Source organism: Streptomyces sp. NPDC091271 (genome assembly GCF_044757505.1).
Taxonomy (GTDB): domain Bacteria; phylum Actinomycetota; class Actinomycetes; order Streptomycetales; family Streptomycetaceae; genus Streptomyces.
Genome location: NZ_JBIVVD010000005.1, coordinates 498,555 through 613,897 on the forward strand (window position 1 = coordinate 498,555; position 115,343 = coordinate 613,897).

At 70.8% G+C, this 115,343-nt stretch carries 95 protein-coding genes, 1 tRNA gene and 6 pseudogenes (2 of these 102 cut by a window edge); 59 read left to right on the top strand and 43 right to left on the bottom strand.

Annotated features, from left to right (window positions below):
- Positions 1–1,431: the 5' portion of a pullulanase-type alpha-1,6-glucosidase gene (pulA, locus tag ACIQM3_RS23410; protein ID WP_401627202.1), read on the bottom strand. Its footprint begins 3,876 nt before the window's first position; only the first 1,431 of its 5,307 coding nucleotides appear in the window; the start codon lies at positions 1,429–1,431; the stop codon falls past the left edge of the window.
- Between the two features lie 138 nt (positions 1,432–1,569).
- On the bottom strand, positions 1,570–2,424 hold the full coding sequence (locus ACIQM3_RS23415) for an NAD-dependent epimerase/dehydratase family protein (protein WP_401627204.1): 855 nt from the start codon (positions 2,422–2,424) through the stop codon (positions 1,570–1,572).
- A 127-nt stretch (positions 2,425–2,551) separates the two neighbouring features.
- On the opposite strand from ACIQM3_RS23415, the gene ACIQM3_RS23420 reads away from it, so the two are divergent.
- Positions 2,552–3,418: a helix-turn-helix transcriptional regulator gene (locus tag ACIQM3_RS23420; protein WP_401627206.1), complete on the top strand. Its 867-nt coding sequence runs from the start codon at positions 2,552–2,554 to the stop codon at positions 3,416–3,418.
- On the opposite strand, the gene ACIQM3_RS23425 is transcribed toward ACIQM3_RS23420, so the two are convergent.
- The gene (locus ACIQM3_RS23425; protein WP_401627208.1) at positions 3,403–4,740 is read right to left on the bottom strand and encodes a DUF2254 domain-containing protein; all 1,338 of its coding nucleotides are present in this window, start codon (positions 4,738–4,740) and stop codon (positions 3,403–3,405) included. The genes ACIQM3_RS23420 and ACIQM3_RS23425 overlap by 16 nt on opposite strands.
- A gap of 189 nt (positions 4,741–4,929) precedes the next feature.
- Between ACIQM3_RS23425 and ACIQM3_RS23430 the strand changes: the two genes are divergently transcribed.
- From ACIQM3_RS23430 to ACIQM3_RS23495, 14 genes are all read left to right on the top strand, one after another.
- Positions 4,930–5,014: transfer RNA gene (locus ACIQM3_RS23430), tRNA-Leu, on the top strand.
- Between the two features lie 350 nt (positions 5,015–5,364).
- Complete coding sequence (locus tag ACIQM3_RS23435) at positions 5,365–6,513, top strand: DUF6421 family protein (protein ID WP_401627210.1); 1,149 nt, start codon at positions 5,365–5,367, stop codon at positions 6,511–6,513.
- Complete coding sequence (locus ACIQM3_RS23440; RefSeq protein ID WP_401627211.1) at positions 6,506–7,627, top strand: branched-chain amino acid aminotransferase; 1,122 nt, start codon at positions 6,506–6,508, stop codon at positions 7,625–7,627. The genes ACIQM3_RS23435 and ACIQM3_RS23440 overlap by 8 nt, the downstream gene beginning before the upstream one ends.
- Positions 7,624–8,208: a bacilysin biosynthesis protein BacA gene (locus tag ACIQM3_RS23445; RefSeq protein ID WP_401627212.1), complete on the top strand. Its 585-nt coding sequence runs from the start codon at positions 7,624–7,626 to the stop codon at positions 8,206–8,208. Before ACIQM3_RS23440 ends, ACIQM3_RS23445 begins: the two co-directional genes overlap by 4 nt.
- Entirely contained in the window at positions 8,208–9,449 is a 1,242-nt protein-coding gene (locus tag ACIQM3_RS23450; protein ID WP_401627213.1) for an MFS transporter, read from the top strand. The genes ACIQM3_RS23445 and ACIQM3_RS23450 overlap by 1 nt, the downstream gene beginning before the upstream one ends.
- Positions 9,434–10,576: a GNAT family N-acetyltransferase gene (locus ACIQM3_RS23455; RefSeq protein WP_401627215.1), complete on the top strand. Its 1,143-nt coding sequence runs from the start codon at positions 9,434–9,436 to the stop codon at positions 10,574–10,576. Before ACIQM3_RS23450 ends, ACIQM3_RS23455 begins: the two co-directional genes overlap by 16 nt.
- Positions 10,570–11,820: an acetyl-CoA carboxylase biotin carboxylase subunit family protein gene (locus tag ACIQM3_RS23460; protein WP_401627216.1), complete on the top strand. Its 1,251-nt coding sequence runs from the start codon at positions 10,570–10,572 to the stop codon at positions 11,818–11,820. The genes ACIQM3_RS23455 and ACIQM3_RS23460 overlap by 7 nt, the downstream gene beginning before the upstream one ends.
- Positions 11,817–12,902: an aminotransferase class IV gene (locus tag ACIQM3_RS23465; RefSeq protein ID WP_401627218.1), complete on the top strand. Its 1,086-nt coding sequence runs from the start codon at positions 11,817–11,819 to the stop codon at positions 12,900–12,902. Before ACIQM3_RS23460 ends, ACIQM3_RS23465 begins: the two co-directional genes overlap by 4 nt.
- A 73-nt stretch (positions 12,903–12,975) precedes the next feature.
- Complete coding sequence (locus ACIQM3_RS23470; protein ID WP_401627220.1) at positions 12,976–13,269, top strand: ferredoxin family protein; 294 nt, start codon at positions 12,976–12,978, stop codon at positions 13,267–13,269.
- A 22-nt stretch (positions 13,270–13,291) separates the two neighbouring features.
- Positions 13,292–14,812 (top strand): coproporphyrinogen-III oxidase family protein, encoded by a 1,521-nt coding sequence (locus tag ACIQM3_RS23475; protein WP_401627222.1) that lies wholly within the window; start codon positions 13,292–13,294, stop codon positions 14,810–14,812.
- Between the two features lie 7 nt (positions 14,813–14,819).
- Positions 14,820–15,101, top strand: a complete 282-nt coding sequence (locus ACIQM3_RS23480) for a phosphopantetheine-binding protein (RefSeq protein ID WP_362928106.1) — start codon at positions 14,820–14,822, stop codon at positions 15,099–15,101.
- Between the two features lie 49 nt (positions 15,102–15,150).
- Positions 15,151–15,726 carry an RBBP9/YdeN family alpha/beta hydrolase gene (locus tag ACIQM3_RS23485; protein ID WP_401627224.1) on the top strand — a complete coding sequence of 192 codons (576 nt, stop codon included), beginning with the start codon at positions 15,151–15,153 and terminating at the stop codon, positions 15,724–15,726.
- Complete coding sequence (locus ACIQM3_RS23490) at positions 15,723–17,306, top strand: amino acid adenylation domain-containing protein (RefSeq protein WP_401627226.1); 1,584 nt, start codon at positions 15,723–15,725, stop codon at positions 17,304–17,306. The genes ACIQM3_RS23485 and ACIQM3_RS23490 overlap by 4 nt, the downstream gene beginning before the upstream one ends.
- Positions 17,307–17,320: 14 nt before the next feature.
- Complete coding sequence (locus ACIQM3_RS23495; RefSeq protein ID WP_401627227.1) at positions 17,321–18,679, top strand: S8 family serine peptidase; 1,359 nt, start codon at positions 17,321–17,323, stop codon at positions 18,677–18,679.
- A gap of 54 nt (positions 18,680–18,733) precedes the next feature.
- Here the strand turns inward: ACIQM3_RS23495 and ACIQM3_RS23500 are convergent.
- A pseudogene (locus tag ACIQM3_RS23500) lies at positions 18,734–19,811 on the bottom strand (branched-chain amino acid aminotransferase).
- 102 nt (positions 19,812–19,913) lie between these two features.
- Between ACIQM3_RS23500 and acpS the strand changes: the two are divergent.
- From acpS to rbsD, 6 genes are all read left to right on the top strand, one after another.
- Entirely contained in the window at positions 19,914–20,375 is a 462-nt protein-coding gene (gene acpS / locus ACIQM3_RS23505; protein ID WP_401627228.1) for a holo-ACP synthase, read from the top strand.
- A gap of 326 nt (positions 20,376–20,701) precedes the next feature.
- Entirely contained in the window at positions 20,702–21,718 is a 1,017-nt protein-coding gene (locus tag ACIQM3_RS23510) for a LacI family DNA-binding transcriptional regulator (RefSeq protein WP_401627230.1), read from the top strand.
- A complete protein-coding gene (locus ACIQM3_RS23515; RefSeq protein WP_401627232.1) occupies positions 21,715–23,271 on the top strand; it encodes a sugar ABC transporter ATP-binding protein in 1,557 nt (518 codons plus the stop codon). Before ACIQM3_RS23510 ends, ACIQM3_RS23515 begins: the two co-directional genes overlap by 4 nt.
- On the top strand, positions 23,261–25,222 hold the full coding sequence (locus tag ACIQM3_RS23520; protein WP_401627234.1) for a substrate-binding domain-containing protein: 1,962 nt from the start codon (positions 23,261–23,263) through the stop codon (positions 25,220–25,222). Before ACIQM3_RS23515 ends, ACIQM3_RS23520 begins: the two co-directional genes overlap by 11 nt.
- A 20-nt stretch (positions 25,223–25,242) precedes the next feature.
- Positions 25,243–26,181, top strand: coding sequence for a ribokinase (locus ACIQM3_RS23525; protein ID WP_401627236.1), 939 nt, complete (start codon positions 25,243–25,245; stop codon positions 26,179–26,181).
- A complete protein-coding gene (gene rbsD, locus ACIQM3_RS23530) occupies positions 26,178–26,567 on the top strand; it encodes a D-ribose pyranase (protein WP_401627237.1) in 390 nt (129 codons plus the stop codon). Before ACIQM3_RS23525 ends, rbsD begins: the two co-directional genes overlap by 4 nt.
- 20 nt (positions 26,568–26,587) lie before the next feature.
- On the opposite strand, the gene ACIQM3_RS23535 is transcribed toward rbsD, so the two are convergent.
- Complete coding sequence (locus tag ACIQM3_RS23535) at positions 26,588–27,427, bottom strand: aldo/keto reductase (protein ID WP_401627239.1); 840 nt, start codon at positions 27,425–27,427, stop codon at positions 26,588–26,590.
- Positions 27,428–27,561: 134 nt separating this feature from the next.
- Positions 27,562–27,931 (bottom strand): annotated as a pseudogene (locus ACIQM3_RS23540) (transposase); the annotation flags it as partial.
- A 557-nt stretch (positions 27,932–28,488) separates the two neighbouring features.
- Between ACIQM3_RS23540 and ctaD the strand changes: the two are divergent.
- Positions 28,489–30,231: a cytochrome c oxidase subunit I gene (gene ctaD / locus ACIQM3_RS23545; RefSeq protein WP_401627241.1), complete on the top strand. Its 1,743-nt coding sequence runs from the start codon at positions 28,489–28,491 to the stop codon at positions 30,229–30,231.
- Positions 30,228–30,584 (top strand): hypothetical protein, encoded by a 357-nt coding sequence (locus ACIQM3_RS23550; RefSeq protein WP_401627242.1) that lies wholly within the window; start codon positions 30,228–30,230, stop codon positions 30,582–30,584. Before ctaD ends, ACIQM3_RS23550 begins: the two co-directional genes overlap by 4 nt.
- Before the next feature lie 545 nt (positions 30,585–31,129).
- Here ACIQM3_RS23550 and ACIQM3_RS23555 read toward each other — a convergent pair.
- The gene (locus tag ACIQM3_RS23555) at positions 31,130–31,723 is read right to left on the bottom strand and encodes a hemerythrin domain-containing protein (RefSeq protein WP_401627244.1); all 594 of its coding nucleotides are present in this window, start codon (positions 31,721–31,723) and stop codon (positions 31,130–31,132) included.
- 8 nt (positions 31,724–31,731) lie between these two features.
- A complete protein-coding gene (locus ACIQM3_RS23560; protein WP_401627245.1) occupies positions 31,732–32,931 on the bottom strand; it encodes a hypothetical protein in 1,200 nt (399 codons plus the stop codon).
- A 266-nt stretch (positions 32,932–33,197) separates the two neighbouring features.
- On the opposite strand from ACIQM3_RS23560, the pseudogene ACIQM3_RS23565 reads away from it, so the two are divergent.
- Both ACIQM3_RS23565 and ACIQM3_RS23570 read left to right on the top strand, forming a co-directional pair.
- Positions 33,198–33,422: pseudogene (locus ACIQM3_RS23565) on the top strand (IS5/IS1182 family transposase); the annotation flags it as partial.
- A gap of 198 nt (positions 33,423–33,620) precedes the next feature.
- Positions 33,621–34,055: a VOC family protein gene (locus tag ACIQM3_RS23570; RefSeq protein WP_401627247.1), complete on the top strand. Its 435-nt coding sequence runs from the start codon at positions 33,621–33,623 to the stop codon at positions 34,053–34,055.
- 9 nt (positions 34,056–34,064) lie between these two features.
- Here ACIQM3_RS23570 and ACIQM3_RS23575 read toward each other — a convergent pair whose 3' ends face one another.
- From ACIQM3_RS23575 to ACIQM3_RS23585, 3 genes are all read right to left on the bottom strand, one after another.
- On the bottom strand, positions 34,065–34,865 hold the full coding sequence (locus ACIQM3_RS23575) for an N-formylglutamate amidohydrolase (protein ID WP_401627448.1): 801 nt from the start codon (positions 34,863–34,865) through the stop codon (positions 34,065–34,067).
- Positions 34,862–35,545 (bottom strand): TetR/AcrR family transcriptional regulator, encoded by a 684-nt coding sequence (locus ACIQM3_RS23580; RefSeq protein ID WP_401627249.1) that lies wholly within the window; start codon positions 35,543–35,545, stop codon positions 34,862–34,864. The genes ACIQM3_RS23575 and ACIQM3_RS23580 overlap by 4 nt, the downstream gene beginning before the upstream one ends.
- Positions 35,546–35,654: 109 nt before the next feature.
- Complete coding sequence (locus tag ACIQM3_RS23585) at positions 35,655–36,533, bottom strand: septum formation family protein (protein ID WP_401627250.1); 879 nt, start codon at positions 36,531–36,533, stop codon at positions 35,655–35,657.
- 272 nt (positions 36,534–36,805) lie between these two features.
- Between ACIQM3_RS23585 and ACIQM3_RS23590 the strand changes: the two genes are divergently transcribed.
- Positions 36,806–37,204 (top strand): VOC family protein, encoded by a 399-nt coding sequence (locus ACIQM3_RS23590; RefSeq protein WP_401627252.1) that lies wholly within the window; start codon positions 36,806–36,808, stop codon positions 37,202–37,204.
- Entirely contained in the window at positions 37,201–37,713 is a 513-nt protein-coding gene (locus tag ACIQM3_RS23595; protein WP_401627254.1) for a DUF1772 domain-containing protein, read from the top strand. The genes ACIQM3_RS23590 and ACIQM3_RS23595 overlap by 4 nt, the downstream gene beginning before the upstream one ends.
- Positions 37,714–37,737: 24 nt before the next feature.
- On the opposite strand, the gene ACIQM3_RS23600 is transcribed toward ACIQM3_RS23595, so the two are convergent.
- A complete protein-coding gene (locus ACIQM3_RS23600; protein ID WP_401627256.1) occupies positions 37,738–38,217 on the bottom strand; it encodes a hypothetical protein in 480 nt (159 codons plus the stop codon).
- 272 nt (positions 38,218–38,489) lie between these two features.
- Between ACIQM3_RS23600 and ACIQM3_RS23605 the strand changes: the two genes are divergently transcribed.
- Together ACIQM3_RS23605 and ACIQM3_RS23610 are read left to right on the top strand one after the other, a co-directional pair.
- Positions 38,490–40,010, top strand: coding sequence for a hypothetical protein (locus tag ACIQM3_RS23605; RefSeq protein WP_401627258.1), 1,521 nt, complete (start codon positions 38,490–38,492; stop codon positions 40,008–40,010).
- 80 nt (positions 40,011–40,090) lie between these two features.
- Positions 40,091–41,056 (top strand): aldo/keto reductase, encoded by a 966-nt coding sequence (locus ACIQM3_RS23610; RefSeq protein WP_401627259.1) that lies wholly within the window; start codon positions 40,091–40,093, stop codon positions 41,054–41,056.
- 45 nt (positions 41,057–41,101) lie between these two features.
- On the opposite strand, the gene ACIQM3_RS23615 is transcribed toward ACIQM3_RS23610, so the two are convergent.
- From ACIQM3_RS23615 to ACIQM3_RS23625, 3 genes are all read right to left on the bottom strand, one after another.
- Positions 41,102–41,578, bottom strand: coding sequence for a hemerythrin domain-containing protein (locus tag ACIQM3_RS23615; RefSeq protein WP_401627261.1), 477 nt, complete (start codon positions 41,576–41,578; stop codon positions 41,102–41,104).
- 56 nt (positions 41,579–41,634) lie between these two features.
- Entirely contained in the window at positions 41,635–42,195 is a 561-nt protein-coding gene (locus tag ACIQM3_RS23620) for a YbaK/EbsC family protein (RefSeq protein WP_401627263.1), read from the bottom strand.
- Positions 42,196–42,282: 87 nt separating this feature from the next.
- Positions 42,283–43,083, bottom strand: coding sequence for an SAM-dependent methyltransferase (locus ACIQM3_RS23625; RefSeq protein ID WP_401627264.1), 801 nt, complete (start codon positions 43,081–43,083; stop codon positions 42,283–42,285).
- A gap of 189 nt (positions 43,084–43,272) precedes the next feature.
- On the opposite strand from ACIQM3_RS23625, the gene ACIQM3_RS23630 reads away from it, so the two are divergent.
- Positions 43,273–43,629, top strand: coding sequence for a hypothetical protein (locus ACIQM3_RS23630; RefSeq protein ID WP_401627266.1), 357 nt, complete (start codon positions 43,273–43,275; stop codon positions 43,627–43,629).
- Between the two features lie 18 nt (positions 43,630–43,647).
- Here the strand turns inward: ACIQM3_RS23630 and ACIQM3_RS23635 are convergent, their stop codons facing one another.
- From ACIQM3_RS23635 to ACIQM3_RS23650, 4 genes are all read right to left on the bottom strand, one after another.
- On the bottom strand, positions 43,648–44,058 hold the full coding sequence (locus ACIQM3_RS23635; protein ID WP_401627268.1) for a VOC family protein: 411 nt from the start codon (positions 44,056–44,058) through the stop codon (positions 43,648–43,650).
- An 83-nt stretch (positions 44,059–44,141) separates the two neighbouring features.
- Positions 44,142–44,534, bottom strand: coding sequence for a helix-turn-helix domain-containing protein (locus ACIQM3_RS23640; RefSeq protein WP_401627270.1), 393 nt, complete (start codon positions 44,532–44,534; stop codon positions 44,142–44,144).
- 37 nt (positions 44,535–44,571) lie between these two features.
- Positions 44,572–45,384, bottom strand: coding sequence for an SAM-dependent methyltransferase (locus ACIQM3_RS23645; RefSeq protein WP_401627272.1), 813 nt, complete (start codon positions 45,382–45,384; stop codon positions 44,572–44,574).
- Positions 45,385–45,483: 99 nt separating this feature from the next.
- On the bottom strand, positions 45,484–46,854 hold the full coding sequence (locus ACIQM3_RS23650; RefSeq protein ID WP_401627274.1) for an MFS transporter: 1,371 nt from the start codon (positions 46,852–46,854) through the stop codon (positions 45,484–45,486).
- A gap of 47 nt (positions 46,855–46,901) precedes the next feature.
- On the opposite strand from ACIQM3_RS23650, the gene ACIQM3_RS23655 reads away from it, so the two are divergent.
- Positions 46,902–48,221 carry an aminotransferase class I/II-fold pyridoxal phosphate-dependent enzyme gene (locus tag ACIQM3_RS23655; RefSeq protein ID WP_401627276.1) on the top strand — a complete coding sequence of 440 codons (1,320 nt, stop codon included), beginning with the start codon at positions 46,902–46,904 and terminating at the stop codon, positions 48,219–48,221.
- On the opposite strand, the gene ACIQM3_RS23660 is transcribed toward ACIQM3_RS23655, so the two are convergent.
- Entirely contained in the window at positions 48,198–49,505 is a 1,308-nt protein-coding gene (locus tag ACIQM3_RS23660) for an MFS transporter (protein ID WP_401627277.1), read from the bottom strand. The two genes, ACIQM3_RS23655 and ACIQM3_RS23660, sit on opposite strands and share 24 nt — an antisense overlap.
- Positions 49,506–49,576: 71 nt before the next feature.
- Here ACIQM3_RS23660 and ACIQM3_RS23665 point away from each other — a divergent pair, with 71 nt between their 5' ends.
- On the top strand, positions 49,577–50,575 hold the full coding sequence (locus tag ACIQM3_RS23665; protein ID WP_401627279.1) for a GlxA family transcriptional regulator: 999 nt from the start codon (positions 49,577–49,579) through the stop codon (positions 50,573–50,575).
- A 28-nt stretch (positions 50,576–50,603) separates the two neighbouring features.
- On the opposite strand, the gene ACIQM3_RS23670 is transcribed toward ACIQM3_RS23665, so the two are convergent.
- The gene (locus ACIQM3_RS23670; protein ID WP_401627281.1) at positions 50,604–51,260 is read right to left on the bottom strand and encodes a YceI family protein; all 657 of its coding nucleotides are present in this window, start codon (positions 51,258–51,260) and stop codon (positions 50,604–50,606) included.
- Positions 51,261–51,377: 117 nt separating this feature from the next.
- Positions 51,378–52,148 carry an IclR family transcriptional regulator gene (locus tag ACIQM3_RS23675; protein WP_401627283.1) on the bottom strand — a complete coding sequence of 257 codons (771 nt, stop codon included), beginning with the start codon at positions 52,146–52,148 and terminating at the stop codon, positions 51,378–51,380.
- Between the two features lie 80 nt (positions 52,149–52,228).
- Here ACIQM3_RS23675 and asnB point away from each other — a divergent pair, with 80 nt between their 5' ends.
- Positions 52,229–53,773 (top strand): asparagine synthase (glutamine-hydrolyzing), encoded by a 1,545-nt coding sequence (gene asnB / locus ACIQM3_RS23680; RefSeq protein WP_401627285.1) that lies wholly within the window; start codon positions 52,229–52,231, stop codon positions 53,771–53,773.
- A 134-nt stretch (positions 53,774–53,907) separates the two neighbouring features.
- On the opposite strand, the gene ACIQM3_RS23685 is transcribed toward asnB, so the two are convergent.
- A complete protein-coding gene (locus tag ACIQM3_RS23685) occupies positions 53,908–54,801 on the bottom strand; it encodes a LysR family transcriptional regulator (protein ID WP_401627287.1) in 894 nt (297 codons plus the stop codon).
- 101 nt (positions 54,802–54,902) lie between these two features.
- On the opposite strand from ACIQM3_RS23685, the gene ACIQM3_RS23690 reads away from it, so the two are divergent.
- Positions 54,903–55,991: an alcohol dehydrogenase catalytic domain-containing protein gene (locus tag ACIQM3_RS23690; protein WP_401627288.1), complete on the top strand. Its 1,089-nt coding sequence runs from the start codon at positions 54,903–54,905 to the stop codon at positions 55,989–55,991.
- Positions 55,992–56,397: 406 nt separating this feature from the next.
- Here ACIQM3_RS23690 and ACIQM3_RS23695 read toward each other — a convergent pair whose 3' ends face one another.
- Positions 56,398–56,799 carry a RidA family protein gene (locus tag ACIQM3_RS23695; protein ID WP_401627290.1) on the bottom strand — a complete coding sequence of 134 codons (402 nt, stop codon included), beginning with the start codon at positions 56,797–56,799 and terminating at the stop codon, positions 56,398–56,400.
- Between the two features lie 100 nt (positions 56,800–56,899).
- Here ACIQM3_RS23695 and ACIQM3_RS23700 point away from each other — a divergent pair, with 100 nt between their 5' ends.
- Complete coding sequence (locus ACIQM3_RS23700; protein ID WP_401627292.1) at positions 56,900–57,283, top strand: winged helix-turn-helix transcriptional regulator; 384 nt, start codon at positions 56,900–56,902, stop codon at positions 57,281–57,283.
- 125 nt (positions 57,284–57,408) lie between these two features.
- Here ACIQM3_RS23700 and ACIQM3_RS23705 read toward each other — a convergent pair whose 3' ends face one another.
- A complete protein-coding gene (locus ACIQM3_RS23705; protein WP_401627294.1) occupies positions 57,409–57,804 on the bottom strand; it encodes a winged helix-turn-helix transcriptional regulator in 396 nt (131 codons plus the stop codon).
- 120 nt (positions 57,805–57,924) lie between these two features.
- Between ACIQM3_RS23705 and ACIQM3_RS23710 the strand changes: the two genes are divergently transcribed.
- Both ACIQM3_RS23710 and ACIQM3_RS23715 read left to right on the top strand, forming a co-directional pair.
- Complete coding sequence (locus ACIQM3_RS23710; protein WP_401627296.1) at positions 57,925–58,752, top strand: enoyl-CoA hydratase/isomerase family protein; 828 nt, start codon at positions 57,925–57,927, stop codon at positions 58,750–58,752.
- Positions 58,753–59,226: 474 nt separating this feature from the next.
- Positions 59,227–60,111 carry an alpha/beta hydrolase fold domain-containing protein gene (locus ACIQM3_RS23715; RefSeq protein WP_401627298.1) on the top strand — a complete coding sequence of 295 codons (885 nt, stop codon included), beginning with the start codon at positions 59,227–59,229 and terminating at the stop codon, positions 60,109–60,111.
- 37 nt (positions 60,112–60,148) lie between these two features.
- Here the strand turns inward: ACIQM3_RS23715 and ACIQM3_RS23720 are convergent, their stop codons facing one another.
- Positions 60,149–61,369, bottom strand: a complete 1,221-nt coding sequence (locus ACIQM3_RS23720; protein WP_401627300.1) for a metallophosphoesterase — start codon at positions 61,367–61,369, stop codon at positions 60,149–60,151.
- A 255-nt stretch (positions 61,370–61,624) separates the two neighbouring features.
- Between ACIQM3_RS23720 and ACIQM3_RS23725 the strand changes: the two genes are divergently transcribed.
- The 6 genes from ACIQM3_RS23725 (at position 61,625) to ACIQM3_RS23750 (ending at position 74,820) form a co-directional block, all read left to right on the top strand.
- The gene (locus ACIQM3_RS23725; RefSeq protein WP_401627302.1) at positions 61,625–62,485 is read left to right on the top strand and encodes a DUF4132 domain-containing protein; all 861 of its coding nucleotides are present in this window, start codon (positions 61,625–61,627) and stop codon (positions 62,483–62,485) included.
- Positions 62,482–67,683 carry a hypothetical protein gene (locus ACIQM3_RS23730; RefSeq protein WP_401627303.1) on the top strand — a complete coding sequence of 1,734 codons (5,202 nt, stop codon included), beginning with the start codon at positions 62,482–62,484 and terminating at the stop codon, positions 67,681–67,683. The genes ACIQM3_RS23725 and ACIQM3_RS23730 overlap by 4 nt, the downstream gene beginning before the upstream one ends.
- On the top strand, positions 67,680–68,903 hold the full coding sequence (locus ACIQM3_RS23735; protein ID WP_401627305.1) for an AAA family ATPase: 1,224 nt from the start codon (positions 67,680–67,682) through the stop codon (positions 68,901–68,903). The genes ACIQM3_RS23730 and ACIQM3_RS23735 overlap by 4 nt, the downstream gene beginning before the upstream one ends.
- A 3-nt stretch (positions 68,904–68,906) precedes the next feature.
- Complete coding sequence (locus ACIQM3_RS23740) at positions 68,907–72,683, top strand: DUF5682 family protein (RefSeq protein WP_401627307.1); 3,777 nt, start codon at positions 68,907–68,909, stop codon at positions 72,681–72,683.
- Entirely contained in the window at positions 72,680–74,554 is a 1,875-nt protein-coding gene (locus ACIQM3_RS23745; RefSeq protein WP_401627309.1) for a hypothetical protein, read from the top strand. Before ACIQM3_RS23740 ends, ACIQM3_RS23745 begins: the two co-directional genes overlap by 4 nt.
- 137 nt (positions 74,555–74,691) lie before the next feature.
- Complete coding sequence (locus ACIQM3_RS23750) at positions 74,692–74,820, top strand: SHOCT domain-containing protein (protein ID WP_401627311.1); 129 nt, start codon at positions 74,692–74,694, stop codon at positions 74,818–74,820.
- A gap of 70 nt (positions 74,821–74,890) precedes the next feature.
- On the opposite strand, the pseudogene ACIQM3_RS23755 reads toward ACIQM3_RS23750, so the two are convergent.
- From ACIQM3_RS23755 to ACIQM3_RS23765, 3 genes and pseudogenes are all read right to left on the bottom strand, one after another.
- A pseudogene (locus tag ACIQM3_RS23755) lies at positions 74,891–75,094 on the bottom strand (saccharopine dehydrogenase); the annotation flags it as partial.
- Positions 75,095–75,153: 59 nt separating this feature from the next.
- Positions 75,154–75,352 (bottom strand): annotated as a pseudogene (locus ACIQM3_RS23760) (cupin domain-containing protein); the annotation flags it as partial.
- Positions 75,353–75,769: 417 nt separating this feature from the next.
- Positions 75,770–76,600 (bottom strand): alpha/beta fold hydrolase, encoded by an 831-nt coding sequence (locus ACIQM3_RS23765; protein ID WP_401627312.1) that lies wholly within the window; start codon positions 76,598–76,600, stop codon positions 75,770–75,772.
- A gap of 508 nt (positions 76,601–77,108) precedes the next feature.
- On the opposite strand from ACIQM3_RS23765, the gene ACIQM3_RS23770 reads away from it, so the two are divergent.
- The gene (locus ACIQM3_RS23770; protein ID WP_401627314.1) at positions 77,109–78,095 is read left to right on the top strand and encodes an alpha/beta fold hydrolase; all 987 of its coding nucleotides are present in this window, start codon (positions 77,109–77,111) and stop codon (positions 78,093–78,095) included.
- Between the two features lie 367 nt (positions 78,096–78,462).
- On the opposite strand, the gene ACIQM3_RS23775 is transcribed toward ACIQM3_RS23770, so the two are convergent.
- The 5 genes from ACIQM3_RS23775 to ACIQM3_RS23795 form a co-directional block, all read right to left on the bottom strand.
- On the bottom strand, positions 78,463–79,260 hold the full coding sequence (locus tag ACIQM3_RS23775; RefSeq protein ID WP_401627316.1) for an alpha/beta hydrolase: 798 nt from the start codon (positions 79,258–79,260) through the stop codon (positions 78,463–78,465).
- A gap of 46 nt (positions 79,261–79,306) precedes the next feature.
- Entirely contained in the window at positions 79,307–79,597 is a 291-nt protein-coding gene (locus ACIQM3_RS23780) for a hypothetical protein (protein ID WP_401627455.1), read from the bottom strand.
- A 112-nt stretch (positions 79,598–79,709) separates the two neighbouring features.
- Entirely contained in the window at positions 79,710–81,380 is a 1,671-nt protein-coding gene (locus ACIQM3_RS23785) for a DUF262 domain-containing protein (RefSeq protein ID WP_401627318.1), read from the bottom strand.
- A 49-nt stretch (positions 81,381–81,429) separates the two neighbouring features.
- Positions 81,430–82,308, bottom strand: coding sequence for an alpha/beta fold hydrolase (locus tag ACIQM3_RS23790; RefSeq protein ID WP_401627319.1), 879 nt, complete (start codon positions 82,306–82,308; stop codon positions 81,430–81,432).
- Positions 82,309–82,398: 90 nt separating this feature from the next.
- The gene (locus tag ACIQM3_RS23795; protein ID WP_401627320.1) at positions 82,399–82,908 is read right to left on the bottom strand and encodes a CGNR zinc finger domain-containing protein; all 510 of its coding nucleotides are present in this window, start codon (positions 82,906–82,908) and stop codon (positions 82,399–82,401) included.
- 108 nt (positions 82,909–83,016) lie between these two features.
- On the opposite strand from ACIQM3_RS23795, the gene ACIQM3_RS23800 reads away from it, so the two are divergent.
- A complete protein-coding gene (locus tag ACIQM3_RS23800) occupies positions 83,017–83,892 on the top strand; it encodes an alpha/beta fold hydrolase (protein ID WP_401627322.1) in 876 nt (291 codons plus the stop codon).
- Between the two features lie 118 nt (positions 83,893–84,010).
- Here the strand turns inward: ACIQM3_RS23800 and ACIQM3_RS23805 are convergent, their stop codons facing one another.
- Entirely contained in the window at positions 84,011–84,928 is a 918-nt protein-coding gene (locus ACIQM3_RS23805; protein ID WP_401627324.1) for a hypothetical protein, read from the bottom strand.
- 163 nt (positions 84,929–85,091) lie between these two features.
- Here ACIQM3_RS23805 and ACIQM3_RS23810 point away from each other — a divergent pair, with 163 nt between their 5' ends.
- Positions 85,092–85,721: a proteophosphoglycan 5 gene (locus ACIQM3_RS23810; RefSeq protein ID WP_401627326.1), complete on the top strand. Its 630-nt coding sequence runs from the start codon at positions 85,092–85,094 to the stop codon at positions 85,719–85,721.
- Between the two features lie 92 nt (positions 85,722–85,813).
- Here ACIQM3_RS23810 and ACIQM3_RS23815 read toward each other — a convergent pair.
- The 3 genes and pseudogenes from ACIQM3_RS23815 to ACIQM3_RS23825 all read right to left on the bottom strand — a co-directional run.
- Positions 85,814–86,467: pseudogene (locus tag ACIQM3_RS23815) on the bottom strand (AbfB domain-containing protein); the annotation flags it as partial.
- 69 nt (positions 86,468–86,536) lie between these two features.
- Complete coding sequence (locus tag ACIQM3_RS23820; RefSeq protein ID WP_401627327.1) at positions 86,537–86,803, bottom strand: hypothetical protein; 267 nt, start codon at positions 86,801–86,803, stop codon at positions 86,537–86,539.
- A 6-nt stretch (positions 86,804–86,809) separates the two neighbouring features.
- Positions 86,810–87,160, bottom strand: a complete 351-nt coding sequence (locus ACIQM3_RS23825; protein ID WP_401627329.1) for a hypothetical protein — start codon at positions 87,158–87,160, stop codon at positions 86,810–86,812.
- A gap of 242 nt (positions 87,161–87,402) precedes the next feature.
- Here ACIQM3_RS23825 and ACIQM3_RS23830 point away from each other — a divergent pair, with 242 nt between their 5' ends.
- From ACIQM3_RS23830 to ACIQM3_RS23885, 12 genes are all read left to right on the top strand, one after another.
- Positions 87,403–88,692 carry a cytochrome P450 gene (locus tag ACIQM3_RS23830; RefSeq protein ID WP_401627331.1) on the top strand — a complete coding sequence of 430 codons (1,290 nt, stop codon included), beginning with the start codon at positions 87,403–87,405 and terminating at the stop codon, positions 88,690–88,692.
- Complete coding sequence (locus ACIQM3_RS23835; protein ID WP_401627333.1) at positions 88,689–89,912, top strand: cytochrome P450; 1,224 nt, start codon at positions 88,689–88,691, stop codon at positions 89,910–89,912. The genes ACIQM3_RS23830 and ACIQM3_RS23835 overlap by 4 nt, the downstream gene beginning before the upstream one ends.
- Positions 89,913–90,120: 208 nt before the next feature.
- Complete coding sequence (locus tag ACIQM3_RS23840; RefSeq protein WP_401627334.1) at positions 90,121–91,092, top strand: arabinan endo-1,5-alpha-L-arabinosidase; 972 nt, start codon at positions 90,121–90,123, stop codon at positions 91,090–91,092.
- Positions 91,074–92,528 (top strand): family 43 glycosylhydrolase, encoded by a 1,455-nt coding sequence (locus tag ACIQM3_RS23845; protein WP_401627336.1) that lies wholly within the window; start codon positions 91,074–91,076, stop codon positions 92,526–92,528. The genes ACIQM3_RS23840 and ACIQM3_RS23845 overlap by 19 nt, the downstream gene beginning before the upstream one ends.
- 218 nt (positions 92,529–92,746) lie before the next feature.
- Complete coding sequence (locus ACIQM3_RS23850) at positions 92,747–93,835, top strand: pectinesterase family protein (RefSeq protein ID WP_401627338.1); 1,089 nt, start codon at positions 92,747–92,749, stop codon at positions 93,833–93,835.
- Positions 93,836–94,063: 228 nt separating this feature from the next.
- The gene (locus tag ACIQM3_RS23855) at positions 94,064–95,071 is read left to right on the top strand and encodes a LacI family DNA-binding transcriptional regulator (protein ID WP_401627340.1); all 1,008 of its coding nucleotides are present in this window, start codon (positions 94,064–94,066) and stop codon (positions 95,069–95,071) included.
- 189 nt (positions 95,072–95,260) lie between these two features.
- Entirely contained in the window at positions 95,261–96,778 is a 1,518-nt protein-coding gene (locus ACIQM3_RS23860; RefSeq protein ID WP_401627342.1) for a hypothetical protein, read from the top strand.
- Positions 96,775–97,827, top strand: a complete 1,053-nt coding sequence (locus tag ACIQM3_RS23865) for an AAA family ATPase (protein WP_401627344.1) — start codon at positions 96,775–96,777, stop codon at positions 97,825–97,827. The genes ACIQM3_RS23860 and ACIQM3_RS23865 overlap by 4 nt, the downstream gene beginning before the upstream one ends.
- Entirely contained in the window at positions 97,827–102,152 is a 4,326-nt protein-coding gene (gene fxsT / locus ACIQM3_RS23870) for an FxSxx-COOH system tetratricopeptide repeat protein (protein WP_401627346.1), read from the top strand. The genes ACIQM3_RS23865 and fxsT overlap by 1 nt, the downstream gene beginning before the upstream one ends.
- 89 nt (positions 102,153–102,241) lie before the next feature.
- Positions 102,242–103,408, top strand: coding sequence for a hypothetical protein (locus tag ACIQM3_RS23875; RefSeq protein WP_401627348.1), 1,167 nt, complete (start codon positions 102,242–102,244; stop codon positions 103,406–103,408).
- Positions 103,405–104,511, top strand: a complete 1,107-nt coding sequence (locus tag ACIQM3_RS23880; protein ID WP_401627349.1) for a caspase family protein — start codon at positions 103,405–103,407, stop codon at positions 104,509–104,511. Before ACIQM3_RS23875 ends, ACIQM3_RS23880 begins: the two co-directional genes overlap by 4 nt.
- 330 nt (positions 104,512–104,841) lie before the next feature.
- On the top strand, positions 104,842–106,611 hold the full coding sequence (locus ACIQM3_RS23885; protein WP_401627351.1) for an HEXXH motif domain-containing protein: 1,770 nt from the start codon (positions 104,842–104,844) through the stop codon (positions 106,609–106,611).
- Positions 106,612–106,654: 43 nt separating this feature from the next.
- On the opposite strand, the gene ACIQM3_RS23890 is transcribed toward ACIQM3_RS23885, so the two are convergent.
- Entirely contained in the window at positions 106,655–107,368 is a 714-nt protein-coding gene (locus tag ACIQM3_RS23890; protein WP_401627352.1) for a TioE family transcriptional regulator, read from the bottom strand.
- Between the two features lie 68 nt (positions 107,369–107,436).
- On the opposite strand from ACIQM3_RS23890, the gene ACIQM3_RS23895 reads away from it, so the two are divergent.
- The gene (locus ACIQM3_RS23895; RefSeq protein ID WP_401627354.1) at positions 107,437–108,642 is read left to right on the top strand and encodes an erythromycin esterase family protein; all 1,206 of its coding nucleotides are present in this window, start codon (positions 107,437–107,439) and stop codon (positions 108,640–108,642) included.
- Between the two features lie 52 nt (positions 108,643–108,694).
- Here the strand turns inward: ACIQM3_RS23895 and ACIQM3_RS23900 are convergent, their stop codons facing one another.
- The 4 genes in view from ACIQM3_RS23900 to ACIQM3_RS23915 are tightly spaced (at most 33 nt apart) and all read right to left on the bottom strand, a layout consistent with a single transcriptional unit that may run on beyond the window.
- Complete coding sequence (locus ACIQM3_RS23900) at positions 108,695–109,402, bottom strand: hypothetical protein (RefSeq protein ID WP_401627355.1); 708 nt, start codon at positions 109,400–109,402, stop codon at positions 108,695–108,697.
- Positions 109,403–109,435: 33 nt separating this feature from the next.
- On the bottom strand, positions 109,436–111,655 hold the full coding sequence (locus ACIQM3_RS23905) for a glycosyl hydrolase family 95 catalytic domain-containing protein (protein WP_401627357.1): 2,220 nt from the start codon (positions 111,653–111,655) through the stop codon (positions 109,436–109,438).
- Positions 111,652–113,628: a beta-galactosidase gene (locus tag ACIQM3_RS23910; protein WP_401627359.1), complete on the bottom strand. Its 1,977-nt coding sequence runs from the start codon at positions 113,626–113,628 to the stop codon at positions 111,652–111,654. Before ACIQM3_RS23910 ends, ACIQM3_RS23905 begins: the two co-directional genes overlap by 4 nt.
- Positions 113,629–113,656: 28 nt before the next feature.
- Positions 113,657–115,343: the 3' portion of a 1,4-beta-glucanase gene (locus ACIQM3_RS23915; protein ID WP_401627360.1), read on the bottom strand. 551 nt of this gene lie beyond the right edge of the window; the window shows 1,687 of its 2,238 coding nt (coding positions 552–2,238); its start codon lies off the right edge, out of view — the gene reads right to left on this strand; it ends in the stop codon at positions 113,657–113,659.

A 115,343-nucleotide genomic window follows, 5' to 3' on the forward strand; every position in this document is an offset into this window, starting at 1 on the left:
GTCGTCGAGGTAGTCGGCGGTCTTCGAGGCGAACATCGTCTGGCGGGCGTCCTTGTCGCCGCCCGCTCCGGTGTAGCCCTGTTCGTCGCCGTAGTAGATCACCGGGTTGCCGCGGCCGAGGAACATCAGCTCGTTGGCCAGCCGGGCGCGGTCCAGGAGCTCGGCGTCGTCGGCCTTCGGGTTGTCCTGCTTCAGGAAGGTGCCGATGCGGCCCATGTCGTGGTTGCCGAGGAAGGTGACCTGCTCGTAGGCGTTGGCCTTGTCGGTGGTGTAGCGGTAGTCGTCACCGTAGACCGAGGCGAGCTTGGAGGCCGGGGCGCCCTGGGACGCGTACTGCCGGGCCGCTTCCTGGAAGGGGAAGTCGAGCGTGGCGTCGAGCCTGCCCCGGGTCACGTAGGGCGAGGTGATCGCGGTGTCGGCGGAGTAGACCTCGCCGAACATGAAGAAGTCGTCGCGGCCGCGCTTCGCCGCGTAGTCGTCGAGGGCGGTCGCCCACTGGGTCCAGAAGTCGAGGTCGACGTGCTTGACGGTGTCGATGCGGAAGCCGTCGATGTCGAAGTCGCGGACCCACTTCTCGTAGATCTTCTCCATGCCGGAGACGACTTCGGGGCGTTCGGTCCACAGGTCGTCGAGGCCGGAGAAGTCGCCGTACTCGGTGGACTCGCCGGCGTAGGTCGAGTCGCCCCTGTTGTGGTACATCGTGGTGTCGTTGAGCCAGGCCGGGACCTTCTTCCCCGTGTTCTGCGGGGTGTACGGGAAGGAGTCGGCGTCCACCTCCTCGACACCCTGGGTGTCGTCGAAGGGGCGGCCGGTCTCGTCGAGGTACGGGAAGGCGCCCTTGGGCTTGTAGCCGTACTCCTTCTCGGCGTAGTCGACGGTGTCGGCCGTGTGGTTGGTGATGACGTCGAAGAAGACCTTCATGCCCTTGGCGTGGGCCTTGTCGATCAGCTTCGTGAGGTCGGCGTTGGTCCCGAAGTGCGGGTCGACCTGGGTGAAGTCGGTGATCCAGTAACCGTGGTAGCCGGCTGACGCGTTGTCCCCGGTGCCCTGGACGGGCCGGTTCTTGAAGATCGGGGCGAGCCAGATGGCGGTGGTGCCGAGCCCCTTGATGTAGTCGAGCCGCTGGGTGAGGCCCTTGAGGTCGCCGCCCTGGTAGAAGCCCTTGTCCGTGGGGTCGTAGCCGGTCTCCAGCCGCGAGCCGGTCAGGCCTCCCCGGTCGTTGGAGGTGTCGCCGTTGGCGAAACGGTCCGGCAGCACGAAGTAGAACTGCTCGCGAGTCAGGTCGTTCCTGGCCGGTTCCGCGGCGAGTTTCGCGTCCGAGGGCGGGGAAGGCGGTCTGGGCGCGGCGGACGCGGAGGCCGCCGGCACGACGGGCAGCAGCGCCGCGCACAGTGCGGCGACGGCTCCCCGCCTGAGGGTGGTTCGGGACACGGGCGGGTACTCCTCTTTCGGGGATCGGGCGGTGTGGAGCGGTGGGGGGGGGGGGCGCCCCCCCCCCCCCCCCCCCCCCCCCCGGGGGGGGGGGGGGGGGCCGGGGGGGGGGGCCCCACCACCCAGCGGCCGAGCCCGCTACAGCACGCCCGCCTCCCGCGCCGACCACACCGACGGGATCAGCGGGCGATAGCCCAGCTCGTGACGGATGCGGGTCGTCGACATCACGCCGTGCCAGGGGTCCGGGACGTCCATGTCGAGCGCCTCCCGCGGCACCGGCAGGCCATGGAACTGGAAGAGGTCGACCATCGTGACCGGGGCGTCGTCGGCGATGTTGTAGACGCCGTGCGCCCCGGGCGCGTACAGCAGCCGCCGCAGGCCTTGTGCCACGTCCACGTGGTGCCCCATGTGCAGGCGCTGCATGGCGGGCCACTTCGGCGCCCACTTCATCACGTCGGTGAGATGCGGATCCCCGTCGCCGTACACGAACGGCAGACGTCCGATGCGGAGGTCGTTCAGCCCCTCCATGGATCCGAGGGCCTGCTCCGCCTCCCACTTGGACTCCGGGTAGGCGCCCCACAGGTGGGTGCCGGGCACCGTCTCATCGCTCTCCACCAGCGCCCTGCCCCGCCCCGCGCCGTACGCCAGCCCGGTGCTGACCTGCACGAACCGCCGCACTCCGGAGGCCACCGCGGCCCGGCCGAGCTCGATGGCCGCATCACGGTTCACCGCCCGCGCCTCCTCGTCCGGCACCCCGCGGAACGCGGCGGCGACGTTCACCACCGCGTCCACCCCGGCCGTCGCCTCGCCGAGCACCTCCGCGTCGCGCAGATCGCCGACCAGCACCTGCGCGCCCAGCTCGGCGAACCGCTCGCCACGGGTCGCGTCGCGCACCAGGACCCGCACCTCGTCGCCGGCCGCCGCGCTCTGCAGCAGCCGCGGCACGAACCGTCGCCCGACCTGGCCCGTCGCTCCTGTCACCAACGTCAGCATGGCCGCCTCCTCGTTTTCGTAGCCATGTCCCCACCGTGGGGGAGCCGCGGAGACGGCGGGAGAGACGCGTCTGTCCAGGGAGCGGCACTCCCTGGATACGGGTCCGGATCCGAGGGATCCTGAAGTGGTGGACCGAACCGAACTCGCCGACTTCCTCCGCCGCGCCCGTGCCCGCCTGACCCCGGGCGACGTGGGCCTCGCCGCGGGCCCGCGGCGCCGCACCCCGGGCCTGCGCCGCGAGGAGGTGGCGCAGCTCGCCGGGATGTCCACGGACTACTACACGCGGCTGGAGCAGCGCCGCGGCTCCCACCCGTCTCGGCAGCTGCTCACCGCCCTCGCCCGCGCCCTGCGGCTCACGGACACGGAGCGCGACCACCTGTTCCACCTGGCGGGCGACGAGCCGCCCCGGCCGGGCGGCTCCTCCGACCATGTCCGCCCGGGGCTGCTGCTGATCCTGGACCGGCTCCACGACCTCCCGGCGATGGTGGTGAGCGACTGGGGCGAGGTGCTCGCGCAGAACACCATGGCGGTGGCCCTGGCCGGTGGTGATCACACCGGGACCAATCTGATCCGTCGCTGGTTCACGGTGCCGGGTGCACGGGAGCTGTCCCCGCCCGAGTACCACGAGCTGCACGCCCGTGCGCACGCGGCGAGCCTGCGGGCGGTCGTCGGGGCCCGCCCCGACGACCCGGGCCCGGCCGCACTCGTGGCCGAACTCCGGGCCGCGTCGGAGGAGTTCGAAACACTCTGGAAGTCGCACGACGTCCTGGCGCGCCGCCCGTCGCCGAAGCGGTTCCTGCACCCCGTGGTCGGCCTCCTCGACCTCGACTGCGACGTGCTGCTCAGCGACGGCCACAGTCAGCAGCTCGTCGTGCACTCCGCGCGGCCGGGCACCCCGACGTACGAGCGCCTCGAACTCCTGCGGGTCATCGGTCTCCAGGACCTGAGCCCCGGCCCGCAGGAGCAGCCGCCGCCCCGTCACCCGATCCCCTGACGGTCCGGGCGCAGGGCGAACGCCCGTCCGGCCGCCTCGGGAACCGCGCGCTCCACCGCTTCCACGAGGAGTACGCGGTGCCTGAGCAGCGCTTCCTTCCGCTCCTCGGAGGCGAGCAGCAGCAGATCATCGAGCCCGGCCAGCAGCCGCCGCGTGACCTGAGGGCTCGAGGCGGCGCACCACCGGATCTCCTCGAACGCGAGATCCACGAGGTCCGTCCACCCCGGCACCTGCTGGACGAGCCGCACGTCGCCCCGCCGGTCCCGGTGGTGCAGCGGGGTGAGCGGCAGACGGACGGCGACGGCGAGGTACTGCACGATGCGGTCCAGGCACTGCACCGCGGTGGTCGGATCGTTCACGGAGGACGACAGGGCACGCAGCGCGATGTCGGACAGCTGCCGCAGACCGAACGCGGGATCCTGGAACAGGGTGCGCTCGACGCCGACCGAGACCGTGTGCCTCAGGGAGCGCCGGGGCGGCGCCGCCCCGCCGTGCACGGCCAGCACCGGCGTGCCCGGCACCAGGAAATCCCCGGTCCGGGGCACCAGCCGCAGCACGACCCCGTGCCGACGCGCGGCCCGCACCAGCCGTGCCACCGCCACGCCCCTGAGCACCCCCGCCCGCTCCCGGTGCGCCACGTGCGCGGTGACGGGCCCCAGCGAAGGCTCGTCCCCCGCCCCTTCCGGCTGCCGTGCGAGCGCACGCAGCGACTCGCCGGCGATGTGGTCGAGGACCGGCCCGACCTGCATCAGCCGCAGGGTGGAGGAGACGTAGGCGACGAACAGCAGCAGACTCAGTCCGACCAGCCCGAGCGTCAGCAGGCTCTGGAGCAGGGGCGCCGACGTCACCCGGTGGGGATCGGGCTCGGCCCCACCCTCGTACGAGGTCAGCACCAGGAGCGAGAACGCGAAGGTCGCGAGGAACACCGTCAGCGTGAGCTTGCTGATCCTGCTCCGTACGAAGATCCGGACGACGCGCGGGGTGAGCTGCCCGCTCGCCATCTGCACCGCCACCAGCGAGATGCTGAACACGACACCGATGAACGTCATCATCGCGGCGCTGACCGTGGTGACGATCGTCCGCGCGTCCCCGGCGAACGTGAGGAGGTCCCCGAGCTCCTCGTAGGCCCCCTCCTCCTTGAGATACGCGACGATGCGCGTGTCCAGCTCGGAGAGGGCCAGCCACAGCGCGAAGGCGCCCACGAGCCCGGCGGCCGGCGCGCACCAGAAGGTGTCCCGCAGCCGCTCCCGCAGCGAGGCCAGGGCGCGGGGCGGCCGCGGGACGGATGTGCTCGTGCCACTCGGGCCGCTCTTGCCACTCATGCCCGCGAAGGTAGCCCGACAGCACGCCGTGTACACGGCGCGCCACGGAGTGTGCGCAGCGGGACGCCAGGAGCGCCTGGGCACGCCCGCACCGCACTGACCACCTAAAACGCAGGTGAGAGGCACCCCAAACCCCTGGTATTGTTTTCTTTGTCGCCACGGGGAGGACCCCGGGACGACAGACACCTTGTCCGGGTGGCGGAATGGCAGACGCGCTAGCTTGAGGTGCTAGTGCCCTTTATCGGGCGTGGGGGTTCAAGTCCCCCCTCGGACACATATTCCGTACCGCGCGGTTCTTGCGCGGACGGCATCGGCGCCCGTTTCCGGCCTTCGGCCGGAGCGGGCGTTCGTCGTTTCGCTCCGCTGTCCGAGGTCGCCCCGAGGTCGTGCCCGGGCCGGCCGACGGAGTGCAGGCTTCCCCCCCCGTCCGGCGCATGCCGGGGCCGCGCGTTCGGAGATCGAACACCCATTGTGCGGGCGAGAGTTGGCTGTTAGCCTCCCGGGCGATCGGTCGTTTGTTGCGGAAATGATAAGTGGGGTCCGCGACTTCGGGGGAGGATCGTCACTGTGGGGGGTGGAGTGGATCCGCGTAGTGTTGCCGGAATTCTGAACTTCGAACGACATGTGGTCCCTGCTGTTGACCGCTTCAGGGACGCCCAGCAGGACGTAGGCGCGGAACGAGCGCTGGCTGATGTGATCGCGGCGGTCGAAGGAGTGGCCGGCCTCATGCCCGACCGTCAGCTCGCCGCAACGGTGCGGGACTTGAGGGCCTGGCAGGAGTCCGGGTGTACCGGCGTACCGGATTTCGACGCCACGCGGGACGCCGTGCCCGCTCCGCTGGACGGTGAGGCGGCCGCGTTCGTCGGGCCCGTGATCCTCCCCAACAGCGATCGCCGCGAGGTCAAGCTCGAAGCGTTCTCCGTCGTCCGGCAGGACCCCGACTGCACTCCGTATCTCCAGGCCGCGTATCCGCATCCGAAGGCGATGTTCCAGTCCACCCGCCTGCTGTCCGCCTCGCGAGGACTGCGGGAGGGGAACTGCGTGGTGTTCTTTCCCGAGAACATTCCGACGGCCACGCCCTGCACGCAGCAGAACTTCGCATGGTTCTTCTTCAGCCGGCATGTGGACATCTACGCCGACACCCTGGCGATCACGAGCCGGCTGTGCGGTCCCGGATCGCCGTTCGCCGGTGAGTCGCGGCTGGTCTCCGCGGAGGTCGACCCGGAGGACGTGTACCAGGCCCGGTGCATCTGGGGTTACCTGCACGACTACTTCCACCACACCGGCCCCCGCCCCCTCGACCAGCACCTGGCGTTGAAGACGACCTGGCGTCCCGGGCTCCTCGAGGAGCTCAAGGTCGACATGAAGTCGGCGATCGCCTGCTTCGAGGAAGAAGTGCCGTTCGGACCGGTCGTCTTCGAGTACATCCTGCTGGAACGACTCTTCCGCTACCCGGCGCAGCCTGATCCGCTGCGCAACTTCGACGCGGGCACCGGGTTCGCGCTGGGTACCTGGCTGGCCGAGCACGGACTGTTCACCGACGACGGCCGGGGCCGGCGCACGCTGGCCCCGAAAGCGGAGATCGTGGCGAGTGTCCGCGAACTCATCGGCCTGATCGAGGAGATCGAGACGATCGCGGAGGACGACGCCTACCGGAAGGCGGCCGTCGACTTCCTCTACGAGAAGCTGCTGCGCCGTCCCGAGGCCAAGCCCTACCGGTACGGTGGCCCCCTGGCACCACTCAGTCTCTGGGGTGCCGAGGTCCATGTCTGACGAACCAGGGTCCAGCAGGGACGAGTTGGATCGAATACGCCGGGAGCCGGGCTTCTGCCGCTACCCCACGAGCCATATGGCCGTAGTGGAGTGGGACGCGGACGCCGGCTGGTCCGGCCCCACCGTCGAGCCGTACGGCGCGTCCCCGATGGACCCGAGGACCCTCGGCCTCCACTACGGACTGGCCGTCTTCGAAGGACTGAAGGCGTTCCGCGGCCAGGACGGGTCGGTGTCCCTGTTCCGCCCGGACGACCACGGCGACAGGCTCGGACGCTCAGCCGAACGGCTGGCCATGGCCGAGATGCCCGCCGACCTCTTCACCCAGGCCTGCGCCCGCCTGGTCGCCACTGTCGAGCACTGGGTGCCGGGCGGGTACGGGCAGAGCCTGTACATCCGGCCGTTGCTGCTCGCCACCGAGGCCGAGCTGGGTCTGCGGCCGTCGCGGAACTACCGTTGCGTCTTCCTGGCCTACCCCGCCGACCCCTGCTTCGGCTCCGGCTTCCATCCGCTCGCGGTCACCACCGCGACGGAGGAGGTACGGGCCGTGCGCGGCGGCACAGGTGAGTCGAAGTGCGCCGGCAACTACGCCGCGAGCCTCTACACACGAACGCGGGCCCAGGCGGCGGGCTACGACGAGGTCCTGTGGCTCGACGGACTGGAGCGCCGGTGGGTCGAGGAACTCAGCACCATGAACGTCTTCCTCGTCTGGCGCGACGAGCACGGCACGCGCCTGACCACGCCTCCTTGCGAGGGGACGATCGTCCGTGGTCTCACACGTGACTCGCTCCTCACGCTGGCGGGGGACCTGGGCCTGCCCGTCACCGAGGAGCGCACCGCGATCGACGACGTACGCGAAGGAATCCGCTCCGGCCGCCTGACCGAGATGTTCGCCTGCGGGACGGCCGGCGTGGTCATCGCCGTGAGCCGCATCGGCACCGGCGGCGAGGACATGACCATCGGCACCGGCGGCGAGGGCCCGGTCACCGAACGTCTCCGGGGCGCCCTGCTCGACATACAGCAGGGACGTACACCCGACAAACACGGGTGGCTGTTCCGTGTCACCGGAGCCGCCACCACCACCCACACAGACGAGAGCGGAGGGCGGCACACATGAACCACCGCTCGGGAGCGACAGCCGACCTCGACCACACACTGTCGGGAGTCACCCGGATCCACACACTCGGCCCCACCGGGACGAACCTGGAGAAGGCGGCCCACCACTGGTTCGCCGGCCGGCGGGTCACCGGCACGGTCGTCCTCCACGCCGAGGTGGAGGACGGGCTCGACGCCATGAACTTCGACGGCACCGAGGCCATCCTCGCGTGCGCCGTCTACCCTCGCCTGCACGACCTCGTCTTCGGCAATCTGCACCGCCTGGAGATGGTGGACAGCTTCATCCTCGACACCCACGACATGGTCCTGGCCAGCCGGCCGGACCAGGGGACGGTCACCACGATCGTCACCCACCCCGCCCCCAGCTGTCTGGTCACAGGCAGAGGTGACGTCTCCCTCACGAGCAGCAACTCCCGCGCGGCCGCCCTCTGCGCCGCAGGGGAGTTCGACGCCTGCGTCACCACCGACGCGGCAGCTCACGCCGAGGGGCTGCGGGTCGTCGAGAACTTCGGGCCGGTGCCCATGGTCTTCACACTGCACTCGGGCAAGGCCGTCGAGGGCCCCCCGCCCGGGGCGGTGTGATGCGGAGCACCGCCCCGCCGTCCGGCCGACGCATGCCCGGGGCGTTCCGGGCCCTCATGGTGAGCGAAGCCGTGTCCTCGGCGGGCTCGCAGTTCACCCTCGTCGCGCTGCCCGTGCTCGCCGCGGCGGGCCTGGGCGCGTCCCCGTCGCAGATCGCTCTGCTGAGCGGGGCGCAGTTCGTCCCCGTCCTCGTCGTCACGCCCTACGCCGGGAAACTGGCCGACATGCGGGACCGGGCCCCTCTGCTGTACATGTCCCACTTCGCGCGCGCCGTCGTCCTGCTCCTCGTGGTGACGATGTCCGCGGCGGAGTTGCTGAACTACGGGACGCTCTTCGCGGCCGCCGTACTGCTGGGCGCCTTCACCGCACTGTTCGACACCTCCCTGCTCGCCTACGTCCCGGACACCGTCGACTCCCCGGAGCTGACACGGGCCAACGGACAGCTGGCATCGGTCAACGCGGTCTCGCAGACCGCGGGGCCGGCCGTGGGCGGCCTCGTCGTCTCCGGTCTCGGCCCGCTGCTCGCCGTCGCACTGGACGCCGTCTCCTACCTGGTGGGCGGAGCGGCGCTGCGGATGCGTCCGAAGCCTTCCCGGCACCGGGCCCGCAAGGAGAACGCGACCATTCGCGCCGGGTTCACCGCCGTCGCCGCGTCCGACCCGCTGCGCCGCCTGGTGGCATCCGGATCCCTGTTCAACCTGGCTGAACAGGTCGCTCTGAGCGTGCTGTTCATCGCTGTGGTGCAGGAGGCGGACCACTCCGTCGCGTTCCTCGGCTTCGGCTTCAGCGCCGCGGGCATCGGCAGTGTGATCGGCGCCAGAGCCACATCCAGATACGGAGGCGGTGACGCCGGCCGGTCCTGGGTGTGGGCCCTGCTCCTGTCACAGGCCGCGCTGCTCGCCGCTCTCTGGTCGCTCCGTCTGGGCGCCTGGGGCGTCGCGGCCTTCATGGCGGGCATGTTCGTGTACGGCGCCGCCATCGCCTACTACAACGTGCACGCCCTGACGCGACGTCAGATCGTATCGCCCACAGGGATGCTGGGCCGCGTCAACGCCGTCTACCGCACGTTCGCCTTCGGCGCCATCCCCGTCGGGTCGGGCCTCGCCGCGCTCCTGCTGCTCTTCACCGACGCTCCGACGGCGGCCACTCTCGTCGCCGTGCTGAGCGTGGCGGCCACCTGGATCCTCATCAAGGGGAACTACTCGATCGAGAGGCGGGACGAGGCATGGACCACCGGCTGACCCCCTTCGTGGTGAGCGAGCAGTCGCGGCTCGACGCCTCCGGCACCGACGAGTCCTGGCTCGACGAGGGCGGTTTCTACACCTCTCGACGCTGGACGGTCTCCCAGGAGGGCGACCGCGGATTCAGCACGGCCTATCTGGTCGGGCACGACGAGGAGACCGGCCGGACCGCCGCGCTCGTCCCCTTCCACATGGCTCCCGGCGGCGACAGCAACCCCCTCTACAACGAGACCACACTGCTGGGGCGGACCCCGGACATCCAGATGCTGGCCGGTTCCCGCACCGGGTACGACAACCGGGTGCTGCTGCGCCCCGGCCTGTCGGGCGCCGACCGGTCCCGGCTCATGACCACCCTCTGCACCCGGCTCCTGGATCGTGCCGAGGAGTACGGGGCCCGGCACGTGTCCTGGTGGTACCTGCCGGACGAGGAGGCCCGTGAGCTCGGGGGCCTGCCCGGGTTCGCCACGGTCACCACGCCCTGCCTGCCGACCGCTGTGGTCCGCCCGCGCGGCGCGACCTTCGACGCGCACGTCGCCGCCCTGCCGGCCTCGCGGCGCTCGCTGGTCCGGCGCGACCTGAAGCGGCTGGCGGCGGGCGGCTACCGGACCCGGACCCTCCCCGCCGAGTCGGTCCCCCTGGAGAGGTACGCGCCTCTCGTCGTCCAGGTGCAGGTCCGGCACGGCGAGGAGCTGAGCGAGGAGGGCGCGGTCCGCTACCTCCGTCGCTGTCTGAGTATCGGCTCCGGCGACGACGTGGTGATCACCGAGGTGCTGGACAAGCAGGAACGCCCGGCCGCCTTCGCGCTGGGGATCATCCATGGCCGGACGCTGCACATGCGGGTGTTCGGCTGCGACTACCGGGCCGGCCACGGCACCAGCGGCGAGTACTTCGAAGCGACCGTGTACGAGCCGCTGAGGATCGCCCTGGAACGAGGCCTCGACGCGGTCCACCTGGGGGTCACCTCCTACCGGGCGAAGTCACTGCGGGGCGCCGAACTGCGCGCCCGTCGAACGCTGTTGATGTCCCGCTCGGAGCAGGACCTTCCCACGCCCGCACCCGACTGGAGCTTCCTCGGGGACGATGAGCGTTTCCTCGCAGGCGGACCATCGGAGGTCATCTCGTGCTGATCGTCGTACAGCCCCTTTCCGCGGGCGCGCGTCTCGTCTCCAGGGTGGTGCGGTCCGGGGTTCCCTGTCTGGTCCCCACCCAGTACCCCGAGCTGCTGCCCCCGGAGGTCACCGCGGCCGCCACCGTCGTGGACTGGCACCCCGACCAGGGTGTACCCGGTCTGCTCCGCTGCGTCGAGGAGTCCGGGGGGCGGGCCACCGGCGTGCTCGCGGGCTTCGAGTACGTGGTGCCTGAGAGCGCGCAACTGGCCAGGTCGCTGGGGCTCCCGGCGCTCGGCGCGGACGCGGCTGAAGCGGTACGGCAGAAGGACGTCATGCGGCGGCGGTGTGCCGAGCGGGGCATCGCGTTCCCCCGCTCCGTCGCCGTCCCCCGGGAGGCCGCAGGGCCGTGCCCGCTGCCGTTCCCGGTCGTGGTCAAGCCGGTCGACTGCGGGGGCAGCCTGCTGGTGAGTCTCTGCCGTGACCAGGAGGAGTACGAACAGGCCTGTGCGTCCGTGCACCACCCCGGGGAGGTGAAGTTCCACCCCAGCCCCCGGCGGATCGCCCTCGTCGAGGAGTACGTCGAGGGACCGGAATTCTCCCTCGACGGCTGGGTGGACGCGGGCGGGCCGCACGTCGCCAGTGTCACGACCAAGTTCGTCTCGGACCCGCCCTACTTCTTCGAGACGGGCCACATCGCCACCGCTCCGGCACACTCCCCGTACGGCGAGGTCCTCGAGGGGTTCGCGCAGAGCGTCGTGGCGGCGTTCGACCTGTCGGTCGGCCCGTTCCACATCGAGACCCGGATCGACCGTGCACGCGGGCCCGTGCTGATCGAGGTCGGTGCCCGGCTGGCCGGCGACAACATCCCCGAACTCGTGCTGGACGGCCCCGGGGTGGACCTGTGCGCGGCGGCGGCGGACGCCGCCCGAGGCCTGCGGCACCCGGAACCGCCGGCGTCGCCGGTCAGCGCGGGCCTCGCCTTCGTCACCACCGGCCGGCCCGGCCCGTACGCCGGCACGCTCACCGGCTTCGAACCGTTCCCCGAGGCCCCCGAGTTCAGGGGTCTCGTCCCTGAGGCGGACCCGGGAGCGGTTCTCGACCCGGACGACATCTTCAGCAACCGGGTCGCCCGGGTCCACTTCGAGGGAACCCTCGACCGGGTCGAGCACCTGGTCGCCTCGGTCATCAAGGACGTCATGGTCGACATCGAGGTCGACAACGAGAACGGTGATCTCAAGAAAGAGGAAGCTGCCCGCGTATGAGCAACGAACTGACCGTTACGCCGACCGCCGCCCCCCGTCCCAAGCCGGAGGCGGGCTCGTCCACCGGGACGATCCTCACCGACCACGCGTTCTTCATGCGCTCCGGGAAGCGCCGCAGCTGGCAGGGACTGACCGTCGCCGACCGGGACACCATCCCGGCGCTGCGGCCCACCGCCGCCGCCGTGCAGGGCGGACAGGTCGTGGTGGACGGGCTCAGGGCGTACCGGATGACGGATGGGACGGTCTCCGTGTTCCGCCCCGACAGCCACATCAAGCGGCTCAACAACGGAGCCCGCCGACTGGCCCTGCCCCAGGTCGACTTCGACCGGGTGTGGAGCTCGGTACGTGCCCTGGTGCAACTGGACCAGGAGTGGCTCCCCGAGGCGCCGGGCGGAGCCCTGAACCTGCGCGCGGTGCTGGCCGCCGACGGTACGGGACTGACCGCGGGGCCCGTGGACGCCTGCCTCTTCTACGTACTGGCATCCGTGGCCGACCAGGACGAGGCGGGAGGGAAGGCGGTACGGGCGATGACGCTCGACGGCTACGTCCGCGCCTGGCCCGGAGGCTTCGGCGACATCAACGCCGTCGGCACCCTCGCGATGGGCGTGGTGCCGGGCGAGATCGCGGCCAACTACGGCTACGACCACGTGCTGTGGCTCGACGGTCCGCAGGGCCGCCTCGTCCAGCAGATCGGGAACCTCAACGTCTTCTTCGTGATCGACGGGGCCCTGACCACACCGCTGCTCGACCGCTCCGTCCTCCCCGGCATCACACGCGACTCCATCGTCAAGCTGGCGCGCGACTCCGGGACGGCGGTCGTGGAACGGCCGGTGGAGCTGGCGGAGATCCTCAAGGGCATCGCGGACGGCACCGTCACCGAGTGCTTCGCCACCGGGACGGAGGCCGGGGTGGCGCCGGTGACCTCACTCGGTCACCAGGGGGAGGAGTACCGCCTCGCCGACACGGCGGGGCCCGTCACCACGCGCTTCCGCGGTCTGCTCCAGGGCCTCCACCGGGGTGAGGCGGTCGACCGCTTCGGGTGGATGCGACGGGTGACCGAGGTCGCGCCGGTCCATGCCTGAGGGCGCCCGTATTTCCTGTGGTGAGAGCCGCGCCGAGAACGTCCTGGAAGAAAAGCCTGGAGGTACCGCTGACATGGCCTATGTCGTCACCGACGAGTGCATCGGCTGCAAGTACACGGACTGTGTGGACGCCTGTCCCGTGGACTGCTTCCACGAGGGCCCCGACATGCTCTACATCGACCCCGAGGAATGCATCGACTGCAACGCGTGCGTCGCCGAATGCCCGCCCGAGGCCATCTGGGCGGACGTCGACCTGCCGGAGGACAAGCTCCGGTGGATCGAGATCAACGGAGAGATGAGCGGAAAGTACCCGGTCCTCCTCGAGAGCCGTGGTCCCAAGGGACAGCCAGAAAGCCAGCCTTCCTGACCAGAGAGCGGGAACCGACGTCATGACGACCCAAGTCGAAAACCCCTTCATGCTCGGACTGGACTCGAACTTCTACCTGAAGGACGAGTTCGAGAGCCCGGAGAAGCGCACCAACGTCACCTGGTTCTACCCGAAGATCTGCGGCTTCCAGGACGCCCTCGACGACGAGGCGAAGAAGGCGGAGTACTTCTCCTTCCTGGACCGTCAGTCCCACCCGGAGCAGACCGACATCCTGCTCTACTTCCACATCCCCTTCTGCGAGGCGTTCTGCAACTTCTGCGCGTGCTTCAAGGAGTCTGCGGCGAAGTACCAGGGCGAGCGGCAGAAGCGTTTCGTCAAGGCGATGGTGCGGGAGATCGAGCGTAACGCCCGGTCGAAGTACTTCCAGGGCACGAAGATCAAGTACGTCCAGTTCGGCGGTGGCACACCCTCCGCGCTGGAACAGGAGTCGATGGCCGACATCCTGGAGGCCGTGCACCGTGAGTTCGACCTCAGCGAGGTCGACGGAATCTCCCTGGAGGGCAGCCCGCTGGGCCTGTCCAAGGACGGGTACATCGAGATGCTCAAGTCCCTGGGCATCACCCGCATCTCGTTCGGTGTGCAGACCCTGGACGAGGAGATCCGCCGGAAGCTGACCATCAAGGCCACCGTCGAGCAGGTGCACCAGACGGCCGAGAACATCCGCCGGGCCGGCATCCGCACCTTCGCGCTGGACCTGATGTACAACCTGCCGGGGCAGGACGACGAGGTCCTCGCCCGGGACCTGCAGGGCATCTGCGCCGAGCTTCGGCCCAGCTTCGTCCAGACCTACCGCTTCAACCAGTGGGAGGGGACGCGGCTCGACCAGCAGATCCGCGCGGGCAAGGTGGCCGACGTCAAGCCCTCGGGCAGCATCGAGCGGGTTCAGTACCGGCAGATCAAGGACGGGCTCGCGTCGTACGGCTACGACAAGCAGCTCCTGATCAACTTCTTCACCCACCTGGACGACCCGGGCGAGATCGGCCTGAACCACGCCTGCGGAGGCAACGGCTACCGCGCCAGCTACACGCTGGGCATCGGCCCCGCCGCCGAGAACTACATGGGCGAGCGGAGCTATCGGAACCACACCGACGTCGAGCGGTGGATGCGTGACGTCGAGGCCGGGATCCTCCCCATCGAGCAGGGCCGGATCTGCAGTGACGACGAGGTCGAGAACCGCGTCATGGTCTTCTTCCCGGTCTTCGGCAGCGTCCGCAAGGAGGACGTCGCCAACTTCGAGAAGTACCGCCGGGAAGTCGACTGGCTGGTCGAGGGCGGCTACGCCGTGGAGACCGACGAGGAGCTCACCCTGACCGAGTCCGGCCGGGAGAACGCGGGCAACATCGCCTTCCTCTTCTACTCCGACGAGGAGAAGGCCAGGGCCCGCCGCACCATGTACCTCTCGCTGAAGAACAAGCGGAACCCGTTCCACCAGGACCAGCAGAACATCCCGCGGACCCCGCTCTTCCTGCAGACCCGCCCCAAGACGCAGGACGAGAAGCCTGCCGCCCCCGAGAGGAGCTGAACCGAGGGTGAACGACCGCAAGACCCAGGCGGACATCGAGAACGACCTCCGTGAGGTCATCGCCCAGATCTTCCCGCACCAGAAGGTCGACCTGACCTCCAGCACCCCGCTCTTCAACGGCGGGCTCTCGCTGAACTCGACCCAGATGATCGAACTCACCCTGGCCTTCGAGACGTTCTACGACATCGAGCTCGAGCCGGAACTGCTGACGGTGGAGAACTTCGCGTCCCTGGGCTCCCTGTCCGAGCTGATCCAAGAGCTCCTGGACGACGAGGTGTCCACTGTCTGAGATCGCCACGACGGGACCGGCGGAAGCCGGCTCCCGTTCTCCAGCGGACGTGCGGATCGTCCTGATCCACGGAAACGCCGGGGCGAGCGTCGAGGGCATCTGGTTCCCGTACCTCAGACGGGAGCTGGAGGCCCTCGGCCACCGGGTCGTGGCCGAGACCTTCCCCGACCCCATCAAGGGCCGCATGCGGTACTGGCTCCCGTACCTCACGGACGTCATCCGCCCGGACCGGAACACGGTGATCGTCGGGCACTCGTCCGGGGCGCTGACCGCCTTCCGGTACGCGGAGACGGCGCCGCTGCTCGGCACCTTCGCCGTGGCCGGCCACCACAACGACTGCGGCTTCGAACTGGAGCGCCGCAGCGGGTTCTTCGACCGGCCGTGGGACTGGGAGGCGATCCGGCACAACCAGCGATTCATCGCACAGTTCCACTCGAAGGACGACCCCTGGGTCCCCTTTGACGTCGCCGAAGAGCTGCACCGTCTGACCGGCAGTGACTTCACGGTGATGGACGACATGGGCCACTTCGGCTCGTACGACCAGCAGATGGACACCTTCCCGGAGTTGCTGGACGCCATCCGGTGCCGGCTGGAGGACCCCGCGACCTGGCAGGAGGAAGGATGAACGGCTTCGAGGACGGCACCGTCCCGCGGCTGGCGGACGGCATCCTGGAACGCCGGTGCGGGAGCGACGCCACGGCGGTGGTGGACCTGAGCACGGGGGAGCAGGTCTCCTACCGGACCCTGGCACGGCGGACCCAGGCGCTGGCGGACCTCCTCGCCCGGCACGGGGTCGGCAGGGGCACGACCGTCGCCATGGTCATGGACAAGTCCGCCGCCTCCGTGGCGGTCATGTGGGCCGCCCTGCGGCTGGGCGCCCGCTACGCGCCGGTGGACGAGTCACTGCCCTCGGCGAGGGTCGCACTGCTGCTCGGCATGTGCGCGCCCACCGTCACCCTGGTCCACCACCGGCACCGAGCCCTGCTCGACGGCGCGCCCGCCGGTACGGTCCTCACCGTCGGGGCGGAACCTCCGGAGGAACCCGGCGGGAAGCAGTGGGACCCCGCGGCCGAGACCGACGTCCGCCCCACGGACGCCTCGGACCGGAGCCCCGAGGACCACGCCTATGTCGTCTTCACCTCGGGATCGACCGGCCTGCCCAAGGGGGTCGTGATCAGCCACCGCTCCCTGTGCGCCCTCCTCGAAGGAGTGCAGCGGGTGGTCGGCTTCGACGACGGCATGCGTTTCCTCAATGTGGCGCCGCTCTTCTTCGACGCGTCGGTCGTCGACCTCTGGTCGACCTTCCTGGTCGGGGGCAGCGTCCACCTGCTGCCCCGGCTGCGCGTGCCCTCGCAGATCACCCGGGCCTGCGAGGAGTGGCGGATCACCGACACCCTGCTCGTCTCCTCCGTGGTCCGTATGCTGGTGGGCCGTTTCAGCGATGCCGGCCGCCGGGATCTGAGCTCCCTGCGACGGCTCTGGTTCGGTGGCGAGTCCTGCCCCGTTCCGGTGCTGCGCGCGTTCGCCGCCATGGTGCCGGGACTCACCTACGTCCACGGATACGGGCCGACCGAGACGACGCACAGTGCGACGCTCTTCCTCACCGACGACATCGCCGGTCACGACGAGGAGTTCCTGCCGATCGGAAGCCCCCTGCCGTCCGTCGACCTCCTCGTCGTCGACGACGGCCTCCGGCCGGTGCCCGACGGCGAGACCGGGGAACTCCTCATCGGCGGACCGCAGGTGATGGCGGGTTACTGCGGTGACCCGGAACGCACCGAACGCGCCCTCGTCAGCCCTCCGGGCTCCGGCGGAGCCCGCTACTACCGGTCCGGTGACTACGTCCGCCTCCGGGACGACGGCGCCCTCATGTTCCTCGGCCGGCGCGACGACGCTCTGAAGGTCAACGGCAACCTCGTCCACCTGTCCGAGGTGGAGGCGGCGGCACTCGCCGTGGAGTGGGTGACGGACTGCTGCGCGGTTCCGGCCGAGCACCCCGTGGCAGGGAAGGTGATCGGCCTGTTCGTCCTGGGCCGCCGGGACGGCACGGGCCCGGACGAGGAGGAGCTGCGCCGTGAACTGGCCCTGCGGCTGCCCGCCTACATGATCCCGGCCCGGATCGACTTCCTGGCCGACGAAGACGTCGACCTGACCGCTTCCGGCAAGCTCGACCGCAACCGCCTGCGGGAACTCACGAACAAGTGAAGGGAAGTCACCACATGGTGGAGGACGAGCTCGCCTCCTTCGGGCGGCGCGGCACGGTGACCGTCGTCCCCCGCTCCGCCAGGGGGCTCAGCCTGGGAGGTGACCCCGCGCGGCTCCTGCTCCACCCCGTGGAGGACTTCCTCCCGGAGCCGGCCGTGGTCGACCGGCTGGCCGACGCCTTCACCCGCGAAGGGCTGGCCGTCGAGGCGCGCTCCGACGCCGGTCTCACCGTCAGCGGTGAGAACCGGCTGGTCGAAGAGGTCTTCGGCAGCCCGGTGGTGCCCGTGCGCAACAAGTACATCAGGGAGTCGGTCCGCTACGAGCTGTCCGCGACGGGCACGCTCCGGTCCCGGCTGCACCCCGAGCTGATCACCGAGGTCCGGGCGCCCCGCGCGGGCTTCGAGCTGGCGCCGAGCGCCGTCCCGCCGCTGCCGCAGACCGCCGGGTACCTGAGGCTGCCCGAGGACGCCGCGCGGCTGGCCGGTGCCGACCGGCTGCACGCGTCCGGCATCCGGGGCGACGGCGTCCGGGTGGTGATGGTGGACACCGGACTGTACGACCACCCGCACCACCGGACGCACGGCTACACCACGGCCGTGGTCCCGGCGCTGACTCCGCTCGACCCCCGGAGCGACGAGCGAGGGCACGGTACGGCGATGTCGGCGCTGCTCCTGGCAGTGGCTCCGGGAGTGTCGCTCACCATGGTCAAGATGGCGGGCGAGGCGTTCTCCTTTCCGGTCGCGGCCTTCCAGCGGGCGGTGCAGTTGGAGCCGGACATCATCTCGTGCAGCTGGGGGACCCTGCGGGAGGAGCCCCACCTCCATCTGGAGGTGGCCAACGCCGTCCGGCGCGGGATCACCGTCCTGTTCGCCGCAGGAAACGGCTCCACCGACCGGCGTGACGCCATGTTCCAGTCGGTGGCGACGCCCGGGGCTCTCACGGTCGGCGGCGTCCACGTGGGGCCCGGCGGGGAGCTGCGCGCCTCCGATCTCGCTTCCAGCTACCGGTCGGCGGTCTTCCCCGGCCGGACCGTACCGGACGTGTGCGGCCCCTGCGGGATGCTGCCCAACGGCGACTACATCGTGTTCCCGACCCAGCCGGGCTGCCTGTTCGACCGGCGTAACAGCAGCTACGACGGAACGGCTCCCGACGACGGCTGGCTGGTCTCCAGCGGCACGTCGGGGGCGACGGCCTACGCGGCCGGTGTGGCGGCGCTCGCCGTTCAGCAGGGGATCGGCCAGGGCCGGGCCCTCAGGACGGAAGACCTGGTGAGCGCCTGCCTGCCGGTGACCCAAGGGCGTTCCATCACCGGGGACGACTGCGGCGGAGTGTGCCCGAACCCTGCGGTGGGCCACGGCCTCCTCACCGTCTGAGCCGCCCGGCCGCCGACAGCGGCCGGGCGGTCGCACCGCGAGCGCCGGGGGATGTCAGACGAGGCGCCGCATCCACCCGTGGGGGTCGTTCGCCCGGCCGAACTGGATGTCCACCAGCCGTCGGCGCAGACGCGTGGTCACCGAGTCCTCGGCCCCCGTGTCCGGCGCGGTCACCTCACCGTCGTTCCGCACCAGCCGCCCATGGGAGTCACCGCGGCGCCGGTGCCGCAGGCGAACACCTCCCGGATCGCTCCCGTCCGCGCGCCCTCCTGCCATTCGGTGATCTCCACCGGGCGTTCCTCCAAGTCCAGCCCGATCTCCTTGGCGAGGTCGAGGATCGAGGCGCGGGTGACACCTTCCAGGATGGTTCCGAGCTCCGGGGTGATCAGACGCCCGTCGCGCGTGACGAGGTACAGGTTCATGCCGCCCAGCTCCTCGACGTAGCGGCCCTCCGTCGCGTCGAGGAAGCAGACCTGGTGGCAGCCGTGCTCGGAGGCTTCCAGCATCGGCGCCAGGCTCGCCGCGTAGTTGCCACCGCACTTGGCTGCGCCGGTCCCGCCGCGCCCGGCACGGGTGTAGTCCGTCGACAACCAGATCGACACCGGCTTCACCCCGCCGGAGAAGTACGGGCCGACCGGCGAGGCGATGACCATGTACGTCACCTCGGCGGCGGGCCGCACCCCCAGGAAGGGCTCCGAAGCGAACATGAACGGCCGTAGACACAGGCCCTGTTCACCTTCGGCCGGCACCCACGCCCGGTCCGCTCGGACGAGCTCACGGACCGACTCGAGGAAGAGGGACTGCGGGAGTGCGGGGAGTGCCAGGCGCGGGCGAACCGCTCACCGTTGGCCTCCGGACGGAAAGTCCGGACGGACCCGTCGGAGTGCCTGTAGGCCTTCATCCCCTCGAAGATCTCCTGCGCGTAACGCAGGACCGCCGCTGCCGGATGCATCGGGATCGGAGCGAACGGAACCACAGCGGCGTCGTCCCAGCCACGCTCCTTCGTCCACACCCCCCCCCGGGCCATGTGGCCGGTGAAGTACCGGCCGAACCCGGGGTCCGCCAGGATCTCGGCGCGCCGGGCGGGGCTCGCCGGATCGGGGTTGGGCTGAACAGTGAACCGCAGACTCATCGCGGAGACTGTCCCGGTCGTCGTTCAGGAACGTGGTGTGTGGCCCATCATGAAGTGACGGTTCGGAACCCTGGCGGTCGATCAGTTTGCGGAGCGAGAGAAATGGATCTTGAAATGGCGGGCGGCCCGGCCATCGGGAACGAGGACATCGGACGGGTGGGAGAGGCCGCCGCCGGTCTCGTCGGCAGGCCGGTGCTGTGCGTGGGGACCGACCTGGTCGACGTGGACGAGATGCGGGCCACACTGGCCCGCCAGCCCCGCTTTGCCGCCCGTGTCTTCACGCCCGCCGAGCGCGCCTACTGCGAGATCCCCGACGACTCCGCCGAGCGCTATGCCGTGCGGTTCGCCGCCAAGGAGGCGGCACTCAAGGCCCTGGGTGTGGGCCTCACCGGTTCGGTCCTGACCGAGATCGAGGTGCTGCACACCCCGTCCGGCAGCCCGGCCCTCCAACTCACGGGCCGAGCGGCGGCGTTGGCCGAGAAGGCCGGTGTCCGGTCCTGGCTGGTCACTCTCACCCACAGCCGGAGCCTGGCGCACGCCTTCGTGGCCGGCCTCCCGGGCTAAGAACTGTCCCGTAGTCCCTGGCGGGCGCACGACGACAGCTACGGCACCTCGCCGCGTTGTCGGAACGCCCGGATACATCCAGCATGCGAAGGCCCCTCCGCCCAGCGAAGCACCGCATCTGACGCCGCGCGCTGATCCACCAGGGATTACGGGGCAGCCCTTAGGGCCTCTCGTCCGGATCAAGCCGGATCACGATCCGGTCTCGGGCGACCCTCAGGGTCTTGCTTTCGGCCGTGTAATCGATTCCAATCATCCGTGTAATCGATTCCACGGCTCGTTTCCGCTGGTCTCGAGGGTCACGGAAACCACAAGGAGGTGGTCCGGAAATGGCGAGCATCAAGGATGTCGCGGCCCAGGCAGGAGTCTCTGTCGCCACGGTCTCACGCGTCCTCAACAGCCATCCCTCCGTCAGCCCGGACGCACGCAGACGTGTCCTCGCCGCCGTCGACGCCCTCGGCTACCGGCCCAACGCCGTGGCCCGGTCGCTGCGCACCGACCAGACACGCACGCTCGGCCTCGTCATCAGCGACGTGCTCAATCCGTACTTCACCGCGCTGGCCCGCTCCGTCGAGGAGGAGGCGCGCGGACTCGGCTACAGCGTGATCATCGGCAACGCCGACGAGCGGCTCGAACAGCAGGACCACCACGTCCGTACGCTCCTGGACCGCAGGATCGACGGGCTCCTGGTCTCGCCCGCCGACGGGGACTCCCCGCTGCTACTGGACGTCGCGCGCACCGGAACCCCGATGGTCTTCGTCGACCGCTGGATCCCCGGGGTGGACATCCCCGTCGTGCGCGCTGACGGGCACCGGGCCATCCAGGACCTGGTCGCCCATCTGCACGCCCTCGGCCACCGCAGGCTCGCCATCATCGCGGGCCCGGCCGCCACCACCACGGGCAACGAACGCGTCGAGGCCTTCCGGGAAGCGATGCGAACCCACGGCCTCGCGCTGCCCGACTCCTACATCGGGCAGGGTGACTTCCAGGCCGACAGCGGCCGGCGCGCCACCGAGAGCTTCCTGTCGCTGCCGGAACCGCCCGAGATCGTGTTCGCCGCCGACAACCTCATGGCGCTCGGCGCCCTGGACGCGATCCGCGCACGCGGCCTGCGTGTCCCCGAGGACATCGGGATCGCGGCCTTCGACGACATCCCGTGGTTCCTTCACACCGCCCCGCCGATCACCGCGATCGCTCAGCCGACCGGCGATCTCGGCCGAGCCGCCGTGCGCGCGCTGATCGACATCGTCGAGGGCCGCCCCCCGCAGTCCGTGACCCTGCCCGCCCGCCTCGTCGTACGCAGCTCCTGCGGCGAGCGCCCATCCACCCCCGGGAGCAACGAGTGAGCGAATCAGTCGAGTTGCTGCGCATCGAAGGCGTACGCAAGACCTTCCCCGGTGTCGTCGCGCTGGACAGTGTCGACTTCGACCTGCGCAGCGGCGAGGTGCACGTCCTCCTCGGTGAGAACGGCGCGGGCAAGAGCACCCTCATCAAGATGCTCTCCGGCGCCTACCGCCCGGACCGCGGCCGGATCTTCGCCGGCGGCCAGGAGGTGCGCATCCACGGAGCGCAGGACGCCGAGAGGCTCGGGATCGCCACGATCTACCAGGAGTTCAACCTGGTCCCCGACCTCACCGTCGCCGAGAACATCTTCCTGGGCCGCCAGCCGCGCCGCTTCGGCATGATCGACCGCGGGCGCATGGAGGCCGACGCCGAGGTGCTCCTGCGCCGTGTCGGCCTGCACGTCTCACCCAGGGCCAGGGTCCGTGAACTGGGCATCGCCCGGCTGCAGATGGTCGAGATCGCGAAGGCGCTCAGCCTGGACGCACGGGTCCTGATCATGGACGAGCCGACCGCGGTCCTCACCTCCGAGGAGGTCGACAAGCTCTTCGCGATCGTGCGGCAGCTACGCGCGGACGGCGTCGGCGTCGTCTTCATCACCCACCACCTCGACGAGATCGCCGCACTCGGCGACCGCGTCACCGTCCTGCGCGACGGCCGTAGCATCGACCAGGTGCCCGCCTCGACACCCGAGGCGGAGCTCGTCCAGCTCATGGTGGGACGCAGCATCGACCAGCAGTACCCGCGCGAACGCCCGGAAACAGGGCCGTCGTTGCTCTCGGTTCGCGGCCTCACCCGGGACGGAGTGTTCCACGACATCAGCTTCGACGTGAAGGCCGGTGAGGTCGTCGGCCTCGCCGGACTCGTCGGAGCCGGCCGCACCGAGGTCGCCCGCGCGGTCTTCGGCGCCGACCCCTATGACGCCGGAACCGTCGAGGTAGGCGGCGAGCGGCTGGGCAAGCATGACGTGACCGCGGCCATGGGTGCCGGGATCGGGCTCGTCCCCGAGGACCGCAAGGGCCAGGGGCTCGTGCTCGACGCCTCCGTCCAGGAGAACCTCGGCCTGGTCACCCTCCGCTCGGCGACTCGCTCCGGCATCGTCGACGTCAAGGGCCAGCGCACCGCCGCCGCCCGCATCGCCGAGCAGCTCGGCGTACGCATGGCGGGCCTCGGCCAGCACGTCCGCACCCTCTCCGGCGGCAACCAGCAGAAGGTCGTCATCGGGAAGTGGCTCCTGGCCGACACCCGGGTCCTGATCCTCGACGAGCCGACCCGTGGCATCGACGTCGGCGCGAAGGTCGAGATCTACCAGCTCATCAACGAGCTGACGGCCTCCGGCCACGCCGTCCTGATGATCTCCAGCGACCTGCCCGAGGTCCTCGGCATGAGCGACCGGGTCCTGGTCATGGCCCAGGGCCGCATCGCCGGAGAGCTCCCCGCCCACGAAGCCACCCAGGACGCCGTGATGGCCCTCGCCGTCAGCGCCGCGCTGGTGATCGCCCCCGACAAGCACGCAGAGCACGCAGAGAACGCAGAGGAGAGCCCCCGTGGCCACTGACACGCATCCGAGCAAGACGGGCGCGGGCGGCGCCGGACACACCCTTCGCCGCCTCCTGCTCGACAACGGCGCGCTCAGCGCGCTGGTCGTCCTCCTGGTGGCGATGTCGCTGCTCTCCGGCGACTTCCTCACCACCCAGAACCTGTTGAACGTCGGTGTCCAGGCCGCGGTGACCGCGATCCTCGCGTTCGGCGTCACCTTCGTCATCGTCTCGGCGGGCATCGACCTCTCCGTCGGCTCGGTCGCCGCGCTCTCCGCCACCGTCCTCGCCTGGTCGGCGACGTCCGCGGGCGTCCCCGTCTGGCTGGCGGTCATCATCGCCGTGGCCACCGGCATCGCCTGCGGCTTCGTCAGCGGCGCCCTCGTCGCCTACGGCAAGCTGCCGTCGTTCATCGCGACACTGGCCATGCTCTCCGTGGCGAGGGGGCTGTCCCTGGTCATCTCCCAGGGCCGGCCGATCCCCTTCCCCGACTCCGTCTCCGTGCTCGGTGACACGCTCGGCGGCTGGCTGCCCGTCCCGGTCCTCGTGATGATCGCGATGGGCCTGATAGCGGCACTCATCCTGGCCCGCACCTACATCGGCCGCTCCATGTACGCCATCGGCGGCAACGAGGAAGCGGCCCGGCTGTCCGGACTGCGCGTCAAGAAGCAGAAGCTCGCCATCTACGCCCTCTCCGGCCTCTTCGCCGCCGTGGCCGGCATCGTCCTCGCCTCCCGTCTGGTCTCCGCACAGCCGCAGGCGGCACAGGGGTACGAACTCGACGCGATCGCCGCGGTCGTCATCGGCGGCGCCAGCCTCGCGGGCGGCGTCGGCAAGGCGTCCGGCACCCTGATCGGCGCACTGATCCTCGCCGTGCTGCGTAACGGCCTCAACCTCCTGTCCGTGTCCGCCTTCTGGCAGCAGGTCGTCATCGGCGTCGTCATCGCCCTCGCGGTGCTGCTGGACACGCTGCGCCGCAAGGCCGGTTCCGGCGCATCCGCCGGAGGCGCGTCCGCCGCGCCCGGATCACCCGGAAAGGGCCGCAAGGGCGCGATGCAGCTGGGCATCGCGGTGGTCTGCCTGGCCGCCGTCATCGCCGCCGTGACCTTCTTCAAGTCCGGTTCCTCCGGCACCACCACCAAGGTGGGCATGTCGCTCTCCACCCTGAACAACCCCTTCTTCGTCCAGATGAAGGAGGGCGCCCAGCAGGAGGCCGAGAAGGCGGGGGTCGACCTCACCGTCACCGACGCCCAGAACGACGCCTCCCAACAGGCCAACCAGCTGGAGAACTTCACCAGCTCCGGCGTGGACTCCGTCATCGTCAACCCGGTGGACTCCGACGCGGTCGGCCCCGGCGTCCGCAACGCCAACAAGGCGGACATCCCGGTCGTCGCCGCGGACCGGGGCGTCAACAAGGCCGAGACGGCGACACTCGTCGCCTCCGACAACGTCGCGGGCGGCAAGCTCGCCGCGAAGACACTCGCCGACCGGCTCGGCGGCAAGGGCAGCATCATCGTCCTCCAGGGCACCGCCGGCACCTCCGCCAGCCGTGAGCGCGGCGCGGGCTTCGCCGCAGGGATGAAGGCGTACCCGGACATCAGGATCGTGGCGACCCAGCCGGCCGACTTCGACCGCACCAAGGGCCTGGACGTCATGACCAACCTGCTCCAGTCCCACCCCGGCGTCAACGGCGTCTTCGCCGAGAACGACGAGATGGCGCTCGGCGCGGTCAAGGCACTGGGCGGCAAGGCCGGCAAGTCCGTGCCGGTCGTCGGCTTCGACGGGACCCCCGACGGCCTGACGGCGGTCGAGGCGGGCACCCTGTACGCCTCCGTGGCCCAGCAGCCCGGGGAACTGGGGAAGATCGCCGTACAGAACGCCGTCAAGGCTGCCGACGGCAAGAAGATCGACAGCATGGTGAAGGTGCCGGTCAAGGTCGTCACCCGGAAGAACGTCGCCGACTTCTCCTGATCACGAAAGGCACTGCCCTGATGCAATCGACCGACGCCTCCGCAGCCTCCGCGCCCTCCGGGCACGACCTCCTGGTCGTCGGGTCGGCCAACGCCGACCTGGTCGTCGGTGTCGACCGCCGCCCCGGGCCGGGGGAGACGGTGCTCGGCTCCGACCTCGTCGTCCACCCCGGCGGCAAGGGCGCCAACCAGGCGGTCGCCGCCGCCCGCCTCGGTGCCCGTACGGCGCTCCTGGCCCGGGTCGGCGACGACGCCCACGGGCGGCTGCTGCGTGCCTCGCAGCAGGAGGCGGGGGTCGACACCGACGGAGTCCTCGTCGGAGGGGCGCCCACCGGCGTGGCCCTCATCACCGTCGACCCCTCGGGCGACAACAGCATCGTCGTCTCCCCGGGCGCCAACGCCCGGCTGACCCCAGAGGACATCAGGGCCGCGGGACCGCTCCTCGCGTCGGCCCGCGTGGTCTCCGTACAGCTGGAGATCCCGTTGGACACCGTCGCGGAGACGGCCCGTGCCCTCGGCCCGGGCACGCGGCTGGTCCTCAACCCCTCCCCGCCCGCGCCGCTCCCCGACGAGGTGCTGGCCGCCTGCGACCCGCTGGTGGTCAACGAGCACGAGGCGCGCTACATCCTGGGGGAGGGCGCGGGCAACACCCCGGAATCCTGGGCCCGCGGACTGACCGCCCTCGGCCCCCGATCGGTGGTGATCACCCTGGGTGCCGAAGGCGCGCTGGTCTCCGACACCCGTGGGGGCGACCCCGTACGCGTGCCGAGCCCCCGGGTCGACGCCGTGGACACGACGGGCGCGGGCGACGCGTTCACCGCGGCACTGGCCTGGCGGCTCGGCCTGGGCGAGGAACTCACCGAGGCCGCCGCGTTCGCCGTACGGGTCGGCGCGGCAGCCGTCACCAAGGAAGGCGCGCAGGCGTCCTTCCCGACAGTGGAAGAGGTCGACGCGCTGTGAAGAAGTCAGGCATCCTGAACCGCCATCTGGCGGGAGCGCTGGCCGAACTCGGTCACGGCGACGGCGTGCTGATCTGCGACGTGGGCATGCCCATCCCTCCGGGCCCCCGCGTGGTCGACCTCGCCTTCCGGGCGGGCGTCCCGTCCTTCGCCGAGGTCCTGGACGGCCTGCTGGACGAACTGGCCGTGGAGGGCGCGACGGCGGCCGAGGAGATACGGGAGGCGAACCCCGAAGCCGCCCGACTCCTGACCGCCCGCCTCCCGGACCTCACACACGTGTCGCACGAACAGCTGAAGGCGCTCACCGCGTCCGCCCGTCTGGTGGTGCGGACAGGGGAGGCCCGGCCGTACGCCAACGTGCTGCTGAGGTGCGGTGTCTTCTTCTGACACCGGCCCCGGCCGGGCCCCTACTTCGGCGCGGCCAACCGGTCGAGGATCTCGAGGTGGGCGGGGGTCGGACGGACACTCCCCGCCGCGGCGTTCTCCTCCAGGTGATCGATCCGGGCCGTGCCCGGGATCGGGAGGACGACCGGCGAGTGTGCGAGCAGCCAGGCCAGGGCGACCTGTGTGGGGGTGGCCTCCAGCTCGGCCGCCACGGCGAGGATCTCGGTGTTCGCCCCGGAGTCGCCCCAGACCACCGGGCGCCACGGCAGGAACGCGATCCCCTCCGCCTCGCAGGCGGCGAGGACGGGCTCGTGCTCACGGTCGAGCAGGTTGTAGCGGTTCTGCACGCTGGCGATCTCCACGGTCTCCCGCGCCTCCGCGAGTTCGTCGGCGGTCACCTCGGAGAGGCCGATGCGGCCGATCTTGCCCTCGTCCCGGAGGTCCCGCAGCGTGCCGAGCTGGTCGGCGAGCGGAGTCTCCGGATCGATGCGGTGCAGCTGAAGGAGTTCGATCCGCTCGACACGCAGGCGGCGCAGCCCTTGCTCCACCTGGTCGCGCAGGACGGCCGGCCTCCCGTCGAGCTTCCAGTCGGCCGAGGGGTCCGGCCGCGTGAGGCCGACCTTCGTGGTGATCAGGAGGTCCTCGGGGTAGGGGTGCAGAGCTTCGGCGAGGAGTTCCTCGTTGGCCCCGCCGCCGTACATGTGCGCGGTGTCGATCAGTGTGATGCCCAACTCGACCGCGCGGCGGGCGACCGAGAGACCGGTCTCGCGGGCGGCCCCCGGTTCGGTCGGCAAGCGCATGGCTCCGAATCCGAGCCGCCGCACCTCTAGATCCCCACCGATACGAAACGCTGTCGCTGTCATATGTCGCGTAGATCCTCTCGGGTCAACGTGACACGTTAGCAGCTCAGTTGGCCGAGACGGCCGGTACTGCGAGCGTGCTCGTCGGGCGTCCGCAACTCCGTTGCGGCAGGATTCCTGAGCCCTTGGACCGTGTCCTATGTGGTGAGGCGGGCGAGGCGCTTGTAGCAACAAAAAGAGCGGCGGCGAGCCCAGGGGAAGGCCAGGTGGTTGCGGGGTAGGCGTTCTCACCGTTCGCTGGACTCGACTCCCTTACGGGCGATGCGCATGCCGATGGGTGCTTGCCCCATAGCCATTTCCGCAGGTGAGGGAGGTCGTATGCCTTGTCCGCACGGAGACGCTGAGGCTTGAAGCACCGGCCGCGGTGAGGTCGTGTCTCGTGTGGTGACCCATGATCACCGGGTTCAGGGCGAGGCTGTCGTGGACGTTCGCGGCGGAGAGGCCGACGAGGAGGGGCAGCACCTTCGCGTCCGACAGGACGTGCGTCTTGCCGGATACCTTCCTTCGGATGTACCGACCACCGGTGCCCGGCCTGCTGAGTCTCACTCGTATGCACTCGCAGGCGCGGGTCCGCGCCCCGCTCTTGGACACCAGCGTCATCCCTGCGGAGTGCCTCCGCTGACTGCAGTCGTGGTCGGTCCGTGGTCTCCGCACGACGTTCGCTCACGGCGTCGAGCAGTAGTTCCACAGGCTCGGTGGGCAGCCTTCGCGAGAAAGGTGCGTGAGATGCCACGAGACGGCAGTGGACGCGCTGCAGCTCAGTCACCGCACCATGCTCACTCGCATAGCCCGCATCGTGGAAAGCTGCGCGCGAGGCTGACGCCGGGCCAGGCCGGCCGGCAGGGGGCGGCAACTCACGCTCGTCAATGCCGCGCCGTACCCTTCCCCCCGGCTGTCCGGGGCGGCATCTCCCTGCTCCGGCCGCTCTGTCACCCGTTTGCGCAGGTGGTGAACGCGCGCGCAGTGGCATGGGTGCCGGTAGACAAGTGGCGTCGTCGTTCGGCAGTTCGTGGGCACGGGACGCGCGCTCGAACAGCTTTTCCATTGTGCAGGGGAGTCCTCGCATGAACGTATCCACCACCGAGCCACCCACTTTGGTGCCCGTTGAGGGACGGGGCCCGGGTAGCGTCGTGATCAGCTGGCTGACCACGACGGATCACAAGAAGATCGGTCACCTGTACCTGGGTGCGTCGTTCTTCTTCTTCCTCGTCGCCGGCGTGATGGCGCTGCTGTTGCGTGCGGAGTTGGCCCGCCCCGGGCTGCAGATCTTGTCCCCGGAGCAGTACAACCAAACCTTCACGCTGCACGGCACGATCATGCTGCTGTTCTTCGCGACTCCGACGTTCGCCGGGTTCGCCAACGCGATCATGCCGTTGCAGATCGGGGCTCCCGACGTAGCGTTCCCCCGGCTGAACATGCTGTCGTTCTGGCTGTTCCTCTTCGGCGGTCTCATCGTCGTCAGCAGCTTGATGACGTCACAGGGAGCGGCCGATTTCGGCTGGACTGCCTACACCCCGCTCAGCGGCGGTGAGCGCACCCCGTACGTCGGCGGCGACATGTGGATCATGGGCCTGGCTCTGTCCGGTTTCGGCACCATTCTCGGTGCCGTCAACTTCATCACCACGATCATCTGCATGCGTGGGCCGGGCATGACCATGTTCCGAATGCCGATCTTCACCTGGAACATCCTGCTGACGTCCGTACTGGTCCTGCTGGCCTTCCCCGTTCTGGCCGCGGCCCTGCTGGTGCTGGAAGCCGACCGGAAATTCGGCGCGCAGGTCTTCAACCCCGAGAACGGGGGCGCGCTGCTGTGGCAGCACCTGTTCTGGTTCTTCGGCCATCCCGAGGTCTACATCATCGCCCTGCCGTTCTTCGGGATCATCACCGAAATTCTCCCGGTCTTCTCCCGCAAGCCGGTCTTCGGCTATGTGGGCCTGGTCGGCGCCACCATCGCGATCGCCGGGCTCTCCGCGACCGTGTGGGCGCACCACATGTTCGCCACCGGCGCGGTACTACTGCCGTTCTTCTCCTTCATGACCTTCCTCATCGCAGTACCGACCGGGGTGAAGTTCTTCAACTGGATCGGCACCATGTGGAAGGGCTCCCTGTCCTTCGAGACGCCCATGCTGTGGTCGATCGGCTTCCTCGTGACGTTCCTCTTCGGCGGACTGACCGGCATCATCCTGGCCTCACCACCCCTTGACTTCCACGTCACCGACAGCTACTTCGTCGTAGCCCACTTCCACTACGTCGTCTTCGGCACGGTCGTCTTCGCCATGTTCGCCGGATTCCACTTCTGGTGGCCCAAGATGACCGGCACGATGCTCGACGAACGCCTCGGGAAGATCCATTTCTGGACCCTGTTCATCGGCTTCCACACCACCTTCCTCGTCATGCACTGGCTCGGCGCTGAAGGCATGCCCCGCCGCTACGCCGACTACCTCGCCGCCGACGGCTTCACCGCCCTGAACACCGTCTCCTCCATCGGAGCCTTCCTCCTGGGCGGCTCCACGCTTCCCTTCCTCTACAACATCTGGAAGACCGCCAAGACCGGAAAGCGCATCGACGTCGACGACCCCTGGGGCTACGGCCGATCCCTGGAATGGGCCACCTCATGCCCGCCGCCGCGACACAACTTCCTCACCATGCCCAAGATCCGCTCCGAATCGCCGGCATTCGACCTCCACTACCCCGCCGTCGCCGATCTGGAAAAAGCCCGGCACGGAGGCCGACGAGACGTCATCGAACCTGGGATGGGCGTCGCGCCCCCGTTGGGCAACGAGGACAAGGGCCGCGACGACACATGAAATCCGCATCCCCGCCCCCTGGGCTGCCAACCCCGGGCCCTGCTGCGGGCATCCATGAGATCGAGCGCTTCCTGGCGGCGCAGACCGAATTCTCCCGCGCCCGGCAGGTGGCAGAGGTGTTCGCGGACCGCATGCCCCGCCTCACCACCACCGAACGCCAACAACTCGCAACCCTCTACACACGCGAGCACCTCAAGGCCTCCCACCGCCTACGCACTGAATTGGTCCGACAGCACGCCGCCCACAAGGCCCACGACCTGCTACGCCGCCGATGCGTCGCCGTAGCACTCCTCATCGGCGCGGCTGGCGCCGGCTTTGCTCACTTCACCCTCCAGGCCCTCACCACCCGCTAACCGACGGGTATGTAAGAGGGGATGGGTCTTCACGTCGAGTGTGGGCGGCCGTAACGACAGGCCGCCCATACATCTTGCTTCGCGCGGGGAACCGCCACTGCGGCACCGGCGGCCTGATGCCACGTGCTAGGAGAGGGGGGCCGGCGACGCCCAGGGAGTCGCCTCCGTCGTCGCCCTCCTGGCCGGCACAGGCCAGAGCACGACCTCCTCGGCAAAGGCATGGCTGAAGGTGTGCTGAACGACGTCTTTGAGCCAGCCCCGCCGCTGGGCCGGCGATCCATCGCCGGACTCATAGAGCCCCATCAGACGACCGAGCTCGCCATGGTCGCGCCGTTGACGTACCAGAACGCTTCCCAGGCCCCCTAGTTCATGGATGGTCCGGTCGGCGATAGAAGCAACTGTGGCTTTCCGTGGCCATTGTGCATCTCTCTTTCATGAAGCTCATCGTCGGCCGGATCAGCGGGGCGAGCGACGGAGCTCTGCTCTCCAGGCAGATCAGGACAGCGGCGCATTCCGTGAGTCGTAAGAGCCCTGGAACAAGGTGGTCAACGCTCTTGGCCCATGGCTTTGCGCACGGCGTCCTTGGTGCGGTCCATCAGTGCGGCCACCGGGCCGAGAGCCATGTTGGCCGCGCCGGACTCGACTCCCGGGTGGGGGCGGGTGGGAGCCATGGCTTCAGCGGCCTTGACCGCCTTGGCCATCGCCGCGAGGTTCGTGAGATCGGTGCTGCGGCGAATGTGGATGAATTCGTACCTCTCTTCGGCGCGGGCGTGCTCCTGGACGTCCGTGCGCAACTTCATGAACCGAGGCATAAACGTCGGGTCGTCGGTGTCCAGATCGTCGAGCGCCGCCAAGGTTTCCTTGGCGGCCTTCTCCTCGGCCAGACGGTCCTCGACGATTTGCTCGCCGCCCGGGAAGCTGCGTCGGGCGAAGGGATGGACGACTTCCTCTTCCGCGGTCTCGTGGACGGCGAGCAGGCGCACCAGGCGGCGGAACGCGTCGCGGCGGTCCTCACCGGCCCCGGCCTCGACCTCGTCGAACAGATTGCGGATGTCGCCATGTTGTCGCATGAGCAGTGCCACGACGTCGGCGTCCTGAGCCTGGTCGTCACCGGCATGCGGGGTCTGAAGTTCGGACATGCCGGGCCTCACTTCTCGCGCATGGCGGGATCGGGGTGCTCGCCCTCGGACTGCACGCGGTACTCGCGGCCGAACACGGCGTCGTGCTCCGTGATGACCCGCTCGCTCGGAGGCTCCTCACCGCCGTGGATCTGCTCCTGCAAGGCCTCGAATCGCTCGTGGGCCTCGCGTACGTAGCCGGCGCCCAGAGTCGTCAGATCCATCTGGGTATCCAACAGCTCGCGCACGTACGCCTTGTTCGGTTCGAAGGTGAGCACGTTGGGCAACTCGGGAGCCAGCACCGACTCCGGTTCGCGACCGTCATGGCGCCGCATGAGGTCACACGCGATGTGAAGGTGCTCGAGCTCCATGTTCAGGTGCAGCTCCCAGATGGCCTTCACCTTGGGGTCGCTCTCCTGCTCCATGAAGGAGTGGTAGAGGTAGCACTCGTTGTACTCGTGGTTGACCAACTGCTCCCACCACGTCTCACCCGGGTCCACCAACGACTCGTAGTGGGTGACGTGCTCTTCCTCGATCAGCCCGATCTCCTGGTAGAGCTGGCGGGCGATCGGCTCCATGTAGGTGGGGCCGGTGTTCATGTAGAAGTTCATCGTCTGCTGCTCCGTCGACATGATCGTCAGCGCGTGGAGCTTCGACAGCGGATTCGTCTCGTCCTTCGCGTACGAGTCGCGGACGTTGTCCACCGGGTCACGGTGGTGGTACTTCGTCGGCCGGCCGGGCATCACCTCGGTCAGCCCGTCCACGATCGCCTCCGCCTTGCGGTGCTCGATCATCTCGTACAGGTTCGCGTACCGATACAGGTGGTCGAAGTCCTCCAGCACGCCGAACTGGTACGCCTGCTTCAGATACGGGTCCGGCTCCATGCGCGCGACCCAGGCGGTGAGGTCCACCGCCACCTGCTCGTAAGCGATCGTCGTCTCCAGCACCGATGAAACGCCTGGCAGAAGCCAGTTCACCACCTTCTGCTGCTGCGCCTCGATGTAGCGCGTGCGGGCCAGCTGCCGTTTGATCTCGGGGTCCGGGCAATTCCGCGCCAGCTGGTGGCTGAACAGGATCGCCTCGACCTCGATACCGTTCATCGTGATGATCCGGCACCGGGTGTAGGGGTCGCAGTGGTCCGGATCGATCGGCTTGACGTTCAACTCACGCCAACTGCGCAACTGCCGGTCCAGCGGGATACCACGCTGCTCAAGCGGATTGAAGGTCACCAGAAGTCTCCTCGGTGGGACAGACGGACGGAGCACCCTCGTAGTCGCGATCCAGCTCTGCCGAGCGTCCGCAGGGCACCACCCGCCATGCTTAACCCCGAACGACAGGAGCCGCTATTGCACACGCCCAGTCAGACCTACCGGGGCCCGTATGACGTAATCCCTCCGCCCCGCCGTTACCACGCTGGGCGGCACAGTAAGAGCGCCAAGACGCCAGTCGACCGGGCCCGCAAGAAGGCCGCCGCAGCCGACCAGCGGCTGCGCGCGTCGGCCTCTCCGCCGCGCACACCCACGACAGCCTCGCACTGAAGCCGATGGCCGAGGGTCACCACACGAGACACGACCCCCACCGCGGTCGCTACTTCAATCCCCACCGTCTCCACATGGACCAGGCATACGACGCCCCCCACCTGCGGAAATGGCTCAGAGACAAGCCCATCGGTGTTCGCGTCACCCGCAAAAGCATCGAGTCCAGCGAACGCTCAGGGCGAGCCTCACCCCATAGGACGCGGTATAGAATCGGGCCTGTGACTGCCGGGTCGGCCTTGGGCCATGTACGAGAGAGAAGCCCGGCTCCTGCATGAGCGCATGGCGGGCGCGAGCCCCGCCACCCTGTCGTGTTCTCCCGCCCGGCGCCCTGCGCGGCGCCCCCTTCCCAGCGGAATCCACGACACGGAGAAGCAGCAGACATGTCCCACACACAGCAGCAGGACCCGCACAGAAGCGAGCAGGGCGTCGACGTCGTCCAATTGGACCACCACGCCGTGTTCGCCAGAGACCGCAACCTGTCGGCCGAGTTCCTCGCCACCGTCCTGGGCCTTGAGGTCGGCCGCCCGTTCGGGCCGTTCCTCCCTGTCGACCTGGGCAACGGCGTGACGCTCGACTACTACGAACTGCGGGGCGAGCCGGTGCAGTCGCAGCACTATGCCTTCCTCGTCCCCGACGCACAGTTCGACACCATGGTCGCCCGGCTCGAGGCGCTCGACGTCACCTACTACGCCGACCCCCATCACAAGGAACCCGGCCGTATCAACCGGCTCTTCGGTGGCCGCGGGGCCTACTTCAAGGACCCGGACGGCCACAACATGGAGATCATGACCCGGCCCTACACCCGTCCCAGGTAGCCGCCGCCGTCATGCGTCCGTGAGCCCGTCGACCAGCGTGGCCAGCGCCGTGGCGAGTGCGTCGAGCCCCGGGCCGGCCGGGCCGCCCGGCTCGGTCATGTACAGGTCGCGCCGGATCTCGATCATCAGCGCGCCGACCCGCCGGTCCGTCCCGTAGTGCTTCAGCGGAACATACGTACCGGGGAACGGGCTGTTCAGTCCCGTGCCGCCGAATCCAGCGAACGCCGCCTCCGCCCGGGCCAGAAGCCCGGGCGGAGTGTGGAAGCCGTCGGTGCCCAGACAGACCGGAGGCCGCGGGCCGGTGCCGTGCAGCTCGTACGGGAGCGCGATGGCCGGGTAGGAGTGGACGTCGATGACGACGGCACGGCCCGTGGCGGCCAGCCGGTCGTCGACTGCGGCGGTCATCGCGCGGGCGTAAGGGCGGAAATAGCGGTCGAGCAGCGGCTCCGGATCCTCACCGGGCGGACGGAGCCGCTCCCGGTGCGTGGTGCGCGTGTAGACCGCGCCCATGCCGGCGGCCAGCATCTCCTCCCGGTCGTCGGGGAACCGCTCCGGATCGACGACCAGCCGCGACAGGCCGTTGACGAAGCGCCAGGGGGCCACCGCGCTGCCCGCGGAGGTCCTGGCGGCCAGGTCGGCCGTATGGGAGTCCGTGATGTGGTCGAGTTCGGCGTCGAGGGCCTTGTCGTCGAGCACGATGCCATGGCGCACGCGCTCCGGGACGACCCGGGAGGAGTGGGGGACATGCAGCAGCACCGGAGACCCGGCGGCGCCGGGCAGGAGCTGGAAGGGGGACGGCTCGGGGCTCAGGAGTCGGCCCTCGTACGTGAGGCCTCGGGGTGGGGTGCGATCGCGTAACCCGCGAGGGCCGGCTCCAGCAGATCGAAGGCGGCGACGGCCTCTTCCCCGATGATCGCGGCGATCTCGGGGTTGCCCCTGCCCGCCAGCGTCAGTTCCTGGATGCGCCGGAACAGGACGCGGTGCACCCCGCCGAGCAGGGCGGCCGCCGTGCACGGGGTGATGTCGTCGGCGGAGGTGTTGGTCGCCTCGGCGAGCACCTCCGCCAGAGCGTCCTCGCGCCGGTCGTGCAGGCCGCGCAGGCAGGTCGAGAGCGTCGGGCTGTCGGCGACCATCCGGGAGAACCTGGGGCCGGCGAATCCCACTACCGGATCCTGCGCCGCGGCGGAGGCCAGGAAGCCGCGACGGAGCGCGGCGAGAGCCGATTCACCGGCGGCGCGGCCGGCGACCGTACGCGCCAGGCTCGCCACGAACTGGTCCTGGTGGTCCAGCGCCAGATCCTCCTTGCGCGCGAAGTAGTTGGTCACCGTCTTCTTCGCGACCCGGGCGGCGGTGGCGATCTCGGCGATCGTCGTCCGCTCGAAGCCCTGCTCGACGAAGAGCCTGGTCGCGTGGTCGGAGATCGACTGCCGCGTCTCGCGCTTCTTCGACTCGCGAAGTCCGACGGTCTCGGTGCTCGCCTGGATGCTCATGAGTGAAGTTTATACTCGTCGTATCTTTTTTTACGCCGACCGGTGTGAGACCCGGACGCCGCCGCCCCGCCGACAAGGGCCGGTGGGGCGGCACGTGCGAAGGGAGAGGTCAGTTCGCCCAGACCTCGGCGTCGTCGGCCGGGACGGTGGTGGCGAGCTTCAACTCCTTGCGGGCGGCGACCGTCTTATTCGGGTCGATGCCCGTGAAGGCGAGGTCGTAGGCGATGTAGAAGTCGTCGATGCTCCCGGCCGAGGCCGCCTCCTCCCACGCGCCGGCAGTCTCCTCCAGTCGCGTGCGGAGCTTGGTGGTCTCCGGCTGCTCCATGCTCTTCAGATCGGCCACGTGGGCGTTCAGCGCCGAGGAGACAGCCTCGGCCTGCTCCTTGTAACCGGCCAGGTCGTTCTCGATCTGGTCCGCCTCGGGCTGGTTGTTCCAGAAAGCCTCGTAGACGGCGTTGGAGCCCTTCAGGTATGCCAGCTGGTCGGCGTTCAGGGACTTGCTCTCGAGCGATCCGGAGAACGTGCCCGACTCCTTGGCGTACGTACAGCTCACCGCCCGGTCGCCGGTCTTCCAGGTCTCGCTGGTGGGGTAGTAGTAGAAGAGGCCGACGCCCGCCGGGACCGCCCAGGTGTCGGAGATGAACTTCTGCGACTCCACCGGGCACTGCTTGTCGGCGATCTTCGTGGCCCCGTCGTCACCGGGGTATGCCGACTCTCCCTTGATGCTGAACTCGCCGACGACCTGACCCTTGTGCGCCTCCCCGCACGGGACGATCTCGACGCTGAATTCCTGGCTCGCGGTCGCCCCGCTGTTCGGGTTGTAGCAGTCGCCCGGAGTGAGCGAGAAGACCGACCGCTGGCGAATCGCCTTCTTGGCGCCGGCCTTGGCGCTGTCGATGGCATCGGCGCAGCCCACCGCGCCGATCGCGAGAAGGGCGACGGCGGCGGATATGCCGCGCGCTGAACGGGACGTGACACCGAAAAACATGACGTGGGCATCCTCAAGCGGAAGAGCTGTGAACAGGTGTGCGCATCGTATGGCATATGTGTGACGGCTCTGTGTGCGGGTGGAACGTGCGCTTGTGGCATTTTTACGTTGACGGTCAGTGTTGGCCAGGGCTAAAATTACGTCCATGGTAAAAATGTTCTCGCATGAAAGGTGGGGTGCGGCCCAGTGGAGCGGCAACGCCCCTTGCTGGTCCATCAACTGACGAACTGTCACCTGACTTCCCCTTGAACGACATCGCCGCAGGAGTCCGCATGCAGATCACCACGTCCACCGTCTCGCTCACCATCGACGACGTCGCCGCGTCCAAGGTCTTCTTCACCACCCACCTCGGGTACAGCGAGACCGTCGCCACCGAGGACTTCGCTTCTCTCGCCCGAGAGGACGCCGCGGTCGATATCGTTCTCCTGCGCCGCGGCATCGACGTCCTGCCCGCCGCCCAGCGCGACCAGCATGCCTCCGGACTGATCCTCGCCTTCACCCTCACCGGTCTGGAGGACGAGGAGAAGCGGCTGCGCGCGGAAGGCGTCGAGATCACGATGCCGCTACGCGAAGAACCGTGGGGCGAGCGCCTGTTCCAGATCACCGACCCCAACGGGGTCGTCGTCCAGTTCGTCGAGTGGGCCGCAGCGCCGGATTCGGAGCACGCATGAGGACATTGCAGACCGTGGCACTCCTCGCCTCGGCCATGGGGACGGCCCTGATGGCCGGGCTGTTCTGCGCCTTCTCCTACGCCGTCATGCCGGGCCTGTCCCGCGGCGACGACCGGGCGTTCGTCCAGAGCATGCAGCACATCAACCGGGCCATCATCAACGGCTGGTTCCTCACCCCCTTCCTGCTGCCACTACCGCTGCTGGTGCTGGCGACGGTCCTCGCCGCGAAGGGGCACAGCGGGGGAGCCCTGCCGTGGATCATCGCCGCGCTGGTGCTCTACGGGGCGGCGTTCCTCGTCACCGGAACGCAGAACGTCCCGCTCAACGACACACTCGACAAGGTGCCGCTCGACTCGGCCCCCGACCGGCTCACGGAAGCGCGCGCCGCGTTCGAGGACCGCTGGGTCACATGGAACACCGTCCGCGCCGCCCTCCACACCGCGTCCCTCGGCGCCCTGCTGTGGGCGCTCTACGTCCATGGGACGGCCGTACGGGAGTTGAGCTCCTAGGGGATCCACGGGAACCCGGGGGGATCAGGCCGCGATCGCGACCGCCGGCCTGGTCAGGGCGGGGGAGCCCGACTGCACGGGAGCCGGGGTGAAGACGACCACCCGCAGCAGTGCGAACCGCCCGACCCCGGCCGCCGCGGACGCCGACAGATAGACGGTCTGCTCGACGAGCGCGGAGGGAGCGGACTGCACGCTGTGCAGCACGAGCAGTGCGCCGGTGGTGAACGCGTAACTCACCACCACCGTCAGCCCGGACTGCAGGTGGACCCGCCACCCCGTGCGGTCGCTCCGGAAGGAGATCCGGCTGTGCAGCTCCGTCGCTATCACCGTGGAGACGACGGTGATCACGGCGTTGGCGAGGACCAGCGGTATCCGCTCGCCCAGCAGCACCAGCGCACCACTGGCGGCCAGTCCGACTCCGCCCCCGCAGACGACGAAGCGCACGAACGCCGCGGCCAGCGGATGGGCGGTGCGCTTCGTCGGCAGGTGCGATCGGGCGGTCACGGGGTTCCTCCGGGTGGGATGCGGGGACGGTCCTCTGATTCCACCCCACAACCTAGGGACGGCACGTCCCCCCAGCGATGCAGCCAGGCCCCGACTTATATGGGGGCTATCCCCCAGGGGGACTGGGGGATACCCATCCCCCCGGCCGGTCATGACGCCCAGCACCGACCGCCGGTCATGGCGCACAGCACCGCGTGACCACCGGCGCACCTCTCTCGTTGACCAAGGCCGCGCACCCCCGCCCTGCGGCCCCGGTGAGGAGAGGAGCGGCCATGCACGAATGCCCGCCACTGAGCCCGTCGCAGAGGACGCCGGACGTCCCGCCGAGCCTGCGGGCATCCGGCCCGCTGCCGTGGCTGACGGCGCTCGCACTGGTCTTCGCCGCAGTCCAACTCGCCTTCGTCGTACCGGGTTCAGGGCTGGCATGGGACGAGACGGTCTACGTCAGCCAGGTCGGCGGCAACGCCCCTCCCGCCTTCTTCAGCGCCCCCCGCGCCCGGGGTATCTCCTACCTGGTCGCTCCGGTCGCCGCGCTCACCCCCTCCACCACCGTGCTCCGGATCTACCTCGCCCTGGTGTCCGCCGCCGCCCTGCTCCTCGCCCTGTGGATCTGGCGGAAGGCGCTGCCCACACCCGTACTCGTAGGCGCGGGCGCACTGTTCGCGGGCCTGTGGCCGACCCTGTTCTACGGCCCCGCCGCCATGCCCAACCTGTGGTGCGCGCTGGGGGCACTGGCCGCGACCGGGTGGGTCGTGAGGGCCCTGCGCGGTGGAGCCGGGCCGACGGAGACGGCAGGCGCGGGCGTGGCCGTGGCGCTGGTCGCTCTGATGCGGCCGGCCGACGGCTTCTGGCTCGCGCTGCCGCTGGCCCTCGCCGTCTCCCTGGTACCCGGCCGACGCCTGCCGCGCCTGTTCGCTGCGCTCGCCGGCGGACTCGTGGCAGGCTGCGCGCCCTGGGCCGCCGAGGCGTACGCCCACTACGGCGGCCTCGGCAACCGACTGCACCGGGCCGGCGAGATCCAGGGCGGGCTCGGGTGGAACTTCGCGGTCGACGACCACCTGCGATCGCTCGCCGGCCGGACCCTGTGCCGCCCCTGCGACATCGGCTGGGAGAACCCGGCCACAGCCGTGTGGTGGGTGGCACTGCCCCTCCTCGCGGCCGGCGGGATCGCGGCGGCCCGGCGTGCGGGCCGAGGTGTCACGGCACTGCTGGCGACGGCGACGGGCCTCTCGTCGGCTGTCCCGTATCTGTTCCTGGTCGAATACGCCGCGCCCCGATTCCTCCTCCCCGCCTACGCGTTGCTGGCCGTGCCCGTGGCGGAACACGTGGCGCACCTCTACGCCCGGACACGGCGCTCACGCCGCCCCGCGGGAGCCGCCGCGCTGACGCTGGCCCTGGCCGCTCATCTCACCGTCCAGCTCTCCGTGCTCAGCCATGTCGTCCGCACGAGCCACGCCACGACCGCGGAGTTCGCCGCCGCCGCCGGGGCGCTGAACCGGCTGGGTGTGCGTCCGCCCTGCGTGGTCAGCGGTGACCAGGCCGTGCCGATCGCCTACTACGCCGGCTGTGCCTCGCGCCAGACCGACGGGCACGACGCGAGCATCAGCCCCGAAACCCTCCACGACCTCGCGCGGCGCGTACCCACGGCCGTCCTGGTGCCCGAGGGCGGCGCACCGCCCCCGGGCACCGGCGCCACGCGGGCGGTCCCCCTGCCGGCCGGCCGTGGCCCCGGCCCCCACCGGACCTATCTGCTGCCGGGCCCCGCCACCGGCTGGACGGCGGCCACCGGATAATCGGCTGACCGGACCGTCCGACTCGCCTATTGTCGACGTGTTTCCCACCGGGAAGCCATGTCACGACGTGGAGGACGACTGTGCGTTATCGCAAGCTGGGGCGTAGCGGACCGCGGGTGTCGGAGATCGGATACGGCGCCTGGGGCATCGGCGAGTCCAGCTGGGTCGGAGCCACCGAGGACGAGTCCGTACGCGCCCTGAACCGGGCCGTGGATCTCGGGGTGAACTTCATCGACACGGCGCGAGGCTACGGCGAGAGCGAGCGCATCGTCGGCCGGGTCGTCCGCGAACGCACCGGCGACGACGTGCTGGTCGCGACCAAGGTGCCGCCGAAGAACAGGGTGTGGCCGGCGCCCGACGGTGTGGACCCTGACGAGGCTTTCCCCGGCGAGCACATCCGTACGAGCCTGGAGACCAGCCTCCGCGCCTCCGGCCTGGACCACTTCGACGTCCTGCAGTTCCACGTCTGGAACGACGAGTGGATGGGCCGCGGGGACTGGCTGGAGACCGTCGCCGACCTGAAGCGGGAGGGCAAGATCCGCCTCTTCGGTGTCTCCGTCAACGACCATCAGCCCGACACCGCCCTCGCGCTCGTCCGCAGCGGGGCCGTCGACAGCGTCCAGGTCATCTACAACGTGTTCGACCAGGCGCCCGCCGACGCGCTCCTGCCGGCCTGCGAGGAGCACGGCGTCGGTGTCATCGTGCGGGTGGCGCTGGACGAAGGCGGACTCACCGGGCGGATCACCGCCGGCACGACCTTCCCCGAGGGCGACTGGCGCAACCGCTACTTCCGGGGCGACCGCCCCGCGCAGGTGGAGCGGCGAGTGGCCGCGATCGTCAGCGACCTCTCCATCGCGCCCGACGAGATCGCCGAGAACGCGCTGCGGTTCGTGCTGAGTTCACCGGCGGTCTCCACCGTGATCCCGGGCATGCGCTCCGTACGCAACGTCGAGCGGAACACCGCGCTGAGCGACGGCCGCACCCTCACGGAGGACCAGCTCGCGATCCTCGCGAAGCACCGGTGGCAGCGAGACTTCTACGCCTGACGTGACCGGGCGGGGGCCGTCGCCTCCGCAACCGGCCGGCCCCGGTCATGCGCGGCCCAGGTCTCCGGGGGCGTCCGGATGCGCTGCCCGCCACGCAGCCATCGAGCGGTCCCACTCGTCCCCGGAGAGCGCGGTGAGGGAGGCCGGAAAGAGGCCGTCCTCCTCCTTGGTGATGTGGCGGTGCAGCTCGTCGACGGCCTCCCGCAGCTGTACGACGTCCTCGGCGCGGCCCAGATCGACCCGGTCGAGGAACGCGGCGAGTTCGCGGTGCTCCCGAACCAGGGCGTCGATGTATCCGGCGTACTCGGGGTCGCCGCCCATCACCGCGAAGAGCCCGTCCTCCTCGCCCTGCCAGTGGGCGAGGAGCTCCTGCCCCATCCGGGCGACCAGCTGCCCGGCGAGTGCCGGTTCGCCGTGGTCGAGGGCGCGCACGGCGTCCCCAGCGGTGTCGGTGACGGACTCGTGCTCCGCGATGAACTCCTTGATCAGCGGAATCTCACGGCAGCCGCAGTAGTGGCACACTCGGTCACCGTAACCGGGCACGCGCCTCGTGGGCGGCAAGTGGGGACATGCCCCTATCAGGCGGTCGCCTCCGGCTGCTTCGCGACAATCGGGTGGATCCGCGCCTCCACGCGACGGAGATGGTCCCGGTAGTCCCGCGTGTCCAGAGCCAGGGAACGGTCGAGCCGTGCGGCGTTGAAGAAGATCTCCTCATGCTCCAGGACCCCCGGGTCCACGACGAGTTCGAGATCCGGGTGGAAGCTGAACGGCAGAATGGTGCCGCTGACGCTCCCGGACAGTGCCTCGGCCCTGTCCGGCGAGGCGAACGACACGTAACTGCCCTCCGCCAGGGCCTTCAGGCCCGGCAGGTCGACCCGTGCGTCACCGGGGACGACCGCGAGGAAGTACCGCTTGGTGCGCTTGCCCGTCTTGACCATGACGACCAGGCACTTGGCCCCCTGCGCCACCGGATGTCCGCGGTACAGGCTGACCTCCTCGGTGCGCCCTTCCGGGGCGTGGTCGATGACGCGGTACCGCGCACCGTTCTCGTCGAGCAGCGCGATGAGCCGCAGGTACGCGGCGTCGCCGCTCGGGTCCTCCGCCGGCTCCTGGGAGACGGACGCGAACTGTTCGGGCACGTGCACCAATCCTTCGTCGAAAATGCGCTTGCTATGAGCCCCTACACCAGGCCGTCCCCCGCGAAGAGCGGGGCCGCGGAGGGGGCGTCACGCCTTGCGGGCGACCCCGCACCACATGGGCAGGGTGTCGTCCGGAGTGTCGGTCGGCCCGGGACGCCAGCGCGTCAGGGTGACCACCCCCGGTTCCAGGATCTCCAGGCCGTCGAAGAAGCGTTCCACTTCCTTCTGCGTGCGCGGGGTCGCGGAGGCGTGGCTGGCGGCGCGCTCGTTGTAGATCCGCATGGATTCGGCGACCTCGGGGGCGGTGACGTCGGCGGCCGGGTGTGACAGGACGAGGTGGCTGCCGGGGACGAGGTGGTCCAGCAGCCGCCGGGTGATGTCCCACGGGTCCTCGGCGTCCTTGATGTACTGCAGGATCGCCACGAGCATCAGGCCGACCGGGCGGTCCAGGTCCAGGGTGCGTGAGGCCGCGTCGAGAATCGTGTCGACGTCCCGCGCGTCGGCCTGCACGTAGTCCGTCTGCCCGTCGGCACCGCTGACCAGCAGCGCCCGGGCGTGGGTGAGGACGATCGGGTCGTTGTCGACGTACACGACACGCGATTCCGGAGCGGCCTGCTGGGCCACCTCGTGCGTGTTCGCCGCGGCGGGGATACCCGTACCGATGTCGAGGAACTGGCGGACCCCGGCCGCCGACAGGTGGTGAACGGCGCGGCCGAGGAAGGCCCGGTTGGCCCGGACCGACGGCACGATGGTGGGGTTCGCCGCCGCGGCGAGTTCGGCCGCCTCCTGGTCCACCGGGTAGTGGTCCTTGCCGCCCAGCCAGGCGTTGTAGACGCGGGCGGGATGCGCGTCCGTCGGATGGGGCGTGGGCAGCGGGTACTCGTTCATCGTGCGTCACCTCGTGCGGCCAGGAGGCCAGGTCGGACTCGTGTGCGATCACGGTACTCCTTGATCCGCCCTCCGACGGAGACCGAGAACCGTCGGACCGCGCCGTCAAGTCCGGTGACGTGTACGCGCACTGACCGCCGGCCAGATCCGGCGCACGCGCGATGCGGTGGCCGGATGTGCTTCTACGGCGTGACCTACTACAAGGTGCACTACGCCTGTGTCCCGTGCCGCGTCAGCTTCAAGCAGCACGCGTACCAGGGGCGGGAGCACCGATGCCCGAACTGTGCCGGGCCTCTCACCTGCGCCGGCCACGACTTCGCCCCGCCGCCCAGGCGCGATGTCCGCGGCTGGCCCGTGGTGGCCGCCGTCCTCGGGGAGGGCCTGCGCTACGAAGGGCGGTCGGCCTGCGGGTGCGACAAGGAGCCCCGTTACCGACCGCGGACGCGCGCCGAACTGCGCGCGCGACGGGCCGTCGCCGCCCGGGACGCGCTGCCGCCGGCCGAGGCCCTGTCCCGGCCGGACCCGCTGGTGCCGACGGCCGACTGAGCCGGTGCGGTTCCTTCGTCAGCCCTTCGGCTGGGTGAAGCGGATGTTGTTGCCGAAGGGGTCCCGGAGGCCGCAGTCGATCCCGTACGGGCGGTCGGTGGGCTCGTCGGTGAACTCCACGCCTCGGCTCCGCAATGTCTCGTAGGTCTTGCGGCAGTCGTCGGTGGTGAGGATCAGCGCGAGGCCCAGTGCTCCCTTCGTCACCAGTTCGCGGACCTGCTCGGCCGTCTCGTCGGACATCGCCGGAGGCCCCGGCCTCTCCAGCAGGATCTCACGGTCCGGGTGGCCGGGGACGCTGACCGTGAGCCAGCGCATGAAGCCCATGTCGACGTCGGCGTTCACCTCGAGGCCGAGTTTGCCGACGTAGAAGTCGAGAGCCTGGTCCTGGTCGAGGACGTAGATCTGTGAGTGTGTGATGGCGTTGAACATGGACATCACGCTAGTCGGCCCGCCCGGTGAAAACTTATCCGGAACTGCTCGGCCGGCGGGTCGTGCGGATCGCCCGCCGACGGTCAGGCGCGTGGCCGGGTCCATGCCTTCGTGAAGCAGGTGGGGACGTGCACCGCCGCCGTCTCCCTGCGGTAGACCTTCGGCGACCGGCCGACGATGCCGCTGAACGTGCGGCTGAAGGTGCCCGGGCTGCCGAACCCGACCTCGTAACCGATGTCCGTGACGCTGCGGCCGGTCTCCCGCAGCAGGAACATCGCGCGCTCGACGCGGCGGCGCTGGAGGTAGCGGTGCGGTGTCTCGCCGAAGGTGGTCCGGAAGGTACGTGCGAAGTGGGCCGGGGACACATGGGCGATCCGGGCGAGCGCGGGGACGTCCAGCGGCTGCGCGTACGCGCGGTCCATCGTGTCCCGGGCCCGGAGCATACGGCGGTTGGTGTCCTCCACGGCGCGGCTCACGGCACCATCGTGCCACCGAGGCCGGGCAGGGGGCGCGTCACGGCTTGCGGGCGAGACCTCCGTGCTCACCGATCGGCCGGGGCGTGGGTGCGGAGGGGTCCGGGCGCCAGAAGGGTACCGACACGACTCCCGGGTCCAGGAGTTCGAGGCCGTCGAAGAACGCCGTGATCCTGTCGACGGGGCGCAGGAAGTACGGGATGGCCCCGGTGTCGTTGTAGGCGTCCTGGGCCTGCTCGTAGTCGGCGTCGACACCCCGTGAACCGTCGTTGACGGAGAGGTAACTGCCGGACGGCAGCCCGTCCATCAGACGGGTGACGATCGTGCGCGCCTGTCCGTAGTCGGCGATGTGGCCCAGGATGTTGCTGAGGATCAGGGCGGTGGGACGGCTCAGGTCCAGTGTTTCGGCGGCGGCCGACAGGATGCGGTCGGGGTCGGCCAGGTCTGCGTCGATGTAGGCGGTCGCGCCCTCGGGGGTCGAGGTGAGCAGGGCACGGGCGTGCGCGAGGACCAGGGGATCGTGGTCGACGTAGACGATCCTCGCTTCCGGGGCGAGGCGCTGGGCGACCTCGTGGGTGTTGTCCTCGGTCGGCAGCCCCGTCCCGACGTCCAGGAACTGACGGATGCCGGCCTCGGTGACCAGGTGGGCGATGTTACGGCCCAGGAAGGCGCGGCTGCCGCGGGCCACGGTGACGATGCCGGGGAAGACGGCGCTGTACGCGTCACCGGCCTGCTCGTCGACGGGGTAGTTGTCCTTCCCGCCCAGCCAGTAGTTCCAGATCCGGGCCGAGTGCGGCACCGAGGTGTCGATCTCCTGCTGCGCGGAGCCGGGCACTGTCGCGTGGTCGGTCATGAGTACCGTTCCGTCTTTCAACCGAGGCGTGAACCGTTCATCGCACAACCTACGCCTTCAAGGGCTTTGGCGGGCAGGCAAGTTCACCTGGCCGGCGGGTCAGGGCGGCGGTACGGCAGGAGACCGGCCCGGGGCCCCGGCAGGGTGGGCCATCGCGGCGTCCACGCTCTCGGCAGCCGCCGCCGCCGGTGGGGCGGAGGGCGGCCTGACCAGCCGGTGCTGTGCGAGGCAGGCCACCACGAGCGTGGCGCCGAGCACCGGCCAGGCCAGCGGGCCCGCGCTCACTGCGGCCCCGACGACGACGGGACCGAGGCTGCGCTGCGCGGACTGGGCCAGGCCGTGGACGCCGAGGTAGGCGCCTTGCGCCTCGCCTGGGGCGAGGGCGACGGAGAGTTCCCAGGACGAGAGCGAGTGCAGGATCTCGGCGAGAGTGAAGGCGGTGGCCGCGAGGAGGACGGCGGCGGTGGCGAACCAGGGGCCGCCGCCCGCCGAGGCGGCGAGGGCCACTCCTCCCGTGAGGAAGGCGGCGCCGAGCGGGACGAGCAGACGGCGGGCCGCCGCCCTGGTCTCGCCGAAGCGGGACAGGGGGACCTGAAGTGCGATCACCAGCACGCTGTTGAGGACGAGGACCAGCGGTGCCAGCCCGACCGGCGCGTCGGTGGCGTGGACGATCCACAGAGGGAATCCGACCTGGAGGATGCTGTCGTCAAGGAACAGCCAGATCTCCGATCCGGTGAACGCGAGGTAGCGGCGGTCCCGCCAGGGCGTCGCCGCCCTGGACCGGGAAGCGGGAAGGCCGGGCCGGACGTCCGCGGAGCCACCCCCGCCTGCTGGAGTGTTCGGCCCGGCGACGACACGGGCGGGGGCCGGCGGTTCCGCGCACCGCAGGGTCAGGACCCCGATGACCAGGTACGAGGCGACGTTGGCGAGCAGTAGCGCCTGGTAGGAGGCGGTCGTGCCCACGGTGAGTGCGGCGGCGGCCCCCGCCGCGCCGACGGCCCAGCCGATGTTCACGGCGGTGCGCTGGATCGCCTGGTAGCGGATGCGGTGGGGACCGGCGACTCGTGCGGCGAACAGCTTGGTGAGGACGCTCGACGCGCGGTCCGGCAGGGAACCCAGCGCCGAGAACAGCACCAGCAGTGCATAGTCGTCGGTCGTCAGCAAGGCCAGCAGCGCGGCCCCCCGCGCCAGTTGGGCGACGACCAGGACGCGGGTCACCGGGAAGCGGTCGGCGAGCCGGCCCGCGAGCGGCGGCCCGGCTATGCCGAGAATGCCGGACAGTCCCATCAGCGCGCCGATCTGAGCCACCGACAGATGCGCGACATAGATGAAGTAGAGCGTCGCCGCTCCGGTCCACAGGCCGGTGCCCACCTTGTCGATGACGGCGACCACCAGCATGCGCCGTCCGTCCCGGCCGCCCGGGACGGCCAGGCGCCCGGTGAACGGCCTGCGGTTCGCCGTCGGTTCCATCGGATCCCCCCTTGACACAACTTTTGTATCGGTACAAACTCTGCTCTGTGGCAGAACAATATGGGATCGTGGGCGGAACGGCCAGAGAGATTTCGGCGTCCGTCGAAAGCCGCGTGTCGGACGGCACGCTGCGGCCCGGCGCCTCGCTGCCTCCCGTGCGACGGCTCGCCGAGGAGCTGGGCGTGAGTGCGGGGACGGTCGCGGCGGCCTACAAGGAGCTGCGCGGCCGCGGGGTGGTGGTGACCCTCGGGCGTGGCGGCACAGTGGTGGCGTCCGCCCCCGTCGTCACCTCACGGCGGCCTCCCAAGGTGCCCGGGGGGCTGCGTGACCTGGCCGGCGGGCACCCCGATCCCGCCTGCCTCCCGGTGCTGACCCCGCCCGCGCGCGTGGGGCCCGTGCCCGGATCGCACCGTGCCTCGCCGCGCTTCGCCGTGCTCGAGGACGCCGTCCGCGCCTGGTTCTCCCGGGACGACGTGCCCACCGGTTCGGTGACGTTCGCCCACGGTGCTCTGGACTGCATCGCCAGGCTGCTGTCCACCGAGCTCAAGCCCGGTGACGCCGTGGCCGTGGAGGACCCCGGCTTCCACCATCTCCTCGACCTGGTACCGGCCTTGGGCCTTCGCATGCTTCCGGTGTCCGTCGACGACGAGGGGATCCGCCCTGAGGCGCTCCGTACCGCCCTGCGTGCGGGAGCCCGTGCCCTGGTGTGCAGCCCTCGCGGGCAGAGCCCGCTCGGCGCGCGCTTCACGCCCGGCCGCCGGGACGCACTCCTGGCCGTTCTGGGCGACTTCCCCGACGTACTGGTGGTGGAGGACGACCACAACGCGGACATCGCCGGCGCCGACGCGGTGACACTCGCCTCCGGGGGGCTGTCCCGCTGGGCCCATGTGCGTACGGTGTCCAAACACCTCGGGATCGACCTGCGCTGGGCCGCACTCGCCTGCGACCCGGCCACCCTCGCGCGTCACGACGGACGGATGCTGCTGACCTCGGGATGGGTGAGCCACATCCTCCAGGTGACCGTCGCGGGCCTGCTGGCCGACCCGGCGGTGACCCGGCTCGTGGCGGAAGCGGCCCGGACCTACACCACCCGCCGCGACGCTCTCGGTGCGGCGCTGGCGGAGCGCGGCATCGCCTCCCACGGGGTCAGCGGACTCAACGTCTGGGTGCCCGTCCGGGACGAGTCCGCCGTCGTCAACGCCCTGCGCACCCGCGGCTGGTGGACCGCGGCGGGCACCCGGTTCCGCATCGCGTCCCCGCCCGGTGTGCGCGTCACCACCGCCACCCTCACACCGGCCGAAGCCGCGCGCCTCGCGGGCGACTTCGCGGACGCGCTCGGTGAGTCACAGGTGGTCTACGGCGGATAGGCACGGCCCGGCAGCCCGACCGGCAGGGACGACGCGCCGGACGAGCAGCGACAGCAGCGCCGCTCCGGCGCACAGCGCGCCGAGCGTCACCCAGACGGGAGCGTACGAACCGAAGGCGTCGCGGGCGGCCCCGCCTCCATACGCGGCCACGGCGGCGCCCGCCTGGTGCGCCGCGCCGACCCACCCGAAGACCACGGCGCCCGCGTCACCGTAGAACTCACGGCACAGCGCGATGACCGGCGGGACGGTCGCGAGGTCGAGCAGGCCGAAGGCGACGACGAAGACCATCATCGACGGCTGCACCGTGGCGCTCATCAGCAAGGGCAGGCACATCAGGAGGAGACCCCGCAGGGCGAAGAAGACCGCGAGCAGCCGTCGCGGGTCGCGCCGGTCCGTGGCCCAGCCGGACGCGACGGTACCGATCACGTTGAAGACCCCGATCGCCGCGAGCAGGGAGGACGCGGTGGTGGCGGGCATGCCGTGGTCGTGGGCGGCCGGCGTGAAATGCGTCCACATGATGCCGTTGGTGGAGGCCCCGCAGATCGCGTACGCGCCGGCCATCAGCCAGAACGGGGCGGTGCGCGCCGCGTCGCGGAGCACGGCGACCGCCCTGCGGCCGGCACCGGCGGCGGGCAGGGGCTTCGGCACATGACGTTCGGCGCCGTAGGGTTCGCGGTCGACGTCGGCGGGGTGGTCCCGCAGCACGAGCCACATCAGCGGCGCCGTGGCGCACGCCGCGAGCACGAGGGTGACGAGGGACGGACGCCAGCCGTGGTGGTCCACGGTCCAGGACAGGGCGGGAAGGAAGACCATCTGCCCGAAGACGCTGCCGGAGGCGAGCACACCGGTGACCAGCCCGCGCCTCGTGACGAACCAGCGCTGGGTGACGGTGGCGCCGAAGGCCGTGGCCATGGAGCCGGTGCCCAGGCCGACGAGCATGCCCCAGAACAGGGTGAACTGCCAGGCCGTGGTCATGACGGTGGTGAGCCCGGCTCCCGACGCGATGACCAGAAGGGCGACGACCACGACGCGGCGGATGCCGAAGCGGTCCATGAGCGCGGCTGCGAACGGGGCGGTGAGGCCGTAGAGCACCATGTTCACCGAGGCCGCCAGGCCGATCGAGCTCCGGGGCCAGCCGAACTCCCGGTGCAGGGGCCCGGTGAGCAGGCCGGGCAGGGTCGAGAAGGCGCCGGCCACGACGATGGCGAGCAGCGTGGCGGCCGCCACCCACCAGGCGCGGTGCCCGAGGCGGCTGCGGTGCGAGAGGCCCTTGACTGCATCCATGCGTTCGATCGTCGACGTGTCCAGGAGGACCGACCACTGGCGAGATGGACGACTTCTGCAAGAATCTGGCCATGACGGTCTTGATCCAGCAGAAGCGTCGGGTGGTCGTGCTCGTGCGGCCCGGGCTGCTCCCGATGGAGCTCGGGATCGTGCACCGGCTGTTCGGGCAGGCGGTCTCGGCCTCCGGCGAACCCCTGTACGAGGTCGTCACGTGCACACCGAGACCGGGCGTCGTCCCGACGGACACCGACTTCACCCTCAACGTGGACATCGGCCCCGAGGCGCTGGAGAACGCGGACACCGTCGTCGTACCGGCCGCCGAGGAGGACTACGAGCCGCAGGAACGCGGCCGGATCGGCGCCGATGTGGAGCGGGCGCTGGCCCGTGTCCCGCGAGGAGCGCGGGTGGCGTCGATCTGCACCGGCTCGTTCGTCCTGGCGGCGGCGGGCCTGCTGGCAGGGCGACGGGCCACGACGCACTGGAAGTCGTGCGAGGAGTTCCGGACGCTCTACCCGGAGATCGAGGTGGACGCCGACGTGCTGTACACCGACGACCGCGGGGTCCTGACCTCGGCCGGTGTGGCCTCGGGCATCGACCTCTGTCTCCACATGATCCGTACCGACCACGGTGCGGAGGTCGCCAACCGGGTCGCCCGGGGGACCGTCGTACCACCGCACCGGGAGGGCGGCCAGGCGCAGTACATCGACCGCCCGGTCACCCCGCCCGAGCAGTGCTCGACGGGCCCGGCCCGGGAGTACGCGCTGCGCAACCTGGAACAGCCGCTGAAGCTGGACGAGTTGGCCGGGCGGGCGTCGATGAGTGTGCGTACGTTCAACCGGCGCTTCCGGCAGGAGGCCGGGCTCACGCCCATGCAGTGGCTCACCCAGCAACGCGTCGACAGAGCAAGGCAGTTGCTGGAGCGGACCGACCTGCCGGTGGACCGGATCGCAGCCGACGCCGGCTTCGGGACCGGTACCGCCCTCCGGCAGCACTTCCACGCGGCGCTGGGGGTGTCGCCGCGCGCCTACCGCCGCACGTTCAGGGGTGCGGCCGGCGGCCCGGTCACCTGAGGCAGCCGGCCGGCGGCCCGAAGGGGGGTCAGCCGGCGGAGGGGGTGCGGATGGCGGCTATGTCGAACTGCAGGCGGAGCCGCTCGCTGACCATGGCGCCGCCCTCGGCCAGGCGGGCGTTGTAGGTCAGACCCCAGTCGGAACGGTTGATGGTGGTGGTGCCGTCGAACCCGACGCGCTCGTAACCGAACGGGTCGGTGACGTAACCGATGTACGTGAGGTCCAGGACCACGGGGTTGGTGACGCCCCGGATGGTGAGGTCGCCGGTCATGCGGTAGACGTCCTTGCCGATGAGCTGCACGGCGGTGCTCACGAAGCCTATGCGCGGGTACTTCGCCGCGTTCAGGAAGTCGCGGCCGACGAGGTGCGCGTCGCGCTGCTCGACACCGGTGTCGACACTCGCGGTGGCCAGTGAGATCTCGGCCCGGGAGCGTGCCGGGTCGCGCCCGTCGAAGTAGAGGCGGCTCTCGTACTCCAGGAACGCGCCACGCACCGTGGTCACCATGGCGTGCCGCACGGAGAAGCCGATCCTGCTGTGCGCGGGATCGATCATCCACTCTCCGGAGAGAGCCGCCAGCCGGGGGTCGGTCTGAACCGAAGTACCCGCGGCCGCCGGGGCGGGGGAGGGCTCCTCTGTGCGGGGCTCCGGACGGCGGAGCAGGGAGCTGCGGCTGAAGAGGTTCATGAACGTTAGTTACTCTGAGGTAAGTGACGCCCGCAAGAGATGATCAAGGAACCCGAACATTCGTGGTCAGACCTTCACAGCGTGACGTGTCGGCGAAGCAGTGGCGACTGCGGGGCGTCAGGTCGCGAGCTCGGTTCCGTCGAGGCGGGCCGACAACCGGTGGGCGGCGGTGACCACCGCGTCCACCACCTGCGGCACCGCGTCCGGCGGCAACCGGAACACGGGTGCGGAGACGTTGAGCGCGCCGATGACATCGCCTCGGTGGTCGCGCACGGGAGCGGCGATCGCGATCAGCCCCGGTTCCATCTCCTCGACAGCCACCGCATGACCACGCGCCCGCTCCGTGCGCAGGCGTTCCAGCACGGCCGGTACGTCACGGGGCGCGGCGTCCGTCCCCGGAAGCCGCGCGCCGTCCGGGGTGGCCAGCAGTGCCTCGACCTGCTCGTCGGGCAGCCCGAACAGCAGGGCGCGGCCGCTCGCGGTGCAGTTCAGCGGGGTGGTGCGGCCGATCCACTCATGCGCCTGGAGCCCGCGCGAGGTGCGCTCGGTCAGCACCGTCACCACACCGTGCCCGGACCGCACCGTGAGGTACGCGGGCTCGCCGGCCTGGTGCACCAGTCCACGCAGCACGGCCGGGGCCTCGCGGTGCATCCGGTCCTCGCCGGCCGACGCTGCCAGCGCCAGCAGCTGCCGGCCGACGCTGTAGCGCAGACTGCGCGGATCCCGTTCGAGGAACCCCTCCTCCGCCAGGACTTTGAGGGTCCGGGACACCTGGGTCTTCTCCCTGCCCACCGCCTCGGCCACCTCCTGGACGCCCAGGGGCCCCTGGCCGAGGACACGCAGGACATCCAGTGCTCTGCGCACGCTGCTCAGGTTCTCGCTCGCCATGACCCCCACTCTGACGCAGCCGTGCGTATGCAGCAACTGGCGTTGTTCTCTTCGCACCAACCCGCCCTATGGTCGGCGGCATGTGCGGAATCGCAGCGGTATACAGCCCCCAGGAAGACATCCACACCGAGTGCGCCTGCTCGGCCGCGGAGGAGATGCTCGACCGGCTGGCCCACCGTGGTCCGGACGACCGTGGGACGCGGACGGTCGGCGGCCACACCTGGCTCGGACACCGCCGGCTGTCGATAGTCGACCTCGACGGCGGGCACCAGCCCCTCGGCGGCACGAGCGACGACGACTGGTCGCTCGTGTGCAACGGCGAGATCTACAACCACCAGGCGCTCCGGGACGAGCTGCCCGCAACCGCCTTCGGCTCCTCCTCCGACTCGGCGGCGGCCCTGGCCGTCCTGCGCACCGAGGGTCCCGAGGGCCTGCACCGGCTCCGGGGTATGTGGGCCCTGTGCGCGGCCACGCCGGGCGGCCGCTTCGTCGCCGCTCGCGACGCGATAGGCATCAAGCCCCTCTACTGGGCGCGTACGGGCACGGCGGTGCACTTCGCCTCCGAACTGCGCGCATTCACCCCCGAGGTGCGGCCCGGTGCCGAGATCTTCCCGCCGGGTCACCGGTGGTCACCTGACGAGGGCCTGCGGCGTTTCGCGGAGCCGGTCCCCGCGCACGGCAGGGCGGTGGACTGGAGCGGCATACCGCAGGAGGTCGCCGAGAAGGCCACCTTCGAGGCCGTCGCCGATTCCGTGCGCCGGCACCTGATGGCGGACGTGGAGGTCGGTGTCTTCCTGTCCGGGGGCCTCGACTCCGGTGTCGTCGCCGCAGTCGCCGCCGAGACGTACGCCCGGCAGGGGTGCAGGCTCAAGACGTTCGCCGTCGGAACCGAGGGCTCCCCGGACCTGCTCGCCGCACGGGAGACCGCCGCGTACCTGGGCACCGAGCACCACGAAGCGCTGCTGGACGCCGGGGCGGCGGGGAAGGTCCTCGACGACGTGGTGGCGTGCGTGGAGTCATTCGACGCCAGCCTCATCCGCAGCGCGGTCCCCAACTGGTTCCTGTCCGAACTGGCCTCGCAGCACGTCAAGGTGGTGCTGACCGGTGAGGGCGCGGACGAGCTGTTCGCCGGCTACGGCTACTACCACGAGCGGCATGTCGCTCCGGATGCCCTGGACGCGGAGCTCCGGCGTACGGTGGGCGCGCTGCACGGCCTCAATCTCCAGCGGTGCGACCGCGTCACCATGGCCCATGGTCTGGAGGCCCGCGTACCCTTCCTCGACCACGACGTCGTGGCCCACGCCATGTCCCTGCCCGCGCACATGAAGCTGCTCGAGGAGGACGGCATGGAGAAGGGGCATCTGCGCCGCGCCTTCACCGGCCGGCTGCCCCACCACCTGCTGTGGCGCCGCAAGGAGCAGTTCGGCACGGGCAGCGGCGCGGAGGGCCTGCTCAGCCCGCTCTGGGACACGCGCATCACGGACGAGGAGTTCACCGCGGCAGCGGCTCGGGAAGACGTGCCGGAACTGCGCAGCAAGGAGGAGCTCGGCTACTACCGCACGTTCCGCAAGGCTCTGCCGGGCGTGCGCCCGGAGGCCGTGCTCACGCGGTTCGCCACGGGTTGAGGGGCGGCCGGGGTACGTGGGCACCCGGTCGGGCATCGCGCGAGCAGACTCATCCCTCCGCCCCTGACACAGAAGGTCATTGACGATCGCCGCCGGGGCCGGATACGGCGATGGTGCGCGGCGTCGGCGGCGGTTCAGGCGGTCGAAGTGATTGCTCGGGTGACGGTCGTGATCGCCGGGGCGGGGTGGCCGGGGAGGCGTGCCACGAGCACCCTGCGGATCTCGGGGGGTGCGCCGTCGACCCGCAGCAGGCTCACTCCGGGCGGCAGCACCGGTGAGAGCCGCGACGGAACTGTCGTCACGCCGTAGCCGCCGGCGACCAGTTGGAGCTTCGTCAGCCAGTCGCGCGTGGAGTGGAAGACACGAGGCCGTCCGGGCAGGCCGGGCCAGACGCCGAGCAGCGGCTCGGAGCTCGATGATGGGGTGGCGATCCACGCGGCGTCGACCAGCTCGTCGACGTGCACCGTGACGCGTCCGGCGAACTCTCCGGCCGAGGGCGCCGCCACGACCAGTTCGGTGTCCGCGACGGTCTCGACGTGCAGGCGCGGCGAGTCGCCGTCGAAGGGCCGGTGGGGTGGCCGGGACGTCAGTACGGCGAGGTCGAGCGAGCCCGCGCGCAGCGCCCGGATCAGGGTGGGCGTGGTGCCCTCGCGGGTGGTGACCGTGATCTGCGGGTCGGCCGCCGTGAGGTGTGCGAGTGCGGCGGGCAGGATCGTCGCGCCCACGGTCGGGACTACCCCGAGCCGCAGCAGTTCGGTCCGCAGGGCGGTGCCGGCGAGCTCACGCTCGGCCGCTGAGAGCGAGGCAAGGACCGTGTGGGCGTGCCGCAGCAGGATCAAGCCGGAAGGAGTGAGCCGTACCCCGTCCGGGCGGCGCTCGAACAGGGTGGTGTCGGCGCTGCGTTCGAGGGCTGCGGCCTGGCGTGAGACGGCCGACTGTGTGTAGCCGAGTCGCGCAGCTGCCGCGGTGAAGCTGCCGGACTCAGCGATCTGCCGCAGGACCCGCAGTCCCGCGCTGGAGATGTCCATGCGGCATACGCATACCACAGATGCCAGATCATCGCTTCCCGCATGCTCATCCAGCTCCTAGTGTCGATCCCACGATCACGGACGAACATGGAGGTCATCACGTGCGAGCAGCAGTTCTGACGCAGTTCGGCGCCCCGCTCACGGTGCGGGAGGTGCCCGACCCCGAGGCAGGGGGCGGTGAGGTGGTGGTCGAGGTTCTCGCCGCCGGCGTGGCGCCGTACGCGGCTGAGGTCTTCGGTGGCAAGCGGAACTACCCCCTTGTCCCTCCTGTCGTGCCCGGTGTCGGCGGCGTGGGGCGGATCATCCACGTCGGCCCGGACGCCACCCGGCTGCGCGTCGGCGACCTGGTGTGGTGCGACTCGACGGTGCGCTCGCGGGACGACGCCCTGACGCCCGACATCACGCTCCAGGGCTGGAGCTCGCGCGGCGAGGGCGGCGCGCGGCTCGCCCGGTACCTGCACGACGGTTCGTTCGCCGAGCTCATGCGGGTCCCGACGGAGAACGTCTTCCCGCTGCCCACCGAGGCAGCAGACGATCCGGCCCGCTGGGCCGCACTCACCGTGCACGCCATCTCCTACGGCGGGCTGCTGGCAGGCGGGCTCGCAGCCGGCGAGACGCTGCTGGTCAGCGGGGCCACCGGCAACCTCGGCAGCAGCGCGGTCGCGGTCGCGCTCGGGATGGGAGCGGGCCGCGTGGTCGCCCCGGGCCGCAACCAGGCCGCGCTCGACCTCCTCGCCGACCGGTTCGGTCCGCGTCTACGCCCGGTCCCGCTGACCGGGGACGAGGCCACAGACCGCGCGACGATGTCCGCGGGGGCCGACGGTCCGATCGACATGGTGATCGACTTGCTCCCGCCGGGCGCACCCAGCTCGGCGTCGCGCGCGGCAGCCATGACCGTGCGCGAGTACGGCCGCGTCGTCCTCATGGGCGGCGTCGGCATGCTCGGCGGCGACGACCTCGCCCTCCCTTACCCATGGATCATGCGCAACTCGATCACCGTGCGCGGGCAGTGGATGTACCCGCGCACAGCCAATGTCGGCATCATCCGGCTCCTCGCCTCGGGCGCCGTGGATCTCGCCCCCGAACGAGTCCGGTCGTTCGGCCTCGATGCTGTCAACGACGCCGTCGCGTACGCCGCCACGCACGGTGGCCCGTTCGACCGCACCAGCCTCACCCCATCGGCTGACTGACAAGGCCCACTGATTCCCACCGCCCGCACGACCGCCATACAGCTGCTGTTTGACGTGAACGAAGCCAATCGGGGCTCGGCCGGTCACTGCTTCCTGGGCCAGTGAGCCCGTTCCATCTTGATCAGGCGGCGAGTTCGAGGGCGACGACCACTCGGACGACGGCTGTGATCCGAGTGGTGCTGCAGCGGAACTTCCGCAGGAACCGCCAGGACTTGAGGATGGCCATGGCGTGTTTCGCCGAGGCTGCGGATCTTGGTGTGATCCCGGTTGTGACGGTCGGCGCCGAGCGTGCAGGTTTGCCGCTTTCGGGTGCCAGGAGTTCGCTTGCCCGAATGTCCCCCTCCGCGGAGGCCGACCTCGGCGACGTGGCCTGCATCTGGACGGGAGAGCGAGCGAGGAGGAGACCTCAAGCGGGCAGTTTCGAGTCGATGACGAAGCTGATTTCGATGACCTGGCCGGGCAGGGTCAGTTCAGTGATGCCCAAGACCGTACTGGCCGGACGGTGGTCGCCGAAGTACCCCAGGTTGCCCTCCGCCGTCGCCGCGGCATTCTGCCGCAGGTTCACCACGTACAGGGTCTGGGAGACGACCTGGTTCCGGGTGGAGCCGTAGTGGTCCAGGACCTTGTCCATGTTGGCGTAGGTCTGCTTGAGCTGGGCAGCGAAGTCGCCCGCGTGGAGGAACTCGCCTGCCTCATCGAACGAGAGCTGTCCAGAGACGTGGATCAGCTCGCCGGACTTGATGGCCTGTGAGTAGCCGAAGTCGCTCTCGGCCGGGACGTGGTAGTTGAAGACATCAATGGTGGCCACGGTGCGCGCCCTTTCGTTTGCTCTCTTGTGGTTACTCGGAAACTGTAGGAGAGTGACGGCTGACCTGGAAGAACGCACTTTTCGGTGACTGAGGAACCTGATGGTGACCAAGCAGCTACTCAAGGGCCTGCCCGAAGACGCTGACCTGCGACGCGCAGACTCCCTCGCGCGGGAGATCTTCTCGGACGTCGCCAACAAGTGGGCGCTCCTGATCATCGAGGCGCTCGGCGAGCGCACCCTGCGCTTCAGCGAGCTGCGGAACGAGGTCGAGGGCGTCAGCCACAAGATGCTCACCCAGAACCTGCGCATGCTGGAACGCAATGGCCTGGTCGACCGGAAGGTGTATCCCACCGTGCCGCCGCGGGTCGAGTACACCCTCACCGAGCCGGGCCGGGCCCTGCGCACCGCGGTCGATGCCATATGCGGCTGGACCCACCAGCACCTCGGTCACATCGAGAGTGCACGCGGCCGTTTCGGCGCCTGACGGGCACGCAGCGGCACCCTCGCGCGTTGCGCGATTCCTTGATCGTCTCCCGTTGGTGGCACCGATGGGCCCGCGTTTCACCTGGTCGGGATACCGAGCCATTGGCTCCGCTCATGATTTTGGTGTCAGCGCGGGGCTCGCTGGTCGTAGTCGCGCCGGCGTGCTTGGATCTCGGAGGCGTTCGCGACGGTCCAGTCGTAGAGGCGGCCGAACGGCTCACGCAGGGATTCGCCGAGGGGGGTCAGCGAGTATTCGACGCCGACCGGCGAGGTCGGCAGTACACGGCGCTCGACCATCCCGTTGCGTTCGAGCCGGCGCAAGGTCTGCGTGAGGACACGTTGCGTGACGCCGTCGAGGCGGCGTTTGATCTCGTTGAACCGGCGTGGTTCGACCAAGACCGCCATCACCATCATCGACCACTTGTCGGCGATCTGATCAAGGATCGGCCGGCTCGGACAGTCGGACCGAAACACCACGTCGTGCTCGGCGATGGCCCGGTAGACGGGCTCAGAAGTGGCCATAGCGGTACCCTCCACGATCCCTAGGATGCCTGAAGTGCGTCATTGACGCAGGTCAGAGACGGTTTCACAGTAGGTATACAACAGGAACCATAATCCTGCCGGATACCTAGGAGAAAAGGCATGGGCCACTACGCCTACCAGACCTTGCGGGTCAGCCAGAAGGACGGAGTCGCACACGTCACGATCGACAACCCGCCGATCAACGTCCTTGGTGTCGCGGTCATGACCGACCTGCGGCGCCTGCTCACCATGCTGGCCGGCGACGACACCGTCCGCGTGATCGTGTTCGACAGCGCGGACCCGGACTTCTTCCTCGCCCACGTCGACATGACCGCCACCCCGGACGCCCTCGCCGGACTCGTGGCCGACCTGCCGGACGGCGTCAACGTCTTCCAGGCCGTCGGGGAGCAGGTACGCCGCCAGCCGCAGGTGACCATCGTCAAACTCGCCGGCAAGGCGCGTGGCGGCGGAGCCGAGTTCGTCGTGGCCGCGGACATGGCGTTCGCAGCGATCGGCAAGGCTGGGCTCGGCCAGATCGAAGCGCTCATGGGCATCGTTCCCGGCGGCGGCGCCACGCAGTACCTCACCGAGCGCGTCGGCCGTAACCGTGCCTTGGAGATAGTGCTGGGCGCCGACCTGATGGACGCCGAGACCGCCGAGCGGTACGGCTGGGTCAACCGAGCCGTACCCGCCGACCAGCTCGACGAGTTCGTCGACCGTCTCGCGGGCAACATCGCCGCGCTGCCCGACGGCGTCGTCGCGGCAGCCAAGCACGCCATCGTCTCCCGCGATCATTCTGATGGCCTGGCGCGGGAGAATGACGCCTGGGCCGGGCTCGTATTCCGCCCCGCCACAGCACAGCTCATGGGCGCCGGGCTGGCCAAAGGCGCCCAGACCCGGGACGGCGAACAGGACCTCGAGGGTCTCTTCCGCAATCTCGCCGGGTAACGGAACCTGCGGGGCCCTCTGCCTGACCAGCACGTCTCTCTCACGCCTTGACGGCGGGCAACCTCGAGCTACTGGAGCCATACCCGTTGTCCATCGCCTTGGCAGGTGCTGGGTGCCTGGCGTGGTCCTCGCGCAGTGGCTCGAGGGCGCCGAAGTAGGGCTGGTGGTCACCTTTGCGGAGCCGGTGCAACACGTTGTGCCGCTGCCGGGTCCGAAGGGCGCGTATTCAGGTCGAGGGTGGATCTGCCTCGGACGGCCTTCTCCCTGCCCGGCGAGCGAATGTCATCCGTGCGTGGTCTCCATGGCCGGGGAGTCGTCACCGTGGGCAGATCGGCGACCTGTTGATCTTGAGAGCTCGTTGGCGTTGCGGCGTATCTCAAGCGTCGGTCCGCATCCGCCAGTGGCGACTCACGACATCGAGGCGACCGTCAAATGTGTTGCCGGTGCCGATCCGGGCCTGATAGCTCTCTGATCATGGACATCACACGCATCCCCGCCGAGCCCGACCCCACCACGGCCGCCGCCACGGTCATGGCCGAGCTGGCCGGCCTAGGGAGCCGGTCCTTCGCGCTGCCGGCTGACGCCGAACTGGACCCGGTGCTGCCCGAGAGCGGAGGTGTGACCGCAGTCTGGGTGAGGGCGGGCGGGGCGTCCGTCGAGGAGGGCGTGGTGCTCTACGTCCATGGAGGCGGATTCGAGCACCGCATGCCGGAGCTGATGAACCTGACGGCCCACCGGATCTCCCGGGCGACCGCCCGCCCTGTGCTCGTCGTGCACTACCGCCTGGCCCCGGCCCACCCCTACCCGGCTCCGCTCGACGACGTCGTCGCCGTCTACCGGAGCCTGCTCGACCAGGGGGTGCCCGCCGCGAAGATCGTCGTCTTCTCCGAGTCCTCCGGCGCCACGCTGGCTTTGTCCGCCCTGCTCGCCCTCAAGGAGTCCGGCACGGCCCTCCCGGCAGCCGTCATCGCCAACTCCGCGATCACCGATCTCACCCTGGCCGGCCCGTCCATCGACGCCAACGCCCCGCACGACTCAGGGGTCGACCGCGCGCTGCTCACGCGACTCATCGGCCAGTACCTGGGCGGTGCCAGGCCGGACCAGGCTCCGCAGTCACCGATCCACGGCAACCTCGACGGCCTTCCGCCGCTGCTGTTCACGGTCGGGGCCGCGGAGGCGCTCCTGGATGACACCCTGCGTTTCGCGCAGGCTGCCTCCGACGCCGGAACCCGGGTGTCCGTGGAGGTGTACGAGGCGATGCCGCACGTATTCCAGGTCACGATCCTGTCCGAGCAGAACCCGACAGGAAGGCGCCTGCTGGACCGCTTCACGGAGTGGGTCGCCGACGCCGGGCAGTGAAGAACGGCTCCCAGCTGATGCGTCGGCCCGCCCGGTGCTACGACGAGGTGGGCGGGTGCGGGGAGCGGAGCACGAGCAGGGTGATCTCGCTGGGGGCGAAGACACGGAACGGCGGGCCCCAGAAACCGGTGCCGCGGCTGGTGTAGAGGAGGGTGCGGGCGCCGTGGCGGCTGAGGCCGGCAAGGGCGGGCTGGTCGAGGCGGACAAGGTGGTGGAAGGGCCAGATCTGGCCGCCGTGGGTGTGGCCCGACAGTTGGAGGTCGACGCCGCCTGCCGCGGCCCGGTCGACGAACTTGGGCTGGTGGGCCAGGAGCAGGACGGGCAGGTCCGGGTCGGCGCCGTTCAGGGCTCCGGCGAGGTGGGCGCGGTGGCCGGCCAGGCCGGAGGACTCGGCGGTGACGTCATCCACGCCGGCGACCACAAGGGTGTCGCCGCCGCGTTCGAGCAGCAGGTGACGGTTGCGCAGCGGCTCCCACCCCAGCTCGTCCATCAGGTCGACCCAGCCCTGGGCCTCGCTGTAGTACTCGTGGTTCCCGGTGACGTACACCCGGGCCCGGGTGGCTCGCACCGTGCCGAGCGGAGCGGCCTGGGCGCGGCGGCGTCGAGCCGTGCCGTCCGCGATGTCGCCGGTGTGGCAGACCAGGTCGGCCTCCAGGGTGTTGACCTTCGCGCAGACCCGTTCCGACCAGCGGGCGCGGTCGAGCGGACCGTAATGGGTGTCTGTGATGAGGACGACGCGTGTGCCGTCCAAGCCCGCCCCCAGGCGGGGGAGTTGCACATCGAGGCGGCGCACCCGTGGCACCCGGCGGGCCTCGGCGTACCCCCAGGCGAGCAGCACGGCGGCTACGCCGAGGACCGCCCAGGTGACGATCCGGGCCCGGCTCTGACCGTCGCCCACGCCGGTCACGGTCAGGGCGAGGCGCAGCAGGACGCCGAGCAGGACGGACCAGGTGAACAGTACCCAGGCGGCCCCGAGGAGGGTGTCCCCGACGATCGCCGCCCGGTCCTGCTGTCGCCGGCCGTGACCGCGCACCATCGCGAGCGGCATGGCGACCAGACCGAGGACGAACAGGGCGGTGCCGCCCAGCGCCACAGGGAGCGGCCAGTGCTGGCCGGCGTGCAGCAGCACCCAGCAGGGCACAGCCCACAGCAGGATCGGGGCGATCACAGGGATATAGCGCATCAGTCGGCTCAGTCGGCCCTGCTGGGTCGCAGGAGCCGCACCGTCCGCGGATCGGGCCTCGTCGGTCTCGGTCACGCTTCCCCTCCTCAAGGAACCAGGCTGCCGGCGCGCACTGTACCCGGTCGTCCCGGTGACCTGAGTCGGAGCTCCAGGTGGCGAGCCTGGCGATGATCTCGTGGTGCGGGCCCGTAGGAGAGGCGGAGGTGCCCGGACTGATTGTCACTGGGGGCGCCTAGAGTCTCTCCAACTGGTCACGGTGCGTTGCCGTCGACGGGTCTCATCAGCGTGCCGCCGGTTCGGCGGCCGTCCGTACAAGGGGGAGAACAGCGCATGGGGTGGGTTCCGGCGGGCGACTACGAAGTCGCCCTGGAGGCGGGCAAAGTGGTCTGCCGCAACGGGAAGGGCCGACGGCTGAAGTCCGTTCCGGCCAAATTGAAGGACGACCCGGCGGTCGTCGGACTCCGGCAGTTGACCGAGTGGCTGGAGCGGCACGAAAGCCGGTGCCTGACCGACGTCGAGCAGTGGATGGTGCGTTCGTTGCCCGTTCCCACGGCCGCGCTCGCCCGGGTCTGGCCCGACCCGGCGTGGCAGGCGGCCCTGCGGGACGTGGTGGTCACCGGCGCGGACGGCGGGATCGCCGGGTTCCTGCGCGATGTCGACCCCGACCGCGGTCTCGGCCTCGTCGACCTGGACGGCGACACGGTCCGCATCACCCCGGACGTCGTCAGCGTGCCCCACCCCGTCCTCCTCGACGATCTCGACGACCTGCGGGAGTTCGCGGTCGAACTGGGGGTGAGCCAGAACGTGGAGCAGTTGTTCCGCGAGGTGTGGCGCCGCCCGCCGGGCCTCGCCCCGGACACCACCTCCGTGGACACCTACGCCGGCGGGGTCTTCAAGGAACTGCGCTTCCTGCACGGGCGCGTCACCCAGCTCGGCTACCGGTCGCGCGGCGGATACGCGGTCTGCCCGGTCGTGGAGGACGGCGCCACGGCCGAGGCGCGCATCTGGATCGGCGAGCACGACGGATACGGCGAGTACGACACCGAGACGGGCCCCCTGGGCTGGACCGACCCTGCGGGGCGCGCGCTGACGGCAGCCGAGGTCGGCCCCGTCGCATGGTCCGAGGGCATGCGCATGGCGGCGGCGCTCCACGCCGGCCGCGACGTGGAGGACGAGGAGCGGGCGGCATGAGCACCACGACGACGAACACCGACACGAACACGGCGGCCGCGGGCACGGCGTCCGTTCCCACCCAGACCCGGGACGAAGGCACCTCCAGCTCCGTCGCCGAGGCCCGCGCGGCGGCCCTGCTGGACGCCGGCGCGATCCTCCCGGAGGGGACGACCGGCGGGGACGACGCCGACACGCTGACAACCCGCACCTACACCCACCACGCCCTCGGCGACCGCCCGGTGGTCCGGCTCGTGCCCGGCACCCTCGGCGAAGCCGAGGACCTGGCCCTGGAGTTCCTCGGACTGGCCCGGACCGCCGAGGCCCCCGTCGTGGGCCACGTGCGCCGCGAGACGCTTGGCTTCCCGGCCTGGGCCCTGGTCAACGACCCGGCCAACGGGCACCACGCCCTGGCCCTGGTCAAGGACATCGAGCGGCTGGGCCGGCAGGCCAAGACCCGCGCGGGGGCCGCCAAGGACGGCTTCGACGCGCTCGGAACCCGGCTCGGCCGGGCCGTGCCCCACTTCCTCCCCACCTACTACGAGCAGGTGGCACGCCTCTTCCTCCAGGCGGAGAACACCACCTACGCCGCCTCCTTCTTCGGCAAGGCCCGCGAGGCCGAGCGGGTGCACGGGCTGGTCGTGGACGAGGACCGGCAGCGGGCCGTCTTCCTGGAGTTCGCCTTCGCCGGCGCGCTGACGGTCAAGGCGCTGCGGCAGTACGTGCGGGACCTGGTGGCCCGGCTCGCACCGGCGGACGCCTGGGCGCAGTTCCGCCGTCTGCTGGTCGAGCGCTGCGCGGCCGGCATGCCGCCGTACGCGGCGCTGCCGCAGGACGTACGCGCGCTGGTCAAGGCCGCCGGGCTGGACCGTGATGCCGCCGAACGCGACCTGGTGGCCGATCTGATCGGCTCCCCGGGGATCGTCCGCGCCCCCGCCTCGTTCTGGGTCGCCTACCGCTCCGCGCTCATCGCCCTCGCCCGGCGGGACGCGGCCGTGCGGGTGAGGCTCCTCGGCTTCTTCCCGGAGACCTTCAGCGAGAGCGGCCGGGACACGGACGGCGAGTCCGGCTGGCTCGCGTTGCTGGCCGAATCCGGCGCCGAGGACCTGCTGACCGCCCTCCCGGACACCTCCGGCCACGCTCCTTCCGGCTCTCTCGCCCCCTCCGACCCGTCCGTCTCCCCGGCGGACTGGCTCGCCCGCTGGGAGGCCCACCGCCGGCGCAACCGGGTCGCCCCGGACCGTAGCCCGCAGACCCTCGACCTCGCCGCACGGATGGCGGACCGGCTGCGCGCCGACGGGCGCCCCGTCGACCTGTTCCAGGGCCGCTGGCAGCGCACGGCCGATCTGGACCTCCTCGATCTCTGCCTGGCCTCCGGCGTCCCTGTCACCGAGCCGGCCGACCAGGGCACGGGCGCACAGCCCCTCGGCGTCTCCTTGGGCCCGTGGATCACCGACACCACGTCCGGCGCGAGGGACCTCACCGCCGTCGCCGGACAGCCGGTCTTCCGCGCCCTGCTGAGCCGGAACGTCGGCGGCCTCGGCGGACGGAACGGCCAGGGCCTGGGCGACGCCGGCATGGCGAAGCTGGCCGCGCACCCGGTGCTCTCCGAAATCCTGCGGGAGTGGCTGACCGCCCGCGCCGAGGAGTACACGGGCGCGCGAGGGCTCCCCGGGCTGCACACCGCTCTCAACAGGCTCTCGGCGTTCCGCGCCGTGGCCGCGGATGTCGCCCCGGAGGCCGTGCGGCTCCTCAAGAGCCACGACGTCGTGCCGCTGCTCGCTTCCACGCTGCGCACCGGCGTCCTCGACGAACTTGGCTGGTCCGCACTGGACGAGGCCTACGCCGAACTGGCCGCCGAGGCCGCCGAAGCCGCCGCCGCGGGTCCGCGGCACCGGCGCTCGGAGGGCGTCGGCGTCACCGGCGCCTGGCCCGCGCTGATCCTCAACACGCTCGAACGGGCCGTCGTCATCGGCCCGGACGGCGTTCTGCTGCGGCACACCCTGCGGCTGCCCGCCACCGTCGACCACTGGCGGACGCTCGCCTTCCGGTACGTCGACGGCGAGTTGCTGGTCATCTGGTGGGAGGAAGGCAAGCAGCGCGGCTACTGGTCGCACCGCCCCGCCGAGGTGTTCACCGTCGGCGGCGAGCAGATCCCCCGCTGGGGCGGCTCCGGCCCCTCGGACGAGGTCTCCCTGCCGCTGCCCGGTGGCGGCCGCGCCACCGGCGGCAAGGCCCTGCACGCGGGCGACACCTCCCTGCCGCCCCAGCGCGCCCTCATCTCCGACGGCACCGGACACTGGCGGGAAGGCCACCAGGGCACGCAGCGGGTGTGGCTGGAGTACGACCCGGGCAGCGGCACACACGGCCGCGCCTCCCTCCCCGCCTTCCTCCGCTCCGGGGTGCGGGACGGCACCCGGCTGCTCACCGAGCACTGTCAGGTACTGCCCCTCCAGCCCGGTCTGGAGACCACCCCGTTCGGCACGGACGGCACGGTCCTCGGCCGCTGGGTGCGCCGCACCGTGGACGACCCCGGCACGGCCGCCCCCGCCGACGGGAACCGGACCGTCACCGGCACCCCCGACGGCCACACGGTCACCCTGCCGCACCCGTTGCCCGACGGCGGCTCCCCGGTGCCGCTCGGCGCGCTCACCCTGCCTGGCGGGTCACGGCCGGTCATGGCCCTGCGCCACCGCTCCGTCGAGGCGCACCCGGCGGACACGGACGGCACCGGTGGCAGCCTGTGGTCCGTCACCCCCGGTTCCTCCGGCGGGAACAACGCGGCGGGCACCCCCTACCTGCCTCCCGTCGCCTACTGGCACGCCCTGCGCCCGAGGGACGAGCGGGGCTCCGCCGCCCTGCGCGACATGACGGACTCCCGTGCGGACGAGCTGCTCAAGGAGGTCGTCGACGCGGTCGCCCAGCACATGGAGGCATCTCGGGCCGTCGAGGAGTACACCGGACCCTCGGCGCGGGAACTGAGCGAGGAGGCTGTCGCCCGGGTGCTGCCCGAGGTGTCCGACGCACGGTTCCTCGCCGGCGTCACCGCGATCATCCGGAACGCCGTGGACCGGGCTGTCGCAATCCTCCGGTATCTGGAACCGCCCCAGCCCGCGCAGCCGGCCACCCCCCGGAACACCGCACGCACCCAGGGCATGTTCTTCGACCACGAGCCCGAGCACGGCGACGACATGACGCTGCGGAACGCCTCCGCCTGGGGCTCCGAGAGGATGCACGGCAGCTGGTGGGGAGGTGGGCTCCGGTGGACCGTGATCCGGCAGATCCTCGCCGTCAACCATGTCCTCGGCGGCGAAGCCGCGTTCGGCCCGCCCATACCGTCCAAGGTCCCGTTCACCTCTGCGGAGGGCTGGCAGCGGGACGAGTGCACCGTGCCCGGCGATGCCTCGGCCTGGACCTCCCTTCTCGACAAGCTGCCCGAACTGGCCTACCGGGCCGCCTCGGCGACGACGTCGCCCGAGCACCGCACCGGTCTTCTCGTGCTGCTGGAAACCCTCGGCGCCGGCCCGCTGGCCGACCCGGCGGGCACCGTCCGGCAGGTGGAGCTCGTCGAGCCGTTCGTCGGAGGGACAGCCGGACCGGGACGTCCCGAGGCCGTGCACCGGCTCGGCCAGGTGCTGCGCAAGGGCGCCCGCACCGTCGTGGTCATCGCTCACCGCGGCCGGAACACCCGGAACGACGCGACCCGCTGGCTCGCCCTGGACCACGACCCGACCGGCGCCTTCGGCCCCGTCCCCGGCTTCACCCTGGACCACGAGCACGTTCACCGGCAGGGCGTCGCCCGCGACCGCCTCACCCGGCTCACCGCCCTGGTGCGGGAGCAGGGCCCGGCACCCTGGCGCCCGGAGGCCGTCGAGGCGTTCCACACGGCCACCGGGATCGGCCCCCTCCAGGCCGCCGCCCTGCTGGCGGCGGCCGTCGAGGAGCCCGGTGCCGAAGTGCTCGCGCTGCTCGGGATGAAGACACGTGCCTTCGACGAGGCCCGTGCCAGACTGGACGCGCTGCCCCGCGACGACCTGCATGCCGTGCTCCAGGCTCTGCTGCCCGCGGACCCGGCCGAACTGTGGTCGACGGGCCCCGACGTCCGGGCCGCCGCGGCGGTCTGGCAGGAGCGCCTGGCCACCCTCGTCCGCGTCCCCGAGGAGCTGGACCTCGACCTGTCGGGCACCACCACCGGCGCCGTCGACCTGATCCTCAACGCGGGCTCCCGGACCTGGCTCGCCCACGGCACCGACGTCCAGGACGGCACCGGGCGTCCGGGCCTGCGCCGGGTGAGCGCACGTGGTGCGGTCTTCTCGGCTCTCACCGCCTTGCGCACCCTCGCCTACACGTTGCCGTACGGGCACCCCCTGCGGGCGCACCTGCCCGTCGGCCTCGCGGCCCTGCGTGGCCGGCTCGCCGACCCCGACCTGGTGCTGGACTTCGGTCTGGACTGGACCGAATCGGGGGGCTCGATCGGCCCCGTGGTCCGCGCCGCCCACGGGCTCCCCGACTCCGGCGGCGCCGGCCCCGATGGTCTGGTCCGGGTCGGCACGGCGCTGCTCCTCGCCCCCATCCACGGGGACAACGAGCGGCTGCTGATTCGCCCGGCCGGCCTGGCAGGCCCCGACGACCCTGCGTTCGGCCTCGTCGAGGGCACCGTCCACAGCCACATCACCGGCGATCTGCTGGCCCTGCGCGCACTGCTGAGCGAGGAGACCGACGCGTTGGCCTCGGCGGGCGCCCCCGACGGCTCCCCGCGCCACCCGGCCCAGGACCCGACGCGTGCGGTGCCGGACCTGGTGGCCGAGGCTGCCGACGCCCTCGGGCTGAGCGCGGACGCCGCCGCCCTCTACCTGATGCTGCTCGCCCTGCCCGACCCGACGGACCGCAACTGCGTCCGCTGGACCGAGTGGAAACCGGCACGGGTCAAGAAGGCCCGGGCGGAACTCGCCGCCACCGACCTCGTCGTCGAGGCGAAGCGCTCCCGCGCCGGCCGCACCCTGTTCCTCCCTTGCGGCTGGCTCGAACGCGGCGCCCCCGGGCTGCCGATGGAGACCTGGAAGGAACGTCTGTACCCCCTGGCGGGGTCCCCCCGGACCCTGCCCCACCTCCCCGTGCCCGCGCTGTTCGCAGCCGCCTGGGCGCGGACCCGGGGCGGCGACGCCCCCGCCTTCGAAGAACTGGACACCCGCGCAACCCGGAAGGGCCGCCGCCGATGACGAACGACACCACGACCACCATGGACAGCACCACCACGGGCGGAGTCCCGGACCAGGCGACGGCGTCCGGCCGGGAGCACCGCCAGATCACGCCGCCCGAGGACCGGTACGCCACCGAGCTGGCCTTCCTCGCCGCCCACGACTCCGGGCCCCGCCCGCCCGGCTGGCTGCTCACCCCGCGCGCCGTCGTCACCTTCGTGATGGGCAGCGCGGGCGAGGCACTCAGCCTGCCGAAGGACGCCCGGCCCGGAGACGGGGTGCCGCGCCGCCTGGTGATCGAGCAGAAGTTCGTCGGCGAGCGCGCCCTGGTCGAACGGTGCGTGGTCACCCTTGCCGGAGAGCGCGGACTTCTCCTCGTGGGCGAACCCGGCACCGCCAAGTCCATGCTCTCCGAGCTGCTGTCGGCTGCCGTCTGCGGGACCAGCGCGCTCACCGTGCAGGGCACCGCGGGCACCACCGAGGACCAGCTCAAGTACGGCTGGAACTACGCACTGCTGCTCGCCCAGGGCCCCACCGAGCAGGCCCTGGTGCCCTCCCCGGTACTCGCCGCCATGACCCGGGGCGCCGTCGCCCGAGTCGAGGAGGTCACCCGCTGTCTGCCGGAGGTCCAGGACGCCCTCGTGTCACTGCTCTCCGAGCGGCGGATCGCGGTCCCCGAACTCGCGGGCGGCGAGGGCGCCCAGATGCACGCGGCCCCAGGGTTCACGCTCATCGCCACCGCCAACCTGCGGGACAAGGGCGTCTCGGAGATGTCCGCAGCACTGAAGCGGCGCTTCAACTTCGAGACGGTGGGCCCCATCGGGGACGTGGACGCCGAGACCGCGCTCGTCCGGCGCCAGTCGCGGGCAGCCGTCGAACGCGTGGGCGCCGCCTACCAGGTGGACGACGCGGTCCTCGAAGCCCTCGTCACGGCCTTCCGGGACCTGCGCGAGGGCCGCTCCGGCGAGGGCTGGGAGGTCGAGCGCCCCTCCACGGTGATGAGCACGGCCGAGGCGGTCTCGGTCGCGGGCTCCATGGGCCTGGCCGCCGCCTACTTCCCTGGCGACCGGGACGTGCTCTCCCTCCTGCCCGGGCATCTGCTCGGCGTCGTCCGGAAGGACGACCCCGCCGACGCGGCACGGTTGCTGGGGTACTGGGACGGGCCGGTGCGCAGGCGCGCGGAGCAGGGGTCGGCCACCTGGCGCGCCCTTTGGGACCTGCGCGCGGTGCTGGAGAACTGACGGATGAGAGAGTCGACGACCCCCGATACGCGGTCCACCGCCGAGGCGCGGTCCACCGCCGAGGTGCCGCCCACCGCCGGTGCGCCGGCCGCTTCTCCGGCGCCGGGCCCGGCGGCCGGGGCCGCCACCCCGGAAACCGCGGTGGCGGCCCTCGCGGCGACCGGACCCGGGTCTCCGTTCCTTATCGGGGTGCGCCACCACGCGCCCTCACTGGCGGCCGCCCTCCCGGCACTTCTGGACGCGGCGGCACCCGACGTCCTCCTCGTCGAGCTGCCCGCCGAGTTCCAGCCCTGGCTGGGCTGGCTCGCCCACGAGGAGACCGCGGCCCCGGTGGCGCTGGCCGCCGTGCCCGCCGGCGGGCCCGGCTCGGCAGGCGAACGGGGCCCGGCCTTCTACCCGTTCGCGGACTTCTCGCCCGAACTGGTCGCTCTGCGCTGGGCGGCGAGAAACGGTGTCCCGGCTGTGGCCTGCGATCTGCCGCTGGCCGACCGCGCATGGGCGGGGGGCGGCCCGGAAACCCCCGCCCCTGTCCCGGGCGCCGACTCCGCGCCCGTGCCGGGGGAGGGACACGGGTTGTCCGCCGCGCTCCGGTCCCGGCTCACCGGCCGGGACGGCGACGACCTGTGGGACCGGCTGGTGGAGGCCCTCGCGCCCGGGTCGACACCCGAGGCGCTCCGCCGTGCCGCCCTGCTCACCGGCTGGGCGCTGCGGCACGAGGCCGAGGCGCGCGGCGGGGTGCACGGCACGGACCTGGCGCGCGAGGCATGCATGCGCGGACATGTCGCCGAGGCCCTGGCGAGCGGTCGTCGGCCCGCCGTGGTGGTGGGAGCCTTCCACACCCCGGCGCTGCTGCCGACCGCCGCCCGAGGCCCCGCACCCGACGCATCCGGCGCGTCCGGTGCCGCGCCCGGGCCGGGCGCGGACGGCCACGTCGACGACGGCGCTGCCGGGACGGCGGCGTGCACGGTCTCCCTGGTCCCGTACACCTACCCGCTGCTCGACTCACGGTCCGGCTACCCGGCCGGCATCCGGGACCCGGAGTGGCAGCACACCGTCCTGGACGCCGCCGGGGACCCGGCGGCGCTCCACGAGGCGCTGATCCGCACCGCGGTCCGGGTCTGCGCCGCCCTGCGCGAACAGGGCCACCCCTACGGCCCGGCGGACGGCCGGGAGGTCGTCCGGGTGGCCGGGGACCTGGCCCGCCTGCGCGACCTGCCCGCCCCCGGCCGCGGTGAACTCCTGGAAGCCGTGCAGACGGTGCTGGGGCGCGGCGAGACCTACGGGACGGGCCGCGCCGTCGCCCAGGCCCTCGAACGCGTACTCGTCGGAGCCCGCACCGGACGGCCCGCGCCCGCCACTCCGCGCAGCGGACTGGGCCCCGCCGTCGAGGCCGAGACCGCGGCGCTCTCCCTCCCCGGCCCGGAGGACGCGCACGAGAAGACACCGCGCGACCTCCGGCTCGACCCGGCCCGCTCCGCCCTGGACCGGCGTCGCGAACTGCTGCTGCGCAGGCTGACGGTGTGCGGCATCCCTTACGCGCAGGAGCAGGGGGTGACCGGTGCGGCGGGCACGGAAGGGCTCACCACGCGCTGGCAGGTGCGGTGGACCCCGGCGACGGCCGCGATGCTCACCGCGGCGGGGGCCCGCGGCGTCACCTCGGCCCAGGCGGCCGAGGGCGTGCTGCGGCAGCGGCACGCGGCCGAGCGGGCTGAGGGCGGCCCGACGGCGGCCCAGGTCGTCCGCGGACTCACGGAGGCCGCCGGGTGCGGGCTCCCCGCCCTGGCCGACGAACGGCTGACGGAACTCGCGGCCGTACTCCCCGCGAGCGGCACCCTTCCCGAACTCCTCACCGGACTCGACCTGCTGGATCGCATCGACGCCGGCCACCTGCCGGGCCTGGCCGCGCCCGACGACCCCTCGGCACCGGACGCCACCGCCACCGCCCGTGCCGCCGACTCCGCGCGCGCGGCCGAACTCCTGACCTCGGCTGCGGTCCGCCAGGTCGACGGTCTGACCGGCTCCGAGGAGCCCGAGGACGCCCGGGCGCTGCTCGAACTGGCCCAGCGGGCCGACCGGGTGGGCGGTATCCGGCTCACCGACGCCCTCGCCCGGCTGGCCGCGGACGGCACCCCGTTGATCGCCGCAGCCGCCGGTGGAGTCAGGGTGCTCACGGGCCACGAAGAGGCCGAGACCTTCGGGGGGCGCGTCGCCTCCTGGGTGGACGGAGCCGCGGACAGCGCCTCCCGGACCGCGCTCACCGCGCGCCTCACCGGCGTCCTCACCGTGGCGGGCCCGCTCCTGACCGTCGGCCCCGGCGCCCTGGACCCGCTGCTGCACCGGGTCGTCGAGCTGGACGACACCGAGTTCCTGGCCCGGCTGCCCGCCCTGCGCGGTGGCTTCGACACGCTGAGCCCGGCCGCCCGGGACCGGCTGCTGGACACCGTCGAGGAGCGGCTGGGCGAACGGGTGGACACCCTCGACGCGGACGATCCGGCCGAGCAGGCCCGCCGAACGGCCGCCGACCTCGCGGCCCGTGAACTCCTTACCGGCCTCGGCCTGCCCGTCCCGACCCCCGCGCACGACGACCGGTTCCCACCGCTGTCCAGCCACCCCACCGTCGCACCCCCCACCGTCGCACCCCCCACCGGGGCCACCCCCGCGCGGACCATGGCGCCCGCCGACCGGTGGCGGCTCGTTCTCGGCCGGCGTCCCGATCAACTGCCGTCCGGCGCCGCCCGCCTGGCGACCGCTCTGGACGAGCTCTACGGCGCGGGACACGGCGAGGGTTCCCGCGGTGGTCTGCCCGGCCCCGGCCCCGGTCGCGGTGGCGGTGGCCGGGAGCCGTCGTTCCCCGGCGTCCGCGAGTGGTCCGAGGAGCTGGCCGCGCTGTTCGGTCCCGGCGTCCGCGAGGAGGTCCTCGCCGCCGCAGCCATGACAGGGCGGCAGGACGTCCTCACCGAATTCGACCCGGCGGCCGCCACCCCCTCCGTGGAACTGCTCCGCACGATCCTGCGGTACGCCGGCGGCCTCCCCGAAGCCCGCCTGGCGGCGCTCCGGCCCCTGGTCCGCCACCTGGTCGACGAACTGACCCGGCAGCTCGCCACCCGGCTGCGGCCCGCCCTCACCGGCACGATGTCGGCCCGGCCCACCCGCCGCCCCGGCGGCCGGCTGGACCTGCCGCGCACGCTGCGCGCCAACCTCGCCACCGCACGCCGGACAGCCGACGGAACGGTCCAGGTGATCCCCGAGAAACCGGTGTTCCGCAGCCGTGCCCGCCGGTCGGCCGACTGGCGCCTGATCCTGGTCACCGACGTCTCCGGATCCATGGAGGCGTCCACGATCTGGTCCGCGCTGACCGCCTCCGTGCTCGCCGGGGTGCCGACCTTGAGCACCCATTTCCTGGCCTTCTCCACGGAGGTCGTCGACCTCACCGGCCATGTGCACGATCCCCTCTCCCTCCTGCTGGAGGTGAGCGTGGGCGGGGGCACGCACATCGCCGCCGGGTTGCGGCACGCCCGCAGCCTGATCGAGGTGCCCACCCGCACCCTCGTCGTCGTCATCAGCGACTTCGAGGAGGGCGCGCCGCTCGGCGGACTGCTGACCGAGGTGCGGGCTCTGGTGAACACCGGCTGCCACGTCCTCGGGTGCGCGAGTCTCGACGACGCGGGCCGGCCCCGCTACTCGACGGGCGTCGCCGGGCAGCTCGTGGCCGCCGGCATGCCCGTGGCGGCCCTCAGCCCACTCGAACTGGCCCGCTGGATAGGGGAGAAGACCGCATGAACGCCGACCGGTTGCCATCCGTCGCACCGGAGGTCACGGCCACGCTCGTGGAGGGCCTCTCGCCCCGGCTGCGCAAGCGGCTGGACGCGGCGGTCACCAAGCTCGGAGCCCGCCCGACCCACCGCGACGGGGACACGGTGACGATCGCGGTCGACGACGAGACCGAGTTGTGCCTGTACGCCCCGGGCGGAGTGGTGGCGACCGCGGACGCCATCACCTGCGGTTGCCTCCTCGCCCCGGCATGCGTCCACCGCGCGGCCGCCGCCTGCGCCGCCCCCACGGCGGACCCGGCGCCGGAGCCCGCCGATGAGCCCGCCCAGGCGTCCCCCGCCCCCGCCTCCGCGACGGACCCCGCCTCCGCGACGGACCCCGCCTCCGCGACGGACCCCGCCTCCGCGACGGACCCCGCCCCCGCCCCGGACTCCGCATCCTCGCCCGAGGTGGCGAGCCCGGCGCAGCGTCGAGCGGCCGACGCCCTGTGGTCGGCGGGCGCCGCCGTGCTGGAGGCCGGCGTCGACGGGGCAGGGGCCGTCACCCAGTCGGTCCTCCTCCGCGCCGCGCACACCGCCCGGCTCCGGCACCTGCCGCGCGCCGCGGGCGCCGCGCTGTCCGTCGTCACGCTGCTGCGCGCGGCCCGCGCCGGGGACCCGTCCTACCGGACCGCCGACCTCGTCACCGCCCTTGCCGAACTCCTGGGCACCGCACACCGAGTGGGGGTGGCGTCCGGGGCGGAGCTGGCCGCCGTCAGAGGCCGCGCACGCCGTCCGTACAGCCCGGACGGCTCGCTGCGCCTGTACGGCCTGTTCACCGAGCCCGTGGTCACCGACTCGGGGCACGGCGGCGTCCGAACCTGGGTCGCAGGGGCCGACGGCCGTCTCTTCACTGTCGGCGACGTGGCACCCGGGGGAGTCGGGCGCGCCCTCGGAGTGGCCGACCGGGCCGTGCGCCTGGGGGACAGCGCTCTCACCCACCGGGAGCTGGGCCGGTCCGGCCTGGCGGTCTCGGGGGCGACGGTCTCACCGGACGGCAGACTGGGCGCCGGGAAGGGCGTCAAGGCCGTCACCGCCCGGGGTGCGGCGTGGACGGAGCCGCCGCTCGCCACCCTGTGGGAGACGCCGGCGTCCGAACAGGCCGCCCGCGCCCTGCGGTCCACCTCCCGCTACGCGGACCCGGACGGCGGCGGCAGCGACCTGCTGTTCCTGGACGTCGAACTCCTCGGCGCGGTAAGGGAGTCGGGTGGTACCTGCCTGCTCGCGCTGTGCGAGGGAGGCATCCACGTCCGGCTCACCGTCGCCGACGACGACCCCGCGCTGGCCCACCGCGACAACCTGATGCTGCTGGCAGCGGCGCCGGGGACACGGCTGCGGATCATCGGCCGCATGGTGCCCGCCCTCCACCCCCGGCTCACCCTCCTCGCCTGCTCGCACCCCACCGGCGAGGGCACGATCGACCTCGGCCTCGACCGGCTGCGCCGAGCCGACCTCCCGGACCCGGCTGCCCCCGTGCACCCCGCCCCGCCCCAGCCCGGAGGGTCCGGAGCGCACTCCCCCCTGTACCTCCTGGAGCGCCGGGTCGAACAGACGGTCCCGGCGGGCCGCGCAGCCCTCGGCATGCTGGGCGACATCGCCGCCGAGACCCGCCGCATCCGCCGCGCGGGCCTCCCCACGGCCGCCGGACTCCTCACCGCCCTGTGCGCCTCGGCGGCCCGACGCGATCGCGACCTCTTCGGCCGCCTCCTCCCCGCCGACACCGACGGCTTCGCCACCTACTGGCTCGCCGCCGCCCGTTACACGGCTGCTGTGGCCGAGTCCCTGTGCGCAGCAGGCTGGGAACCGGTGCAGGGCACGGGTCCGGCCCGCGGGCTCAGGTGAGGCCGGCGGCCAGCAGGGTGAAGGCCGCCTTGGCAGCGCGCAGCCGGGCCCTCGGGCCCGGTCGGCCGTGCTCGGCCGTCTTCCGGCGGGCACCGCATCTCAACGCGAAAGAGCAGGAGAAGGCGTTCCGTTCGTACGTGAGGAAGGCCGCCGGGCCGGGCGGCAGCGAGCATGTGGAGGAGCTGGCCAAGCTCGCCGAGATGAAACGGAACGGGGATCTGAACCCGGAGGAGTACGAGAGGGCGAAGGCCAAGGTTCTCGCCTGAGCCCGGGCTGCCTGTCGGGGAGGCCGGCCCCGACCAGCTGGAGCTGCGGGCGACGTCCGAGTCCGCCTCGCTACGGACGCAGCTCCAGGGTTATGTGCGGGGAGAGGGCGCGGAGGAAGTCGGGTGCGTCGAAGATCCCTCCTGCTGATGCGACACCGGCCGCGTGGGTCCGGCCTGTAAGTACGCGGTCGAGCGCTTCCACCACGAGGGGCGCGGTGACCGCGTAGATGTCCTGGCCGCGGGCTACGGCACGGCGTTCGGTGTCACCCGAGCGTGGTGGGGTGCCAGTGATTCAGTCCGTAGGCGATGTGTGTCTGATCGGCCTCGGTCCAGTCAGCCCGCCGTCGGGGGAAGACCGGTGGCGGGTGCGGTGGCGTATCGGCTCATCGTCGATGCTCGCCTGTGAGGTCAGGTCCTGGCCGCCGGCCACCATGTCCCGCAGGTCCCGGAAGTACTGCACGTACAGGGCCGGTGTGAACGTGCTCAGCACGACGGCCGGCTGGTCGGTGATGTTGGCGAAGGGCCGCGGCGCACTGGTGTTTTCTTCGTCGTTCATGCTCGATTCCCCGACCGGGAGCCCGTGCTGTCCAAGGCTCATTACGAAACGCTGATACCGGATGGGTATCGTCGCAGTATGGAGGCACGGACGCTGCGCCATCCCGCGGCTGGCAGCACGCACGGGGACAAGGCCCGTCGGCGGCCAGGCAGGCCATCCAGGGCATCCAATAGGTCCGCGTGGCCGAAGCCTCGAACTCCGGGTCGACACGCAGCCGCACAGGGCCACGTCGGAACGGAATCCCACGACCGCTCTGGCTCCCGTCAAAGCCGTCGGGCCTGGCCCGAGGCCGGTGCGGTGCGCTCGCGCCAGCCGCGACAGGCGTCGCAGAGGCCTGTTTATCAGAGTCCGGCCGAGGGGAGTGCCCGTGGCCGGCCGGGGTCTGACTGCCTATTACTCCTTGACGAATGCCAGGAGGTCGGGGTTCACGACGTCAGGGTGCGTCGTCAGCATCCCGTGGGGGAGGCCCTCGTAGCTCTTCAGCCTGCCGTTGCGCAGCAGCTTGGACGACAGCGGGGCCGAGTCGTCGTAGGGGACGATCTGGTCGTCCGTGCCGTGGGCCACGAGGACGGGCACCTCGATCTGCTTCAGATCCTCGGTGAAGTCCGTCTCCGAGAAGGCCTTGATGCAGAGGTAGTGGGCCAGGGCTGCGCCCCGCATACCCTGACGCCACCAGTTGTCGATCACGCCCTGGGAGACCTCGGCGCCCGGACGGTTGTAGCCGTAGAACGGGCCCGCCGGCACGTCGATGTAGAACTGGGCACGGTTGGCGACGAGCGAGGCCCGGAAACCGTCGAAGACCTCGATGGGCAGGCCGCCCGGGTTGGAGTCCGACTTGACCATGACAGGCGGAACCGCGCCCACCAGTACGGCCTTGGCCACCCGTCCCGCCTTGGCGCGGGCCACGTACCGTGTGACCTCGCCGCCGCCGGTCGAGTGGCCGATGTGGATGGCGTCGCGCAGGTCCAACGCGTCGGTCATCACCGCCACATCGGCCGCATAGGTGTCCATCTCATGTCCGGTCGCGCTCTGGCTGGAGCGCCCGTGGCCACGCCTGTCGTGGGCGATGACGCGGTAACCGTGCTCGAGGAAGAAGAGCATCTGGTTGTCCCAGTCGTCGCCGCTGAGAGGCCAACCGTGATGGAACACGATGGGCTGGGCGTCGCGAGGCCCCCAGTCCTTGTAGTAGATGCTGGTGCCGTCCTGTGCAGTGACCGTTCCCACGGCTTTCCTCCGCTCAGATGCCGATGCGGTGACCCCTGTGGGCCTCTCCACGCAATGGGCAGTCCGCAACGTGGGCACAGCCCACGGAGGGTCCAACCGAGTTGCGACTTGCCCCAAACATACCTGTTTGTGGCCTAACTCTCATTTCATGCAGCCGGGTGAACGACGTGCCGCCGGAGAATGTGATGACCTGCTCGAAGACGCGCCCGCCGGCTGGATCGCGTGTGCGTCGAGGCGCGACAAGTTCAAGCTCCCCTTCTGTATCTCTGCCATCATGGCCACTGCCTGAAGCCCGACGAAACACCCCCCGTGCCGGGCCGAACGCGCGCCGCGCGGGCCTTTCCCCCTTGCCCGCGGACGTAAATGCCGGTTTCACGGCATTTACACCCGTCACCGCTTGTAACCCACTTGCCGCCCCCTGCTCACCCAGCCGGCCCTCCCCGGCTGTGCTCCACGCCCCCCGAAGGCAGGGTCGTCAGCAATCAGCCCCCTCTGCAGGGAAGTGGACATGAAGCGAATAGCGCGCGCCCGAACCCGACGTATCCTCCCGCTCGCGGTGATCGTCCCAGCGGCTGCCCTCATAGCCGCCGGCCCGTCCGCGGCCTCCGAGAGCGGCGGTGGCTCCACCGAGGCCGACGAAAGCGCGAAGCCTACGATCGTGCTGGTGCACGGAGCCTGGGCCGACGCCTCCGGCTGGGACGAGATCTCCGAGAGCCTGCAGGCCCAGGGCTATCCGGTCGTCGCCACTGCCAATCCGCTGCGGAGCCTGTCAGGCGACTCCGCCTACCTGGCCGCCCGACTCGAGTCGATCAAGGGCCCTGTCGTCCTGGTCGGCCACTCGTACGGCGGCGCGGTGATCACCAACGCTGCCGCAGGTAACCCCGACGTCAAGTCCCTCGTCTACGTCGCGGCGTTCGCCCCCGACAAGGGAGAAGGCGCGCTGCAGCTGGCGGCCAAGTACCCCGGCAGCCGCCTCACCGACGACCCCCAGGCGCCCGTGCCGACGGCTCTGAACGCCGTGCCGCTGAGCGGAGGGCCCACCGACGTCGACCTCTACATCAAGCCCGAGAAGTTCAGCGACGTGTTCTTGAGCAACCGGGTCGAGGGGAGCAGGGCAGACGTCCTGGCCGCTTCCCAACGCCCCGCCACACCGGTTTCCGGTGCCGAACCGACCAAGGCCGTAGCCTGGAAGACCATCCCGTCCTGGTACCTGGTGGCCACGGACGACCGCACCATCGGCACCGAAAACCTGCGCTTCATGGCCAAGCGCGCCGGCTCCACGACGGTGGAGGTCGACGCCCCGCACGCCGTCATGGAGACCAACCCGGACGCCGTCACCTCGTTGATTCTCCAGGCCGCCGACGGCGTACACCCCAGCCTCGCCAAGACCGGCGCCTCCTCGTCGGCGTTCGCCGTGGCAGGAGCCTCCGGGCTCGCCGTCGCCGGCGGCGCCACTCTGCTCATCCGCGCGCGGCGCTCCACCCGACAGTCCTGACAGAGCACATACCGTGAAGCAAACGTGAACGTGATGCCGGGACGGTGGTGTCACGCCGTCCCGGCGCGGGGGAACAGCCGACGTGGAACTGTCCGGCCCGCAGTGGCGATCGCGTCGATGTCTCGCGGCGACGGACGGGCGTGCGTCGGCAGCAAGTGTGCGGATTTTCAGGACTGCATCAGCGGAAAGGGTTCCGCTGCGAACCGAAAGAGCAGGCGCGCGACAGCAGGCAGGTCCGCTCCCGCTCGAGCACGTCGCTCTCCTTGTCGCAGCCTCTTTCACTGGTCGCGAGGCGACCTCTCGGGCGGAGGTGGACCGCAGCAGCTGAGGCGGCAGATGGGGGCGCCTTATCGCAGTTGACGTCGTGTCAGTGGTGTGCGAGCGCCCACTCAAGGGCCTGATCGGCGATCTCTTGCCAGCCATGTTGAGCAGGCATGAGGTGGGATCGTCCCGGGAACTCGACGGTCTCGGTGACCGTACTCGACTTGTAGTGCCTGGCGTTCGATCGCTGGATCTTCGGCGGCATGAGGTTGTCGTGCTCACCTGACATGAACAGCAGCGGTGCGCGGTCGTCGTTGTGGTAGTTGACGTAGGAGTCGGCGTGGCCTGGGTGGATGTTGGCCAGCGCGCTGCCCCAGAAGACGCGACCGGATGCGGGGACGTGGTAGCGCTCGTACGTGGAGTGGGCCTCGTCCTCGGGGAAGGTGTTGGTGAATGCGTACCGCCACTGGTCGTAGGTGAGGCCGACCGCCTTATGCCGGTTGGCGGGGTTCCTCAGGACCGGGAAAGACGCTTTCACCTGGGACAGCGGAACGGTGGCGACTCCCTCTGTGGGAGCCGAGTTGAGGGCCACCCCGGCGGTGCCGTATCCGTGGTCGAGCAGAATCTGAGTGAACACACCGCCAGCGGAGTGCCCCATGATGATGGGCTGCTTACCCAGCCCGTCGATGAGGGCCTCGAGCTTCGAGATGATCGCAGGAACAGTGAGCGACTCGATGGGGCCGGGGTCCGCATTGAGCGCTTCGACCTCGACTTCGAAGCCGGGGTAAGCCGGGGCGAGTACCTGGAAGCCTTTAGCCCGGTAGTAGTCCACCCAGCTTTCCCAGCTCCGCGGGGTCACCCAGAAGCCGTGCACCAGGACGATAGTGTCAGGTGTGCCTGTCATGCGGCAATTATCGCTTTAGCGGGCTTCTCTTACCACCTTTCCACCTTTACACGCTCCGTACCGGATTCAGGGGACCCGCAGTCCGACGTGGGGCCCCCGGGTGTTCGAGGCGAACGGCAGGGCTTCGCGGGCTGCACCGTCTGGCCTCGTCGATGCCGAGCGCAGCCATGTCACCGTCGGACACCTTCGTGAACAGCCGCAGGTCGGGAGCCGGGGCGATCTGCTCGTACGCCGGAGTGAGCTCGTCGAGCGCGGCGATGTCCCGGATCTCGTCGGCCCGGGGCCGTGCCTGCCGTGCCCAGGCCGCCCGCTGCCGTGGGGACCTGGGCCGGGTCATCGACGCACTGGCCGTATGGACGCCCGTTCCGGGCGGGGAAGAGCGGGCCCTACCGCACCAAGTGGGGCAGACCGGTCGGGAGTGCCGCGAAAATGGGCCCGCTCCAGGGGAGTTACAGACGCCACTCCTCCGCCAGCAGCCCGAGCAGTTCCGCCTGCCGCTTCTCCAGGTGTTCCGGTGTCCAGGTGTCCTGGCCCAGCACCTGCGTGGTCAGGGGGAAGGCGACGACGCCCCGCCTGAGATACCTCTCCTTCTTCGCGGTGAAGTCGAGGTTCTGGACCTGCGAGTTCTTCGTGCGGCTCAGCAGCACCAGGTTGGCCAGCCTGTGTGTCCACTGCTTGCGCTCGTCCACCGTGAAGTCCGCGCGCCATTGCGACTCGAGCCCCGGGTTCTGGGGAAGTACATGCTCGACCGTGATGCGCGGTGCGTCGTACGTGGCCACGATGTCGTCCTCGGCCACCAGCTCGTCCAGCCGAAGCAGGATGAAGCGGCGAGTCCTCAGCTCGTAGTAGACATCACCGTCGAGCCGGGCCAGAGTCTCGGTCCGCTCGCTCTCCGTGAGCTGGAAGGCAGGGGCCTCCAGGCCGAGTCCCTTGTTGAGTTCTGTCAGCAGCTCGGCGAAACGGAGCACTCGGGGGGTGGTGTAGATGCGCCGAACGAACATGCTCGCTGCCAGGCGCTCCAGCAGCCTGAAGAACGAACCCAGCCATACGGGATCGTCGCCATGGGACCGAAGCGCCCACAGCGCGGCCGGCCACCAGTCGTTGTTGTCCAGCTGCAGCAGTCTGCGGAACCACGCATTGACCTGCGGCGACCCGTCCCCGGCCGCGTACGTCCTGTCGCGGATCACCGCGGACGCCTCGGCATAGGGAACGAGCACCTCGTCCACGAACTCCTTGGCCCGTCCTCCCTTGTAGTGGGACAGAACCTGCGCCTGGAACTCCTTGAGCAGCTCCTGTCGCGCCCGCTCGCCGGAGAAGATCATGCGGATATGGGAGAACAGGTCGGAGAACTCCTCCCGGCCGAGGCTCTCCTCTGCGTCTTCCCACCGTCTCGCGTAGGTCTCCGAGGCCTGCTCCTCGATCTCTCCGATGATCTGAGCCTTGAAGATGTCGGCAGGCGACAGGTCGAGGCCTCGGGAATTCATCACGCTGAAGATGCGGTGAGCGCTGTCCAGATCAGGAGTGCTGACCGCGACGAGGAAGGTCTGGACACCCATCAGCTTGCACAGAGCTAGACGCTGTTCGTCGGTCCAGGAAGCCAAAGTGGTGTAGAGAACCCGCGCGTTGGCCTGGACGGCTCTCTGCGCATCGGTCCTCAGGTTGTGGGGGTTCAGCTCAAGGAGTGTCCTGATGGAATCGGAGGTCTGAATGTGCTGGTGGAAGAAGTCGGCGTCCCGGGGACGAAGAGTGAGCCGCGGTTTGGCCTTCAGGCCCAGAACCGTGTTCCCGGGCTCGGCGATCATCGCCACCAGGTTGGTCACCACATCGGGTTGCCGAGCCAGATCGCGCAGGACAGCCAGCAGGATGGTCAAGGTCGTCAACCGCTGCTGACCGTCGATGACATCGGCATCTGCTGCGCGGCTGTCCTTGACGAGTACCAAGGAGCCGAGGAAGTAGGGTTCTCCGTCGCCCCGGAGGAGAGCTTCCTCGAGGTCGGCGAGTAGTTGCTGGGCCTGTTCGGTCTGCCAGGCGTAAGGACGCTGGTAGTCAGGGATTCGGAAGTCGTAATCGCTGCAGAAGACTTTGTGCAGCGGCACTTCGCGCGCTTCGAGCTGAGCCATGATCAGCATGATTCCTCACCAAAGACCGGCTTCGCAGCGATTTGCCGGTCTAGTGCAGGACCCCGGTGTGCTCCAGGATCGCGGCGGTGAGCGGAGTGAGGACCTCTTGCGGGAGTGCGTGCCCCATGCCCGGGATCTCGACCGTGCGCGCCCCGCGGATCACCTGGGCGAGATGCTGCGGGTGCGGGGGAGGGAAGACCGGTTCCGCCGGGGCCGAGATCACGAGTGTAGGCACGTCGGTCCTCGCCAGTTCCTCGGTGCGCAGCATGCCGGAGGTGTCCGCGCGGGCGTGCGCGGTGCTGGAGGCGTGGTGGCCGGTGTGTTCGATGATCCTCCGTTCCAGTGCGCGGGCGCTCTCCGGGGCGAACGGGAGCTGGTCGCCCGCAAGTGCCCGCCAGTGTGCGACCCGGGAGTCGAGCTCGCCCTCCGGGCCGCGCTCCTCGGCCGGCCGGGACCAGATCTCCAGCACGTGGGGTGCGATGCCGGGGAGTTCCTCGGGTGGGACGCGCGTTCCGTCCGGCCGCACGTACGGGCTGGTGCTGAGCGCGGACGTCCCGATCAGGGTCGCGCTCAGCAGGCGGTCCGGGTGGTCGGCGACGAGCAACTGGGTGAGCATTCCACCGAGGGACATGCCCACGACGTGGGCCCGGTCGACGCCCACGCCGTCCAGGACCGTGATCGCGTCTTCGGCGAGGTCGGTGACGGCGTACGGATGCTGGTCGAAGGCCCAGGTGGACCGGCCGGTGTCACGGTGGTCGTAGCGGATCACCCGATGGTGCGCGGCGAGTGCTTCCACCAGGTCGTCCGGCCAGCCGAGGCCGGACGTCTGTGCACCCATGATCAGCAGGAGCGGAGGGGCTCCGGCGGGCCCTCGCTCCTCCGCCCACAGGCGCACACCGGGTGCCGCGTCGATGGAGTGGTGGTTCATGGTGCTCCTCCTGCCACAGGCAACATCAGAAAAGCCGAGACGTATCGTCTCGTTTGCACTGTAGCGCAGGGCGCCGCCTCGCCGGCGGTGTCATTCGGGGCGTGGGTCCTCCCGCGTCCGGGCCTGGTGCCGACGGGCTTTGAGTCGGTTCCCGCAGGTCTTCATCGAGCACCACCGTGCGGTGTTGGCGCGACTGCGGTCCAGAAGGAACAGGCGGCACTCAGCGTTTTCGCACGGCCGCAGGCGGCCGGGCATGCGCTCCTCGACATCCGCCCACGCGAGCACGAGCTCCACGGCCAGCCTGCGCTGCGGCGGCGCCTCCAGGTGCCACTCGATGTCTGACGCCCCGGCCTTCGGCACTTTACGGACGCCGTCGAGGACCTGGTGCAGTCGGGGCTCCGTCGACGCGCCCGACGCCAGTTCCTGGAGCGCGTCCCGGGCGGTGCGCAGCCATCGGCGCTCCTCGTCGTCGCAGCCGAGCCCCCCGTGCTCCTGCGCCCACCTGTCCATCTCGCGGTCGTCGTGCCATAGATCCTGACGCCGGCCATCCGTGACGGGGGTGCTGTTCAGGGCCTGCATCAGCGCCTGGTCGTCCAGCATGGGCCACACCTTCTCGACTAACTCCATCAAGCCATTTGACAGGTTACCCCAAGGGCGGTCTACTGAAGGCCGAGAAGTAACCGTCATGCTGGATGTAAGGGGTTAGTCATGGTCGAGATTCTCCATCGCCACGCGACGGTGCGGGGACACCGCGTCTTCTACCGCGAGGCAGGAGCCCGCGAAGCGCCCACACTCGTACTCCTGCACGGGTTCCCCGCCAGCTCACGCATGTTCCGCCACCTCATCCCGGCGCTGGCGGATCGATTCCACGTCATCGCCCCCGACCATCTCGGCTTCGGCAACTCCGACGCCCCGCCGGTGGACGCGTTCACGTACACCTTCGACTCCCTGACCGACATCACCGAAGCGCTGCTGACCCAACTCGGCGTCACCCGCTACGCCTTGTACGTCCAGGATTACGGCGCACCCATCGGCTGGCGCCTGGCCCTGCGGGCCCCGGACGCCATCACCGCGGTGATCACACAGAACGGCAACGCCTACGAGGACGGCTTCGTGCCGGACTTCTGGAAGCCCGTGTGGGCGTACTGCGAGAACCCGGGGCCCCTCACCGAACCCGCTGTCCGGTCCGCCCTCTCGCTCGAAGCCATCCGCTGGCAGTACCTGCACGGAGTGGACCGGCCCGAGCTGGTCGACCCCGACACCTGGGCCGCCGACCATCGCGAGGTCAACCGGCCGGGCAACGACCTGGTGCAGCTCGCCCTGTTCCGCGACTACGCCGCCAATCCGCCCCTCTACCCACAGGTGCACGCCTACTTCCGGGAACGCCAGGTTCCTCTGCTCGCGGTCTGGGGTGCCGGCGACGAGATCTTCGGCCCGGACGGAGCGCGCGCCTTCGCGAGGGATCTGCCGGACGCGGAGATCCGCCTGGTTCCCGGAGGTGGACACTTCCTGCTCGAAAGTCACCTGGACACCGTGGCCGGCTACATCCGCGGCTTCCTGACCGCATCCGTCCCGCCGACGTGAACCACGCCGCGCCGCCTTATCCGGTCGTTGGGAGATTAGAGACGGGCAAAGGGGTCATTCCGGGCGTGATTCTGTCCTTGACCTCACAATGACGGCTGCATCGGCCGCCGCCGCGCGGCTACTGGGCGGCCGTCATCCATAGCTCTACGTCGGAGATGATCAGGCGGCCCGGCCGTTGGGTGGCGCTGTCGGGGACGACGGCCCGCACGAGCGGCCGGTCGCCCTTCTCCACGGTCACCTTCGTGCCGTCGAACGTCGGTGACTCGGCACTGACGACCGCCCGGAGGTCGGACTCCAGGCTGCCGGCCGCCGCGTCGTCCTTGACCACGAAGCAGAGGATCTCGGTGTTCTTCGCCGCAGAGGACGCCTGCTGGCCCAGCGCCGCCAGGCGCACCGGGTTGGAGGAGCTGAGCGGGTTGTAGTCCGCGCGGTAGACGTCGCCCAGGCACTCGGCCGCACGGCGGAAATCCTTGTGGTCCGCCAAGGAGGAGCCCTCCTGCGGGTCGACCGCGGCCATGGAGTCGGAGTCCCGGGTGGAGTAGGAGATCTCGTCCTCCGAGACCTGGAGGGTCGCCCCTGTGTCGCCGGGGTGGGCCCAGACCGTCCGGCCGTCCTTCTCGGTCTGTGTATAGCCGTTGGACTTGAGCGACTTGGTGATCGCCGACTCGTCGAACGACCCCGACCAGTGCCCGGCCTCGCCGGTGTCGATCGCTGTGTTGATCTGGGTGACCTCGAACTGCTGTCCCAGGAGGCCGGGCTGGTACGGATTCAGCAGGGGACTGGCCGGCTGCGAGACCTGGGTGAACCGCTTGGCGTCGCCCTTGCTCAACTTCCGTACGCGGACGGCGTCGAGGAAGGTCACGTCTTTCGTGGCACTGTCGTCGGCGAGGCGCCCGAGCGCCGTGAGCAGCTTGGAGCCGTCGTCGCCGTCGTCGCCGTCGGAGGGCCCGGAGGGCGAGCAACCGGTGACCGCTGCGAGAAGGACAGTGACGAGAGCGGTGGCGCCGGCGGCCGGCCCGCGTGCTGGTATGCGCATGATCAGGCAGCGTATACCGGTGCCCGGCGAGGGTACACGTGCGACGAAAAGGCCCTGCGGCCAGTGGTGGTCCGGCGGGCCGGGAACCGTCCCCGCGGGCACGGAACCCCGCAGAAGGCACGGTGACCGACCGAGCCGCGACTACGTGCGAAGGAGCCCGATCATGGCCCTGGTGCAGCTCGATCTTCCCGACCCGATGGCGCTGCGAGGGCGTTGGGCGGCACTCGCCGCCGTGCAGGCCGCCTCAGGGCACGGCGAGCGGTGCCGGGCGCTCTGGCCGCTGTGGCATTACGACGACGGGCACGGCAGCTGGGCCGACCTGCACCACCTCGACGAGGACCGGGCGGTGTTGCTCGGACAGGACCGGAACGACTCCGAGACCTATTACGCCGAGGCTTCCGACTTCTTCGAGGAGAAGGAGACCGACCTGCTGGCCGGTGCGCCCGAGTGGTGGGAGCCGCCCGTCCGCCGGGTCCGGGACGCGGAGCTCTTCCTCGGCTTCGTGTACGGCTTCGACGGCAGCGCCTGGTACCGCGCCGAGTACGAACTCGACGACGGGTTCACGAGCGTGGGGCTGCCCGTGCTGGCCACAGCCCTGACCCGGGGGAAGATCGTCGCCACCGTCCAGCGTATGCCGGACTCCGACGGCGGTCGGCCCGCCTACGAGGCGATCGACGCGCTGATCGCCGCCGACGGCGAGGTCGACGCCGACCTGGTGGCCGCTGTCGCCCCCTCCGCGAGCTGGGACGCCGAGGCCGGGGCGGCGGCGGCACGGGCGTTCCTCGCGGTCTGACCGGTGGGGCCGCGGAACCTCGAACGGTGGGTCCGGCCGGGCGCGCTGCCCGGCCGGGCCGTGCCACCGGGTGACCAGGCCCGGAAGGTGGCGTCGGGGCGCTCGGCGGCGGGGACGCGCTCGGCGTACAGCAGTACGTCGCGGTGCCGCAGGTAGTGGCCGGGGGAACTGTAGGACTCGAAGGACGCCAGGGACCGGTCCGAGAGTCCGGGCACGTGTCGCCACGTCGCGTCCGCGCGGTAGCCCGCGTCGTCGGCGCGAGCGTCGCGCCACACCTCGCCGTCCCGCCGGCGCAGGAAGTGCCCGGGGAAGTTGACCGACTCCAGGCACGGCCGACGGGTCCGCCAGGCCGGGGACGAGCTTCCACTGCATGCCGGCGTACGGTGTGGCGTCGGGATCGACCCGGCCGCGGCTCCACGCGTGACGCATGAACCGGTTCGGAGCCTCAGCGGCCTCGAAGCTGAACACATCGGAGCGGATCGGGACGTTGTCGAAGCGCGCGAATGGTCGGCCCGGCGCTGCCGTGCCCGCCTTCGGCGACAGCCGGCCGGCGTGTACGCCGTTGGAGCCCGAGGTGAACGTCGAGTCCGTGGTGCAGCTCGATCCTCCCGAGGTCGCCGGTCCCCGCCTGCTTCGCCCAGTTCTTCGTCCGGCGGGTCGATACAGCGATTCAGCGCCGACGGACCGCCCGGCATGATCCGCCGGACAGGCCCGGGTGAGAACGGGACACCCGCACCGGGCGTCATCTCGCTGCAATCCCCACGCCCCAGCCGTCGACCAGGGCGAACACCGAAGTCCTGTTGGAGTACGAGTTGTCAGGCCATCGGGGTGAGCTTCTTCGCCGTACTGCAATGCTCGGTCCGCCTGTGCCGCCACAGTTGCACCGCCGTCAGCGTGAGCAAGGCGGCGAACACCACGAGGAAGACACCCGCGATCATGGTCTGTCTGCCTCCTGACACCGAAGTGTCGTAGGAGAGCAGGACGAGGGCGGACAGCAGCATCCCCGCCACGTACACCGAGCGGACGCGCCTCAGCTGCCGCACCGCACGAGGAGCAAGAGCAACACGCTTCACGAGAGCCATGTCGACTCAGTACCCGGTGTTCGGGCGTCGAGACATCGATTCGAGCAACAACCGCGTTGTGACGACGCTCTGTCCGGATGACCCACGCACCTCCCTGTGGGGCTCATGCTCGGACAGGACCGGAATGACTCCGATGTGCGTCCACGCCGAGGCTCCGACTTCTTCGAGGAGAAGGAGACCGACCTGCCGGCCGGTGCGACCGAGCGGTGGGAGCCGCCCGTCCGCCGGGTCCCGGACGCGGAGCTCTTCCTCGGCTTCGTGTACGGCTTCGACGGTGCCACGTCGCATCCGGCCGGGTACGAACTCGATGACGGGGTTCACGAGCGCGGGGTTGCCCACGCTCAGCACCGACCGCACCCGGGGCCGTCCTCGCCACCGTCCGTCCGGTGCGGGACCCGGCCGGGGCGAGCCCTCCCGCGAGTCGGTCGACGCGCCTCCCGCCGCCGCCTCTCCGCGCTGGACGACCAGCCGCAGGCGCGAGGATCCGCACAGAACGGCCGTCCCGATCGGTGCCCAAAGCTTCACTCAACCTCCCTATAGTGGTGCCGCGTTGATCGTATGGCCGCAACGCGCGAAGCCGTCTCCCAGGAGTCCGTACGATGACGACCCCCTCCTTATCCGCCGCGTCCTCTCCCGGCGGCGGCTGCCCCGCACACCTCGCAACCACGCCCGTGCCGCTCAGCGGGCCCGCGTTCCACACCGAGCCGCAGGCCCTGTACCGCACGATGCGTCACTCCTACGGGCCCGTCGTGCCGGTCGAGCTCCCCGGCGGGTTTCCGGCCTGGCTGGTCGTCGGCTACCGCGAGCTCCACCAGGTCACCAGCGACGGCGAACTCTTCCCCAGGGACGTCGGGCTGTGGAACCAGTGGGACTACATACCCGAGGACTGGCCGCTCCTCCCGATGGTCGGACGGCCCATGCCGTCCATCTACTTCACCGCGGGCGCCGAGCACCGGCGCCATTCCGAGCTGGTGGTGCCCGCGCTCGAGGCCGCGGACCCGTTCGAGATCCGGGGGCACTGCGAGCAGCTGGCCGACCGGCTCGTCGACGGCATCTGCGCCCGGGGCGCCGCCGATCTCGTCGCCGACTTCGCCGAGCCGCTCCCGGTGCTCGTCCTCGCCCGCCTCGTCGGCTTCCCCGACGCGGAGGGTACGGACATCGCCCGGGTCCTGAAGGACCTTGCCGACGGGGGACCCGGCGCCCAGGAGGCTTACGGCCGCTTCGGCGAGCACATGCGGCGGCTGGTGGAGGCCAAGCGGGCCGTGCCCGGCGACGACATCACCTCCCGGATGCTCGCGGACCCGGCGCCCTTCACGGACGAGGAGTACGCCCTCGACCTCATGGCCGTCACCGCGGCAGGTCACCTCACCACCGCCGACTGGATCAGCAACTCCCTGCGGCTGATGCTCACCGAGGACCAGTTCGCCGACTCCCTCGCCGGCGGGCGGCGCAGTGTCGGAGACGCGATGAACGAGGTCCTCTGGGAGGAGAGCCCGACCCAGATCCTCGCCGGCCGCTGGGCGGTGCGCGACACACGGCTCGGCGGCCGGACCATCCGCGCCGGGGACATGCTTTTGCTCGGCCTGGGGGCGGCCAACACCGACCCGCTGATACGCCAGGAGGCGGTCTCCGGGGGTGGGGGGCACCACGCGGCCAACGGGGCACACCTGGCGTTCAGCCACGGCGAGTACCGCTGCCCCTTCCCGGCGCAGGAGATCGCGGAGACCATCGCCCGTACCGCGATCGAGGTCCTTCTCGACCGGCTGCCCGACCTCGAACTCGCCGTACCCGCTCAGGAGCTCGTCAGGCGGCCCTCCGCCTTCCTGCGGGGCATGAACGCGCTGCCCGTCCGGTTCGCTCCCGTACACACGACAGGAGATCCGCTGTGAACTGCCCGCACGCGACCGTGGTGATCGACCCCATGGTCCAGGACCTCGACGGTGAGACGGAGACGCTGCGGGCTTCCGCCCCGCTCGCGCGCATCGAGCTCCTCGGCGTCCCCGCATGGACCGTCACCCGGCACGCCGAAGCGCGCCAACTCCTCGTCGACACACGCCTGGTGAAGGAACTGGACGCCTGGAGCCTCTGGCGGAGCGGGGAGGTCACCCACGCCTGGCCGCTGATCGGCATGATCGACGCCGGACGTTCCATGTTCACCGTGGACGGCGCGGCCCACCGCCGGCTGCGGACGAAGACCTCCCAGGCCCTCACCCCGCGCCGGCTGGAGGCGATCCGCCCGGCCATCGAGAAGTTCACCGAGGAGCTGCTGGACGCGCTCGCCGCGCAGGGCGAGGACGGGGTCGTGGACCTCAAGGCCGTCTACGCCCAGCCGCTCCCGATGAAGGTCGTCGGCCTGCTGATGGGGGTGGACGAGGCGCTGCACCCCATGCTGACCCGGCAGTACAAGGCCTTCTTCTCGATGCTCACCCCGCAGGACGACCGGCTGGCGCTGATCGCCGAGCTCGACGTCTTCTACGCCGAACTGGTGCGGGAGAAGACCGCCCACCCCACCGACGACCTCACCAGCGCGCTGATCCTCGCCGACGAGGGCGGGGAGCCGCTCACCGAGGAGGAGGTCGTCGGCAACCTCAAGGCGATGGTGGCCGCAGGGCACGAGACCACGATCGGGCTCATCCTCAACGCCGTACGCGCGCTGCTCGCCCACCCCGGCCAGCTCCGCAAGGTGCTGGCCGGGGAGATCCCGTGGGACACGGTCATCGAGGAGACGCTGCGCTGGGACACGCCCACCACTCACCTGCTGATGCGGTTCGCCACCGAGGACATCCACATCGGCGACCAGGTGATAGCCGAGGGGGAGGGCGTGGTCATCTCCTACCGGGCCATCGGCCGCGACGTCACCCAGCACGGCGACGACGCCGATGCCTTCGACATCACCCGGCCGACGCCGATCCGGCACATGACCTTCGGCCACGGGCCGCACATCTGCCCCGGTGCCGCGCTGTCCCGGGTCGAGGCCGGCATCGCGCTGCCCGCGCTGTTCGGGCGGTTCCCGGACCTGAAGCTCGCGATCGCCGACGACGAGATCCGCAAGCTGCCCGTCATGACACAGAACGACATGGAGGCCTTCCCCGTGCTGCTCCACGGCTGACTGCCGGCGGGGGAGAGCTCCAGGCCGGACACGCGCCCGGAAGGGCGTGCGTCCGTCCAGGCAACTCAATTGGCTCATAAGGTCGTTCGGGTTATCGGACACCATCCGGTTCCTCGAAGAAAGTGGGCGGCGCGCGGCAACCGATGCGGTGCCGGGCGGCGACTGCGGGATGCACCCCCCATCCCCGACCCCCGAAGGAGTTTTCCTCGTGAGCCGCACTCTGAGGAGAAGCCTCGCCGTACTCCCCGCCGCCCTCCTGCTCGCCCTCGTGCCGGGCAGTGCCTCCGCGTACCCCAACCCGGGTGTCGTCAGCGGTGACATCGTCGTCCACGACCCCAGCATGGTCCGCAGCTCGTCCGGCCAGTACCTGCTCTACTCGACCGGTGAGGGCCTCCAGCTCCGCACCTCCACGGACCGCACGGCCTTCGGCCGCTCCGGAAACGCGTTCACCACCAAGCCGAGCTGGTGGAAGAACTACTCCTCGGCGTCCGACCCCTGGGCCCCGGACATCTCGTATCAGGGCGGCAAGTACCTGATGTACTACGCCGTCTCGTCCTTCGGCTCCAACACCTCCGCCATCGGCCTGGCGGCCTCCACCACCGGCCAGGCCGGCAGCTGGAGCGACTACGGGATCGTCTACACCTCCAACTCGTCGAGCGACTACAACGCCATCGACCCCAACCTGTTCGTCGACGACGACGGCAAGTGGTGGCTCTCCTTCGGCTCCTGGTGGACCGGGCTCAAGATGATCCGGATCGACCCGTCGACGGGCAAGCAGTACGCCGGGGACACCGCCCGCCGGTCCCTCGCCTCCCGGCCCACCGGGACCAAGGCCGTCGAGGCGCCCTCCATCGTCAAGCGCAACGGCTACTACTACCTCTTCGCCTCGTACGACACCTGCTGCGCCGGCACCAGCTCCACGTACAAGATCAAGGTGGGCCGGGCCACCAGCGTCACCGGCCCGTACAAGGACAGCAACGGCGTCAGCATGCTCAGCAACGGCGGCACGCCCGTCATGGAGTCGCACGGGCGCTACATCGGCCCCGGCGGCCAGTCGATCCTGGCGGACTCCGACGGTGACCTGCTCGTCTACCACTACTACGACGGACAGGACAACGGCACCCCGAAGCTCGGCGTCAACCTCCTGAACTGGAGCAGCGGATGGCCCGTCGCCTACTGACCCTGCTGAGCGCCCTCCTGCTGGCGCTCGCCATGGGGCAGCCGACGTCCGCGTCCGCCGCCGAGGGCCGCCCCTACACCAATCCGGTCAAGGCGCAGAAGGGCGCCGACCCCTGGATCTCGTACCACGACGGCAACTACTACCTGGTGTCGACCAGTTGGACAGACGTCATCACCGTGCGGAAGTCGCCGACACTGGCCGGACTCTCCACCGCGCCGAGCGTGCAGGTGTGGCAGGGCGACGCCGCCTCGCGCTGCTGCAACATCTGGGCGCCCGAACTGCACTACTCCGGCGGACGCTGGTACCTGTACTACGTGGCCGGCCAGAACATCACCGACTACAACCCCACGCAGCGTGTCCACGTGCTGCAGAGCGCGGGCTCCGACCCCATGGGGCCCTATACGTACAGGAACCAGCTGGGCAGCACCTGGATGCTGGACCCGAGCGTGCTCACGGTCAACGGGTCCATGTATCTGCTGGGCAGTGCGAGCGGCGGCGGTACGCAGAATCTCGTCATCGCGCCGATGTCGAACCCGTACACGCTCAGCGGGTCGTTCTCGACGATCTCCACACCCACCCACGACTGGGAGAGAACCGGGGGCATGGTCAACGAGGGGGCCGAGGTGCTCCAGCGGGGCGGGAAGACGTTCATCGTCTACTCCGCCAGCGGCTGCTGGACCCCCGACTACAAGCTGGGACAGCTCACGCTGACCGGGTCCAACCCGCTTTCCGCGTCCTCGTGGACGAAGAAGTCCAGTCCGGTCTTCCAGCGGAACGACGCCGCCGGGGTCTACGGACCCGGGCACAACGGCTTCTTCACCTCGCCGGACGGCACGGAGAGCTGGATCGTCTACCACGCCAACGACTCGGCGTCCGACGGCTGCGACAACGGGCGTACGGCGCGGGCACAGAAGTTGAGCTGGAACTCCGACGGCACGCCGAATCTGGGCACACCCGTGGCTCTCGGCACGACACTGGCGGGGCCCTCCGGTGAGACGGCGGCGACCCCGACGGCGTACACCGTGGTCAACCGGGCCACCGGAAAGTGCCTCGATGTGAGTGGTGCGTCGGCCGCCGACGGAGCGAACGTCCAGCAGTGGACGTGCGACGGCAGCGCGAAGCAGCGCTGGCGCATCGACGACCGGGGAGACGACACGAGCAGGCTGGTGAACGTCGCGTCGGGCAAGGTGCTCGACACCGCGGACTGTTCGACGGCCGACGGCGCCGACCTGCGGCAGTGGTCCTGGCTCGACAACACCTGCCAGCGATTCCGCTTCGTCACCACCGAGGCCGGGGGATGGGTGCGCATCGTCAACCAGGCCACCGGGAAGGTCGCCGACGTGGCGGACTGCTCGACGGCCGACGGCGCCGACGTACGGCAGTGGACCTGGCTGAACAACACCTGCCAGCAGTTCAAGCTCGTCCCGGCCTCCTGAGGCCGGGACCCGGTCCGGGCCGGCCGCAGCTCACGGGCTCAGGCGCCCGTGAGCTGCGGCGGCGTGGTTGCCCCCTCACCCTCGCCCCGCACCGGCGTCCGGGCGTGCGGACACGCGGCCCCTGCGGCATCGACGTCGGAGCGCCCGGCAACCTTCGGGACGGCTGCGGCGACTACCGAGTGCAACCCCACCTCTTCCCACGACGAACGGATCAGGCCATGGCAGCCAGCCGACGACGACGCACCGCCGACCGCCCGGGGCCCCGCACAGCTATGACCGCGGGGGTGGCGGCACTCCTGGCCGCCGCCTCGGCCTGGACCTCCGGGGCGGCGTCAGGGGCCGAGGCGGCGACCACCGTCACCGTCGCCAAGGACGGCAGCGGGCAGTACAGGAGCGTGCAGGCGGCGGTCGACGCGATCCCCGCGGGCAACACCGCACGAGTCGTCGTCTCCATCGATCCGGGGACCTACCGCGAACTCGTGAAGATCCCCTCCAACAAGCAGAACGTCACCCTCCAGGGCAGCGGCTCCAGCCGCAAGGACACCGTCATCGTCTACAACAACGCCTCCGGCACCCGGAAGCCCGACGGCTCGGGCACCTACGGAACCAGCGGCAGCGCGACCGTCGCGGCCGAGGCCAACGGCTTCCAGGCCCGTAACCTCACGATCTCCAACGACTTCGACGAAGCCGCCAACCAGAACATGAGCGGACTCCAGGCCGTGGCCCTGCGCACCGCCGCGGACAAGGTCTTCCTCGACTCCGTGATCGTCACCGGCGACCAGGACACCCTGCTGCTCGACACCGCCTCCAAGACGACACTCGGCCGCGTCTACATGAAGAACTCCTACGTCATCGGCAACGTCGACTTCATCTTCGGACGCGCCACCGCGGTGATCGACGCATCCGTCATCACGCTGAAGAAGCGCTGGGACGGCAGCTCCGCCGGCTACATCGCCGCGCCCAGCACGGCCGCCGACCGCAAGGGTTTCCTGATCACCGGGTCCACCGTCAACGGTGATGTCTCGGCGGCGTCCTTCTACCTCGGCCGGCCGTGGCACGCGGGTGGGGACGCCTCGCTCGACCCGATGGCCACCTTCCGTGACACGGCACTCAGCTCTGCGGTCAGGTCCGCACCGTGGACGGACATGAGCGGGTTCTCCTGGAAGGACGACCGCTTCGCCGAATACGGGAACACCGGGCCCGGATCCGGCTCGGCGAGCAGCGACCGGCCGCAGCTCACCGACTCCCAGGCCGCGGATCAGGAGACCGCCGACTGGCTGGCAGGCTGGACACCCTCGGCGTCCTGAGCCACGGTGGTGGGCGGCGAACGGCTGCCGACGATGCGGTCGTCTGCAGCGAAGCGCTGCCGACTGTGCGGTCGAAGCGCTTCGACTCCCACTCTGGACAGTCCCTGTGAGCGAGTCTAGGCTCCACGTGTCTTGGCATGTCAGAGTGCGAAGGGGAGCACAGCGCGGCGCTGTCGAAGCGCTTCACCCGCTCTCCCCTCCGGTCGCCATCTGTAGGGGAGAAGCCGAATGGTCACGCTTGCCGAGGTCGCCCAGCACGCCGGAGTCTCCGCGAGCACGGTGAGCTACGTCCTCAGCGGCAAGCGGTCGATCTCGGCCTCCACCCGGGAACGGGTGGAACACAGTATCCAGCAACTGGGCTACCACCCCAACGCCGGTGCGCGCGCCCTCGCCAGCAGCAGGTCCAACATCGTCGCACTGATGGTGCCCCTGCGTACGGACATGTATGTGCCGGTGATGATGGAGATCGCCATCGCCGTCGCCACCAGCGCCCGTACGCACGGTTACGACGTCCTCCTGCTCACCGGGGAGGAGGGGCCTGCGGCCGTCCGGCGGATCGCGGGCAGTTCGCTGGCCGACGCGATGATCCTCATGGACGTCGAACTGCACGACGAACGGCTGCCGCTGCTCCGTGACTCGGGGCGGACCGCCGTCCTCATCGGCCTGCCCGCGGACACCTCCGGGCTGACCTGTGTGGATCTCGACTTCGAGGCCACCGGGGCGCTCTGCGTGGATCACCTCGCCGGCCTCGGCCACCGCGAAGTCGCGGTGATCGGCGAAGCGGCCGCCGTCTACGAGCGGCACACGGGCTTCGCCGAACGGACCGTGGACGGCATACGGGCCAAGGCGCAGGAGACCGGGATGCGGATCCTGCACCGCCCCTGCGAGGGCGGTTACGCCGCGATGGCCGGCACTCTGGGCCGGATCTTCGACGAGCGGCCTGGAACGACCGGCTTCATCGTCCAGAACGAGGCCGCCGTCGAGCCGCTGCTCAATCTGCTCCAGCAGCAGGGGCGGGCCGTGCCCGAGGATGTGTCCGTGGTGGCCATCTGCCCGGAACAGGTGGCCACGCAGGCGTCGGTGCGGCTCACCTCCGTGGCCATCCCGGCGCAGGAGATGGGGCGCCGGGCGGTGGAACAGGTGGTTGCGAAGCTCGCGGGCCGAGGTACGGACGAAGTGGAGCTCCTGGAACCGGTTCTGACGGTGCGTGCGAGCTCGGGGCCAGCGCCGGTGTGACCGGGTGCGAGCTCGGGGCCAGCGCCGGTGTGACCGGCGAGAGGGCGCCGCTCGCTCGGCAGGGTGGAGTGTCCCGAGCGCCCTGCCACGGGCCTGGCAGGGCGGGGCGGATGTGTGTCACAGGTGGTCAACAGGCCCTGTAGTGAAGCTGGTTGCTGAAGATCCGGCGTGATAACTTCGCGATCTGTCATGAAGGTGGTACCGGCTCGACGGGGGTGGTCGGTGGTGCGGAACGGGCTGTCCGGAGGGGATGAGTCGGGCGAGGCCTGGGCGCAGCTCATCGGCGCGCTGGTCGACTTCCTGTGCGAACAGGACTTCGTGACCGACCGCGACCAGTGCGGACAGTTCATAGACTTCGCCGCGGAACACGTCGGTGCGGAGATCGTCTACCGTCGGCAGAATCCGCGGGCCGACATGGTGTTCTTTCTCCGGAAGCTGCTGAAGTACGAAAAGGGCCTCGAAGCGCTGAACTCCGCTGTGCGCGCCATCGCGGGCCGGGAGTGCGCGGCCCAGCTGGCGCGGATCGCGGAGGCCGCCCGCTCGGCCGATGAGGAATTCACCCCCGACGCGGTGCGGGAGGCCCACCGGCTGCTCGGCGAGGAGTGGCGCGTCGACGAGGCCCGCCTGCACGCGATCCTGAACCACGAGCTCGGGGCCGACGTGCCGTACGGCCGGACGCCGGTCCAGCTCTTCGACCACCTGTGCGCCGTGAACACCCAGGCCGACGGTCTGCCCCCGGCGCTGGTGCTCGTCGAGGCCGCCGCGTCCCTGGCCCAGCCGGTGCTCCGCGAGGAGCTCAGGGACTGGTCGGACGCGTGGGCCCGTGAAGCCGGCCCGGACACCGTGCGGGCGCTGGAGGAGCGGAGGCGTGCGATGGCGGCCCGGCCGGCGGCCGACCCGTACGTGTCACGTTGTCTCGTCGTGATGGTGGAGCCCGCAGACGACAGTTCGGCTGATGTCTATGTACGTCACTGGGTCAACGCCGCGCCGGGGTACTGGGAGCCCGTGGCGGGAGACATCGAACGCACCAGCCTCGACGCCCTGGCCGGCGCGGTCGAACGGGCGATCAGCCAGGGCGCCGCACGCTGGGCGGATGTCTCGGAGAGCGAGAATGATCCCCCGGTGCAGATCGAGTTCGTCCTCCCCCTCCAATTCCTGAATCACGACATGGCGGGCATCAAATTGGGTACGCGGTCTCATGTCCGGATGCCGATCGCCCTTCGCTACCATGTCCATCTGCGGAGCCTCGAGCGCATGAGGGCCCGTGACACGGTGGAGCTCGGCCGGTGGCGGGCCCGGTGGACACAGCTCAAGAAGGTCGGCGTGGCGGAGACCCACCGGTGGCACGGGCAGCAGGGTGACCGACTGGAGCACTGGCATGCCAGACTCGCGGGGAACCCGCGTCTGACCGCGGTCATACTCGATGTTCCCGCCATGCCCGGCCACGGTATGGACGCGCTCAGCATCGCCATCGAGCAGGGGGTCGGACTTGCAGCCTGGGACCGCAGACCGGACAGCCCGGACCTGTCCGGCCAGGTGCTGACCCTCCTGCTCGCGCATCCGCCGGCCCAGCTCCCGTCGAAAGTCAGTCAGATCCGTCAGGAGGCCGAGGAGTTGGGGCGTGACAGCCTTTCCGTGGGTAAGTACATGGCGTTCTTCTGGGACGACCCGTACCGCCTGGTCGACTGCGAGGAGTTGACAGCATGACCGAGCAGGCCTCGGCAGCGCAGTCCGTCACGCCACCCTCCTGGAGGGTGTTCCACGCAACGGGGCAGCCCCCGGCCGGCGGCCCGCCGGAACTGCCGCAGCCGCCGCCCTGGCGGGTGTTCGCCGGAAGCCCGCTGCAGCAGGCCCCCCCGGACGACGCGCAGTCGGCGCTGCGCCGGCTCGGCACAGTGCAGGAGGGCCCGCAGTTACGCGAGGAGGAGATCAACGCGGTCAACGCCGCGCTTCTGCTGCGGCGCCCCCTGCTGATCACCGGGCCGCCCGGAGTGGGCAAATCCACCCTCGCGTATCTGATCGCCCAGGAACTGGGACTCGGCCGGGTCCTGCCCTGGAGCATCGTCAGCCGCACCACACTGCGCGGCGGGCTCTACGAGTACGACGCCATCGGGCGTGCCCAGGCCATCGCCGCCTGGCGCGCCGGAGGCACCGCGGAGGCGGAGAGCGGCACGGGCAGCGCCCCCGACCTGGGGGACTTCGTGACCCTCGGCCCGCTCGGCACGGCCCTGCTCGCCTACGGACGCCCCAGGGTGCTGCTCGTCGACGAGCTGGACAAGAGCGACATCGACCTGCCCAACGACCTGCTCCACGTCCTGGAGAACGGCAGCTACGAGATCCCGGAACTGGTACGCGCCGGCGTGGCCGAGCTGTCCGTCTTCACCGACGACCCCCAGGGCCGGGCCGTCATCGAGGCGGGCCGGGTCGAGTGCGCGGAGTTCCCCGTGGTCGTGATCACGAGCAACGGCGAACGTGAGTTCCCGGCCGCCTTCCGGCGCCGGTGCCTGCCGCTGGAGATGCGCCCGCCCAGCCGCGAACACCTTGTGTCCATCGTCATCAGCCACCTGGGCCGGCGCCCCGAAGGCGTCGACGGCCTCGTGGACGACTTCGTCAGGCGCCTGGAAGGCGGAGGCACCCAGTCCGTCGATCAGCTGCTGAACGCCGTCCAACTCACCACGGCCCACGGATTCCGGGACGACAGTGACGGGCGTAAGCTCATCGAGATGCTTCTCCGCGACCTCTCGAAAGGCCGCTGATGAACGGCTCGCCACGGGAACGCGCCCCGGACACGACCCCCGCGCCGAGCGGCGGCGACCTCCACGATACCGACGGCGAGGCGAGCTGGCAGGACCTCGCCGACGCCGTCTGGCTCGCGGCGGCCTGGCGCCGTGCGGGCCGTGGAGCGGACGGGGGGACCGACCTGGACCCCGCGCCCTTACCGGACGTCATGGAGAGGGCCCTCCCCGAGGTCGCGGCTCCTCCGTTCGGGCAGGGCGCGGAGGACACCGTGCCCGCCGCGAGCCATCCGGGAGTCGACCCGCGGGACATCGAACTGCTCGACGCCCTCCCTTCACGGCAGGGCCGGCCCGACACCCTCGCTCCGGACGAGGCACGCCCCACGCGGCGCGTCGTGCCGCTGCCCCTGGCCAAGGCCCTGCGGGGCCTGGGCCGGCGCGTGCCGTCGCGCCACGAAAGCCGGCTGGACGAGGCCCGCACCGCCGAGAACGGTGTGATCGACGGACTGTGGATCCCCTACCTCGACCCGGTCCAGGAACGAGCCTTCGACCTGATGCTGCTCGTGGACAGGGCGCCCACCATGCCCGTCTGGGACAGCTCCTTACGTCAGCTGACCGACGAGGCGGTCCGCAGCGGTGCCTTCCGGGACGTCCGTACGGTCGATGTCCTGCTGCCCGCCGCGGCGCCGCCCGAGCTGCGCTGGCCCGGCAACAGGCGGGCCGACCCGGCCGAACTCCTGGACGGCAGGGGGACACGGCTGTTCCTCGTCGTGACCGACGGGCTGGCACCCGGATGGGCCGAGGGCGGCGCCGACGAACTGCTGGGGCGGCTCTCCGCGGCCGGGCCGACGGCGCTCGTCCATCTGCTGCCGCCGTACCTTCGCCACCGCTCCTCGGTCTACCCCTTCCGGGCGCGGCTCGACGCCGCCGGATTCGGGGCGCTCAACCGCCACTTCCTCTGCCACCCGCCGCACGGAGTGCCGGAGCACGCGCACATCCTGCCCGACACGGGGGACGGTTCCGTGGCCGTCCCGGTCCTCAGCCTGCGCCCCGGCTCGTTCCGCGCCTGGGCGGACCTGGTCACCGGGGAACGCGGCGTACGCCGGACGCTGCCCGTGGTCCTGGCCGGTGCGATGGCCAAGGGAGTGGCCGCGGCCGGGCTGCGGGCGCCGAGGATCGAGGGGCCTCGCGCGGCAGCCGACGCCGTCCGCAGGTTCGTCGCGCTGGCCAGCCCGCTCGCACGGCACCTCGCCGTCCTGCTGGCGGTGGCGCCCCTGCGCTTCGACGTCATCGAGGAGCTGCGTGCCCGGGCCTTTCCCGAGTCCCGCCCCGAGCACCTGGCCGAGGTGATGATGGGCGGTCTGATCGACTGGGAGCGGGACGGAGAGGGCGGTCCCGACTTCGCCGACGGCATTCGCGAGGCACTGCTCGCCACCGGGAACCGCACCCAACTCGCCCGGGCCGTAGGCCTGCTCGCGGAGTCGCGCGCCAGCCGGGCACAGGGTGTACGGCTGCGCGCCGCGCTGCGCGATCCGGCGCAGGCCGCGCTTCCGGACGCGGGGGGCGGCCCCGCGTGGCTGCGCATCGAACTGGCCGTACTCCGCGCCCTGGGAGGCATGCCGTACCGGAGGCGCGCGGCGCTCGTCAACAGCGAGCTGCTGCACGGCGCGGGGGCGTCGGCGGGGGCGACAATAGATGATAAAGAGGCATCTGATGTGAACGAGATCGACCCCGCTTCCCCGTCGCAATCGACGGTTCCACCAGGAGGATCTGTGTCGTCGACGACACCACCCGTAGACACCGAGCAGGATCGGGTCGACGCGCGCACCGCCCTAGCACCGGAGCTCCGGTTCGTCCGTACGGGCCAGCCGAAGATCATGGGCAACGTGCCACCGAAGAACCCGAACTTCACCGGGCGGGAAAGTCTTCTGGCGGCGGTGGAACGGCAGTTGCGGGAGGACGAGACCACAGCCGTCCTCCCGCACGCGCTGCACGGCATGGGCGGTGTCGGGAAGTCGCAGATCGCCGTCGAATACGTGTACCGCCACAGCGGTGAGTTCAACGTGATCTGGTGGATCCCCTCGGAGCAGGAGAACCTGATCCTGGGTGCCCTCGCCGACCTGGCCCGCAGCCTCGGTCTGGAGGTGGGACCGCAGGCCAACGCCGCGGTGCCCGCCGTCCGCGAGGCCCTTCGTACGGGCAAGCCGTTCGACAACTGGCTGCTGGTCTTCGACAACGCCGAGGACATCGAGGCCGTACGCTCCTACTTCCCCAACGGCGGGCCGGGGAAGATCATTGTGACCTCACGCAACCGCGAGTGGGAACGCGTCGCCACCCCCCTGAGCGTCGACGTCTTCGACCGCGAGGAGAGCGTCGCGCTCCTGCAGCGCCGCGCCCGCGGCCTCAGCTCCGGGGACGCGGACCGGCTCGCCGCCGCGCTGGGCGACCTGCCCCTCGCGGTCGAGCAGGCGGGCGCCTGGCACGCCGCCACCGGGATGCCGGTGGACGAATACCTCACCCTGCTGGACGAACGCAGGCCCGAGATCCTCGAGCTCGACCCGTCGCCCGACTATCCGCTCCCCGTCGCAGCGGTCTGGGACATCTCCCTCGGACGCCTCTCGCAGGACAACCCGGCGGCACGTCAACTCCTGGAGATCTGCGCCTGCATGGCGCCGGAGCCCATCCCGCTCAACCTCTTCAGGGGCGGACGCAACGTCGAGGTCACCCCCGAGCTCGACCCGGTCCTGCGCGACCCCCTGCTGCTGGCCCGCGCCACCCGTGACCTGAGCAAGCTGTCGCTGGTGAGACTGGACCACAAGACCGCCACCCTGCAGATGCACCGGCTGATGCAGAACGTGATCGTGGCCAGGATGGACCCCGAGGAGCGGGCCAGGATGACGCGAGCGGCCCACCTGCTGCTCACGACCGCCAAGCCGGGCGCACCCGCCTCGCCGGACCAGTGGCCCGCCTACCAGGCGATCCTCCCGCATGTGATCGCGTCCGGGGCGGTGGAGAGCTCCGACGCCTGGGTCCGTGACCTCGTCTACGACATGGTGTTCTTCCTCTACTACTGGGGCGCGCACGAATCGGGCGCCGCCCAGGCGCGGCTGGCCTGGTCGGCTTGGCGGGCCCAGTCGGGTGACGAGGACCTGCACGTCATCAGGATCACCAAGCTGCTCGGCTTCTATCTGCGGCTGCTCGGGCGACCCGACGAGGCGATCGTGCACAACGAGCGGGCTCTCGCGATCTCGCGCGGCGCACAGATTCCCGATGAGGAACTCATCGACTCCATGTGGCAGATGGCCGGGGCCCTGCGACACCGAGGTGAGTTCCAGCAGGCACGCGAGCTGGCCGAGGAGGCGTTCACAAGGGCGAGCGACCTGTTCGGGCCGGAAGACCCCACGACGCTGAGCGCGGCACACGACTTCTGCGTGACCCTCAGGCTGAACGGGCGGTTCGGCTCGGCGCGCGGGATCGACGAGGAGACCGCGCGGCAACGCGAGCTCCTCTACGGCCCCGCGAGCGGTCTCACCCTCAACACACTGAGCGCCTTGGCCTCCGACCTCCGGGAGGCGGGCGACTACCTCGGCGCGCGGGCACTGCAGGAGTCCAACTACCTGACCTACGTCACTCATTTCGGCGAATCGAATGCCTCGACCATCCGCGCTGCCCTGAACCTCGCCGTGTGCCGGCGCAGGGCCGGGGTCGTGGAGGGCGGAGCCGATCTCGCCGAGCAGACCCTGGAGCGGTTCACCGCCCGTTACGGCCTGGGCAACCCCGACGCTCTCGGCGCCGCGGCGCACGCCATGGTCGAACGCCGACTGAACGGCGACCTCGCCGGGTCCCGGGAGCTGGGCGAACAGACGCTGGCCGGATACCGCCAGGTGCTGCGGGACCATCACCCGTACACACAGTTCGCCAAGGTGAATCTCGCGGCGACGCTGCGGGCGCAGGGCGACATCGACAGGGCCGAGGTACTGGACACCGAGGCACTCCAGCATCTGGAAGGCTCCCTGGGAGGCGCGCACCTGAACACGCTGACCACGGCGATGTGCAGGGCCAACGACCATTACGCCCGGCTGGACTTCACAGAGGCCGGTGCAGCCGACTCGGCGGTCCTCCCCAAGCTCACGGAGACGGCGGGGGCCGGCCACCCGCTGACCCTGGCCTGCACCGCCAATCTTTCCCTGGACCAACGTGGACTGGGGAATTCCCAGGAGGCGGACCGGCTCAACTCGGAGGCCGTGGCCGGGCTCGCGCGGTTGCTCGGGGACAACCACCCCTGGCACACCGCGGCGAGGCTCCATCAGCGCATCGACTTCGACATCGCACCGCTGCCGATGTGACATCGAGGACGGCCAGGTGTTCGTCGGCCCCGTCCGTCGCCCTCGCGGGTGACGGACGGGGCCGCAGCGAGAGTGACGGGGGCGTACGCATGACCACGGTGGTCTTCACACACGGCACAGGCGTGCGGGAGCCGCACCTGACCGCGCTGCTCGCGCGAGTCACATCGGGCCTCGCGGCAACTGCTCCGGACGCACGCGTGGCCGCGTACGACTGGGGCGGGCAGCACGGGGCGAGACTCGCGGCGGGCGGTGCCAGCATCCCGGCCGCCCCCGGCGCCGGGACCGGCCGGAGCGCCGGCGATCCCGACGAGCCTGACGAGACCGATGAGTGGGCCCGGCTGTACGAGGACCCCTCGGCCGAACTGGCCACGGCGTCGGCCGGGTCCGGCCCGCGCGTCACGCCGCCCGGTGCGGCGTTTCCGGACGAACGTCCGAGGTCGCTCCTCCGCGCGCTCGCGGCACACGGCGAGCCGCAGGCGGACGCGCTCGGCCCCGGACTCCGGGAAGCGGCAACGGAGCTCGCGCGCAGCCCCCTGCTCGGCCCCGCCGCCGAGTCCCTGGACCAGGAGACCCTGGCCTGGGTACTGGCCAGGGCCTTGGCCGCCACGGTGATCGCCTCCGAACTCGCCATGGACCGGCCTGTGTTGACCGGCGGTGACATGCGGGACGCGGCCGTTGTCGCCTTGGCCGGACGCCTGGGCGCCGCACCGGCGGGCACCGGCCGCGGCCCGCTGCTCCGGATGGTGGGACGGCCGCTCGTACGCCTCGGCTCCCGCTACGCCGTACGGCGCCGCCGTGCGCTCACGGACGCCGCGCACCCCGCCGCCGGCGACATCCTCAAATACCTCGCCCGGGGCGAGGACATGCGCCAGGGGCTGCGTGACCTCGTCGCCGCACTGGAGCCGCCCGTCGTCCTGCTAGGGCACAGCCTCGGCGGCATCGTCTCGCTCGACACCCTCATAACCGGCCATTTGCCCGGCGTCGAACTCCTCATAACCGTCGGCTCGCAGGGCCCCTTCCTGTACGAGACGGGGGCGCTGCCCTCGCTGGCCCACCCGGATCCTCTGCCCGGCCATGTTCCGCCCTGGCTGAATCTCTACGATCGCCGCGACCTGCTGGGGTACGCCGCCGAACCGCTCTTCCCCGGCCGGGCCCAGGACGTCGCCATTGACAGTCGGCAACCCTTCCCCGTGGCACACAGCGCCTACTGGACCGACCCGGCTGTCTACCGTGCGATCGGGGAGCGGCTGCCGTGAACCGCGGAACGATCCGACCGGACCGCATCTTCGCCCTGGTCGTCGGAATCGAGCAGTACGCCGCCGGCTCCGGCTGGGACCTCCCGGGCCCCGCGCGGGACGCCCTGCGCTTCCGTGACTGGCTGCTGGCCCGAGGAGTGCCCGACGCCAACATCCAGCTCCATCTCGCACCCCTGCCCGGCAACGCTCCCGACGTGCCGTTCCGGCAGGCCGACCACGACTCCCTGAGGCGCGCCCTCATCAAGGACGCCCCGGACAGCGCGGCGCAGGCGCTGTGGGTGTGGTGGGGCGGCCACGGCGTGCTGGACACGAACGAGAACACGGCGCTCTACACAGCCGACGCCACCCTCACCGACCGGCGCGCCATAGACGTCGATTCCGCGCTCACGCGGCTGAGGAGCGATGCTACGCCGGGACTCGGAGTGCAGATGTGGATGGTCGACGCCTGCCGCACCTTCGACGAACAGCACCACTTCCCCCAGTCGCCGTCCACCGAACGTTTTCCCACCGGGGCAAGGGTGACCGCGCACGAGCAGACCCTGCTGTTCGCCGCCGGCCGCGGGCAGCGGGCGGGCAACGATCCGGAGCGCCGGCTCGGCTTGTTCTCGGACATCGTTCTGCGCGAGCTCGAAGACGATCCGCTGCCGGAGCCCCTGCCCCTCTTCGGCGCGGTGAAGGCGAGGATGAGCGCACTCCGTGAGGCGGGCCTCACCGATCAGACCCCCGGCCTCCGCCTGGAGGCGCCGGGGTACTCCGAGCGCGTTCCGCCGCTCCCGCCCGCCGTCCGGGCACCGTCCGGCAGACCCGCGGAGCCTCCGGCCTCCAGGATCGTCACGGCCCTGATGGCGTATCCGCTGATGAGTGACCGTGACGAACGGCAGACGCTGGTCAACGAGTTGCCTGCCGCCATCGTCGCCCGGATGCCGAGGCACCTCGTGCCGCGCACGGATGTGATCGGGATCTTCCGCGCCCTCAAGGCGCATACCGAGGGTCTTCAGCGCCTGTACGAGGCGGTGACGCTGATCGATGACGATCCCGTCCGCGCCGCCGAACTCAAGTCAGCGATACAGGACTTCCTTGCGGACCCGAGGCCTGGAATGTGATCTGCTGGCGTGATCACACGGGTTTCGGGAAGGGGTCTGAGTCGTCATGATGGAGTAAACGGTGGCATCCTGTGCCGCCGCTCGCGAAGGGGGAGCGCGCCTTGTACCAGCCGGTACTCGCCGAGGGCACATCTGATCACCTCGAGTCCGACCTCATGGATCTGGCCACTGTGCGCGTCGCTGATCTGCGCCGCGTTCCGGCCGCCCACGCCGGCCCTCGGCTGCTCGCGGAGCTGAGGCGCGCGCGCAGCAACGCCATGGGGGGCGGTGGAGAACCGGGGAGGGCCGAATGAGCCGCCGCGAAGAATCCCGTCCACCACAGGGAGCGAGATGTACGCCCCGATCCGTATGCCCGGCACCCTGTTCGACGAGATCGCCACGGGCGGCGGCTCGCCCGAGGCCGTCGCGTTCCTGGTCCGGGGCGAACGTACGCGCCGTCTCCTGCTCCTGCGTGAGCTCTTCGACCTCTTCGACGCGGACCCCCGCATCCTCGGCCCTCTGGACGCGCGGACGGTCTGGCCCACGCTGGAGGCCGCCGCCGACCGTGCCCCGGAGCCGGTCGAGACGCTCCTGCTGACCCCCCAGGTCGGCAGCTGGCTCGCCCACACGCTCCGCCGGCTGCACGGCACGGCCTCCGGGCCGCCCCTGTGGGCCGACGCCGGGCAGATCGCCGCGGTGGCCGCGGCGGCGGCCGTCCACGCCGGCACGGACGCCGAACTCCTCCTGCCCGCACGGGGTGTGACCGTAGGACTGCCCGCGCTGGGAATGGTCCGGCTGCCCGGCCCGGACGAGGACGGCTACCACCCGGTGAGGGCCACGGTGTCCGACGGGACCCTCACCGTACGGACCGGGCACGGGCCGGACATCGTCGTACGCCCGCTCACCGAGCAGGAATCGCCGCACTGGCTTCCGGTGCACCGGCTGGACACCGGTCCGGGGACGCGTACCGTCCAGCTCGACGACCTCGATCCCTACCGCGACCTGGACGAGCCGATAGCCCCAGGCCGTCTCGATCCCGTCGAACTGCGGTCCTGGCAGCGGATGTTCCGCGAAGCTGTCGCCATCCTGGGCCGGGGCGGGACGGGCGGACCAGGCGGGCTGCGGCCCGAAGAGATCAGCCGCATCGTGCCCTGGAGCGCCAAGGACGGCGACGTGGAGCTCCCCGTGCCGGCCGAGGGGCTCAGCGCTTCCACCGGTGACGCCTTCGCCTCCATGGTGATCGCCCGGCCGCCGGACGGTCTCGCCCTCGCGGAAACCCTCGTCCACGAATTCCAGCACAGCAAACTCGGCGCCCTGCTCCACCTCTTCCCGCTCCTCGACGACGACCGGACCGAGCGCCACTACGCGCCCTGGCGCGCCGACCCCCGGCATCTGCCCGGTCTCCTCCACGGTGCGTACGCCTTCGTCGGCGTCACCGGATTCTGGCGGGGGCGGATCGGGGACAGCCGGGCGGACCCGGCCGGGCGGGCGCCGTACCTCTTCGCCATGCGCCGGCTCCAGACCCGTATGGTCCTGCGCACCCTGGCGACACAGGCCCGGCTCACCGAACCGGGCCTGCGACTGGTCACCCGGCTGTCCGAGACGGTCGACGGCTGGCTGAGGGAACCGCTGGAACCCGCGACCGTGGCCAGGGCGCGAGCGTCCGCCGTCAGCCACCGGGTGGAGTGGCGGCTGCGCAACCTGCGGTGCGCCGATGACGACCGGGGGACGCTCCTCAAGGCGCTGCGCGCGGGCGCCGCCCCCGTGCCGGGTGGTGAGGCGCTGGTCGTGCGGGATCCGGGCCGTGCGTATTGGCAGGACGACCGCGCCCGTCTCTTCCAGCTGAGGGAGTTCGAGGCCGGCCGGTCACCGTCGGCCGACGAGCTGCTTGTCGCGGGGGACCCGGAAGCGGCACGTTCGGCGTACACCGCGCAGTTGCGCGGGCCGGGCCCGTTCGATCCGCACGCGCTGTCCGGCTGGCTCCTGGCGCACACGGCGCTGCACCCGCGTGACCGCCGGCTGCTGGCCCGCCCCGAGCGGTTCGCGGCGCTGACGGAGGGGACCCCGCCCGACGACTGGACACGGACCGCCCGCTGGCTGGCCGACGCCCCGCCGCGCTGACACCGGATTCCCCCGGCGGGCGCGACGAGACGTGCGTCCCGTCTCATCCGCGTGTGCGGAGGTACGCCTCCAGCTCCGCTGCCCCGGCCAGCATCGCCCGCCCCCGGGCTGCCAACCGCCCGTGCCAGTCGCGCAGCGCGGCCTCCAGCGGTTCCGGGCCTCCTGCCGCCCGCACCTGGGCGATCAGCGGGGCGATCTGCTCCAGCAGGTAGCCGCCGCGCCTGAGCTGGTGGGTCATCCCGGCGTCCTGCACGGCGGCCTCGTCGTAGACGCGGTACCCGGTCCGCGGGTCGCGGCGCGGGTGCACCAGCCCGGCGCTCTCCCACTTGCGGAGCGTCGCGGGCCGGATTCCCAACTTCCCCGCCAGCGGGCCGATGAACGTGACGCCGGGCCCGGACCCGGCGGCGGGCTCCAGGTCGCGGAAGGCGCTCTCCACGGCCTGGAGCGTCCGCCGGTCGTCGAGGAGCTGGGCGTGGCTCTCGTCGATGAGGCGGAACGCCTCCTCGGCCGCACCCTCGTTCACGGCGCGCATGACCGATGTCGCCGTGCGGTGACCGTGGGCCGGCACCAGGGCCAGGAACGCGCGCAGAGCCCCCGCGTGCAGCGGCGTGTAGGTGCGGTAGCCGTGGGGTGTGCGGTCGGCTGCCGGGAGGATGCCGGCCTCCTCGTAGTTCCTCACCGCCTGCGTGGACAGACCGTGCCCGCGCGCCAGATCGACCGGCCTGAGCCGTGCGCCACTTTGAAGGTTTCGCCCCATGACCCCGACGCTATCGCGGGCAATCGCGGAAGAGTTTCCACCGAGGGTTCAAAGATAGCGTTGAAGGCATGGCTACTGACATCAAGGACACCGTTCATGCCGTCGAGGCCGCCGCTGTGATGAGGCTGCTCCCTGTCCGGCCCCGGCTGCTCGCCCTGGGCGAGCCCACCCACGGCGAGGAGACTCTGCTCGACCTGCGGAACGAGCTCTTCCGGCAGCTCGTCGAGCAGGAGGGCTGCCGGACGATCGCGATCGAGAGCGACTGCATGGCGGGCCTGGTCGTCGACGACTACGTCACCTCGGGCGCGGGCACTCTCGACGAGGTCATGGACCACGGGTTCAGCCACGGCTGGGGCACCTCCGCGGCCGATCGCGAGCTCGTGCGCTGGATGCACGCCCACAACGACGGCCGGCCCGCGTCCGAGCAGCTCCGCTTCGCGGGGTTCGACGGCCCGCTGGAGATCACCGCCGCCGCGAGCCCACGCCAGGCCCTCACCGAGCTCCACGGCTACCTCGCGGCCCAGGTGGACGCCGAACTTCTCCCGTGCACCGCCGAAGCGCTCGACGGTCTGCTCGGGGCCGACGATCGCTGGACCGACCCAGCCGCGATGACGGACCCGCCCCGGTCCGTGGGGCAGTCGGCCGACGCCGGCCGGCTGCGGCTGATCGCCGACGACCTGGTGGCACTGCTCGACACACAGACGCCGCACCTGGTCACGGCGACCACGCCGGACGACCTGGACCGGGCGCGCCTGTACGGCCGGACCGCCACCGGCCTGCTGCGTTACCACCACTGGATGGCCGACACCTCCCCGGCCCGCATGACCCGGCTGTGCGCGCTGCGGGACCAGATGATGGCCCACAACCTCCTCGCCGTCGCCGCGCGCGGACCGGCGTTCGTCCACGCCCACAACTCCCATCTCCAGCGGGAGAAGAGCACGATGCAGATGTGGCAGGGGCCGGTCGAGTGGTGGAGCGCCGGTGCGCTGGTGAGCGCCCGGCTGGGCGAGGAGTACGCCTTTGTGGCCACGGCGCTCGGCACGATCCGGCACCAGGGAGTGGGCACCCCGCCACCGGACACCGTCGAGGGGATCCTGTACGGGCTCCCGGAGGACCGCTGCGTCATCGACGCCCCGCGGTTGGCCACCGCCCTCGGCGGCCCACTGCCGGCGCGCCGTGAGTCCCCCGGGTTCGGCTACGCCCCGCTCGACCCGGCCCACCTGGCGGCAGGCGACGGCCTCGTGTTCGTCAAGGACGTCCCGCGGAACCGGTGACACCGGCCCGGAGGACGGGCCGGGGGCGTCCCCCCGGCCCGCCCCGGCCGCATCAGCCCGACGAGACGTCGAAGTCGTTGGTCACGAAGTCCAGCCCGCCGGACGACGACGTGATCTCGTAGCCGAACTGGACGTCACCGATGGTCTCGTCACCCCACCAGCCCTTCGTGTCCTTGATCCACTTCAGGATCGGCAGGATGTCCACGGTGCCCGCGGACGAGTCGGAGGTCCGCAGGAACGAGAAGACCTCGTTGGCGCCGTTGTCGCCCTTGTAGACGGCCCAGGTGTGGCCGCCGAGAGTGGCGGTTCCCTGGGAGGTGCCGAGCGGGCCGACGGCACCGTTGTAGTTCACCCAGAGCATGACCTCGTAGTCGTAGTCGGTGTCCCAGATGTCGTACGACGTGTTGTACGCACCGGACGACGGGACGGTCACGTTGTAGTCGCTGGTCAGCGACGAGAGCGACGTGATCGGCTTGTTCACGATCTTCTTGGCGTTCGGGTACGACTTGATGCCACCGGTGTCCGGGTGGTTCGCCGTCACGCCCCAGTTGCTCGACGAGTTGGCCCAGATGGTCTGGGAGCCCGCTCCGGAACCCCAGATGTTGTTGTAGAGGATGTAGCCGTCGGACGTGGTGTAGTTGCCCCACTGCTCCGACGAGGTCCAGATCGCGGCGTGGGCCGGAGCCGCCGCGAAGCCGATGAGCGCGGCCACGGCCGCCGTCGGCGCCAGGAGCAGCCTGGTCAGGGTGGTTCGTGCCATGGGGTGTTCCTTCCATGTGGGGATGGAGGACTGCTACCGCGCCCCCAGGGTGAGGACGCGGTCCACGCCGGCCGTCAGCTCCAGCGGAGCCGGGGGGTTCCCGGCGGAGGTCTCGGTGAGGGCGAACCCGTCGCCCGTACGCAGATCGACGCGGGCGTCGCGGGTGGGACGCAGCACGGCGGAGGCGCCGTCCTCCGACCACCGCAGGTCGAGGTGCGCGCCGAACCGCGTGCGCACGCCCCGGAGTTCGCCCGCCGGGTACGCCGCCGGCGGGGCCGGCAGCAGGACCAGGCGGCCGGGTGCCGACTGGACGAGTGACTCGATCACGGCCGCGGGCAGGGTGTGTGCCGCGTCCGCGTTGTAGACGTTCCGGGACGGGTAGTGAGCGCTCATCAGGGAGTCGTGGAAGAAGTCGCCGCCCAGCACCGCGTCCAGGGCCGCCGACACCCGGGACGGGTCCCGCAGCCGGGCCGCGATCAACGCGTGGTGCAGATGGCCGTGGGCGGAGTCGTTCTCCGACCCGCGCAGCTCCAGCGCGCGGTGTGCGGCCGCGGCCAGCTCCGGGGTGTCGTACGGATTGATCCCGTCCAGCGGCCACACCGGGTAGAGGTGGCTCAGGTGGCGGTGGTCGTACGTCTCGCGCAGACCCGGCCACCCCCACTCGGCGAGCGCCCCGTCCTCGTTCACCAAATACGCCGGGAGCCTGGCCGCGAGCGACCGCCAGAGTCCGGCCGACGGGTGACCGGGGGCGTGCTCGGCGGCCGTCGTCAGGGCGTGGCGGGCTGCCGCGATGTCCATCGTCGCGTTCACCGTGCCCCAGCTCGCGTTGGCCGGCCGGTTCTCCGGGGAGTACGAGGGCACGACGGCCACGTTCCCGTCCGGGTCCTCGCGGCTGAGGAAGTCCTCGTAGAACAGCGCCGCTTCGACGAGAGCAGCGGTCAGAACGGCGTCCGGGGCGCCCGTCGTCACCTCGGCGTGCTCCAGCAGGGGTTGCAGCAGCCAGTCCGCACCGGCCGTCCACAGATGCAGCGGATAGGCGCGCTGGAAGTGCCGGGTATGGCCCGAGGCGCCGTCCGTGTGGGACGGCGCGACGATGCCCCGGGCACCGAAGAGCGCCCGGGCGTTGTCCCGCCAGTCCGGCAACTGCCCCTGGACCAGGGCGGCGTGGGCCTCGGTGACCTCCGGGAGGTCGGCTGTCGCGGCGGAGGAGATTTGCAGGTTGAGGTTGGCGTTCGTGGTGAAGGCCCCGGACCAGGCGGTGTCCCAGTCTCCGGTCCACAGACCGGTCAGCCGGGGCGGCAGCACCCCTGAGGAGGACAGCAGGTGGTAGCGGCCCGCCGCGAAGAGCCGTTCCAGGAGCGCCGGAGACTTCGGGGCGCGCAGCAGCTCGCTGCCGGCCAGCTCCCGCTCCGGCGCCGCGTCCCTCAGCGCGAGGGAGGCCCGGCCGTACGCGGCCCGGTGCAGCGGCCGGTGGCGGTCCAGGAGCGTGGCGTAGTCGTCGCGCGGCAGCGCGGCCCACAGCTCCCCGAGGTCCGGACGGCCGGGCCCCCTGACGACCCGGGTCGTCAGGGTGAGGCTCTGCGCCCCCTCGATCCGGATCCCCTCGCCGGCCACCGACACCCGGCCGCCGTCCACCCGCGCCACCGTGACTCCCGTGTACCCGAGCTCGCTGCCCGGATAGCCCACCAGCAGAGCCAGGTGCGCGCCCTCCGGGGTCAGCACGGTGGAGCGGCCGACCGCCAGATGCGCGGGGGCGCCCGGCAGCGAGTGGTCCAGGACGAGGTCGGCGGTCAGCCCGAGGTCGGTGACGTGCTGGACGATCACGTCGTCGGCCCGCGACACGAAGACGCTGCTGCGCCACGCCTCGTACGACGCGGTCACCTCACCCGTAGTGAAGTCGACCTCGCGCCTGTATCCGGCGACCGCCTCGTGCAGCCCCCGGGCCCGCCGCACACGCGACCGGAACGCCGGATGGAACGGCTGCACCCACACCAGTGGACGGCCCGCGCCGAAGTCCTCGGCCGCGGTCGTGTCGCCGGCCAGGAGCGCGTCCTGGAGACGGCCGAGACCGTCGGCGAGCTCCGGTGGCCGAAGGTCCTCGCTGCCGTTGGGCCGCACGAGGCAGTGATGGTTCACGATCACCTGGTCGTCCGCGGGATCGCCGTACACCATCGCCCCATGACGGCCGTTGCCGCTGAGGAACGCGTCCTCCCAGCGGGTGGCGGGGCAGGGCTCCCACGTGCCGTCGATCATGCGGAAGCGTCTCTGAGTACAGCCACGCCGTAGCGCTCCAGCTCGACAGCGCCCTCGGACTCGGCACCCGTGAGCAGGTCGACGTGGCGGCCCGGCAGTTTCACCCCGGCCGGGGAGCGGCCGTGGTTCAGGAGGAAGAGCAGCCCGCCGCGCCGCACCGCCTCGACACCGGCCGGAAGCCCTTCCAGCACGGGGCGCACGCCGGCCCCGGCAGCCGCCCGGCCGAGCAGACCGCGCAGCGCCTCGGGCTCGGGGAGCGTCGATACGTACCACGCGGTGCCCTTGCGGAGCACGGCCGGAAGCCCGCCCAGTTCCCCGCCGCGGTACGCGGACACCGTCTCAGCGCTGCCGTCGGGTTCCAGCTCCTCCGACCACAGGGTGGAGCGGAAGCCGTCGCACTCCACCGTCGTGCCCTCGTCCAGGGGCCACCACTCGTGCACCGTACGGATACCGAACAGCTCACGCAGCCGACTGTCCATGCCACCCGGCCTGATCCGGTCGTCCACGTCCACGACGCCGGTGAAGAACCCGCACACGAGGGTGCCGCCACCTCGCACATAGGCGACGAGGTTGTCCGTCGCCGCGTCGGAGAGGAGCTGGAGCTGCGGCACGAGCACCATGCGGAACGCGCTCAGATCGGCGTCGGGCCGGGCGAACTCCGTGCTGATCCCGCCCTCCCACAGGCCTCGGTGCCACGCCTGGACCAGCTCCGTGTACGAGACGAGGGAGGACGGCCGCCCCTCCTGGGTGCTGGACCACCAGGCGTCCCAGTCGTGCAGCACGGCGACTTCGGCGGGGACCTCGGTCCCGCTCACCTCTCCGCCGATCAGGGCGAGTTCGGCGCCGATGCGCTTGACCTCGAGGAAGGTGCGGCCGTGCTCACCGGCATGGCTCAGCATCCCGGAGTGGAACTTCTCGGCGCCCTGCCGGGACTGCCGCCACTGGAAGTAGCAGAGGGCGTCCGCGCCCCTGGCCACCGACTGCATCGACCAGAGCCGGTTGAGACCGGCCGGCTTGGGGTGGTTGACCGCGCGCCAGTTGACCGGCCCGGCCGCCTGCTCCATCACCATCCACGGCCCACGGGCCTGCGAGCGGGTCATGTCGGCGAGCATCGCGTTGTACTGGCCGCCCCGCGGGTCCGTCGGATCCGGGTAGACGTCGACGGAGACGATGTCCTCCTGCGCCGCCCAGGCCCAGGCGTCCTGGCCCGACCACAGCGGCATGAAGTTGGTCGTCACCGGGATGTGCGGGGTGCGCCGGGCGACGATGTCCCGCTCGGCGGTGTAGCACTCCATCAGGGCGTCGGAGGTGAACCGCTTGAAGTCCAGCTCCTGCGCCGGATTGCGCATGTACTGCGCCCGGCGCGGCGGCAGGACCTCCGCCCAGGTGTCGTAGCGCTGACTCCAGAACGCCGTACCCCAGGCCTCGTTGAGTGCGTCCAGGGTGGTGTACCGGGAGGACAGCCAGCGGCGGAAATGGGCGGCGGTCGCGTCGCACCAGCAGTGCGTGCAGTACTCGTTGTTGATGTGCCAGACGGTGAGCGCCGGATGGTTCGCGTACCGCGCGGCGAGGTCCTCGGTGAGCGCCGTGGCATAGCGGCGGTACACCGGCGAGCTCGGACAGAAGTGCTGCCGGGAACCGTAGTTGACGACCGAACCGTCCTCGGTGCGCGGCAGTGTGTCCGGGTGGAGCGCTCCCATCCACGGCGGCGGTGAGGACGTGGGGGTGGCGAGCACGACGCCGATACCGTGGGCGTGCAGCAGGTCCAGCAGCCGGTCGAGCCAGCTGAACTCGCGGGCCCCTGGGCGCGGTTCGATCATCGCCCAGGAGAAGACCCCGACGGTGACGGAGTTGACCCCGGCCTCCCTCATCAGCCGTACGTCTTCGGCCCACACCTCCTCGGGCCACTGCTCGGGGTTGTAGTCGCCTCCGAAGAGGACGCGGCCACGGGTGGCGTCGTGCAGGGACGGCATGGACGTCTCGTTCCTCTACGGGGAGTCTCTACTGGGGGTCTGCGTACTGGATTCCGCGGCCGTTGGTGCCCAGATAGACACGGCCGTGGACACGGGGATCGCCAGTGATGACCTCACCCGTCCACCCCCAGCGATGGGCGTCGTCGTTGATGCGGACCCAGGTCACGCCCGCGTCGTCCGAGCGGAGCACGGCCACGCCGTCGTGCGTCGCGGAGACCCGTCCGGTCTGGAAGACCGCCGGGTAACCGGCGCGCCCCTTCCGCGGGGCGGCCTTCCCGAATCCGAGGGCGTGCGAGGCCTGGCAGCCCACCACCGTGGTGAACGTGCGGCCGCCGTCCGTCGAGCGCAGCAGCCCGTCGTCCTTGGCGGACAGCCACAGATCGCCGGAGCGCCCCGGCGCCGCAGCGATGCGGAACTGCACATCCCCCGAAGGGAGGCCCGTCGCACCTTCGGTGAAGGTCGCGCCCCTGTCCGTGGAGAGGAAGACGCCGCCCGAGTCCGTGTCGTAGACGTAGAAACGCGCCGGATCGAGCGGGTCGGCGACCGGAGTGCCGCCCTTGGGGAACGTGGCCACCTCGGCCCAGGTCGCGCCGCCGTCCGTGGAGCGGTGCGCGGCGTACTTCGTGCCGTCCCAGTGGACGAACGACCACAGCAGCGTCGCCCCGTCGGCGGAGACCGCCACCGGGCCGGGGGCCGAAGGGGCGATGGACGGCTGGGAGGCGAACGGCTGCCAGCTGGCCCCGCCGTCGCGGGAGTACGCGCCGGCCGAGCCGGAGCCCGAGGGCCAGCCCGTCCGCACGACGTACGACGGCTTCAGGGTGGCCAGGGCGAGTCCGGTCGCCGTGCCGAACACGGGGTTCGACGCCATGCCGCGCGACGGAGAGGCGGTCAGGGAGTCGTGATACATGACCCCGATGTCACCCAGACCGCTGAGCAGCCGGGCACCCGAGGGCGGTGCGATGAGCTGGCGCACCGCCGACTCCTCCAGGCCTCGGATCTCCGGGGCCCAATGCACCAGGTCGCGTGTCCCGTAGACGGTGGCGCCGGTGCCGTACAGGATGTGCCGCGTGTCGTACGGGTCGACGGCAACGGCCTGGATCCACCAGCCGAACTTGGGCTCGCCGCCCCACTTCAGATACGGGGTCTCCGAGACGTCGAGCACCGCTGTGTCCTTGAGCGAGGTCCAGCTCGCCCCGCCGTCCGTGGAGCGGAACAGGGTGTCCACGGGGCCCCAGCGGTTGTTCGTGGAGACCACGACGGTGCCGGGGCGGGACGCGTCCACGGCCACCCCGCCGTACCCGAACGCATCGCCGGCGCCCGGTGCCACCGGCGTCACGTCGGTCCAGACCCCCGTCACCGTGTCCAGCCGGTGCACCGAGCCGTCGGACTGGTTGTTCGGGCCCGGCCCGTCCGCGTAACTCACGTACAGCGACCGGGTGCCCGCGTCGTACGCCGCGCGGACCGGCACCTTCACCGATGCTCCGGCGGACGGTTGCCCGGGGACGGCCTCCCAGCCGCCGGAGCCGTCTCTCCGGTAGAGGGCCGTGCCGCCGTCCCCCCAGCCCGCGTACACCGTCCGGCCGGCCGCCACCAGCAGGGAGACGCCCTGGCCGCTCGCCGACGGGACGGCGGGGAAGGAGCCGTCGGCGGCCCAGGTGGCGCCCCGGTCCGTGGAGCGCAGCAACCCGTCGTGGCGTGTGCCGAGCCAGAGGGTC

Bases quoted from the DNA above. Each gene is read 5' to 3' on its own strand.
- ACIQM3_RS23855 (WP_401627340.1), top strand. From the start codon at position 94,064: ATGGTCACGCTTGCCGAGGTCGCCCAGCACGCCGGAGTCTCCGCGAGC.
- ACIQM3_RS23585 (WP_401627250.1), bottom strand. From the start codon at position 36,533: ATGTTTTTCGGTGTCACGTCCCGTTCAGCGCGCGGCATATCCGCCGCC.
- ACIQM3_RS23605 (WP_401627258.1), top strand. From the start codon at position 38,490: ATGCACGAATGCCCGCCACTGAGCCCGTCGCAGAGGACGCCGGACGTC.
- ACIQM3_RS23900 (WP_401627355.1), bottom strand. From the start codon at position 109,402: ATGGCACGAACCACCCTGACCAGGCTGCTCCTGGCGCCGACGGCGGCC.
- asnB (WP_401627285.1), top strand. From the start codon at position 52,229: ATGTGCGGAATCGCAGCGGTATACAGCCCCCAGGAAGACATCCACACC.
- ACIQM3_RS23650 (WP_401627274.1), bottom strand. From the start codon at position 46,854: ATGGAACCGACGGCGAACCGCAGGCCGTTCACCGGGCGCCTGGCCGTC.
- ACIQM3_RS23550 (WP_401627242.1), top strand. From the start codon at position 30,228: ATGAAATCCGCATCCCCGCCCCCTGGGCTGCCAACCCCGGGCCCTGCT.
- ACIQM3_RS23725 (WP_401627302.1), top strand. From the start codon at position 61,625: ATGGGGTGGGTTCCGGCGGGCGACTACGAAGTCGCCCTGGAGGCGGGC.
- ACIQM3_RS23470 (WP_401627220.1), top strand. From the start codon at position 12,976: ATGGCCTATGTCGTCACCGACGAGTGCATCGGCTGCAAGTACACGGAC.
- ACIQM3_RS23625 (WP_401627264.1), bottom strand. From the start codon at position 43,083: ATGAACGAGTACCCGCTGCCCACGCCCCATCCGACGGACGCGCATCCC.
- ACIQM3_RS23555 (WP_401627244.1), bottom strand. From the start codon at position 31,723: ATGTCCGAACTTCAGACCCCGCATGCCGGTGACGACCAGGCTCAGGAC.
- ACIQM3_RS23820 (WP_401627327.1), bottom strand. From the start codon at position 86,803: ATGGCTCTCGTGAAGCGTGTTGCTCTTGCTCCTCGTGCGGTGCGGCAG.
- ACIQM3_RS23850 (WP_401627338.1), top strand. From the start codon at position 92,747: ATGGCAGCCAGCCGACGACGACGCACCGCCGACCGCCCGGGGCCCCGC.
- ACIQM3_RS23440 (WP_401627211.1), top strand. From the start codon at position 6,506: ATGTCTGACGAACCAGGGTCCAGCAGGGACGAGTTGGATCGAATACGC.
- ACIQM3_RS23780 (WP_401627455.1), bottom strand. From the start codon at position 79,597: ATGACCCGGCCCAGGTCCCCACGGCAGCGGGCGGCCTGGGCACGGCAG.
- ACIQM3_RS23905 (WP_401627357.1), bottom strand. From the start codon at position 111,655: ATGATCGACGGCACGTGGGAGCCCTGCCCCGCCACCCGCTGGGAGGAC.
- ACIQM3_RS23590 (WP_401627252.1), top strand. From the start codon at position 36,806: ATGCAGATCACCACGTCCACCGTCTCGCTCACCATCGACGACGTCGCC.
- ACIQM3_RS23795 (WP_401627320.1), bottom strand. From the start codon at position 82,908: ATGCTGGACGACCAGGCGCTGATGCAGGCCCTGAACAGCACCCCCGTC.
- ACIQM3_RS23685 (WP_401627287.1), bottom strand. From the start codon at position 54,801: ATGGACATCTCCAGCGCGGGACTGCGGGTCCTGCGGCAGATCGCTGAG.
- ACIQM3_RS23455 (WP_401627215.1), top strand. From the start codon at position 9,434: ATGGACCACCGGCTGACCCCCTTCGTGGTGAGCGAGCAGTCGCGGCTC.
- ACIQM3_RS23745 (WP_401627309.1), top strand. From the start codon at position 72,680: ATGAACGCCGACCGGTTGCCATCCGTCGCACCGGAGGTCACGGCCACG.
- ACIQM3_RS23495 (WP_401627227.1), top strand. From the start codon at position 17,321: ATGGTGGAGGACGAGCTCGCCTCCTTCGGGCGGCGCGGCACGGTGACC.
- ACIQM3_RS23675 (WP_401627283.1), bottom strand. From the start codon at position 52,148: ATGGCGAGCGAGAACCTGAGCAGCGTGCGCAGAGCACTGGATGTCCTG.
- ACIQM3_RS23450 (WP_401627213.1), top strand. From the start codon at position 8,208: ATGCGGAGCACCGCCCCGCCGTCCGGCCGACGCATGCCCGGGGCGTTC.
- ACIQM3_RS23805 (WP_401627324.1), bottom strand. From the start codon at position 84,928: ATGCGCATACCAGCACGCGGGCCGGCCGCCGGCGCCACCGCTCTCGTC.
- ACIQM3_RS23885 (WP_401627351.1), top strand. From the start codon at position 104,842: ATGTACGCCCCGATCCGTATGCCCGGCACCCTGTTCGACGAGATCGCC.
- ACIQM3_RS23700 (WP_401627292.1), top strand. From the start codon at position 56,900: ATGGTGACCAAGCAGCTACTCAAGGGCCTGCCCGAAGACGCTGACCTG.
- ACIQM3_RS23475 (WP_401627222.1), top strand. From the start codon at position 13,292: ATGACGACCCAAGTCGAAAACCCCTTCATGCTCGGACTGGACTCGAAC.
- ACIQM3_RS23715 (WP_401627298.1), top strand. From the start codon at position 59,227: ATGGACATCACACGCATCCCCGCCGAGCCCGACCCCACCACGGCCGCC.
- ACIQM3_RS23770 (WP_401627314.1), top strand. From the start codon at position 77,109: ATGAAGCGAATAGCGCGCGCCCGAACCCGACGTATCCTCCCGCTCGCG.
- ACIQM3_RS23665 (WP_401627279.1), top strand. From the start codon at position 49,577: ATGACGGTCTTGATCCAGCAGAAGCGTCGGGTGGTCGTGCTCGTGCGG.
- ACIQM3_RS23895 (WP_401627354.1), top strand. From the start codon at position 107,437: ATGGCTACTGACATCAAGGACACCGTTCATGCCGTCGAGGCCGCCGCT.
- ACIQM3_RS23710 (WP_401627296.1), top strand. From the start codon at position 57,925: ATGGGCCACTACGCCTACCAGACCTTGCGGGTCAGCCAGAAGGACGGA.
- ACIQM3_RS23740 (WP_401627307.1), top strand. From the start codon at position 68,907: ATGAGAGAGTCGACGACCCCCGATACGCGGTCCACCGCCGAGGCGCGG.
- ACIQM3_RS23845 (WP_401627336.1), top strand. From the start codon at position 91,074: ATGGCCCGTCGCCTACTGACCCTGCTGAGCGCCCTCCTGCTGGCGCTC.
- ACIQM3_RS23800 (WP_401627322.1), top strand. From the start codon at position 83,017: ATGGTCGAGATTCTCCATCGCCACGCGACGGTGCGGGGACACCGCGTC.
- ACIQM3_RS23735 (WP_401627305.1), top strand. From the start codon at position 67,680: ATGACGAACGACACCACGACCACCATGGACAGCACCACCACGGGCGGA.
- ACIQM3_RS23490 (WP_401627226.1), top strand. From the start codon at position 15,723: ATGAACGGCTTCGAGGACGGCACCGTCCCGCGGCTGGCGGACGGCATC.
- ctaD (WP_401627241.1), top strand. From the start codon at position 28,489: ATGAACGTATCCACCACCGAGCCACCCACTTTGGTGCCCGTTGAGGGA.
- ACIQM3_RS23910 (WP_401627359.1), bottom strand. From the start codon at position 113,628: ATGCCGTCCCTGCACGACGCCACCCGTGGCCGCGTCCTCTTCGGAGGC.
- ACIQM3_RS23730 (WP_401627303.1), top strand. From the start codon at position 62,482: ATGAGCACCACGACGACGAACACCGACACGAACACGGCGGCCGCGGGC.
- ACIQM3_RS23660 (WP_401627277.1), bottom strand. From the start codon at position 49,505: ATGGATGCAGTCAAGGGCCTCTCGCACCGCAGCCGCCTCGGGCACCGC.
- ACIQM3_RS23580 (WP_401627249.1), bottom strand. From the start codon at position 35,545: ATGAGCATCCAGGCGAGCACCGAGACCGTCGGACTTCGCGAGTCGAAG.
- fxsT (WP_401627346.1), top strand. From the start codon at position 97,827: ATGAACGGCTCGCCACGGGAACGCGCCCCGGACACGACCCCCGCGCCG.
- ACIQM3_RS23705 (WP_401627294.1), bottom strand. From the start codon at position 57,804: ATGGCCACTTCTGAGCCCGTCTACCGGGCCATCGCCGAGCACGACGTG.
- ACIQM3_RS23525 (WP_401627236.1), top strand. From the start codon at position 25,243: ATGCAATCGACCGACGCCTCCGCAGCCTCCGCGCCCTCCGGGCACGAC.
- acpS (WP_401627228.1), top strand. From the start codon at position 19,914: ATGGATCTTGAAATGGCGGGCGGCCCGGCCATCGGGAACGAGGACATC.
- ACIQM3_RS23785 (WP_401627318.1), bottom strand. From the start codon at position 81,380: ATGGCTCAGCTCGAAGCGCGCGAAGTGCCGCTGCACAAAGTCTTCTGC.
- ACIQM3_RS23775 (WP_401627316.1), bottom strand. From the start codon at position 79,260: ATGACAGGCACACCTGACACTATCGTCCTGGTGCACGGCTTCTGGGTG.
- ACIQM3_RS23535 (WP_401627239.1), bottom strand. From the start codon at position 27,427: ATGACAGCGACAGCGTTTCGTATCGGTGGGGATCTAGAGGTGCGGCGG.
- ACIQM3_RS23890 (WP_401627352.1), bottom strand. From the start codon at position 107,368: ATGGGGCGAAACCTTCAAAGTGGCGCACGGCTCAGGCCGGTCGATCTG.
- ACIQM3_RS23865 (WP_401627344.1), top strand. From the start codon at position 96,775: ATGACCGAGCAGGCCTCGGCAGCGCAGTCCGTCACGCCACCCTCCTGG.
- ACIQM3_RS23645 (WP_401627272.1), bottom strand. From the start codon at position 45,384: ATGACCGACCACGCGACAGTGCCCGGCTCCGCGCAGCAGGAGATCGAC.
- ACIQM3_RS23875 (WP_401627348.1), top strand. From the start codon at position 102,242: ATGACCACGGTGGTCTTCACACACGGCACAGGCGTGCGGGAGCCGCAC.
- ACIQM3_RS23425 (WP_401627208.1), bottom strand. From the start codon at position 4,740: ATGAGTGGCAAGAGCGGCCCGAGTGGCACGAGCACATCCGTCCCGCGG.
- ACIQM3_RS23830 (WP_401627331.1), top strand. From the start codon at position 87,403: ATGACGACCCCCTCCTTATCCGCCGCGTCCTCTCCCGGCGGCGGCTGC.
- ACIQM3_RS23860 (WP_401627342.1), top strand. From the start codon at position 95,261: ATGAAGGTGGTACCGGCTCGACGGGGGTGGTCGGTGGTGCGGAACGGG.
- ACIQM3_RS23445 (WP_401627212.1), top strand. From the start codon at position 7,624: ATGAACCACCGCTCGGGAGCGACAGCCGACCTCGACCACACACTGTCG.
- ACIQM3_RS23635 (WP_401627268.1), bottom strand. From the start codon at position 44,058: ATGTTCAACGCCATCACACACTCACAGATCTACGTCCTCGACCAGGAC.
- ACIQM3_RS23570 (WP_401627247.1), top strand. From the start codon at position 33,621: ATGTCCCACACACAGCAGCAGGACCCGCACAGAAGCGAGCAGGGCGTC.
- ACIQM3_RS23595 (WP_401627254.1), top strand. From the start codon at position 37,201: ATGAGGACATTGCAGACCGTGGCACTCCTCGCCTCGGCCATGGGGACG.
- ACIQM3_RS23670 (WP_401627281.1), bottom strand. From the start codon at position 51,260: ATGAACCTCTTCAGCCGCAGCTCCCTGCTCCGCCGTCCGGAGCCCCGC.
- ACIQM3_RS23465 (WP_401627218.1), top strand. From the start codon at position 11,817: ATGAGCAACGAACTGACCGTTACGCCGACCGCCGCCCCCCGTCCCAAG.
- ACIQM3_RS23415 (WP_401627204.1), bottom strand. From the start codon at position 2,424: ATGCTGACGTTGGTGACAGGAGCGACGGGCCAGGTCGGGCGACGGTTC.
- ACIQM3_RS23790 (WP_401627319.1), bottom strand. From the start codon at position 82,308: ATGAACCACCACTCCATCGACGCGGCACCCGGTGTGCGCCTGTGGGCG.
- ACIQM3_RS23810 (WP_401627326.1), top strand. From the start codon at position 85,092: ATGGCCCTGGTGCAGCTCGATCTTCCCGACCCGATGGCGCTGCGAGGG.
- ACIQM3_RS23510 (WP_401627230.1), top strand. From the start codon at position 20,702: ATGGCGAGCATCAAGGATGTCGCGGCCCAGGCAGGAGTCTCTGTCGCC.